General features: G+C 63.5%; 103 protein-coding genes and 1 tRNA gene (2 of these 104 cut by a window edge). 56 read left to right on the top strand and 48 right to left on the bottom strand.

Annotation, left to right across the window (positions count from 1 at the left end; genetic code table 11):
• The 5 genes in view from BLR85_RS02950 to BLR85_RS02930 are tightly spaced (at most 54 nt apart) and all read left to right on the top strand, a layout consistent with a single transcriptional unit that may run on beyond the window.
• Positions 1–560, top strand: partial view of a 5-bromo-4-chloroindolyl phosphate hydrolysis family protein gene (locus BLR85_RS02950; RefSeq protein ID WP_093149100.1) — the 3' portion only. 346 nt of this gene lie to the left of the window's left edge; only the last 560 of its 906 coding nucleotides appear in the window; its start codon lies off the left edge, out of view; the stop codon is at positions 558–560.
• Between the two features lie 37 nt (positions 561–597).
• Positions 598–1,797 carry a toxic anion resistance protein gene (locus BLR85_RS02945; RefSeq protein WP_093149095.1) on the top strand — a complete coding sequence of 400 codons (1,200 nt, stop codon included), beginning with the start codon at positions 598–600 and terminating at the stop codon, positions 1,795–1,797.
• A gap of 54 nt (positions 1,798–1,851) precedes the next feature.
• Positions 1,852–2,778: a DUF2927 domain-containing protein gene (locus BLR85_RS02940; protein WP_093149209.1), complete on the top strand. Its 927-nt coding sequence runs from the start codon at positions 1,852–1,854 to the stop codon at positions 2,776–2,778.
• Between the two features lie 29 nt (positions 2,779–2,807).
• Positions 2,808–3,962 (top strand): SPFH domain-containing protein, encoded by a 1,155-nt coding sequence (locus BLR85_RS02935; protein ID WP_093149091.1) that lies wholly within the window; start codon positions 2,808–2,810, stop codon positions 3,960–3,962.
• Positions 3,963–3,977: 15 nt separating this feature from the next.
• Complete coding sequence (locus BLR85_RS02930) at positions 3,978–5,171, top strand: TFIIB-type zinc finger domain-containing protein (RefSeq protein ID WP_093149088.1); 1,194 nt, start codon at positions 3,978–3,980, stop codon at positions 5,169–5,171.
• A gap of 135 nt (positions 5,172–5,306) precedes the next feature.
• Here the strand turns inward: BLR85_RS02930 and BLR85_RS02925 are convergent, their stop codons facing one another.
• Positions 5,307–5,723: an Hsp20/alpha crystallin family protein gene (locus BLR85_RS02925; protein WP_093149084.1), complete on the bottom strand. Its 417-nt coding sequence runs from the start codon at positions 5,721–5,723 to the stop codon at positions 5,307–5,309.
• Positions 5,724–5,879: 156 nt separating this feature from the next.
• Between BLR85_RS02925 and BLR85_RS02920 the strand changes: the two genes are divergently transcribed.
• The 8 genes from BLR85_RS02920 to BLR85_RS02885 all read left to right on the top strand — a co-directional run bounded on the left by BLR85_RS02920 (position 5,880) and on the right by BLR85_RS02885 (position 12,092).
• The gene (locus BLR85_RS02920; RefSeq protein ID WP_093149079.1) at positions 5,880–6,812 is read left to right on the top strand and encodes a carbohydrate kinase family protein; all 933 of its coding nucleotides are present in this window, start codon (positions 5,880–5,882) and stop codon (positions 6,810–6,812) included.
• Positions 6,809–7,261: a D-aminoacyl-tRNA deacylase gene (dtd, locus tag BLR85_RS02915; RefSeq protein WP_093149074.1), complete on the top strand. Its 453-nt coding sequence runs from the start codon at positions 6,809–6,811 to the stop codon at positions 7,259–7,261. Before BLR85_RS02920 ends, dtd begins: the two co-directional genes overlap by 4 nt.
• Positions 7,262–7,398: 137 nt before the next feature.
• Positions 7,399–8,826, top strand: a complete 1,428-nt coding sequence (locus tag BLR85_RS02910) for a circularly permuted type 2 ATP-grasp protein (protein WP_093149069.1) — start codon at positions 7,399–7,401, stop codon at positions 8,824–8,826.
• 4 nt (positions 8,827–8,830) lie between these two features.
• Positions 8,831–9,772, top strand: coding sequence for an alpha-E domain-containing protein (locus BLR85_RS02905; protein WP_093149066.1), 942 nt, complete (start codon positions 8,831–8,833; stop codon positions 9,770–9,772).
• Positions 9,773–9,775: 3 nt separating this feature from the next.
• Positions 9,776–10,579, top strand: coding sequence for a transglutaminase family protein (locus tag BLR85_RS02900; protein WP_093149063.1), 804 nt, complete (start codon positions 9,776–9,778; stop codon positions 10,577–10,579).
• 119 nt (positions 10,580–10,698) lie between these two features.
• A complete protein-coding gene (locus tag BLR85_RS02895) occupies positions 10,699–11,436 on the top strand; it encodes a proteasome-type protease (RefSeq protein ID WP_093149059.1) in 738 nt (245 codons plus the stop codon).
• 164 nt (positions 11,437–11,600) lie between these two features.
• Positions 11,601–11,759, top strand: a complete 159-nt coding sequence (gene hemP, locus BLR85_RS02890) for a hemin uptake protein HemP (protein WP_093149055.1) — start codon at positions 11,601–11,603, stop codon at positions 11,757–11,759.
• 78 nt (positions 11,760–11,837) lie between these two features.
• Positions 11,838–12,092, top strand: coding sequence for a DUF1289 domain-containing protein (locus BLR85_RS02885; RefSeq protein WP_093149047.1), 255 nt, complete (start codon positions 11,838–11,840; stop codon positions 12,090–12,092).
• Between the two features lie 286 nt (positions 12,093–12,378).
• Here BLR85_RS02885 and BLR85_RS02880 read toward each other — a convergent pair whose 3' ends face one another.
• From BLR85_RS02880 to cydD, 6 genes are all read right to left on the bottom strand, one after another.
• A complete protein-coding gene (locus tag BLR85_RS02880; RefSeq protein ID WP_212635008.1) occupies positions 12,379–13,353 on the bottom strand; it encodes an SLAC1 anion channel family protein in 975 nt (324 codons plus the stop codon).
• Between the two features lie 375 nt (positions 13,354–13,728).
• Positions 13,729–13,839, bottom strand: coding sequence for a cytochrome bd-I oxidase subunit CydX (gene cydX, locus BLR85_RS02875; RefSeq protein ID WP_093149039.1), 111 nt, complete (start codon positions 13,837–13,839; stop codon positions 13,729–13,731).
• 15 nt (positions 13,840–13,854) lie between these two features.
• The gene (gene cydB, locus BLR85_RS02870) at positions 13,855–15,018 is read right to left on the bottom strand and encodes a cytochrome d ubiquinol oxidase subunit II (RefSeq protein WP_093149036.1); all 1,164 of its coding nucleotides are present in this window, start codon (positions 15,016–15,018) and stop codon (positions 13,855–13,857) included.
• 6 nt (positions 15,019–15,024) lie between these two features.
• Entirely contained in the window at positions 15,025–16,635 is a 1,611-nt protein-coding gene (locus BLR85_RS02865) for a cytochrome ubiquinol oxidase subunit I (protein ID WP_093149032.1), read from the bottom strand.
• Positions 16,636–16,816: 181 nt separating this feature from the next.
• Entirely contained in the window at positions 16,817–18,472 is a 1,656-nt protein-coding gene (locus tag BLR85_RS02860; RefSeq protein WP_093149028.1) for an amino acid ABC transporter ATP-binding/permease protein, read from the bottom strand.
• The gene (gene cydD / locus BLR85_RS02855) at positions 18,469–20,163 is read right to left on the bottom strand and encodes a thiol reductant ABC exporter subunit CydD (RefSeq protein ID WP_093149025.1); all 1,695 of its coding nucleotides are present in this window, start codon (positions 20,161–20,163) and stop codon (positions 18,469–18,471) included. The genes BLR85_RS02860 and cydD overlap by 4 nt, the downstream gene beginning before the upstream one ends.
• A 127-nt stretch (positions 20,164–20,290) precedes the next feature.
• Here cydD and BLR85_RS02850 point away from each other — a divergent pair, with 127 nt between their 5' ends.
• Complete coding sequence (locus tag BLR85_RS02850) at positions 20,291–20,731, top strand: Rrf2 family transcriptional regulator (RefSeq protein ID WP_093149022.1); 441 nt, start codon at positions 20,291–20,293, stop codon at positions 20,729–20,731.
• Positions 20,732–20,840: 109 nt separating this feature from the next.
• Complete coding sequence (locus tag BLR85_RS02845) at positions 20,841–21,593, top strand: YbaY family lipoprotein (RefSeq protein WP_170844435.1); 753 nt, start codon at positions 20,841–20,843, stop codon at positions 21,591–21,593.
• A gap of 84 nt (positions 21,594–21,677) precedes the next feature.
• On the opposite strand, the gene BLR85_RS02840 is transcribed toward BLR85_RS02845, so the two are convergent.
• From BLR85_RS02840 to BLR85_RS02820, 5 genes are all read right to left on the bottom strand, one after another.
• On the bottom strand, positions 21,678–21,968 hold the full coding sequence (locus tag BLR85_RS02840) for a hypothetical protein (protein WP_093149016.1): 291 nt from the start codon (positions 21,966–21,968) through the stop codon (positions 21,678–21,680).
• 166 nt (positions 21,969–22,134) lie between these two features.
• Positions 22,135–22,827 carry an HAD-IA family hydrolase gene (locus BLR85_RS02835; RefSeq protein WP_093149011.1) on the bottom strand — a complete coding sequence of 231 codons (693 nt, stop codon included), beginning with the start codon at positions 22,825–22,827 and terminating at the stop codon, positions 22,135–22,137.
• The gene (locus BLR85_RS02830; RefSeq protein WP_244520588.1) at positions 22,827–23,492 is read right to left on the bottom strand and encodes an HAD-IA family hydrolase; all 666 of its coding nucleotides are present in this window, start codon (positions 23,490–23,492) and stop codon (positions 22,827–22,829) included. Before BLR85_RS02830 ends, BLR85_RS02835 begins: the two co-directional genes overlap by 1 nt.
• A 4-nt stretch (positions 23,493–23,496) precedes the next feature.
• Positions 23,497–24,045 (bottom strand): thioredoxin family protein, encoded by a 549-nt coding sequence (locus tag BLR85_RS02825; protein WP_093149002.1) that lies wholly within the window; start codon positions 24,043–24,045, stop codon positions 23,497–23,499.
• A 15-nt stretch (positions 24,046–24,060) separates the two neighbouring features.
• Positions 24,061–24,984, bottom strand: coding sequence for an MBL fold metallo-hydrolase (locus BLR85_RS02820; protein WP_244520587.1), 924 nt, complete (start codon positions 24,982–24,984; stop codon positions 24,061–24,063).
• Between the two features lie 373 nt (positions 24,985–25,357).
• Between BLR85_RS02820 and BLR85_RS02815 the strand changes: the two genes are divergently transcribed.
• Positions 25,358–27,112, top strand: coding sequence for an acetolactate synthase 3 large subunit (locus tag BLR85_RS02815; RefSeq protein WP_093148994.1), 1,755 nt, complete (start codon positions 25,358–25,360; stop codon positions 27,110–27,112).
• 61 nt (positions 27,113–27,173) lie between these two features.
• Here the strand turns inward: BLR85_RS02815 and BLR85_RS02810 are convergent, their stop codons facing one another.
• Positions 27,174–28,127: a calcium/sodium antiporter gene (locus BLR85_RS02810; protein ID WP_093148990.1), complete on the bottom strand. Its 954-nt coding sequence runs from the start codon at positions 28,125–28,127 to the stop codon at positions 27,174–27,176.
• A gap of 203 nt (positions 28,128–28,330) precedes the next feature.
• Positions 28,331–29,263: an ACP S-malonyltransferase gene (gene fabD, locus BLR85_RS02805; RefSeq protein WP_093148986.1), complete on the bottom strand. Its 933-nt coding sequence runs from the start codon at positions 29,261–29,263 to the stop codon at positions 28,331–28,333.
• Positions 29,264–29,431: 168 nt separating this feature from the next.
• On the opposite strand from fabD, the gene BLR85_RS02800 reads away from it, so the two are divergent.
• Complete coding sequence (locus tag BLR85_RS02800) at positions 29,432–30,631, top strand: cytochrome b/b6 domain-containing protein (protein ID WP_093148981.1); 1,200 nt, start codon at positions 29,432–29,434, stop codon at positions 30,629–30,631.
• 157 nt (positions 30,632–30,788) lie between these two features.
• Here the strand turns inward: BLR85_RS02800 and BLR85_RS02795 are convergent, their stop codons facing one another.
• Both BLR85_RS02795 and BLR85_RS02790 read right to left on the bottom strand, forming a co-directional pair.
• Complete coding sequence (locus tag BLR85_RS02795) at positions 30,789–31,196, bottom strand: c-type cytochrome (protein WP_093149206.1); 408 nt, start codon at positions 31,194–31,196, stop codon at positions 30,789–30,791.
• A gap of 418 nt (positions 31,197–31,614) precedes the next feature.
• Positions 31,615–32,199 (bottom strand): YceI family protein, encoded by a 585-nt coding sequence (locus BLR85_RS02790; protein ID WP_093148976.1) that lies wholly within the window; start codon positions 32,197–32,199, stop codon positions 31,615–31,617.
• 265 nt (positions 32,200–32,464) lie between these two features.
• Between BLR85_RS02790 and rpsF the strand changes: the two genes are divergently transcribed.
• The 3 genes from rpsF to rplI are packed head-to-tail and all read left to right on the top strand — an operon-like array spanning position 32,465 to position 33,714.
• Positions 32,465–32,821 (top strand): 30S ribosomal protein S6, encoded by a 357-nt coding sequence (gene rpsF, locus BLR85_RS02785; protein ID WP_068309744.1) that lies wholly within the window; start codon positions 32,465–32,467, stop codon positions 32,819–32,821.
• 29 nt (positions 32,822–32,850) lie between these two features.
• Positions 32,851–33,078, top strand: coding sequence for a 30S ribosomal protein S18 (rpsR, locus tag BLR85_RS02780; RefSeq protein WP_010139260.1), 228 nt, complete (start codon positions 32,851–32,853; stop codon positions 33,076–33,078).
• Positions 33,079–33,090: 12 nt separating this feature from the next.
• A complete protein-coding gene (gene rplI / locus BLR85_RS02775) occupies positions 33,091–33,714 on the top strand; it encodes a 50S ribosomal protein L9 (protein WP_093148972.1) in 624 nt (207 codons plus the stop codon).
• 86 nt (positions 33,715–33,800) lie between these two features.
• Here rplI and BLR85_RS02770 read toward each other — a convergent pair whose 3' ends face one another.
• The 5 genes from BLR85_RS02770 to BLR85_RS02750 form a co-directional block, all read right to left on the bottom strand.
• Positions 33,801–34,841 carry an aldo/keto reductase gene (locus BLR85_RS02770; protein WP_093149202.1) on the bottom strand — a complete coding sequence of 347 codons (1,041 nt, stop codon included), beginning with the start codon at positions 34,839–34,841 and terminating at the stop codon, positions 33,801–33,803.
• 156 nt (positions 34,842–34,997) lie between these two features.
• Entirely contained in the window at positions 34,998–35,378 is a 381-nt protein-coding gene (locus tag BLR85_RS02765) for a hypothetical protein (RefSeq protein ID WP_093148968.1), read from the bottom strand.
• Between the two features lie 56 nt (positions 35,379–35,434).
• Positions 35,435–36,031, bottom strand: coding sequence for a GNAT family N-acetyltransferase (locus tag BLR85_RS02760; RefSeq protein WP_093148964.1), 597 nt, complete (start codon positions 36,029–36,031; stop codon positions 35,435–35,437).
• 120 nt (positions 36,032–36,151) lie between these two features.
• On the bottom strand, positions 36,152–37,489 hold the full coding sequence (gene tig, locus BLR85_RS02755) for a trigger factor (protein ID WP_093148960.1): 1,338 nt from the start codon (positions 37,487–37,489) through the stop codon (positions 36,152–36,154).
• 113 nt (positions 37,490–37,602) lie between these two features.
• Positions 37,603–37,687 (bottom strand) — tRNA-Leu (locus BLR85_RS02750).
• Between the two features lie 220 nt (positions 37,688–37,907).
• Between BLR85_RS02750 and BLR85_RS02745 the strand changes: the two genes are divergently transcribed.
• Positions 37,908–38,387 (top strand): Hint domain-containing protein, encoded by a 480-nt coding sequence (locus BLR85_RS02745; RefSeq protein ID WP_170844434.1) that lies wholly within the window; start codon positions 37,908–37,910, stop codon positions 38,385–38,387.
• A 99-nt stretch (positions 38,388–38,486) separates the two neighbouring features.
• On the top strand, positions 38,487–39,788 hold the full coding sequence (locus tag BLR85_RS02740) for an HlyC/CorC family transporter (protein WP_093148952.1): 1,302 nt from the start codon (positions 38,487–38,489) through the stop codon (positions 39,786–39,788).
• A 132-nt stretch (positions 39,789–39,920) separates the two neighbouring features.
• Here BLR85_RS02740 and BLR85_RS02735 read toward each other — a convergent pair whose 3' ends face one another.
• The gene (locus BLR85_RS02735) at positions 39,921–41,465 is read right to left on the bottom strand and encodes a helicase HerA-like domain-containing protein (RefSeq protein WP_093148948.1); all 1,545 of its coding nucleotides are present in this window, start codon (positions 41,463–41,465) and stop codon (positions 39,921–39,923) included.
• A 445-nt stretch (positions 41,466–41,910) separates the two neighbouring features.
• Between BLR85_RS02735 and BLR85_RS02730 the strand changes: the two genes are divergently transcribed.
• Entirely contained in the window at positions 41,911–42,588 is a 678-nt protein-coding gene (locus BLR85_RS02730; RefSeq protein ID WP_093148943.1) for an invasion associated locus B family protein, read from the top strand.
• A 305-nt stretch (positions 42,589–42,893) separates the two neighbouring features.
• On the opposite strand, the gene BLR85_RS02725 is transcribed toward BLR85_RS02730, so the two are convergent.
• The 4 genes from BLR85_RS02725 to BLR85_RS02710 all read right to left on the bottom strand — a co-directional run bounded on the left by BLR85_RS02725 (position 42,894) and on the right by BLR85_RS02710 (position 47,346).
• Positions 42,894–44,102 carry a beta-ketoacyl-[acyl-carrier-protein] synthase family protein gene (locus tag BLR85_RS02725; RefSeq protein WP_093148939.1) on the bottom strand — a complete coding sequence of 403 codons (1,209 nt, stop codon included), beginning with the start codon at positions 44,100–44,102 and terminating at the stop codon, positions 42,894–42,896.
• Entirely contained in the window at positions 44,099–44,368 is a 270-nt protein-coding gene (locus BLR85_RS02720; RefSeq protein WP_093148933.1) for an acyl carrier protein, read from the bottom strand. Before BLR85_RS02720 ends, BLR85_RS02725 begins: the two co-directional genes overlap by 4 nt.
• A 34-nt stretch (positions 44,369–44,402) precedes the next feature.
• Positions 44,403–45,494 carry a UDP-3-O-(3-hydroxymyristoyl)glucosamine N-acyltransferase gene (lpxD, locus tag BLR85_RS02715; protein ID WP_093148929.1) on the bottom strand — a complete coding sequence of 364 codons (1,092 nt, stop codon included), beginning with the start codon at positions 45,492–45,494 and terminating at the stop codon, positions 44,403–44,405.
• Positions 45,495–45,741: 247 nt separating this feature from the next.
• Positions 45,742–47,346, bottom strand: a complete 1,605-nt coding sequence (locus tag BLR85_RS02710) for a L,D-transpeptidase family protein (RefSeq protein ID WP_093148924.1) — start codon at positions 47,344–47,346, stop codon at positions 45,742–45,744.
• A 363-nt stretch (positions 47,347–47,709) separates the two neighbouring features.
• Here BLR85_RS02710 and mepK point away from each other — a divergent pair, with 363 nt between their 5' ends.
• Together mepK and BLR85_RS02700 are read left to right on the top strand one after the other, a co-directional pair.
• A complete protein-coding gene (mepK, locus tag BLR85_RS02705; RefSeq protein WP_093148919.1) occupies positions 47,710–48,282 on the top strand; it encodes a peptidoglycan L,D-endopeptidase MepK in 573 nt (190 codons plus the stop codon).
• A 268-nt stretch (positions 48,283–48,550) separates the two neighbouring features.
• The gene (locus BLR85_RS02700) at positions 48,551–48,937 is read left to right on the top strand and encodes an ester cyclase (protein WP_093148914.1); all 387 of its coding nucleotides are present in this window, start codon (positions 48,551–48,553) and stop codon (positions 48,935–48,937) included.
• Positions 48,938–49,217: 280 nt separating this feature from the next.
• On the opposite strand, the gene BLR85_RS02695 is transcribed toward BLR85_RS02700, so the two are convergent.
• From BLR85_RS02695 to BLR85_RS02680, 4 genes are all read right to left on the bottom strand, one after another.
• The gene (locus BLR85_RS02695; RefSeq protein ID WP_093148909.1) at positions 49,218–50,027 is read right to left on the bottom strand and encodes an HpcH/HpaI aldolase family protein; all 810 of its coding nucleotides are present in this window, start codon (positions 50,025–50,027) and stop codon (positions 49,218–49,220) included.
• Positions 50,028–50,032: 5 nt separating this feature from the next.
• On the bottom strand, positions 50,033–51,538 hold the full coding sequence (locus tag BLR85_RS02690) for a tripartite tricarboxylate transporter permease (protein WP_093148905.1): 1,506 nt from the start codon (positions 51,536–51,538) through the stop codon (positions 50,033–50,035).
• Between the two features lie 12 nt (positions 51,539–51,550).
• A complete protein-coding gene (locus BLR85_RS02685; protein ID WP_093148901.1) occupies positions 51,551–52,021 on the bottom strand; it encodes a tripartite tricarboxylate transporter TctB family protein in 471 nt (156 codons plus the stop codon).
• A 131-nt stretch (positions 52,022–52,152) separates the two neighbouring features.
• Entirely contained in the window at positions 52,153–53,136 is a 984-nt protein-coding gene (locus BLR85_RS02680) for a Bug family tripartite tricarboxylate transporter substrate binding protein (protein ID WP_093149197.1), read from the bottom strand.
• Between the two features lie 201 nt (positions 53,137–53,337).
• Here BLR85_RS02680 and BLR85_RS02675 point away from each other — a divergent pair, with 201 nt between their 5' ends.
• Positions 53,338–54,360 (top strand): LacI family DNA-binding transcriptional regulator, encoded by a 1,023-nt coding sequence (locus tag BLR85_RS02675; protein ID WP_093148896.1) that lies wholly within the window; start codon positions 53,338–53,340, stop codon positions 54,358–54,360.
• A gap of 110 nt (positions 54,361–54,470) precedes the next feature.
• Complete coding sequence (locus BLR85_RS02670; protein ID WP_093148891.1) at positions 54,471–54,803, top strand: hypothetical protein; 333 nt, start codon at positions 54,471–54,473, stop codon at positions 54,801–54,803.
• 10 nt (positions 54,804–54,813) lie between these two features.
• On the opposite strand, the gene BLR85_RS02665 is transcribed toward BLR85_RS02670, so the two are convergent.
• The gene (locus tag BLR85_RS02665) at positions 54,814–55,278 is read right to left on the bottom strand and encodes an Lrp/AsnC family transcriptional regulator (protein WP_093148888.1); all 465 of its coding nucleotides are present in this window, start codon (positions 55,276–55,278) and stop codon (positions 54,814–54,816) included.
• A 125-nt stretch (positions 55,279–55,403) separates the two neighbouring features.
• Here BLR85_RS02665 and putA point away from each other — a divergent pair, with 125 nt between their 5' ends.
• The 4 genes from putA (at position 55,404) to BLR85_RS02645 (ending at position 62,334) form a co-directional block, all read left to right on the top strand.
• On the top strand, positions 55,404–58,859 hold the full coding sequence (putA, locus tag BLR85_RS02660; protein ID WP_093148884.1) for a bifunctional proline dehydrogenase/L-glutamate gamma-semialdehyde dehydrogenase PutA: 3,456 nt from the start codon (positions 55,404–55,406) through the stop codon (positions 58,857–58,859).
• Between the two features lie 208 nt (positions 58,860–59,067).
• Positions 59,068–59,874: a trypsin-like serine peptidase gene (locus BLR85_RS02655; RefSeq protein WP_093148880.1), complete on the top strand. Its 807-nt coding sequence runs from the start codon at positions 59,068–59,070 to the stop codon at positions 59,872–59,874.
• Between the two features lie 350 nt (positions 59,875–60,224).
• On the top strand, positions 60,225–60,683 hold the full coding sequence (locus BLR85_RS02650; RefSeq protein ID WP_093148877.1) for an Hsp20 family protein: 459 nt from the start codon (positions 60,225–60,227) through the stop codon (positions 60,681–60,683).
• 199 nt (positions 60,684–60,882) lie between these two features.
• A complete protein-coding gene (locus BLR85_RS02645) occupies positions 60,883–62,334 on the top strand; it encodes an aldehyde dehydrogenase family protein (RefSeq protein WP_093148874.1) in 1,452 nt (483 codons plus the stop codon).
• 237 nt (positions 62,335–62,571) lie between these two features.
• Here BLR85_RS02645 and aroB read toward each other — a convergent pair whose 3' ends face one another.
• The gene (gene aroB / locus BLR85_RS02640; RefSeq protein ID WP_093148871.1) at positions 62,572–63,684 is read right to left on the bottom strand and encodes a 3-dehydroquinate synthase; all 1,113 of its coding nucleotides are present in this window, start codon (positions 63,682–63,684) and stop codon (positions 62,572–62,574) included.
• A 5-nt stretch (positions 63,685–63,689) separates the two neighbouring features.
• Positions 63,690–64,259 (bottom strand): shikimate kinase, encoded by a 570-nt coding sequence (locus BLR85_RS02635; RefSeq protein ID WP_093148867.1) that lies wholly within the window; start codon positions 64,257–64,259, stop codon positions 63,690–63,692.
• A gap of 121 nt (positions 64,260–64,380) precedes the next feature.
• On the opposite strand from BLR85_RS02635, the gene BLR85_RS30200 reads away from it, so the two are divergent.
• The 3 genes from BLR85_RS30200 to BLR85_RS02620 are packed head-to-tail and all read left to right on the top strand — an operon-like array spanning position 64,381 to position 66,996.
• Positions 64,381–64,515, top strand: coding sequence for a hypothetical protein (locus BLR85_RS30200; protein ID WP_093148863.1), 135 nt, complete (start codon positions 64,381–64,383; stop codon positions 64,513–64,515).
• Positions 64,516–64,519: 4 nt separating this feature from the next.
• Positions 64,520–66,055 carry a hypothetical protein gene (locus tag BLR85_RS02625; RefSeq protein WP_093148859.1) on the top strand — a complete coding sequence of 512 codons (1,536 nt, stop codon included), beginning with the start codon at positions 64,520–64,522 and terminating at the stop codon, positions 66,053–66,055.
• On the top strand, positions 66,052–66,996 hold the full coding sequence (locus BLR85_RS02620; protein ID WP_093148853.1) for a site-specific tyrosine recombinase XerD: 945 nt from the start codon (positions 66,052–66,054) through the stop codon (positions 66,994–66,996). The genes BLR85_RS02625 and BLR85_RS02620 overlap by 4 nt, the downstream gene beginning before the upstream one ends.
• A gap of 24 nt (positions 66,997–67,020) precedes the next feature.
• Here the strand turns inward: BLR85_RS02620 and BLR85_RS02615 are convergent, their stop codons facing one another.
• Together BLR85_RS02615 and dksA are read right to left on the bottom strand one after the other, a co-directional pair.
• Positions 67,021–68,184: an FAD-dependent monooxygenase gene (locus tag BLR85_RS02615; protein ID WP_093148849.1), complete on the bottom strand. Its 1,164-nt coding sequence runs from the start codon at positions 68,182–68,184 to the stop codon at positions 67,021–67,023.
• 96 nt (positions 68,185–68,280) lie between these two features.
• Positions 68,281–68,703, bottom strand: a complete 423-nt coding sequence (dksA, locus tag BLR85_RS02610) for an RNA polymerase-binding protein DksA (RefSeq protein WP_068309854.1) — start codon at positions 68,701–68,703, stop codon at positions 68,281–68,283.
• Positions 68,704–68,923: 220 nt separating this feature from the next.
• Here dksA and BLR85_RS02605 point away from each other — a divergent pair, with 220 nt between their 5' ends.
• From BLR85_RS02605 to BLR85_RS02575, 7 genes are all read left to right on the top strand, one after another.
• A complete protein-coding gene (locus BLR85_RS02605; protein ID WP_093148845.1) occupies positions 68,924–69,763 on the top strand; it encodes an AAA family ATPase in 840 nt (279 codons plus the stop codon).
• Positions 69,764–69,989: 226 nt separating this feature from the next.
• Positions 69,990–70,862: a J domain-containing protein gene (locus BLR85_RS02600; RefSeq protein ID WP_093148842.1), complete on the top strand. Its 873-nt coding sequence runs from the start codon at positions 69,990–69,992 to the stop codon at positions 70,860–70,862.
• A 58-nt stretch (positions 70,863–70,920) separates the two neighbouring features.
• On the top strand, positions 70,921–71,334 hold the full coding sequence (locus tag BLR85_RS02595; RefSeq protein WP_093148837.1) for a Fur family transcriptional regulator: 414 nt from the start codon (positions 70,921–70,923) through the stop codon (positions 71,332–71,334).
• A gap of 148 nt (positions 71,335–71,482) precedes the next feature.
• Positions 71,483–72,358, top strand: coding sequence for a DMT family transporter (locus BLR85_RS02590; RefSeq protein ID WP_093148832.1), 876 nt, complete (start codon positions 71,483–71,485; stop codon positions 72,356–72,358).
• A gap of 42 nt (positions 72,359–72,400) precedes the next feature.
• Positions 72,401–73,675: a phosphopyruvate hydratase gene (gene eno, locus BLR85_RS02585; RefSeq protein ID WP_093148829.1), complete on the top strand. Its 1,275-nt coding sequence runs from the start codon at positions 72,401–72,403 to the stop codon at positions 73,673–73,675.
• 88 nt (positions 73,676–73,763) lie between these two features.
• Complete coding sequence (locus tag BLR85_RS02580) at positions 73,764–74,309, top strand: NUDIX domain-containing protein (protein ID WP_212635007.1); 546 nt, start codon at positions 73,764–73,766, stop codon at positions 74,307–74,309.
• An 18-nt stretch (positions 74,310–74,327) separates the two neighbouring features.
• Positions 74,328–74,756, top strand: a complete 429-nt coding sequence (locus BLR85_RS02575; RefSeq protein ID WP_093149187.1) for a cupin domain-containing protein — start codon at positions 74,328–74,330, stop codon at positions 74,754–74,756.
• Between the two features lie 17 nt (positions 74,757–74,773).
• On the opposite strand, the gene BLR85_RS02570 is transcribed toward BLR85_RS02575, so the two are convergent.
• Positions 74,774–75,883, bottom strand: coding sequence for an anhydro-N-acetylmuramic acid kinase (locus BLR85_RS02570; RefSeq protein WP_093148826.1), 1,110 nt, complete (start codon positions 75,881–75,883; stop codon positions 74,774–74,776).
• Positions 75,884–75,955: 72 nt separating this feature from the next.
• On the opposite strand from BLR85_RS02570, the gene tyrS reads away from it, so the two are divergent.
• The 3 genes from tyrS (at position 75,956) to BLR85_RS02555 (ending at position 80,430) form a co-directional block, all read left to right on the top strand.
• On the top strand, positions 75,956–77,209 hold the full coding sequence (gene tyrS / locus BLR85_RS02565) for a tyrosine--tRNA ligase (RefSeq protein WP_093148822.1): 1,254 nt from the start codon (positions 75,956–75,958) through the stop codon (positions 77,207–77,209).
• A gap of 311 nt (positions 77,210–77,520) precedes the next feature.
• Positions 77,521–79,344, top strand: a complete 1,824-nt coding sequence (typA, locus tag BLR85_RS02560) for a translational GTPase TypA (RefSeq protein WP_093148820.1) — start codon at positions 77,521–77,523, stop codon at positions 79,342–79,344.
• A gap of 144 nt (positions 79,345–79,488) precedes the next feature.
• A complete protein-coding gene (locus BLR85_RS02555) occupies positions 79,489–80,430 on the top strand; it encodes a hypothetical protein (protein ID WP_093148817.1) in 942 nt (313 codons plus the stop codon).
• Positions 80,431–80,457: 27 nt separating this feature from the next.
• On the opposite strand, the gene BLR85_RS02550 is transcribed toward BLR85_RS02555, so the two are convergent.
• The 5 genes from BLR85_RS02550 to BLR85_RS02530 all read right to left on the bottom strand — a co-directional run bounded on the left by BLR85_RS02550 (position 80,458) and on the right by BLR85_RS02530 (position 88,562).
• Entirely contained in the window at positions 80,458–80,745 is a 288-nt protein-coding gene (locus BLR85_RS02550) for a DUF1330 domain-containing protein (protein WP_093148814.1), read from the bottom strand.
• A gap of 3 nt (positions 80,746–80,748) precedes the next feature.
• Positions 80,749–83,409 carry an alanine--tRNA ligase gene (alaS, locus tag BLR85_RS02545; RefSeq protein WP_093148811.1) on the bottom strand — a complete coding sequence of 887 codons (2,661 nt, stop codon included), beginning with the start codon at positions 83,407–83,409 and terminating at the stop codon, positions 80,749–80,751.
• 220 nt (positions 83,410–83,629) lie between these two features.
• Positions 83,630–84,694 carry a recombinase RecA gene (gene recA, locus BLR85_RS02540; protein ID WP_093148807.1) on the bottom strand — a complete coding sequence of 355 codons (1,065 nt, stop codon included), beginning with the start codon at positions 84,692–84,694 and terminating at the stop codon, positions 83,630–83,632.
• A 256-nt stretch (positions 84,695–84,950) separates the two neighbouring features.
• Positions 84,951–87,236, bottom strand: a complete 2,286-nt coding sequence (locus BLR85_RS02535; RefSeq protein ID WP_093149181.1) for an ATP-binding protein — start codon at positions 87,234–87,236, stop codon at positions 84,951–84,953.
• Between the two features lie 159 nt (positions 87,237–87,395).
• A complete protein-coding gene (locus tag BLR85_RS02530; RefSeq protein ID WP_093148802.1) occupies positions 87,396–88,562 on the bottom strand; it encodes an RsmB/NOP family class I SAM-dependent RNA methyltransferase in 1,167 nt (388 codons plus the stop codon).
• A gap of 168 nt (positions 88,563–88,730) precedes the next feature.
• Here BLR85_RS02530 and BLR85_RS02525 point away from each other — a divergent pair, with 168 nt between their 5' ends.
• The 8 genes from BLR85_RS02525 (at position 88,731) to BLR85_RS02490 (ending at position 98,374) form a co-directional block, all read left to right on the top strand.
• The gene (locus tag BLR85_RS02525; RefSeq protein ID WP_093148798.1) at positions 88,731–90,086 is read left to right on the top strand and encodes an efflux RND transporter periplasmic adaptor subunit; all 1,356 of its coding nucleotides are present in this window, start codon (positions 88,731–88,733) and stop codon (positions 90,084–90,086) included.
• 1 nt (position 90,087) lies between these two features.
• On the top strand, positions 90,088–93,198 hold the full coding sequence (locus BLR85_RS02520; RefSeq protein WP_093148794.1) for an efflux RND transporter permease subunit: 3,111 nt from the start codon (positions 90,088–90,090) through the stop codon (positions 93,196–93,198).
• Positions 93,199–93,491: 293 nt separating this feature from the next.
• Positions 93,492–94,367, top strand: coding sequence for an ATPase (locus BLR85_RS02515; RefSeq protein WP_093149176.1), 876 nt, complete (start codon positions 93,492–93,494; stop codon positions 94,365–94,367).
• 153 nt (positions 94,368–94,520) lie between these two features.
• Complete coding sequence (metA, locus tag BLR85_RS02510; protein ID WP_093148789.1) at positions 94,521–95,447, top strand: homoserine O-acetyltransferase MetA; 927 nt, start codon at positions 94,521–94,523, stop codon at positions 95,445–95,447.
• 37 nt (positions 95,448–95,484) lie between these two features.
• Positions 95,485–96,330, top strand: coding sequence for an alpha/beta fold hydrolase (locus BLR85_RS02505; RefSeq protein ID WP_170844433.1), 846 nt, complete (start codon positions 95,485–95,487; stop codon positions 96,328–96,330).
• 44 nt (positions 96,331–96,374) lie between these two features.
• The gene (ppk2, locus tag BLR85_RS02500) at positions 96,375–97,247 is read left to right on the top strand and encodes a polyphosphate kinase 2 (protein ID WP_093148781.1); all 873 of its coding nucleotides are present in this window, start codon (positions 96,375–96,377) and stop codon (positions 97,245–97,247) included.
• Positions 97,240–97,857, top strand: coding sequence for a TetR/AcrR family transcriptional regulator (locus BLR85_RS02495; protein ID WP_093148777.1), 618 nt, complete (start codon positions 97,240–97,242; stop codon positions 97,855–97,857). Before ppk2 ends, BLR85_RS02495 begins: the two co-directional genes overlap by 8 nt.
• Positions 97,858–98,143: 286 nt before the next feature.
• Positions 98,144–98,374, top strand: coding sequence for a hypothetical protein (locus tag BLR85_RS02490; protein WP_093148772.1), 231 nt, complete (start codon positions 98,144–98,146; stop codon positions 98,372–98,374).
• Here the strand turns inward: BLR85_RS02490 and BLR85_RS02485 are convergent, their stop codons facing one another.
• Positions 98,375–99,013 (bottom strand): helix-turn-helix domain-containing protein, encoded by a 639-nt coding sequence (locus BLR85_RS02485; protein ID WP_093148768.1) that lies wholly within the window; start codon positions 99,011–99,013, stop codon positions 98,375–98,377.
• A gap of 178 nt (positions 99,014–99,191) precedes the next feature.
• Between BLR85_RS02485 and BLR85_RS02480 the strand changes: the two genes are divergently transcribed.
• The 3 genes from BLR85_RS02480 to BLR85_RS02470 all read left to right on the top strand — a co-directional run bounded on the left by BLR85_RS02480 (position 99,192) and on the right by BLR85_RS02470 (position 102,671).
• A complete protein-coding gene (locus BLR85_RS02480) occupies positions 99,192–100,703 on the top strand; it encodes a class I adenylate-forming enzyme family protein (RefSeq protein WP_093148764.1) in 1,512 nt (503 codons plus the stop codon).
• A 100-nt stretch (positions 100,704–100,803) separates the two neighbouring features.
• Entirely contained in the window at positions 100,804–101,448 is a 645-nt protein-coding gene (locus BLR85_RS02475; RefSeq protein WP_093148760.1) for a DsbA family oxidoreductase, read from the top strand.
• Complete coding sequence (locus BLR85_RS02470) at positions 101,445–102,671, top strand: multidrug effflux MFS transporter (protein ID WP_093148756.1); 1,227 nt, start codon at positions 101,445–101,447, stop codon at positions 102,669–102,671. Before BLR85_RS02475 ends, BLR85_RS02470 begins: the two co-directional genes overlap by 4 nt.
• A gap of 72 nt (positions 102,672–102,743) precedes the next feature.
• On the opposite strand, the gene BLR85_RS02465 is transcribed toward BLR85_RS02470, so the two are convergent.
• Positions 102,744–103,259: a hypothetical protein gene (locus BLR85_RS02465; protein WP_093148750.1), complete on the bottom strand. Its 516-nt coding sequence runs from the start codon at positions 103,257–103,259 to the stop codon at positions 102,744–102,746.
• Between the two features lie 108 nt (positions 103,260–103,367).
• Positions 103,368–106,826, bottom strand: coding sequence for a transcription-repair coupling factor (mfd, locus tag BLR85_RS02460; RefSeq protein ID WP_093148745.1), 3,459 nt, complete (start codon positions 106,824–106,826; stop codon positions 103,368–103,370).
• Between the two features lie 243 nt (positions 106,827–107,069).
• Between mfd and BLR85_RS02455 the strand changes: the two genes are divergently transcribed.
• Positions 107,070–109,490: a GcvT family protein gene (locus BLR85_RS02455; RefSeq protein ID WP_093148740.1), complete on the top strand. Its 2,421-nt coding sequence runs from the start codon at positions 107,070–107,072 to the stop codon at positions 109,488–109,490.
• A gap of 50 nt (positions 109,491–109,540) precedes the next feature.
• Here the strand turns inward: BLR85_RS02455 and BLR85_RS02450 are convergent, their stop codons facing one another.
• The 4 genes from BLR85_RS02450 to BLR85_RS02435 all read right to left on the bottom strand — a co-directional run.
• The gene (locus BLR85_RS02450) at positions 109,541–109,912 is read right to left on the bottom strand and encodes a hypothetical protein (RefSeq protein ID WP_093148736.1); all 372 of its coding nucleotides are present in this window, start codon (positions 109,910–109,912) and stop codon (positions 109,541–109,543) included.
• Positions 109,913–110,135: 223 nt separating this feature from the next.
• Positions 110,136–113,540, bottom strand: coding sequence for a Hint domain-containing protein (locus BLR85_RS02445; RefSeq protein WP_093148733.1), 3,405 nt, complete (start codon positions 113,538–113,540; stop codon positions 110,136–110,138).
• 817 nt (positions 113,541–114,357) lie between these two features.
• A complete protein-coding gene (tsaA, locus tag BLR85_RS02440) occupies positions 114,358–114,879 on the bottom strand; it encodes a tRNA (N6-threonylcarbamoyladenosine(37)-N6)-methyltransferase TrmO (RefSeq protein ID WP_093148729.1) in 522 nt (173 codons plus the stop codon).
• Positions 114,880–114,976: 97 nt separating this feature from the next.
• Positions 114,977–115,343 carry the end of a BatD family protein gene (locus BLR85_RS02435; RefSeq protein WP_093148725.1) on the bottom strand. It continues 905 nt past the right edge of the window, so the window shows 367 of its 1,272 coding nt (coding positions 906–1,272); its start codon lies beyond the right edge, outside the window; it ends in the stop codon at positions 114,977–114,979.

The raw sequence follows: 115,343 nt of genomic DNA, 5'->3' as shown, positions 1-115,343 counted from the left end.
GCGTCTTTCTCGCCGCCTTTTCGCCCCATGACAGCAGCCTGTTTCAGCCGCTCGTCTATGGTGTGATCGCGCTGGTGCTGCACCTGGCCGCCTTCGGGCTCGACCCGCTGGCCGACAAGAACGTGGAGGGCGTGGACCAGTTCCAGCAGGATCGCGTGGCCCGCGTGGTCGACGAGGCGGAGGATCAACTCGACCGCATGGGCGCGGCCATTCTGCGCGCGGGCGACCGCCAGCTTGAGCGCCGCGTCGAGACCTTCCAGGCCACCGCGCGCCACATGTGCCGCACGGTCGAGGAGGACCCGCGCGACCTGACCGCCGCGCGCAAGTTCCTCGTGGTCTATCTACAGGGAGCGGCCGAGGCGACGGTCAAGTTCGCCGATCTCTATGCCCGCCGCCGCGACCCGGAGGCGCGCGCGGGTTACACCGCGCTTCTGGACGATCTGGAACGCAATTTCACAGCCAAGACCGAGACGTTGATGGAGTCCGACCGCAGCGCGCTCGACGTGGAAATCGAGGTGCTGCGCGATCGGCTGAAGCGCGAAGGCGTCAGGATGGATTGACTCAAGGTTTGCAGGGAATTTCAGGAGGAAACAGGATATGTCGCAAGAGATCCAGGCCAAGGCCACCGAGGTCGAAACCCAGGTGAAGGAAGTTACCGAAGTGCAATTGCCCGAGCCCGCCCCGGCGGCCAATATCGTGCCGCTGGCGGAAGCCGACGAAATGCTTGGCGGCGAGATCCGCAAGCGGATGGCCGAGATAGACATGGGAGACACCAATTCCATCGTCTCCTTCGGCTCCACCGCGCAGGCCGAGCTGCAGGAAATCTCGCAGGCCATGCTGGCCGATGTGAAGAATAAGGATGTCGGTCCCGCGGGCGACAGCCTGCGCGACATCGTCGGCACCATTCGTGGCTTCTCGGTCGACGAGCTGGACCCGAACCGCAAGCGGAGCTGGTGGGAAAGGCTGCTGGGCAAGGCCGAGCCGATTGCCGGTTTCATGGCCAAGTACGAGGATGTGCAGGGCCAGATCGACAAGATCACCAACGACCTGCTCGGCCATGAGCATACGCTGCTGAAAGACATCAAGTCGCTCGACATGCTCTATGACAAGACGCTGGCTTTCTATGACGAGCTGGCGCTCTACATCTCGGCGGGCGAGGCCAAGTTGGACGACTTGGACGGGCAGACCATTCCCGCCAAGGAATCCGAGGTTCAGGCCGCGCCCGAAGGCGAGCAGGTGATGAAGGCGCAAGAGCTGCGCGACCTGCGTGCCGCGCGTGACGACCTCGAGCGCCGGGTGCATGACCTCAAGCTGACACGGCAGGTCACTATGCAATCCCTGCCCTCGATCCGGCTGGTGCAGGAGAACGACAAGTCGCTGGTCACCAAGATCAACTCGACGCTGGTCAACACCGTGCCGCTCTGGGAGACGCAGCTGGCGCAGGCGATCACCATCCAGCGCTCCGCCGATGCGGCGCAGGCCGTGCAGAGCGCCAATGACCTGACCAACGAGCTGCTCACCGCCAATGCCAAGAACCTGCGCGAGACCAACAAGACGGTCCGCGAACAGATGGAACGCGGTGTCTTCGATATCGAGGCGGTGAAGCAGGCCAATGCGGACCTGATCGCCACGATCAACGAAAGCCTGCAGATCGCCGACGAGGGCAAGGCCAAGCGCGCCGCAGCCGAGGAAGAACTGATCAAGATGGAACACGAGCTGCGCGACACGCTCGCCTCGGCCAAGGCCCGCAAGACCGGGCTCGGAGATACCACCTCCACCTCGGTTCCGGCGAACTGATCCGTGGACGGGGCGCGGGAAGGGTTCAATTTGCGGATCGGCGCGAGGGCCGGCATGCTGGCGGCGGCGCTGGCGGCGCTGTCTGCCTGCGACCTGCCCGCGCCGGTCTATGACGCCGGACCCGGCGCCCCCGCCGCGCCCGAAACTGCCCTGCCCGCGCTGCCGAGCGAGCGCTCGCAAACCTCGCTGGACCTGGAGCGCCACTATGCCCGGGTTCAGGCAGACTTGCTCGGCCAGGGACTGTTGCGCACTGATGGCGGCGGGCCCGATACGCCTTTTGCCGCCCATAACCTGACCAGCAATTTCGTCCGTATCGCGCTCTACGACGAATATGTCTCCCGTGGCGGCCAGCTTGTCGCGCAGCAAACGGTCAGCCGCCTGCGCCGGTGGGAAAGCCCCGTGCGCCTGCAGGTGCATTTCGGTGCCACCGTGCCGCCAGACCAGCAAATACAGGACAACAACTCCGTCATCGCCTATGCCCGCCGCCTGCGCAACGCGACCGGCCACCCGATCTCGACCACCTCGGCCAACGGCAATTTCCACGTGCTGATCCTGCACGAGGACGAGCGGCGTTATTACGGCCCCTACCTGGAACAGCTGGTTCCCGGCATCGGCGACACCGCCATTCGCACCGTCGAGACCATGCCGCGCGAGACCTTCTGCCTTGTCTTCGCCTTCTCGCGGGGCGACGACCCGTCCTATACGCGCGCCGTGGCCGTGATCCGGGCCGAACATCCGGATCTTTTGCGGCTTTCGTGCATTCACGAGGAGCTGGCTCAGGGGCTTGGCCTTGCCAATGACAGCCCCGACGCCCGCCCCTCGATCTTCAACGACGACGAGGAATTCGCCCTGTTGACCACGCATGACGAGCTTCTCCTCCGCATCCTCTATGACCGCCGGTTGCAGGCCGGCATGGACGCCACCGCTGCCCGCCCCATCGTGAACGAGGTTGCGCGCGAGCTGATGGGCGGCGAAAGTTAGACAGTTTCAGACATGGGAGTGCCGACCAAATGGGTATCCTCGATTTTCTTTCCGGCCAGTTCATCGACGTCATCCACTGGACCGACGACACCCGCGACACGCTGGTCTGGCGCTTCGAGCGCGAAGGCCACGAGATCAAGTACGGCGCCAAGCTGACCGTGCGCGAGGGCCAGTCGGCGGTCTTCATCCACGAAGGCCAGATGGCCGACGTGTTCACCCCCGGTCTCTACATGCTCGAGACCAACAACATGCCGATCATGACCTCGCTGCAGCACTGGGATCACGGCTTCCAGTCGCCCTTCAAGAGCGAGATCTATTTCGTCAACACCAACCGTTTCACGGACCTCAAATGGGGCACCAAGAATCCGGTCATGCTGCGCGACCCGGAATTCGGCCCCACCCGCATCCGGGCGTTTGGCACCTACACGATCAAGGTCACGGACCCGGCGAAATTCATGACCGAGATCGTCGGCACCGATGGCGAGTTCACCACCGACGAGATCACCTTCCAGATCCGCAACATCATCGTGCAGGAAAGCTCCCGCGTGATGGCCGCCTCCGGCATCCCGGTTCTGGACATGGCCGCGAACACCGCCGACATGGGCAAGCTGATTGCCACGACCGTCTCCGGAGTGCTCGCCGAGTACGGCCTGACCATGCCGGAATTCTACATTGAAAACATCTCCTTGCCGCCCGCAGTTGAAGCCGCACTGGACAAACGGACCTCGATGGGTCTCGCGGGTGATCTCGGCAAGTTCACCCAGTATTCCGCCGCCGAGGCAATGACAGCTGCGGCCCAGAACCCCGCCGGTGGTGGCGGCATGGGCGCGGGGCTCGGCATGGGAATGGGCATGGCGATGGCCAACCAGATGGCCAACCCGCAGGGCTACCAGGCCGGCCCCTGGGGCGCGACCCCGCAACAGGCCCAGCCCGCTCCAGCCGCCGCCCAGCCTGCGCCTCCGCCACCGCCCCCCGTCGAACATGTCTGGCACATCGCCAGGGACGGCCAGACCTCCGGCCCCTTCTCCAAGGCCGATATGGGGCGCCAGGCCGCCAGCGGCGAGCTGACCCGCGACACGCATGTCTGGACCCCGGGCCAGGATGGCTGGATGAAGGCGGGCGATGTTCAGGAACTGGCCCAGCTCTTCACCATCCTGCCCCCGCCGCCGCCCCCCGGCGTGTAACCGCGGAGCCAACCGATGAGCGACATCCCCAAGATCCCGCGCACGCGCGGCGCAAAAAACGCGCCGCCAGCCCCGCCGGAACAGGATTTCCCCGAGGAATTCAGCACCCAGGACAAGGCCGTCTCGGAAAAGCACCGCTTCCCCTGCCCGGCTTGCGGCTCGGATCTGCGCTTCTCCGCCGACAAGGGCGACCTGATGTGCGACCATTGCGGGCATGTCGAGCATGTCTCCGCAGTTGGGCGCGACCAATGGGGCAATGCGCTGCGCGAGCTCGATTACGAGGCCGCGCAGCGCAACCAGGTGCCCAGTGACGAAATCGTCGAGATCCGCTCCGCCCATTGCGACAGCTGCGGCGCTGATATCGAGATGAGCCAGATGGAGCAGGCCAAGGAATGCCCTTTCTGCGCCTCGCCCATCGTCACCGATACCGGCAGCCACCGCCAACTCAAGCCGCAGGCGCTGCTCCCCTTCAAGCTGGATGAACGCAGCGCCCACAAGAAGATGAGCGACTGGCTCGGCCGGCTCTGGTTCGCGCCGAACGGGCTCAAGGAATACGCCCGCAAGGGGCGCAAGATGACCGGCATCTACGTCCCCTACTGGACCTATGACGCCGACACGCGCAGCCGCTATTCCGGCCAGCGCGGCGACGACTACTACACCACCCACACCCGTGTCGTGGATGGCGAACGGCGCACCGAACGTGTCCGCAAGACCCGCTGGACCCGCGTCTCCGGCCGCGTCGCGCGCCAGTTTGACGACGTGCTGGTGCTCGCCTCCGACAGCCTGCCGCGTGACTACACCGACGCGTTGGAGCCCTGGGATCTCGGCGAGTTGGTCCCCTACGAGCCGAGATACCTCGCGGGTTACGCCGCCGAAGGCTACTCGGTCGAACTGGAGGGCGGCTTCACCATCGCTCGGCAGAAGATGGACGCGGTGATCGCCACCGATATCCGCCGCGATATCGGCGGCGACCATCAACGTATCTCCACCGTGGACACCGCCGTCTCCGAGGTGACCTTCAAGCACATCCTGTTGCCGATCTGGATGGCTGCCTACAAGTTCCGCGGAAAATCCTACCGCTTCGTGGTCAATGCGCGCACCGGCGAGGTCAAGGGCGAACGGCCCTGGTCAGCGTGGAAGATCGCCTTCGCGGCGTTCCTGGTCGCCCTTCTGATCGGCGGCTTCCTCTATCTCAACCAGATGCAGTAATTCCTCTTTCTTCAAATATTCCGGGGGGAGCGCTCGCAAGAGCGCGGGGGGCAGCGCCCCCCAACTGCCCCCGGTCCGGAGCGCCTCCGCTCGATCGATGTTCCCTTCCGGCAAGCGGCACGCAACCGGACAGTTTCATCCGCGCCGGATACTGACCCGCCGCGTCGGCGCTTCCGCAGGCGACCGCCGTGGCAACAGGATCGTCAGCACGCCATCATTGAGCGCTGCATCCACCTTGTCTTCATCGGCATCCGGTGGCAGCCGGAAGGACCGGCTGAACGATCCGTATTGCCGCTCGCTGAAAAACCAGGTCTCGCCCTTCTCTTCGCGCTCGATCTTCTTCTCTCCTGTCAGCGTGACAACGCCGTCATCGATCGACAGCTGGATGTCGTCCTCGGCCACGCCGGGAAGCTCCACGGTGATCCGGTAGACATTGCTGTCTCCCGAAGCCTCCGCGGCCGGCGCAACCCATTCGGAAAGCCGTTCGCCCAGTCCGCGCAGAGGTTCGTACAGATGTGGCCAGAAACCGCTGGTGTGGGATTTTTCAACCATTTTCGTCCTCCTCCGACCGAAATTTCCAACGCCGCAATCCTATCATTTTCGGCCCCGTCCCGCCTTGATCTGGTCCCGCGACACGAGGAGTGATGGACCTTCCCGCCATCCCGCTCTAGGAACATCGTAATGCGTTTTTGCCCAAGGAGAGAGCAGATGATCCTGTGCGCAGGCGAAGCCCTGATCGACATGCTTCCGCGCATGTCCACCCGTGATGAACACGCCTTTGCCCCGGTCTCGGGTGGCGCGGTGTTCAATACTGCGATCGCGCTCGGCCGGCTCGGCCGGGAGGTGAAATTCTTCTCGGGCATCTCCACCGACCTCTTCGGCGCAAAACTCATGGAAAGCCTCGCTGCCTCCAAGGTGGACGCCACGCTCTGCGACCGCTCGGAACGGCCCACCACGCTCGCCTTTGTCGAACTGACCGACGGCCACGCCAAATACGCCTTCTATGACGAGAACACCGCCGGGCGGCAGCTGGCCGAAGCGGACCTGCCCGCGCCGGAAGCGCTCGACGGCGTGGATGCGCTTTTCTTCGGAGGCATTTCCCTGCCCGTCGAACCCTGCGGCGCCACCTACGAGGCGCTGGCGCTGCGCGAGGCGGCAAACAGGCTGGTGATGATCGACCCGAATATCCGCCCCGGTTTCATCAAGGACGAGGCCCGCTACCGCGCCCGGCTCGACCGGATGATCGGCGTCGCGGATATCGTGAAGGTCTCCGACGAGGATCTCGAATGGATTGCCGGCGACGGCGATCTGGCCACGCTGGCGGGCGCGCTTCTGGCCAAGGGCCCGAAAATCATCTGCGTGACCAAGGGCAAGGATGGCGTGACGGCCTACCTGGCGGACCGCGAGGTGAGCGTCCGCTCGGAAATGGTCGAGGTTGTCGACACGGTCGGCGCGGGCGACACCTTCAATGCTGGCTTCCTCGCCGGGCTCGACCGGGCCGGAAAGCTCACCAAACCGGCGATCGCCACCCTGACGGATGCGGAAATTTCCGCCGCCCTCAGCCTCGGCAACCGGGCCGCGGCGGTGACGGTCAGCCGCGCGGGCGCCAACCCGCCCTGGGCCGAGGAACTCGACCTGTGAAAGCGCTGATCCAACGGGTCGCGCGCGCCTCGGTCACGGTCGATGGCGAGATCATCGGCCAGATCGGCCCCGGTGTGCTGGCACTCGTCTGCGCGATGCGCGGCGACAGCGAGGCAGAGGCCGAGAAACTGGCCACGAAACTCTCCAAGCTGCGCATCTTCGAAGACGATGCCGGCAAGATGAACCGCTCCCTGCTCGACACCGGCGGGGAGGCGCTCGTCGTCAGCCAGTTCACGCTGGCCGCCGACACCTCGCGCGGCAACCGGCCCGGATTCTCCGAGGCTGCGGCCCCGGAAGATGGCAACCGTCTTTACGAGTATTTTGCCGCGTATCTGGCCCAGCTCGGACCAAGGGTAGAGACGGGCCGTTTCGGCGCCGACATGAAGGTCGAGCTGCTCAATGACGGTCCGGTGACGATATCCCTCGAGATTCTCCCGGCTTCTGCCTGAATCTTAGGCACATTGCACAGGGCATGTGCAGAAATTCGGGAATATTGCACTGTGCAAGGACAGTTTCCGCGCGATTTTGTCTCGTCAACTGCATAGCTCTGTTGCACCCAGCGAAGGGGCCTTGCAAGACTGTACTCATGAGCAAGAACGCTAAATTTTTCGACGAGTTGAACGGGCATGGCTCGGATCCCCGGCCGCCCTATCGTGACTATAACGCATGGTTCAAAAGCGAGGATTTGCAGCGGTTGCGCAAGAAATCCTCCGAAGCGGAGATGTTTTTCCGCCGAACGGGCATCACCTTCAATGTCTATGGCGAGGCCGAGGCGGACGAACGGTTGATTCCCTTCGACATCGTTCCCCGAATAATCTCTTCGCGAGAATGGTCTCGGCTGAAACGCGGCATCGACCAGCGCGTACGCGCCATCAACGCCTTCCTGCACGACATCTATCACCGGCAGGAAATCATCCGCGCCGGCCGCATCCCCGTCGAGCTGATCGCCAATAACGTCGCCTTCCTGCCGCAAATGATCGGCGTGCAGCCGCCCGGCGGCGTCTATACCCATATCGTCGGCACGGACCTGGTGCGCACCGGCGAGGATGAGTTCTTCGTGCTCGAGGACAATGCCCGCACGCCCTCCGGCGTCTCCTACATGCTGGAGAACCGCGAGACGATGCTGCAGATGTTCCCGGAACTGTTCAGCAAGATCAGCGTGCAGTCGGTGCAGGATTACCCCACCCGGCTCTCGCGCTCTCTCTCGGCCTGCGCTCCGCCGGCTTGCACTGGCAAACCGGTGGTGGCCGTTCTGACGCCGGGCATCCACAACTCCGCCTATTTCGAGCATTCCTTCCTCGCAGACAATATGGGTGCCGAGCTGGTCGAAGGCTCCGACCTGCGTGTTGTCGATGGCCGTATCGCCATGCGCACGACCCAGGGCTACAAGGCGATTGACGTGCTCTATCGCCGGGTGGATGACGATTTTCTCGACCCGCTGAATTTCCGGCCGGACTCGGTGCTGGGCGTGCCCGGAATCATGGATGTCTACCGCGCGGGTGGCATCACCATCGCCAACGCACCCGGAACCGGCATCGCCGATGACAAGGCGATCTATTCCTACATGCCCGATATCGTCGAGTTCTATACTGGCGAGAAGGCGATCCTGAAAAACGTGCCGACATGGCGCTGCTCGGAGCCTGACAGCCTTGCCTATGTGCTCGACCATCTCTCCGAAGTGGTCGTCAAGGAAGTCCACGGCTCGGGCGGCTACGGCATGCTGGTGGGTCCCGCGGCAAGCAAGAAGGAGATCGCGGCTTTCCGTGAGAAGCTGACCGCGAAACCCGGCAATTATATCGCCCAGCCGACGCTGGCCCTCTCGACGGTGCCGATCCTGACCAAGGCGGGGCTTGCGCCGCGCCATGTGGACCTGCGTCCCTTCGTGCTGGTCTCGCCGAAGGGGATCGACCTGACACCGGGCGGGCTGACACGGGTTGCACTCAAGGAAGGATCCCTGGTGGTGAACTCGTCCCAAGGTGGAGGCACCAAGGACACCTGGGTGCTGGAGGAATAAGAACATGCTGGGAAAGACCGCCGGCGGGCTCACCTGGATGTTCCGCTATCTCGAACGCTGCGAGACCATGTCGCGGCTCATTGAAACCGGGTTTCGCAATGCGCTGACCCGCCCCACCACGGCAGCCGACGAATGGGCGGCCGTGCTCGACGCGGCGGGCGTGCGCACGGCTTATCTGGAACGCCACCAATCCTTCGAGCAATCGGCGGTGGTGGATTTCCTGCTGCGCGACTGCAACAACCCTTCCTCGGTGATGAGTTGCATCGAGCACGCACGCAACAATGCGCGCCTCGTGCGCACCGCCTTGTCGCGCGAAGTCTGGGAAGTCACGAATGATTGCTGGATGACCCTGAAGGGCGCGCTTGGCCACAAGGTACGCGACCGCGACCTGCCTGCGGTCCTCTCGATCATCCGTCAGCAGAATGCGCTCGTGCGCGGCGCCACCCATGGCACGATGCTGCGAAACGATATCTTCAATTTCTGCCGCATCGGCACCTTCATGGAGCGCGCCGACGCCACCGCGCGCATCCTGGATGTGAAATACTACGTGCTGCTGCCCTCGATCAGCCATATCGGCTCGGCCCTCGACAACGTCCAATGGGAGAACATCCTGCGATCGGTCGGCGCCCATAGCTCCTATCGCTGGTTGAACGGACCGGACATATCGGCGCTCGGAATTGCCGAATTTCTCATTCTGGACCACCGGATGCCGCGTTCGCTTTCCTTCTGCATCGACAAGGTCGCTTCGAACCTGCGATATCTTGAAAAGGAGTACGCAACGCGCAATCCTTCACAGGAAAAGGTGGAGGCGATGGTTACATTGCTCGCAGACGCGAAAATCGACGAGATATTCGACGAAGGGCTGCATGAATTCATCCTCGACGTTCTGGCGGACATCTCCGAACTCAGCGCCATGATCGAAACCGATTACCGATTCTACGAGTAAGACATGCGCCTGCAGATCAAACACAGAACCACCTACAGCTACTCGACACCCGTAACCTATGCGCTGCAGCAAATCCGCCTGACGCCCAAGGATCGCCCGGGCCAGAAGGTTCTGGACTGGAATATCCGGATCGAGGGCGGCAAGCAGGAACTCAGTTTCGAGGACCAGAACGCCAACACGGTGACGCTCATGTCCTACGAGGGGGATGGGCACGACATCGTCGTGGAATGCTCCGGTGAGGTCGAGACCCGGGACACCAATGGCGTGTCTGGCCAGCAGGTCGGTTTCGCGCCGCTCTGGCTGTTCCGCCGGCCCACCGTGCTGACCCATCAAGGCATGGGGATCCGCTCGCTGGTAAAGGGGCTGACCAACGAAACCGAAAACCCGATCGAACGGTGCCACCTGCTCTCGGCCCGCGTGATGGACGCCGTCAAATACGAGACCGGCCAGACCGGCACGGCCACCACCGCCGAGGAGGCGCTCGCCGCCGGCAAGGGGGTCTGCCAGGACCACGCCCATATCTTCATCGCCGCCGCCCGCCAGCTCGGCTATGCGGCGCGCTACGTGTCGGGCTACTTGATGATGGACGATCGCGAGCAACAGGAGGCAAGCCACGCCTGGGCCGAGGTGCATATCGACAATCTCGGCTGGGTCGGTTTCGACGTGCCCAACGAGATTTGCCCCGACGAGCGTTACGTGCGCATCGCCACCGGACGCGACTATGGCGAGGCCGCGCCGATCTCGGGCCTGCATTTCGGAGATAGCGCCGGCGCGGCCCTCGCCGTGAGTATCCAGGTTCAGCAGTAGCCCTGTAACACCGATGACGAATTGTGCGATTTGACGAAAACTCCAGGTGATCCGGCGTGGTTTCGCCTGTAGGAGCAGGGACGGAACATCTTTTCGTTCCTAGCTGCGAGAATCGCTCCATGACCTATTGCGTCGGCCTGCTCCTGGATAGCGGCCTTGTCTTCATGTCCGACACGCGCACCAACGCGGGCGTCGACAATATCTCGACCTATCGCAAGATGCAGAGCTGGTGCGTGCCCGGCGAGCGGTTCATCACCCTGATGACGGCGGGAAATCTTGCCACCACCCAGTCGGTGGTTTCGCTGCTGGAAGAGCGCAGCAAGGCCGAAAGTGATCGAAACCCGTCGATTCTCGAACAGCCCTCCATGTTCCGGGTCGCGCAGCTTGTCGGCAATACGCTGCGCGAGATCATCGAAACCCAGTCCGGCGAAGGCCAGAAAGCCGACGCCACCTTCAGCGCCACGATGATCCTCGGCGGGCAGATTGCACCGGGCCCGATGCGGCTGTTCCTGATCTATCCCGAGGGAAATTTCATCGAAGCCAGCGAAGACACACCCTTCCTGCAGATCGGAGAGACGAAATATGGCCGTCCGATCCTGTTGCGCGGCTTCGATCCGAAGATGACCTTCGCCGAAGCGATCAAGCTTCTGCTGGTCAGCTTCGATTCCACGCTCAAGGCAAATCTTTCTGTCGGACTGCCCTTTGACCTGCAGGTCTATGAAAAGGACAGCCACGAAATCGGCTATCGGAACCGGATCGAACTGGACGACGCCTATTACCACGCGGTTTCAGACGGTTGGGGAGAGGCCTTGCGCGAAGCCTTTAAACGAATTCCGCCCTATGAAATGAAGGAATGAAGCGCGCCCGGGCGATCTCGGAAAAATCGGGCTTTACATACCTGATCATTTTAGCAGGTTAAGTCTTGTGAACAGAGACACCCGGCTTAGCCCGTCGCGGCCCGCCCGCTTGCCCGGCAAGGGATCTCTCCACCGGATCTGGATGGAGCCCTGAAATGACATTGATGAAAGAAATCTCCCTGGCCGAAACCATGCCGGCCAACCGCCCCAGCTACGATGCCCGCAGCATGACCGGTTCGGACGGTTTGGCACAAATTGTATTAGATGAGAAAGTCTATACGCTCAGAATCACCAAGGCTGGTAAGCTGATCCTCACGAAATGATGACAGGACGGGAGAGAAACTCCCGCTCGATCTTCGTCGGTGCCAGGGGGTCTACAAGGAAACCACGACCCGTCGCCCATGAGCAAGATCTCTCCCTCGCCCTGCATCGATACCTGCAAATACACCCGTCGCGGCCACTGCGTTGGATGCTCCATGACACAAGCCCAGAAACGCCTTTTCGCGGGGTTGAAGAGCGATGCGCAACGCGCGGAATTCGTCGACATGATCCGCGCGCAACAAGCGCTCATGGGGCGCTATGAACCTTGGCAGGAGGCCTATCGGCTGAAACTCGCCCGCGCTGAAAACCAAGCGCAGGAAGGTTCCCGAGCGTAGCCATACCGAGAAAGTGCCGACATGGATATCTTCCCGGATGCAATCCACATAAAAGTTTCCGGGGCCGCCTCAGCCCTACGCGCACAAAGGCAAATCGCCCTGCCCGATGTCACGGTCGGTTCGGGGGCTCTGCCCCCCGCGCTCTTTGGAGCGCTCCCCCGGGATATTTCCGGTCAGAAGAAAACAGACGGAGATACTGAACTTCTTCCTGGCGAATATACCCCTGCCGGAGGCACGGTCCGCAGGATCGTTCCCGCGCGCAGAGCGCCGCATTCTGTTGCCGAAATTAATCCGGAACGCAGATCTCGGCCGCCCGGATAGCCTTCAGCGTCCGCGCGACAAGCGTGATCATGATGATCAGAAGGCCCGCGTAGAATACCGCCGCAAGAGCCGCGTGGAATCCAGAGCCCGTGATAGCTGCAAAGCGGAAGGTCGCGACTGTCAGCGCCGCCATGGGAAAGCTCAGCGCCCACCAGCTGAGCGCGAAGGGGCTGGTTCGGATTTTCGGGGCCTGCACGGCGACGATGGCGGCGAAGACAAAGGCGGCATTCAACAGGATCCTGGCGAACGCGTCGGCTTGTCCGCCGTTGAGATTGATCCAGGCGAGAAAGCCGACCGCGGGCGGCGCGATCAGGATTGCCAGTGTCGGCAGGAGCCTGCGCGTTAACGGATCGTGAAAGATCAGCCGGTTCATGACCAGCACCAACAGGACAAACCAGAACACCAGCCCGGCCGAAAAGAAGAGCCAGGACAGTTCGACGAAGCCAAGGGAAACACCAGCGATCGGAGCGACGACATTGCCCACCGCGGGAATGAACCAGGCCGGAGAGATATGTAGTTGTTGAAAAGGATTATGCCCGATCCAGCCGGAAATGACGGCAAGTGTCAGGCCCGCTTGCAGGGCGGCCCCGACCAGCCAGACGACACGCGCAAGCCCGGCGGAATGCGGGGTGAGCGCGGTGGCAATCAGCAGTAGCGAGATCGAGATCGCGGGAAAGAACGCCTTTTTCACCGGATGGTTCCATTCGGCGAGGAAGTGAGCCCGATGTCGCCGCCATTTGAGAGCGAAAAAGGTGAAGATCATGACGAATATTCCGATCGTCACCAGCAACAACAGCACGGAGAGTACCGCCGGCACTCCCCAGCTCACCTCGGCGATATGGGTGGCGAGTGTCAGGCCTGCCATGCCCATCACCGCAGCAAAGAAGGTGACAGGAAAATGGGCCAGCTTCGGTTCGTTGTGGGGGGCTGTATCAGTCATCGTCATGTGCTCCGAAATTCAGCGCATCTTTTATATAGGAAAGGATGATCAAACCTGCGCGTCCCGCAAGCGGAATCCGTGCTAGCGCGACCTTATCGACCGCGCCACGGGGCATCGACTGCGGCGCGCAGGAAAACTTGCGCCCCCCCGGCCGCTGGTTTGCAGAACAGAAGGTAGACATGGAGAATGATCGTGATCGCCGCGACGTCCACCATGCTCCAAACAAGGGCGGCACCAAGGCTGTCTTGCTCTGGAATGCGCATGGCCAGTTGTTGGCCGGCTACAGGCCGGAAACAGCCTGTGTAAAAAGCCGGGGCTGTTGCAGCCCCGGCCTGTCGACACTCCAGCACAGGGAACACGTGGAGTGCGGGTAGTTCAATTCTCGTCGGCCAGTGCCCGGTCCTCCTGCATTTCAACCCACATGGCGTTGAGAACGGCAACCAGCGCGGCGAGTGGGAGGCCGAGAATCCACGCGAAATACCACATGACAGATACCTCTCTTCAGTAAACGGTTTCGGAATTGTCGGCGATCTCATCCTGGGTGACCTTGCCCCAGAGCACCTTGTAGACCCAAGCCGTGTAGGCGAGGATCAGCGGCATGAAGATCAGCGTGCAGATCAGCATGACGAACAGGGTCAGATGCGAAGAGGAGCTGTCCCAGACGGTCAACGAGGAGTTCGGATCGACCGCCGAGGGCAGGATGAAGGGGAACATGGTCAGCCCGACCGTCGAGATCACCCCGAAGATGCCCAGCTTGGACCACAGCAGCGGTGCGACATCGGAATGCCCGTCGAACGTCCTGGCAGCCATCAGGATGCCGGCGAAGCCAAGAACCGGCGCGATGGCGATCCACGGGCGCACGCCATAGGCGTCGAGCCAGCTTCCGCCCCGCGTCACCTCGGAGAGTAGAGGGTTGGAGGGACCATCGGTCACAACCGCGCCTACGAAGGCGTAGCCGTCGATGCCGACCGCAAGCCACACACCGGCCAGCGCGAAGCCGGCGGCGGCGACATAGCCGAAGATCGGCCCCATCCGCCGGGCGCGGGTTTCCACCATGCCATCGGATTTCAGCGCCAGCCACGCCGCGCCGTGCTGAAGCAGCATGGCGAGTGAGACGATGCCCGCCAGCAATGAGAACGGGTTCAGCAGGCCAAGGAACTTGGCATAGAACGGGCCGTCATACATCGACAGCAGCTCCGGCGTCAGGTGGAAGGGCACCCCCACCAGCACATTGCCGACGGCCACGCCGAAGATCAACGCCGGCACCGCGCCGCCAACGAATAGTGCCCAGTCCCAGCCGCTCCGCCAGCTCTGCGACGGACGCTTGGAGCGGTACTTGAACCCCACCGGGCGCAAGATCAGCGCGGCGAGCACGGTGAAAATGGCGAGGTAAAAGCCAGAGAAGCTGACCGCGTAGAGCGGCGGCCAGGCGGCGAAGATCGCGCCACCGCCGAGGATGAACCAGACCTGGTTGCCTTCCCAGACAGGTCCAACGGTGTTGATCGCCTGCCGGCGTTCGAGGTCCGTCCGCGCCACGAAGGGCAGCAGCGCGCCCACCCCCATGTCGAAGCCGTCGGTCAGCGCGAAGCCGATCAGCAGCACGCCAAGAAGCAGCCACCAGATGACCCGCAGGATTTCAAAATCAATAAGTTCGTGAAGGATCATGTCTCGTTACTCCGCGGGCGTGGCGCCGGGGACGTTTCCGTCATGCGTGCGCAGGCGATGTTCGTGCTTGGCCATCCATTGTTCCGTTTCGGGAACGTCCAAATACGGGCCCTTGCGGATATATTTGAGCATCAGGCTCATCTCGATGACGAAAAGCACCGAGTAAAAGGTGACGAAGCCCGCAAGCGTGATCGCCAGATCGGCAACGCTGAGATGGCTGACCGACATCACCGTCGGCAGCACCCCGTCCACCGTCCATGGCTGGCGGCCAAACTCGGCCACGAACCAGCCCAACTCGGCGGCGATCCAGGGCGCCGGGATCATCCAGACCGCGAGCCGCAGTGCCGGGCGCGGGAAGGTCATGCCCCTCCAGTTGGCGCGGTAGAAGAAATAGGCCATCACCCCGATGAAGCCGAAGCCGAGCGCCACCATGAGCCGGAAGGCCCAGAAGAGCGGCCAGACCGTCGGCACGGTATCGTTGGAGGCCAGCGCGATCTGCTTCTCTGTCGCCTCGCGCGGATCGTCCACGTAGCGCTTGAGCAGGAAGGCAAAGCCGAGATCGGCAGAATGCTCTTCGAACTGCGCCGTGACGGCCTCATCCGCTTCCCCGCCAGCGGCGCGAATCTTCTCCAGCGCGTCATAGGCGATAATCCCGGACTTGATCCGCGCTTCCGCATTCTCGACCAGTTCGGCGATGCCGGGGATCTCCCGCGTCAGGCTGCGCGTGCCGATCAGGCCCATCATCCAGGGAATGTGGATGGCGTAATGCGTCTCGCGTGCCTCCATGTCCGGGAAGCCGACAGCGGTGAAGGAAGCTGGCGCGGGTTGCGTGTGCCACATGCCCTCGATGGCGGCGAGCTTCATCTTCTGGCTGTGGGTGGCGGCGTAGCCGGACTCGTCGCCCAAAACGACCACTGAAAGCGCCGAGGCGAGGCCGAAGGCGGCCGCGATGGCAATGGAGCGGCGGGCAAGCGCTACGTGGCGGTCATTGAGCAGGTACCAGGCGGAGACGCCCAGAACGAAGACAGAGGCCGTGACATAGCCCGCCGAAACGGTGTGCACGAACTTGGCCTGTGCAACCTCGTTGAAGACCACTTCGAAGAAGGAGGTCATCTCCATGCGCAACGAAACCGGGTTGAACTCGGTGCCCACCGGGTTCTGCATCCAGCCATTGGCGATCAGGATCCAGAGCGCGGAGAAATTCGAGCCGATGGCCACAAGCCAGGTCAACACCATGTGGCCGCGCTTGCTCAGCTTGTCCCATCCGAAGAAGAACAGACCCACGAAGGTCGCCTCCATGAAGAAGCCCATGAGCCCTTCGATCGCCAGCGGTGCGCCGAAGATATCGCCCACGTAATGGCTGTAATAGGACCAGTTCATCCCGAACTGGAATTCCATGGTAATGCCCGTGGCCACCCCGAGAACGAAGTTGATCCCGAAGAGCGTTCCCCAGAATTTCGTCATCTGCCGCCACACGGGCCGGTTCGTCATCACATAGACCGTCTCCATGATCGCCACGATGATCGACAGACCGAGCGTGAGCGGTACGAAGAGGAAGTGATACATGGCCGTCATCGCGAATTGCAGGCGCGACAACTCCACAACATCGATTTCCATAAAGTGCCTCCGTTTCAAGCGAGCGTCATAAGGTATATTGCTATTACTGTTTTGAATCGCCTATTGCACGCTCGAAAGAGGCCACACTTTGATACAGATAAAAGAAAGAACTAATTTAATTGCACCTTAGGATACGGACCCACAAATTCTCTGAGTACTCGCGCCCGCCGCGCGACGAACCTCACCCCACGGAATGCAGCGCGTCCGCCCAGTCCCTTTCGACCGCACGATGGGCCGCCATCAGGATCGCCGCGTTGGGACAGGCCGCGCGGATTCCGCCAAGAACCCGCTCTGCCGTTGCCCGGTCCAAGCCCTCCGTCGGCTCGTCCAGCAGCAGCACGTCCGGCGCGCGCAGCAGCACCCGCGCAAGGGCGAGCCGCCGGCTCTCGCCCCCCGACAGCCCGCGCCCGCCCTCGCCGAGCCGCGCATCGAGCCCGCCGATCCGCTCCACCACCCCATCCAGCGCAACGCGGGACAGGACCGCGTAGAGCTCCGCGTCGCTGGCCTCCGGCCGTGCCAAGCGCAGCGCCTCGCCGATCGTGCCGCTGGTGAGCGCGGAGCGTTGCGGCAGGTAGCCCAGATGGCGCCGGAGCGCGCGCTCCTCCCATTGCGGCAACGCGCGCCCAAGCAGGCGCACATCGCCCGCGCGCGGCGCGATCAGGCCCGCCGCCACGTCCAGAACCGTCGTCTTGCCCGCCCCGCTGCGCCCGACAAGCGCGAGGGTTTGGCCGGGTCGGATCCGCAGCGACAGCGCCGAGACCAGCCTCGGCCCATCCGGCGTGGCCGAAACGGTGAGGTTCACGAGTTCCAGCCTGGCTTCGGGATCGGGCGGAGCCATCGGGACCGCATCGGCAATCGGGGCCACCGGCCCGGGCAGCCAGCGCAACACTCGGCGGGCCGTGTCCCGCATGCCGCCGATCTCGCGCATCGCGCGCCGCAACGGCCCGACCACTTCGGCCATGCCCAATGTTGCAAAGAAACCGAGCGCGGCGAACGCCGGGGAGATCTCGCCCCGCAGCGCCAGCTCCGCGCCGATATAGAGCGCCCCGGCGGCCGAGAACGTCGCCGTCAGCGAGACGACCGCGCCCGTGCGACGTTCGGTGCGCGCGAGGATCAACCGTTCCTGCCGTGCGCGAGCATCGGCCCCCAGAACGGCCTGGCGGGACAGGTCGAGACGCCCGGCAAAGGCCAGCATGGCGCGCCCGCGCAGATGGTCGATCAGGCGCACCCGACAGGCCCGCCCGGCCGCCTCTGCCATGCGCGAGGGCCTGTCGGAACGGCGCGCAGCCCAGATCAGCGCTAGCGTCGCGCCGAGGGCCAGCGACAGCACCGACCATGCCGCGACCCGAAAATCCACCAGCCACGTGAGCGCGGCGAGGCCGCCGGCCAGCACCAGCGCCCCGACCAGCAGCGGGATGGCGAGGCGCAACGCGATGCCGTCCAGCGCATCGATATCGGCGGTCAGCCGGTGCAGCATCTCGGCGCCCCGCAGCCGCAGCAGGCTGCGATAGGGTGCGGCGGAGATGCCGCGCAAAAGCCGCCCGCGCAGCGCTGCAAACGCCTTGAGCGTAGCATCATGCGTGAGCAGCCGCTCTCCGTAGCGCGCCGCCGTCCGCCCGAGTGCAAGGAACCGCACCCCGGCAGAGGGGCGGAAAACATCGAAACCCGCGCCCGTGCCGGCCAGCCCTGCAGCCCCGGCGGCCATGATGAACCAGCCCGACAGACCGAGCAGGGCCACCCCCATCACGAGCACGACAACGGCCAGCGCGATACCACGCAGGAAGGCGGCACGGTCGGCATTCCAGACCAGCTTCAGGATCGGGATCAGTGGCTTCATGCAGCCTCTCCCAGCTCGATCCGCCGACCAAGCCGGGCGGCGAGCGTCTCGTCATGGGTGGCCACGATCAGCGTCGCGCCCGCCCCGGCCAACGCCAGCAGTCCGTCCGTCACCGCCTCGGCGGTCTCCGCATCGAGGTTCGCCGTCGGCTCGACCGCGAGGATGACCGGCAGCTTGCCAAGCGCGGCGCGCGCGATCATCAGCCGCCGCGCCTCTCCCCCCGAGACCCCTGCCCCGGTTTCTCCCAGCGGGCTCAGCAGCCCACGTGGAAGCCGCTCGACGATCTCCTCGGCATGAGCCGTTCGGAGCGCGGCCAGCAGCTCATTATCCCCGGCTTCCGGATCGCCCAGCCGAAGGTTGGCGCGCAGGGTTCCGGCAAAGAAATGCGGCGCCTGCGGGATCCAGCCGATGGACATCCGCCAGCGATCCGCACATGCCGCGTCCAGCGGTTGACCGCCGATCTCGATCCGCCCGGCCGTTACCGGCAACAGCCCCGCCAGAGCCGTCAGAAGGGTGGATTTTCCCCGCCCGCTCGGCCCCAACAGCGCGCAGGTTTCACCGCGCGAGATGTCGAAATCGGGAAAGGTGAGTCGCTGCGTAACTCCAAGTGCGATCTCCAGCCCGCGCACCGAAACCAGCGCAGGGCCATCCGGCATCGGCAAGGGCACCGCCCCGGCGCCGGTTCCGAGAATTTCGACCGGCACCACAGCCTCCGCCTCGACCAGATCCCGAGCCACCGCCGTCGCGGCGGCCTTATCATGCCAGGCGGCGGCCAGATCCCGCAGGGGTTGGAAGAATTCCGGCGCCAGCAGCAACAGGAACACCCCCTCGCCAATGCCGAGCGGCGCGCCCCAGGCGCCGAAATCGATAGTACCGAGCAGCGCGAATCCCACATAGACGGCGACCAGCGCCACGCCGAGGGCCGAGAAAAGTTCCAGCACGGTCGATGACAGGAAGGCCACGCGCAGCACCGCCATCGTGCGTTCGCGCAGGCCCTCCGCCGGTTCCTCGAACCCGCGCGCAACCTGCTCGCTCGCATCCAACAGCCGGATATCGACAAGCGCCTGGATGCGTTCCAGCAGCATCCCGTTCAGCGAGCCGATCTCGTCCATCTGCTTCTCGCTGGCCTCGCGCGCGGCCATGCCGACAAGCGCCATAAAACCGGGGATCAGGGGGCCTGCGACCAGCAGGATAACCGCAACCGCCCATGAAATCGCCAGGGTCAGCAGCAGGATTGCCAGCGGCACGGCGAAAACCCGCATCTGCGCGGAACGATAGCGCAGGATATAGGGCTCCAGCACCTTAAGCTTCTCGCTCGCCAACGCGGCCAGCTCCGCCGAGCGTGGCCCCGGCGCCATCGGCGCCCGCCGCCCCTCCCGCGCGACCAGATCGGCGCGCGCGCGTTCGAGGACACGGTCCGCGGCCTCGGCCAGGATTCGGTCGGCGAGGACCTGAAAAGCGGCCCGAATTGCGCCGAGACAGGCAAACCCCGCCGCCGCGAGCAGTGCCAAGCCCCGATCCGCGCTGCCCGCGATCAGGCCGGCCAGAAGCCACGCGACCAGTGCCGCCTGCGGCAGCCACAAGAGCGACGCGCCCGCCGAGATCACCCCGGCACGCCGCAGCGCCCGCGAGACGGGCGCGAGCGCGGCCTCAAGGCGTTCCCGGGCCAAATCGGGTTGCTTGTTGGCCATGAGGCGCTCCAATGCTACATTCACAATGCATTTAAACTGGATACCTGAAGAAGTTTGTGATCTGGATCAAGGAACCCTTCGGCGTACCTCGCCAAGATAGCCAGGCATTCGAAAAGGAAGTGCACATATGCGTCTGACCGTACGCACCAACCTCGCCATGCGCGCCCTGATGTTCTGCGCGATCAATGCAGACCGGACCGTCCGAAAATCCGAGATCGCCGAAGCCTGCAATTCCTCCGAAAACCATCTCGGCGTCGTCATAAACATGCTGGGCCAGACCGGATTCATCGAGACCGCGCGCGGGCGCAATGGCGGCATCCGCCTGAAGGTCTCCCCCGAAGCGCTTTCCGTCGGCCAGGTTTTCCGCGTCTTCGAAGCGAATGTGCCCTTTGCCGAATGCTTTGCCGGCTCGGACAATCATTGCCCGCTGACCGCCTCCTGCCGCCTGCGCGGCCAACTTTCCAAAGCGCTCGAGGCGTTTTACGGCGCGCTGGACGATGTCACGCTTGCCGACCTGGTGCAGGGAAATTCCGGCCTGCGCACATTGCTGGAACTTGAACAGCGCTGAGCGGCGCCCCAAATGCTCTGCTTGTACAGCTTCGTCGCACGGCACTGCGAAACCAGGCCTTGCCGCATCCCCTTGCGTCGGCAAAACTTGTCCTGAACGGGAGAGATTCATGCGTCGACTTTTTCTGGCCCTCGCGGCCCTCTTGATGTCACCGGCCCTTGCGAGCGGCGAAACAATCACCGGCACGGTGAGCTACCTGCAACGCATGATGCTTCCGCCCGATGCCATCGTCGAGATCGTGCTGCAGGATGTGAGCCTCGCCGATGCGCCGGCCAAGACACTCGTGACCTACCGGATCGAAGCGCCCGGCGCGCCGCCTTATGGTTTCGCGATCCATTACGCGCCCGAGCAGGTCGATGAACGCATGAGCTACGGCCTGCGCGCCAGCGTGAAGCAGGGTGAAAAGCTTTTGATGACGACGGACACTGCCTATCCGGTGCTGACGCGGGGCGCGGGCACCGAGGTGGAGATGATCCTGAAAATGGTCAGCGAGCCGGAAGCGAGCATGCCAGATTCGGATTTCGTGAATACCTATTGGAAGCTGCTGACGCTAAATGGCGAAGAGGTTCCGGTGGCCAATGACCAGCGGGAGCCGCATGTGATCCTGCGCAGCGATGGCACCTACAATGCCACCGTTGGCTGCAACATGATCAGCGGCGCCTACGAGGTGAGCGGTGCCGAGGTCGAGTTCAAACCCGGCCCCATGACCATGATGGCCTGCATTCCGCCCTATGACAGCTTCGAGAACAACCTCGTGAAGACGCTGGAGTCCGCGGCAAGCTTCGGCATCAGCGGCGAGAGCATGGAGCTGCTCGACCCGGCCGGCGGCACGCTCGCCACCTTCCGCGCGGTCGATTTCTAGGCAGGCGCGTCCATTCCAGCGCGGCATATCCGGCACACATAAAGGAGCCGGCGGGCATGGCCCGCCCGCCCGTTTCGGTGGGCCTCAGAAATCGCCACAGGCCTTTTGGGCGGCGGTACGGATTTGCTGCCGCCGTTGCAGGTAATCCTTGCTGGTGCGCGAGCTCGACGCGGTAATGCCCTTGACCTGGGCCAGGGTCGAAGTGGGCAATTGCTGGATACAGGAATCCGGCACCCCGGCGTCACGCATGGCCGGGGTCATGGATAGACGAAGTTGTTCCGCGCCGGCATTGGTGCCGGGAGGCGACGAGGATTCGCAGCCCGTCAGCAACGCGAGGGTGAATGGAAGAATGAGAAGGATTGGTTTGGACAGCACGGGACAGTCCTTTCAATAAAAAGAAATCAGTGGCCGACAGTGGCCGCCACCCGTTCCAACTAACCAGATGGCACGGCGGAAATGCAAACGAGAATTCGGGGCCGAATGTCGCCCTCCGAATGTCAGGAACGCGCCCTGCCCCCTTTGCCGCTGGCTCGACCCGACCCTAGGTTGCGGCGGGTGGAAATCCGAAGGCAGACCAATTGGCTGGCTCCAGCGAGGGCAGCACGAGCGAGCCGCCGAAATCGCCGCCGAGCGGCCCGTCGGGCGACGGGGTGACGACGGTGCGGATACCGGCGGCGCGCGCGGCGGCATGGCCGACGGGGCTGTCTTCGAACACGAGCGCGTCCGACGCATCAAGGCCGAGGCGTTCGAGCGCCAGAAGGTAGCCCTGCGGGTCCGGTTTCTTGCGGGTGACGTCATCGCCGGTGATGATGGTTTCAAAGATGTCTTCGGCGGGCACAGGCAGGCAGCCATTGGCCAGCGCGTCGAAACTCTCCCGGCTCGCGGCGGTGACCACGGCACGTTTCAGCCCGGCCTGCCCGGCCGCTTCGAGCAACTCCCAGACACCGGGACGCAAGGACAGTGCCCCGCCCGCCAGCATCTGCGCATAGTTCCGGCGCTTGGCCGCGTGGACCGCTTTCAGAACATCCGCAGGCACGCGCTCCGTTTCCGGCAACCGCTCCTGGAAGAAGCTCATCCGTTCCAGGCCACCGGAGACCGAGAGCAGACCGCGGTTCACCTCGGTGTCCCACTCCCATTTCAGGCCGATCTCGGCAAAGGCGGCATTGAAGGAGCGGCGGTGGAGATCCTCCGTTTCCGCCAGCGTCCCGTCGACATCGAAGATCAGCGCTTTCATCAGACCGCGCGATGCCGCGCCTGCGCCTCGGCCACGATCCCGGCCAGGAGGTCGAAATGGTCGAACGCCCAGTCATACGGGATCTCATCCACCGGGCTCTTGCGGTAGCCCTCGGTATAGAGCGCGAAGGGCAGGCCCGCGTTGGCGGCGGTCTGCGCATCAGTGCCGCTATCGCCCACATAAAGCGCCGGGCCACCACCGAGATCGGCGACGCATTTCAACGCCATTTCCGGGTCGGGCTTGGGGTTCTTCGTCATGCCGCCGGCGATGAAGGCGTCAAAGATCGGCTCGAGCCCCATATGTTTCATCACCGCGCGGGCGGGCAGTTCGGGCTTGTTGGTGCACAGAGCCAGCTTGTGGCCGCCCCCCTTGAGCACCGCCAGCGCATCGACCACGCCGGGATAGAACACCGCTTTTTCCACCGCGAATTCATACTCGGCGACGAATTCGCCAAAGATCTGCGCGTGGCGCTCGGGCGTCTCTTCGATCCCGCGGGCGGCCATCATACGGCTGACGAGGATCCTTGCGCCCTCGCCGACGAAATTCCGCGTCTCCTCGATCGTCAGCGCTGGTTTTCCAAGTTTTCCGAGGATCTTGGCAGACACGGCCTGGATATCCGGCGCGCTGTCGATCAGCGTGCCGTCGAGGTCGAAGACGATGTTCATGATGCTATTTCCACTTGATGGAGCAGCCCATGGAGGGAACCTGCTCTTCGGGGCCTGCGCCCGTTTCGGCCACCTGTTTCATGGCCTCGAACAGGTCACGTCGCAAGCCCGGGGCTGCGGCATCCTTTCGCGCTGCGTCAAGACGCCCGCGATATTGCAGCGCGCCGGCAGCATTGAAACCGAAGAAATCCGGCGTGCAGGCGGCATCATAGGCGCGGGCGACCGTCTGGTCCTCGTCGTGGAGATAGGGAAAGGAAAGGCCCCAGTCGCGGGCCTTTTTCACCATGTTCTCAAAGGAATCGGCCGAATAGGCCGCGGCATCGTTGGAACAGATTGCCGCCACGCCGATCCCGAGCCCCTGCAACTCCGCGCCGTCCCGCACGATCCGTTCCATGGCGCGCAGAACGTAAGGGCAGTGATTACAGATGAACATCAGCAGCAGGCCGTTCGGCCCCGCAACATCCGCCAGCCGGTAACGCTTTCCATCGGTGGCCGGAAGGTCGAAATCCACGGCCTTCCAGCCGAAATCGCAGACGGGCGGTGCTACAGCCATCGCGGCCTCCTCGGATCAGCTCTCCTGAACGAACCTATAGCCGTCCGCCGTCTTTTCCGCACGCCCAATACCGCCGCCCGGCAAGTGGAAGCCAATGATGCGCATCTGCTCGTTCGCAATCTGGTCCATGAGGGCCATTCTGGTCGCAGCGCCCAGTTCCTGGTCCTGGTCGGAGCCCGAATGCCAGCCCGGGCGGGCAAAGGCGACGTGATGGTTGCCGATGGCATCGCCGATCACCATCAGGCTCTCGCTGCCCGAGCGGATCTCGAAGGACATGTGGCCAGGCGTGTGGCCGGGGGTCATGCGGGCGGCCACGCCGGGCAGGATCTCCTCGCCATCCTCGAAGAAGGTCATCGCGTCTTCCATCTCCGCCAGCCGCCGCTGGGCGCCGACCGCCATTGTTGTGCGGCCCGGGTCAATCGTGTCGACCGTCTTCGGGTCGATCCAGTAATCCCACTCCGTCTTGCCGATAAAGTGCTGCGCCTCGTAGAAAAACGGCTCGTCGAAATCGTCCATGACCCCCCAGAGATGGTCCGGGTGGCCATGAGTGAAGACGACATGGGTGATGTCTTCGGGCGCAAGCCCGGCCGCATCGAGCGCATCCGCGATCTTGCCGGCGCTCTGCTGGAAACTCGATCCGGAACCGGCATCGAACAGGATCACGCTGTCACCGCTGCGCAGGAGCGTGAGATTACATTCCGGCGTCAACGCCGCGTCAGGCGTCATGCCATTGGCTGCAAGGACCGGGCCGAGCTCGTCCTTGGGCATGGGGCCAAAGATGAAATCGGCGGGCAACACGAGATGTCCATCACTCAGGGTCTCGACCGTCATGTCGCCAAGCGCCACCGAGGCGTGCGACCAGCGCGGCGCGAACCCCGCCCCCCCGAGCGCGGCTCCCGCCAGCGCCCCTTGCATCATCGTTCTACGGGTCAGTTTCACGGCTTGTCCTCCCTCACGCCAATCGCGGATGCATTCTTACATTCAATATGGCGAATAGAACAGCCCTTGCAGCGCAATTCCGCGCGACTGCACGGATCGACCCGCACCGCGACAGAGCCTCTCGCGAAAGATTGTTTCGCCGCGCCCGCAACCTGCGTCATTTTATCCAAAAATGGCGTTGACCCTCCCGGCAGACGCCCATATGGTCGCGCGCACAGATGCAAAGGAAACCCAAAGAATGGCACTCATTCTTGTACTCGTAGGGGAAAGGCGCATGGGCCGGTAACGGTTGACCATAACGGTACCCCATGCGCCCTCGTCAACGACGGGGGTTTTTTATTGCCGCAACGCCAGACGATGATGGAGATGCAAGATGGCGCAGCAAATGACCGGAGCAAGAATGGTTGTCCAGGCCCTGAAGGACCAGGGCGTGGACGTCGTGTTCGGCTATCCCGGCGGCGCCGTACTACCCATTTATGACGAGATCTTTCAGGATCAGGGTATCAAGCACATCCTCGTTCGCCACGAACAGGGCGCGGCCCATGCCGCCGAGGGCTATGCCCGCTCGACCGGCAAGCCGGGCGTCGTCCTGGTCACCTCGGGCCCCGGCGCCACCAATGCCGTCACCGGCATCACCGACGCGCTGATGGATTCGATCCCGATGGTCGTCCTGTCGGGCCAGGTTCCGACCTTCATGATCGGCTCGGACGCCTTCCAGGAGGCCGACACGGTTGGCATCACCCGGCCCTGCACCAAGCATAACTGGCTGGTGAAGGATACCGACGATCTCGCCTCGACGATCCACCAGGCCTTCCACGTCGCCACCGCGGGCCGCCCCGGCCCGGTGCTGATCGACATTCCGAAGGATGTCCAGTTCGCCACCGGCACTTACCTGGCGCCGAACGAGATCCGTCAGGGCCACTACCGCCCCAAGGTGAAGGGCGATGTCGAGATGATCACCGAACTGGTCGCGGCGATGGAGACGGCCGAGCGGCCGATCTTCTATACCGGCGGCGGCGTGATCAATTCGGGCAATGTCGCCAGCCAGCTCTTGCGCGAATTCGTCGAGGCCACGGGATTCCCGATCACCTCGACGCTGATGGGGCTCGGCGCCTACCCGGCCTCGGGCGACAAGTGGCTGGGCATGCTGGGCATGCATGGTCTCTACGAGGCCAACCTGGCCATGCATGGCTGCGACCTGATGATCAATATCGGTGCGCGTTTCGATGACCGGATCACCGGCCGGATCGCCGATTTCAGCCCGAACTCGATCAAGGCACATATAGATATCGACCCGTCCTCGATCAACAAGGTCATCCGCACCGACATCCCGATCGTCGGCGACGTGGCGCATGTTCTGGAAGATGCCCTGCGCATCTGGAAGGCGCGCGGACGCAAGGTGAACAAGGAGGCGATCGCCAAGTGGTGGTCGCAGATCGAGGAATGGAAGGAAGTCCGCTGCCTGACGTTCAAGAACTCCGACAAGATCATCAAGCCGCAACACGCCCTCCAGCGGCTGGAAGCGCTGACCAAGAAATACGACCGCTATATCTGCACCGAGGTCGGCCAGCACCAGATGTGGGCGGCGCAGTTCTTGGGCTTCGACGATCCCAACCGCTGGATGACCTCCGGTGGTCTGGGCACGATGGGCTATGGCCTGCCCGCCTCCATCGGCGTGCAGGTGGCCCACCCGGACGCGCTCGTCATCAACGTCGCGGGCGACGCCTCCTTCATGATGAACATCCAGGAGATGGGCACGGCCCGGCAATTCGACCTGCCGGTCAAGCAGTTCATCCTGAACAATGAGCGGTTGGGCATGGTGCGCCAGTGGCAGGAGCTGCTGCATGGCGAGCGCTACTCCCACAGCTGGTCCGAGGCGCTGCCCGATTTCGTCAAGCTCGCGGATGCCTTCGGCGGCAAGGGCTTCCAGGTGTCGGACCCGGCCGATCTCGACGACGCGATCATGGAGATGATCGCCTATGACGGTCCGGTCATCTTCGACTGCCTTGTCGAGAAGCACGAGAACTGTTTCCCGATGATCCCGTCGGGCGAACCGCATAACTCCATGCTGCTGGGCGAGGCCTCCACCAAGGACGCGATTGGCAGCACCGGCGCGGTGCTCGTCTGATCCAGCAAACAAGCAATGCAAGGGCCGGCTCCAGCGAGCCGGCCTTTTTCAGTTTGGCCGTTCAGACCAGAAGCCAACACAAATAGCCGATGTAACAGCCCAGCATCACGCCCCCTTCGCGCCGGCCAATCCGCCATCCCGTCCGGGCGAACAGAACCAGCATCAGCGCCGCACCGGTCATCACCCAGATATCAAAGCGGATGATCTCCGTCGGCACGGCGATGGGTTGCACCATCGCCGTGACCCCGAGGATTCCGAGCACGTTAAAGATGTTGCTGCCCAACACGTTACCCAGGGCCACATCTCCCTGCCCCTTGCGCACCGCGATCACCGAGGTCACCAGTTCCGGCATCGAGGTGCCAATGGCGACGATGGTCAGCCCGATAACGGTCTCCGATATGCCGACCGCCTGTGCCGCCGAAATGGCGCCCACCACCAGGAAGCGCGCACCGAGAATGGTGACGATCAGCCCGATAGCAGCCAGCCCGAGCGCAGCACCGACGGACTGCCCCGCGCCCGGCAGAATCTCCGCCTCGGCTTCGTAGAGCTCGGACGCCGCCGTCCCCGAAGCAAGCCTCTCCGCCCGAAACGTGTAGAAGAGATAGCCCGCCAATGCCGCGGCCAGAACGCCCCCGCCCAGCCGGCCGACATTCCCCAGCAGCACCACAACGAGGCAAAGGCCCGTTGCGATCATGAGCATAGTGCCATCACGCAGCAAGGCGGCCGGGGCAACGGCTATGGGTGCGAGCAGCGCCGCGATACCGAGGATCAGCAGGACGTTACCAATATTGCTGCCCACGATATTGCCAACCGCGATGCCCGGAGACCCCTCGAGCGCGGCCTGAAGGCTGGTGACAAGCTCCGGCGTCGAGGTGCCGAAACCGACGAGGGTCAGGCCGATGACCATGGGCGAGATACGCAGGTTCCGCGCCGCCGAAACGGCCCCTCGAAGCAGCAATTCACCACCGAGCACCAGCCCGGCCAGACCAAGGACAATCAAGCCGAGCGCGATCACTTGTTATCTCCGCATGTTCAACCAAAGGCAGATCGTCACCGCCTATGCGCCCTGCAAGAGGGAGCGAGAGTTTCCGCGCACTTTCTTTTCCGGCATCCCTGCACGAAGCGCCGCCCGCCCGGAAAAGGAAAACGCCCGCCATGTCCCGGGCGGGCGTTTCAACAGGCTCATCCGTGCAGTTCAGCGCGGGAAAGGGACGCGGTTCAGGCCTCCCTGGCCTTGGCCACATCCTCGGGCGTGCCCACATTGAGGATCGCCACCGAACGGTCGATCCGGCGCACCATGCCGGTGAGAGCCTTGCCCGCACCGATCTCCCAGATCTCGTCCACGCCCTGTCCGGCCATCCACGCCACCGACTCGCGCCAGCGCACGGCGGCGGTCACCTGCTCCACCAGCAGTTTGCGGATTTCATCGGGGTCGCTTACCGCCTCGGCGCGCACATTGGCCACGACCGGCACCTTCGGCGCTTTGATCTCGACCGCGGCCAGCGCCTCGGCCATCACGTCCGCCGCCGGCGCCATCAGTGCGCAATGGAAGGGTGCGGAGACCGGCAGCAGGAGCGCGCGCTTGGCGCCCTTGCCCTTGGCGATCTCCACCGCCCTTTCGACCGCCGCCTTTGCGCCCGAGACCACCACCTGCGCAGGATCGTTGTCATTGGCCGCAGCGCAGACATCGCCTTGCGCCGCCTCTGCTGCCACAGCGCTCACCGCGGCGTAGTCCAGCCCGAGGATCGCGGCCATCGCGCCCTGGCCCACTGGAACGGCCTTTTGCATGGCCTGCCCCCGCGTGCGCAGCAGCCGCGCGGTGTCCGAGATGCTGATCGCACCAGCAGCGGCCAGCGCCGAATACTCGCCCAGCGAGTGTCCGGCCACGAAGGATGCTGTCTCGACTCCGATCCCCTCGGCCTCCAATGCCTTCAGCGCGGCGATCGAAGTCGCCATCAACGCAGGCTGGGCATTTTCGGTGAGCGTCAACGCCTCGATCTCGCCCTCCCAGATCAGGTCCGACAGCTTCTGGCCAAGCGCGGCGTCCACCTCGTCAAAGACAGCCTTGGCTGCCGGGTAGGCCTCTGCCAGCGCCTTGCCCATGCCGATTGCCTGCGCGCCCTGTCCAGGAAATACGAATGCCCGAGTCATTGTTTCTTGCCCTTTCCGTCCCGATTCGTGTCGCCTCGTCTAACCGCAGACGCAGGTTCGAACAAGCGGCCCCATGATCGCACATATCCTGTGCGGCCGGGCCCATACACTTGCGCAAGCGGGGCCAATAGTCTCTCCGGGCACCCCCTGATCCTCCGGAGACCTCCCTTGTCGCTCGCAAATACTCACGTTTCCTACGGCGTCGTCACGCGCGCCTTTCACTGGGCCACCGCCCTGGTGATCCTCGCCCTCCTGCCGCTTGGGCTGATCGCCCATGAATTGCCCTTTGACACGCCCGAGCAGCTTGCGCTGAAGGCCAATCTCTTCACCATCCACAAGACGCTCGGCGTCACCGCCTTCCTCGTCGCGCTGGCCCGCATCGCCTGGGCGCTGGCGCAGAAGAAGCCCGCCCCGCTCCATGCCGACAAACCGCTGGAGATCTCGCTGGCCGAGGCCGTGCACTGGCTTCTTTACGGCTCGATCGTGCTCGTTCCGCTCACCGGCTGGATCGAACATGCCGCCACCGAGGGTTTCGCGCCGATCTGGTGGCCGTTCGGACAGTCCCTGCCCTTCGTGCCGAAATCTCCCGCCGTGGCGGCGGTCGCCAGCGGGCTGCACGCGGTTCTCGCCTATGCGCTGGCGGCGGCGCTGGCGCTGCACCTGGCTGGCGTCGTCAAACATGTGCTGATCGACCGGGACGCCACGCTTGCGCGCATGTGGAACGGCACGGTCGCCGCCGCTTCCGGGACGGCCACGCATGGCCGCCTGCCCCATGTCGCAGCCGTGGTCATCCTGTTGGCGGTCTCCGGGCTGGCCCTGATGGGCGCGGAAGCGGAAACCGATCACCCGCAAGCCGCCGATCTGGCCGAGGTTGTCTCCGACTGGCAGGTTCAGGAAGGCACGCTCGCCATCACTATTCACCAGTTCGGCTCCGATGTGACAGGCAGCTTCGCCGACTGGACCGCCGCCATTACCTTCGACGAAGACCCGACCGACGGACGTCATGGCAGCGCCGAGGTCACGATCGCCATCGGCTCGCTCGGCCTCGGCCTCGGCTCAGTCACCGCCCAAGCGCTCGGTGCCGATTTCTTCGACGCCGGACAACATCCCACGGCCACGTTCCGAGCCGATATCCTGCCCGGTCGCGATGGCAGCTATATCGCGGACGGCAGCCTGCTGCTGCGCGGCGTCGAAGTTCCGATGACGATGCCCTTCACACTCGAACTGGACGGCGACACCGCCCGGATGTGGGCCACGACCGAAATTGACCGGCGCGATTTCCATATCGGCGACAGCCAGACGGATGAGGCATCGCTCGCCTTCAACGTGCGGATCGAGATCGACCTGACGGCTCAGCGCAACGGCTGAGACACAGCGGGCCGGCGGGAGCTTCGTCAAAAGCACGCAAGTTCGCCTTCACGCCCGAAGAATGCGACAGGAAACGCAGCGAGCGACCGTGAACTGCTGTTCCCGCGGAGCCCGGCTTCGCGGGACACCAAGGAAAATCCGGATCGCCTGTTGTGGACTATTGCTGGATTGATTGCAGGTAATAGACCAGAGACAGGATACGTCCCCGTGCAACCATGTCCGCCGTTTCTCCACGCTGGCTGGTCGCGGAGGACTGGAAGCGCTCACCCCAGATCGGCATCGTGCTTCCGTGCGCCCTCACGCCATCGCGACCGTCGATCGTGGTTAAGAGCTCCTCGAACGGGAATTTACCATCGTTCGCCTTTGAGAGCTCCAACAGACCGGGGGTCGGGACGTTCAGGAGTGCGGCGAGAGGCCCGTCCCCCATCGCACTCTCTCCGTGGCACCCCGCACAAGCGATCATGTACTCACGTTCGCCCGCTGTTTCGGCGAACGCTCCCGAGACACCGAAAATGCAAATCGCCACCGCTATCAACGCGCCACCGAAAATTCTTGGTTCAAACATCTCTATTCTCCCTTTTGTGGCGTCCGAAGGGTACGAGATTGACCTTGGGTAAGCTATGATCTGGATCATCGGGAAGACGCGCATTTGCTCCAACGCGTCAGGAAAACGGGGTGCGTTTTTTCGTGAGCCCTGGCGACCGGCGGCACAACGGTCAGCCAAGAAGGCGGGGACTTTCGCGGATAGGTGCCAGTGATGGCTACGCACGAAAAGGCGACAGCGTAGCGAAGGCACGCAGGGCCGAGACCGTTCCGTGCACGAGAACCGCTCCGCGTTCCTTTCGCTCCCGTCGAAAATCCGTCGGCGTAACGCGCCGGACCGCTTGCAGTTTTATCGCCGCAATCCCTCGCCTTCCGGGCAGATATGAAAAGGCCCGCCGGAACCAACCGGCGGGCCTCGTTTCATGTCTTCGAAAGGCGGATTACTCGGCCTTCATCGCCTCCACGGAGATCATCACCGCGACCTCGTCGCTGACATAGGGCGCGTAGAGCCCGAGGCCGAAATCGGAGCGTAGAAGCGTGGTCGTGGCGGTGAACCCGGCCCATTCCTTGTTTTCCATCGGATGGGTGCCCGCGGCGTTCAGCACGGTGTCGAGCACGACTTCCTTCTCGACGCCGTTCATGCTGAGCGTGCCGGTGATCAGCGCCGTGTTCCCGCCGGTCACCTCGATCCCGGTCGAGTTGAAGCTCACCAGGTCGCCTTCGGCCGCGCCAAAGAAATCCTCGGACATGAAATGGCCGTCGCGGGCTTCCCAGCCGGTAAACATCGACAGCACCGGCATGGAGACGTTCACCGAGCTTGCCGCCGGGTCTTCCGCGTCGAGCGCAATCTCTCCTTCGAAACCGGAGAACATCCCGGTCGTGGTCGAGTAACCGAGGTGGTTATAGGAGAAGACAACCTGGCTGTGGCTGGGGTCGAGCACATAGGTTTCGGGCGCGGCCGAGACAGCCGTGGCGGACATCAGGGTGGCAGCGGCGAACGCCGCGGGGATCAGGCGAAGGGTCATTTCAGTTTGCTCCGTGCAGAGAAATTGGCTTTACACGGACACACATGACACGGGCAGTGCCCGAAGAAATCGCGCACGGACGCACAGACCCTCTGCGCTGCAGCAAAGTCCCCGTCCCCGCCCCTGAAGGGTTGCAATCACCGGGGATTTGGCGTAGCTGCACCCATCTCCGCGATCCAATATCATCCAGCGGCGCCTCTCGTGGACAGGCAGCGGAGAATTTGCCCGCCCTATGAAGGCCGCTTTAGAAATGACAGGAGTTCGCATGCCGCTTTACGAGCATGTTTTCATCTCGCGTCAGGACCTGTCCAACGCGCAGGCCGAAGGGCTGATCGAGCACTTCTCGACCGTTCTGGCCGATAATGGTGGCCAAGTCGTCGACCAGGAATACTGGGGCGTCAAGACCATGGCCTACAAAATCAACAAAAACCGCAAGGGCCACTACGCCTTCCTCAAGACCGACGCCCCCGCGCCGGCCGTGCAGGAAATGGAGCGCCTGATGCGCCTGCATGACGACGTGATGCGCGTGCTTACCATCAAGGTGGACGAGCATGTCGAAGGCCCGTCCGCCCAGATGCAGAAGCGCGACGACCGCGACGATCGCCGTCGCGAGCGCCGTTAATTCGAAACCTGAGAAAAGGAGCATAAACCATGGCTGCAAAACCGTTTTTCCGCCGCCGGAAGGTCTGCCCGTTCTCTGGTGAGAACGCGCCCAAGATCGATTACAAGGACACCCGTCTCCTGCAGCGCTACGTGTCCGAGCGCGGCAAGATCGTACCGTCCCGCATCACCGCCGTTTCGGCCAAGAAGCAGCGTGAGCTGGCCCGTGCCATCAAACGCGCCCGCTTCCTCGCCCTGCTGCCTTACGCCGTGAAATAAGGAGACCCGACAATGGACGTCATCCTTCTGGAACGTGTGGCCAAGCTTGGCCAGATGGGCGAAGTCGTTTCCGTCAAGGACGGCTATGCCCGCAACTTCCTGCTGCCGCAAGGCAAGGCCCTTCGTGCCTCCGAGGCCAACAAGGCCCGGTTCGAAGCCGAGAAGGCCCAGCTGGAAGCCCGCAACCTCGAGAGCAAGAAAGAGGCCGAAAGCCTCGCCGTCGCGCTCGACGGTCAGCGGTTCATCGTGATTCGCTCGGCTTCCGACGCCGGCGCGCTCTATGGCTCGGTCACCCCGCGTGATGCCGCCGAAGCAGCCACCGCCGGTGGTTTCTCGGTCGACAAGAAGCAGGTCACCACGCCGAAGCCGATCAAGGAGCTCGGCCTGCACGAGATGACCGTGACCCTGCACCCCGAGGTTCAGGTGACCATCATCATGAACGTCGCCCGCTCCCAGGAAGAGGCCGAACTTCAGGCCACCGGCAAGTCCATCCAGGAACTGGCCGCCGAAGAGGAAGCGCAGAACGAATTCGAAATCGCCGAGCTGTTCGACGACATGGGTTCTGCCGCGGAAGACGACGAGGACCTGCGCGGCGCCACCGCCGAAGAGGCCCCGCAGGAACCGATCGAAGACTGATCTTTCCCGTTATCGGGAAATGAAACGGGCCGCTCAAAGGAGCGGCCCGTTTTGCTTTGGCGGCGGCCGGTGTGTCCTGGCCTCTCTCAGCGCCGCTGGTCCCGCAACTGCCCGGCCCGCGCCTCGCCCTGCCGCTCGATCATCCAGCCGGGATATTCCGATGGAAGCTGCGTGACCGCGTCGAGGGCCGCGAGATCCTCTTCCGTCAACGCCACGTCGACCGCGCCGAGATTGTCGGTAAGCTGGTCGACCCGCTTGGCGCCGACGATCACGCTCGTCACCACCTTCTGATGCAGCAACCAGGCAATCGCCACCTGCGGAATGCTGCAATCCTTATCCTTTGCGATTTTCCGCATCGCGTCCACCGCGTCATAGGCGCGTTCCTTGTCGATGGGCGGGAAATCGAAACTGACACGCCGCCCTTCGGCCGTCGAGGCTTCGCGGTCGAACTTGCCCGACAGGAAGCCGCCCGCAAGCGGGCTCCACACCATCAGGCCGATCTCCTCCGCGCGCAGCATTGGCACCAGTTCGCGTTCAAGGTCGCGCCCCGCGAGCGTGTAATAGGCCTGCAGCGAAACGATGGGCGCCAGCTTGCGCGCCTCGGCGATGCCAACCGCCTTGACGATCTGCCAGGCGGCCCAGTTCGACACGCCGATGTAGCGCACGCGGCCCGAGCGCACGAGCGTATCGAGCGCCTCCAGCGTTTCGATGACGGTCGTGGCCGGATCGACGCCGTGAAGCTGGTAGAGGTCGATATGATCGATCTGCATCCGCTTCAGGCTCGCATCGACCTGGTCGAGGATATGCGCCCGCGACAGCCCGCGCGCATTCGGCCCCACGCCCATCGCGCCATGGACCTTGGTGGCGATCACCACGTCCTGCCGCGCGATCCCGAGATTGCGCAGCGATTGGCCGAGGATCTCCTCGCTCCGCCCGGACGCATAGACATTGGCCGTATCGATGAAATTGACCCCTGCGTCCACCGCGACACGGACGAGTGTATCCGCCTCGTCCTGCTGCAGCTTGCCGATCTGGCCCCACATGCCGTCGGAGCCGCCGAATGTCATGGTGCCGAGGCAAAGCTCGGAAACGAAAAGGCCGGAATGGCCGAGACGGCGATAGCGCATGACGAATTTCCCCTGCTGAGTTGGCCCGGCGCCGAACCGGACGGCACCAGTGTCGCAGACAAAGGACACGGCGTGCAATTGGTCTGTTCGCTGAAACACCCCCAGCCCGGACATCAGACCGTCCAGCCGGGACTGGCGACGGAGGCCCATTGCCGCCTATCGCGGAAAGAAATCGCCTTCCGATTTCAATTCCGGAGAGCCGTCTTCAATCTGGATTTCGAAGCGCCCGTGATAGCCGCCGTCAATCGGTGTCCATGTCCAGATATTGGCATGTCGCGTCTCGACACCGTCCACTGTCCTCACATTCACGACCCATGCCCGGAATGCACCGGCCTCCAGCATTTCCAGCGGCAGTAGATAGCAATTCGTCTCAACCTCCTGAAAACAATAGTCGAGCGCGCCATCCGCCCGGATCTCGAACGCCGCCGGCAGGCCGGCCCCGCTCACCGGCGACACCAGCGTTCCATAGAATCTCTCGGCGCAGGCGCTGTTTCCCGCAAGGATCGCGCAAATGGCCGCAAAAACGCGTCGTTTCATCCCGAGCCCTCCCATGCCTGACACCAGCCTAGGCGGGCGGCTTGAACCGCGCAATCTCAGCGAATGAGTGGCATATGGGGGCCGCAGCTTTCCGGCAGCTCCCCAACAACGCGCGGGTCGGCCGCGATTTCGACCTGCCGGCGAAAGGGCACGAAACCGCTACGGCGATAGAAGGACAGTGCGCTGGGGTGATCCAGCGTGCAGGTATGCAGGTGAAAGCGCGAGATCGGGCGGCTCCACGCTTGTTCAATGGCACTGTTCATCAACCACCGGCCCACACCGCCACCAATCAGCGGCGGCGCCAGTCCGAAAAACACCAATTCGCATTCCCCCTCCTGCCGGAAATCCAATTCCAGTAGGCCAAGCGACTCCCCGTCCCGTTCCCCCGAAAACAGCGCGACATCCGGGTGGTGCAGGATCTTCTCCAGCGCGTCCCGCGACAGCCTCAGCCGGGAAAACCAGAGCCACTCCTCTGCTCCGATCTGTCGAAACAGCGCGCGGTACCAATCCACATCCGGTTTCTCATGGAACCGAAGTTCAACACCCTCGGGCTGCGGCACCGGACGTGGCGCCACCTGCGCGCGCATCTCCAGATGCGTGACCACCATCGCCAGCATCCCGTCCGGTACGTCGTGACACCCCTCGTTCAACATCGATCCACCTGTCTTCTTCTGACCTCAAATATCCCCGTCGGAGGCAATGCGCGCAGCGCACTTCAAACAAATAGGCCGCCCCGGAAGGAGCGGCCTTTCTTACGTCCGGTCAGCGAAGGATCACTCCTCGTCGAGCGCCTCAACGGCTTCCTTCAGCTTGTCCTTGTCGGTGGCAACCTCGGTGATCGTGGCCAGTTCGAAGACGTAGTCGATGACCTTGTCCTCGAACAGGGGCGCACGGAGCTGTTGTTGCACCTGCTGGTTCTGCTGCACGAATTCAAAGAACTCGCGCTCCTTGCCCGGGTACTGGCGCGCCTGATTCAGAATCGCCTGAGTCATCTCGGCATCGGAGACCTGGATCTCGTTCTTCTGGCCCAGCTCGGCCAGCAGAAGGCCCAGCTTCACACGACGCACGGCCAGCTTGTTATGCTCCTCGGTCGGCTCGATCGGATCGTGGTTGTGATCGTGCACATCGGGGTTTTCCTCGTGCCAGAGCTGGTGCGCAATCTGGCTGGCCTCGGCTTCCACCAGGGTCGGCGGCAAGTCGAAGGACACCAGGTCGTCCAGCTTGTCGAGCAGCGCACGCTTCATGACGGCACGGGCAGCGCCGGCATATTCGGCTTCGAGCCGCTCCTTGATCTGCGCCTTGAGCGCATCGAGGCTCTCGGAGCCGAACTGCTTGGCCAGATCGTCATCCAGCTCGGCCGCGGCCGGTGCCTTGATTTCCTTGATCGTGCATTCGAAGACGGCTTCCTTGCCGGCGAGATGCTCGGCCTGGTATTCCTCGGGGAAGGTGACGGTCACGGCGACCGGCTCTTCCTCGTTGACCTTCACGCCGACCAGCTGCTCTTCGAAGCCGGGGATAAACTGGCCCGAGCCGAGCTCCAGCGGGAAGTCTTCCGCCGAACCGCCGTCGAAAGGCTCGCCGTCGACCTTGCCGACGAAATCCATTACGACCTGGTCGCCTTCCTTGGCCTTGGAGCCCTTGCGGCGTGCCTTGAAGCTCTTGGCCTGCTCGGCCAGACCGTTCAGCGCTTCCTCGACGGAAGCCTCATCGGCGCTCACGACCATCTTTTCGAGGGCGATTTCCTTGAGATCGGGCTGCTCGATTTCCGGCAGTTTCTCGTAGCTCATGGAAACGACGACATCGTCGCCTTCTTTCCAGTTCTCGCCTTCCATCTTGATCTCGGGCTGCAGCGCCGGACGATCGCCGGTGGCCTCGAGGTGCTCGGACATCGCGCCATCGACGCTTTCCTGCATGACCTCGCCCAGCAGGCGCGTGCCGAACTGCTTCTTGAGCAGCGCCATCGGCACCTTGCCCTTGCGGAAGCCCTTCATCTCGATCTCGGGCTGCGCCTCGGTCAGTTTTTCTTTGACCTTGGCGTCCAGTTCATCGGCGGTGATGGTGATCTGGTACCCGCGCTTCAGGCCTTCGTTCAGGGTCTCGGTGACCTGCATGGCTCTTCTCTTCCTTCCTCACATGCGAAACACCCGCGGCGCAACAAGCCCAGATCCGGAAGGCTACCGGCCCTGCTGCTTCAGCAATGCGGACGTTCCTCTCGAAACGTCATTGGTGCGGATGAAGGGACTCGAACCCCCACGCCTCGCGGCGCCAGAACCTAAATCTGGTGCGTCTACCAGTTCCGCCACATCCGCTTTGAAACCGAAACGACTGCGGGGCCCATTTCACAGCGCCGCAGCCGCCCGATCCAAATTCGCGCCCTTCTAGCAAGGCTGAATGCCGGATGCGAGAGTAAAAACCACAGATTTGCAACGCTTCGCGCCTTCTGTGGAAAATTCTGTGGATATTTCTCGGAAGATTGCACCCTTCCGGCTAACATCTGCCGATAAAGATAAAAAAGGCACGAGCAGCCATATGAACATATCCTTTCTCGGCAGCGCCCTCCGGCGCCAGCCGTCGCAACCGGTGCAGCGGCAGGAAACCGGCCTGACCAGTTCGCTCTCGCTCTACACCGAACAGGGCCCGATTCCCGCGTTCCTGCTCTCCCCCGGCGACAAGGTCATCCGGCGCGGCCGGGGCCCGGCAGTCGTGCGCGACGTGGAGTTCGACACGTTCACCGGCAAGATGATCCGCATCGCCCCCAATGCGCTCGGCCGCGCCCGGCCCGAGGATTTCGTGCTGCTGCCGCCCGATCAGAAGATCCTGCTGCGCCGTTTCGAAGGCTCGCTGCTGACAGGCGAGATCCGCGACGGTCTCTTCGCCCTGCGTGATCTCGTCGATCACGAGCGGATCTGCTGGTACCAGCCGGACGGTCCGGTCAAACTCGTCCGGCTCGCGTTCGATGAGAACGAGATCGTGCATGCCGGCGGCCTGGAACTGGCCTTCGAGGGTTGATCCGCCCCCGCATCGATCCCCGTATCAATGTGAACTGCCAATCTTGCGGCGGCGCGCATCCATCCCCATAACAGAGCAAAGAAAAACAAAGAGCTCTTGATGGAAAGCGTTGCCAACCCCGACACCACATTCTGGATCACCGCCGCCGGGATTTTCTGCCTGCTGGTGCTGTCCGGATTCTTCTCCGGCTCCGAAACGGCGCTGACAGCCGCCTCGCGCGGCAAGCTTCGATCGATGGCGGACAGGGGCTCGGGCGGCGCCTCCACCGCACTCGACCTCAAGGAAGATAACGAGCGCCTGATCGGCGGCATCCTGCTGGGCAACAACCTCGTCAACATCCTGGCCACCTCGCTTGCCACGGCGCTCTTCACCAGTCTCTTCGGCGATAGCGGCGTTGCGCTGGCCACGCTGGTGATGACGCTGCTGGTGCTGATCTTTTCGGAGGTTCTGCCCAAGACCTATTCGATCAACGACCCCGAGACGGCCGCCGCCCGCTCGGCACCGATCATCGGGCCGTTCATCACCGTCCTGTCGCCGATTGTTGCCGTCATCCGGGCGATCGTCCGTTTCGTATTGTGGCTGTTCGGCATGAAGATCGATCCCGACTCGATGCTGTCCGTGCGCGAGGAGATCGTCGGCGCGCTGCAGATCGGCCATTCCGAAGGGATCGTCGAAAAGGAAGACCGCGACCGCCTGCTCGGCGCCCTCGATCTCGGCGACCGGATGGTGGACGAGATCATGCTCCACCGTTCCCAGATCGAAATGATCGACTCGGCCGATGCGCCGGAGGCCATCGTCACCCAGGTACTTGCCTCCGCCTATACCCGCCTGCCCGTCTTCCGCGAGGAGCCCGAGAACATCATCGGCGTGGTCCATGCCAAGGACGTGCTGCGCGAGATGGACCGGCTGCTGCGGCAGGCGAAGTCGGTCGAGGGCGGGCTGGCCGAATTCCAGGTGCTCGACATCGCCAAGGAGCCCTATTTCGTCCCCGAGACCACCACGCTCGACGACCAGATGCGCGAGTTCCTCCGCCGGCACACCCATTTTGCTCTCGTCGTGGACGAATACGGTGCGCTTGAAGGGCTGATCACGCTGGAGGACATCCTCGAGGAAATCGTGGGCGAGATCACCGACGAGTTCGACGAGGAAGAAGCGCAAAGCGTTCTACCCGACGAGGCGGGGAATTATCTCATCGATGGCGCGATGACGATCCGCGACCTCAACCGCGCGACCGACTGGACGCTGCCCGACGAAGAGGCTAACACCATTGCCGGCCTCGTCATCCACGAGGCACAGACAATCCCCGAGCAGGGACAGGTCTTCTCCTTCCACGGCTTCCGCTTCGAAGTGGTCACCCGCGAACAGAACCGCCTGACGCAGCTCAAGATCCGCCCGCTCTGACGCGCGCTCCATTGGTTGATTCTGCAAGGGGCCAAGGATGACTGCGGCCTCGGCCGCAGGCGCGCGCCACCCCCAACCGGCAGCAAGCATCTTGATGCGCAGCCGCCGGGGAGGGAGCGCCTCCGTTCGGCCTTACCGTCCCTTGAACAACCCACCGAGAATGCCCCGCACCACGGCCTTTCCCGATTGGGTGCCAATCTGGCGGGCGAAGCTCTTGGCGAAGGCCTCCCCCACGGAATCCGAGCGCGAGGAACTCCGCGCCGGCTTGGCGGTCGATCGTCCTACACGGGCCCCGGAATAGCGCCGCGCCGAGCGGTACTCGCGTTCCGCCACCGGAGCTTCCTCCTCGTCTTCCTCGATCCGCTCCGCCGCTTCCGCGGCCTTGGCGGCCCGTTCCGCGAGCATCTCCCGCGCGCTCTCCCGGTCGAGAAGCGTGTCGTATTTCCCCACGACCGGCGAGGTGGCCATGACCTGCGCGCGCAAGGCGTCATCGAGCGGTCCCAGTTGCGAGGATGGCGGCCGGATCAGCGTACGCTCCGCCATTCCCGGCGCCCCCTTCTTGACCAAAAAGGAGGTCACTGCCTCCCCCGTGCCGACCTCGCGGATCGCCTCCTCGATCGAGAAGCGCGGGTTGTCGCGATAGGTCTCAGCGGCCTGCTTCAGCGCCCGCCTGTCCTTGGCGGTGAAGGCGCGCAGCGCATGCTGTACCCGGTTTCCAAGTTGCCCCAGAATGTCATCCGGCACATCGGCCGGGTTCTGCGTCACGAAATAGACGCCCACTCCCTTGGAGCGGATCAGGCGCGCCACCTGCTCGACCTTGTCCACCAGAGCCTTGGGGGCATCCTCGAAAAGCAGATGCGCCTCGTCGAAGAAGAAGACCAGCTTCGGCTTCTCCGGATCGCCCACCTCCGGCAGGGTCTCGAACAATTCGCTGAGAAGCCACAAAAGGAAGGTCGCGTAGACGCGCGGCGCGGCCATCAGCTTGTCGGAGGCCAGGATATTCACCCGCCCGCGCCCGGCCTCGTCGGTCAAAAACAGGTCTTCCAGGGCGAGCGCCGGTTCCCCGAAGAGCCGATCCCCTCCCTCATTTTCCAGCATCAGCAACCGCCGTTGGATCGCGCCCACCGAGGCCGTGGAGACATTGCCGTAGCGCAACGAAAGCGCGTTTCGGTTCTCGCCGACCCAGACCAGCAGCGCCTGCAGATCCGACAGGTCCAGAAGCGGCAACCCCTGCTCGTCGGCCACCCGGAAGGCGATATTCAGGATACCCTCCTGCACCTCCGACAGTTCCAGCAGCCGCGACAGCAGGAGCGGCCCCATCTCTTCCACCGTCGTGCGCACCGGATGCCCCTGCTCGCCGAAGAGATCCCAGAACGTGACCGGAAAGGCATCATATTGCAGATCCAGCCCGATTGTCGCCGCGCGCTCCATGAAAGGCGCATGAAGCGCCCCCTCGGGCGAACCGGACGCGGCCATGCCGCTCAAATCGCCCTTCACATCGGACAGGAAAACCGGCACGCCGGCGGCGGAGAAGCTCTCGGCAAGGATCTGCAACGTCACTGTCTTGCCGGTCCCCGTCGCACCGGCAATCAAGCCGTGACGGTTCGCATAGCGCAACAACAATTCCTGCGGGCTGGCATATCCCTCGCCTCCACCCCCAACGAAAACTTCACTCATACCCTGCCTCCTGCCTGAATCTGCACGCCACGATACACCTTTGTACAGCCGCCACCAGCGCTTGAACGGCCCTGGGGCATGCAAGTCGACGCATCGGGATACGGGAACGAAACCGGTTTCCATACAAGTTTTTTATTTCGATCATAATCTTGGCAGATGCAATTTTGACTGTTGACGGATGTTTCCGATGCAAATAGCGTCTGCGTCGTCAAGTCGGCCCGTCCGACAGGGAGAACTAAATCGGTGAAAAATCACCACGGGGAAACACCCGCAGAAAGGGTCCAGCCGGGCCCTTTTTTGTTGGTCTTCCGACAGTCTGTTCCCAACTTCAGCCAGAGTGCCGCGTCAAAGCGCTCACGCCGCGCCATTGGCCGCTGACAGGACCGCGCGCCCGTGTTACACGCAGCAAACAGGAAAACTCGAGCAAAGAAGCGATATAGCGAAAATGACCTTTCTTTCGTCTTCCCGCCTGACATCCGTGGCCCTGGCCGCCGCCCTCGCCGCCCTGCCCGCTATCGCCCAGGATACGGCATCGGAAGAACCGGCCGCCGAAGCGGAGGCGTCACAACCGGCCGATGCCGCGGGTGCGCCGGCCGCCACGGAAACGGAACAGTCCACCGATCAGTCTCTCGGACAACCCTATGTCGCGGAAGTGGCCGGGGACTGGCAGATCGAATGCCTGCGCACAACGCTGGAAGCCGATCCCTGCCGCATGGTCCAGATCCTGCTCGACCAGGGCAATCCCGCCGTGCGCGTCGAAGTCATGACATTGCCCGCCGCAAGCCCCGCTCCGGCCGTTGCCACGTTCTATGCACCGCTGGAAACCCTGCTGTCCGAGCAACTGACTCTGTCGATCGATGGCGGACGCAAGAGCCAGCACCAGTTCAACTACTGCACGCCGCAATTCTGCGTGGCCCAGGTTCCCTTTGCCCCCGACGCCGTGACGGCCTTCAAGCGCGGCGCAAAGGCCGAGGCAAGCATCATCCCGCTGCGCGCCCCCGACCAGCGGGTCAACCTGACAATGTCGCTCACCGGTTTTACCGCCGGCTATGACAAGCTCGCGGAGTTGAACAAGGCCAGCGAGGAAGCCATCCGCAAAGCGCAAAGCGCGGGCGGCAACTAAGCCGGCTCTGCCACCGGCAGACCAAGCAAGGACAACGCCGCCTGCAATGGCGGCGTTTCTGTTTAAACAATCGGCATTCAAACACGCGCGACCTCGCTGGCAGGCAAGCGCATCACTGCAAATTTCGAAAATGGGGGCTCCGCCCCCCCCCCGCGCTCTTTCGAGCGCTCCCCCCCGGGATATTTATTGAAAGATGATGTTCTGGAGGTTTGCCCTACTCATCATTCCGAAAAATACCTCCACCGGAGGCATGATCCGAAGGATCGTTCTCTTGCCAGGCCCGGACACGGATCGGACTCTCGACCTCAGGCCCGGCGCAGAGCCAGAACCGCGTTCAAGCCGCCAAAGGCGAAAGCATTGGACAGGACGACATCGATTTTGGCCTCTCGCGCGACATTCGGAACGACATCCAGCGCGCATTCCGGGTCGGGCTCCTCGTAACCGATCGTGGGCGCGACGATCCCGTCCTTCAGCGCCATCGTGCAGGCCAGAAGTTCCACCGCACCGGTACCGCCAATCAGGTGGCCGTGCATCGATTTCGTCGAAGAGATCATAAGGTCATTGGCATGATGGCCGAGCGCATCGGCCACGGCCGCGCATTCCGTCTTGTCATTGGCCGCCGTTCCGGTGCCGTGGGCGTTGATATAGCCCACTTTTTCCGGGTTGATCCGGGCATCCTTCATGGCCAGCGTCATCGTCCGGGCCGCGTTCTGCTTCGAGGGCATGACGATATCGGCCGCATCGGAGGTCATGGCGAAGCCAATCACCTCGGCAATGATCTCGGCGCCGCGGGCCTTGGCGTGCTCGTATTCCTCGAAGACGAAGATCGCCGCGCCCTCGCCCTGCACCATGCCGTTGCGATTGGCCGAAAACGGGCGGCAGGCATCCTTGGACATCACCCGCAGCCCTTCCCAGGCCTTCACCCCGCCGAAACAGAGCATCGCTTCCGAGCCACCGGTAATCATGACCTCCGCCATGCCGCAACGGATCAGGTTGAAGGCCTGGCCCATCGCGTGGTTGGAGCTGGCACAGGCTGTGGCGACGGTAAAAGTCGGCCCCTTGAGGTTGAACTCCATCGAGACATGGGAGGCCGCCGCGTTGTTCATCAGCTTGGGCACGACGAAAGGGTGCACACGGTTCTTCCCTTCCTCGTAGACGGTGCGGTAATTGTCGTCGAGGGTGTTCATGCCGCCGCCGGAATTGCCAAGCACGACGCCGGAGCGCGCGGCCAGATCGCCCATGAAGCTCAGGCCGGACTGGGCAATCGCTTCACGGGCCGCGAGCAGCGTGAACTGGGTGAATCGATCGTACAGAGCGATCTGCTGACGGTTGAATTCGGTGTCAGGGTCATAGCCCTTGACCTGCCCGCCGATCTGGATGGCAAGCCGGTCGACATCTCGGATTTCCAGCGGGCCGATGCCGCATTTTCCCTCGCGCATCGCTTCCAACGTCTGGGGAACGTTGGTTCCAAGGGCGTTGATCGTACCCTGCCCGGTAATGACAACGCGCTTCACGATCCGGATTGCTCTGCAACGAGGCCCTCGACGGCGCCGATGATGGCCGCGACCGAGGAAATATCGAAATCGCTCTGCTCGGGTTCATTGGCGTTGAAGGGAACCGAGATATCAAAAGCCTCCTCGATGGAGAAGATGCTCTCGACCAGGCCCAGGCTGTCGATGCCGAGATCCTCCAGGGTGGAGTCCATCTTCACGTCGCCCGGCTCCAATACCGCCTGTTCCGCGATGATCGCAATCACCTGATCCTTGACGCTTTCGGCCATGTTCCGGCTCCCCTGCTCCTCATGTGCCGGACATTTAGTCCTTGCCGTTCCCCTTGGAAAGAACCTTTCGCAACTCCGCGACGTCGCGCACCAGCTTTGGCAGGCGCCGCAAGGCCTTGTAGCTTTCGACCTGGCTCGAGATCTTGGTCGCCGGATAGCCCATCATAACCCGGCCCGAGGGGACGTTGGACAGCACCTTGGTGGCGGCCGAAATCACCACGTCCGAGCCGATGGTGATATTGTCCACGGCACCGGATTGCCCCGCCATGACCACCCGATCCCCGATATTCGTGGAACCGGCCACGCCAGCCAGGCCGCAGAACAGGCAGTTCTCGCCCGCAACCACGTTATGGGCAATCATGACCAGGTTATCGATCTTGGTTCCGTTGCCGATCCGTGTCGCACGGATGGTTCCGGCATCGATGGTCGAATTGGCACCGACCTCGACATCGTCGCCGATCTCGACACCGCCGAGCGAGTGGATCTTTACCCATTGATGCCCCGTATTCTCCACCTCGTCGCTCATCGCGCCGCGCGCTTGCTCCATGCCGGAGGCCTGCGGCGTAACAAAGGAGAAGCCGTCCCCGCCAATGGCCGCGCCGGACTGGCAGGTAAATCGATCCCCGATGCGCACGTTGCGCCCGATCCGCGCCCCGGCATGTATCAGCGCGTCCTTGCCAATCCGGCAATCGGCCCCGATAGACACATGCGCACCAATCCGGGCGCCGACACCGATGACGACATCGCGCCCGATAACCACGAAAGGACCGATCGCCGCCCCATCGCCGATCTTGGCGCTCGGGTCGGCAATCGCCGTTTCATGAATGCCCGGCGCGATTTCCGGCCCGACATCGAGCAGTTTCGTCAGCCCCGAAAGCGCGTAGCGCGGGCGCGACACCAGCACGGCGGCTTCCAGCCCCATCGCCTCCCAATCCGCCCCGTCCCAGAGGATCGCCGCGCGCGCCTCACCCTCCTTGAGGCCTTCCGCGTAGGCCGGCGCCATCGCGATGGCCAGCGCATCCCGCGCCGCGCTTGCCGGTTCGGAAACGCGTGATATGGTCAGGGACGCATCCCCAACCGCCTTGGCGCCCAATGTATCCGCAATATTCTGGATGGTATGCTGCATGGCCCTCGTACCGCCTTTCGCTCTGGGCTGCAGGTGTAGAGCAAAGCCGGGAAAAACCGCAACCGCCGTTTGGCATTCCGCCCCATTCGCTCAAAACCCAACCGGGCTCAGACAGACCCTCTCGGCAACGAATGACCCTTCCGGAAAGCAGAACTCCCGATCCGCCTTCATCTTTCCGGAAAATATCCTGGGGGGAGCGATCGCAAGAGCGCGGGGGGTAAAGCACCCGCCCACCGCTACTGCCCTCTCAGCTGCCAGGCAGTTCCAGCGACACCCCGGCCTTTTGCATTTCCGCCCAGATCTTGGCATCGCGGCCATAGACGTCTTCGCGGTAGTTCATCCGGCCCTTCGGCGTGGCAAAGGCAGTGCGGTACTGGATATGCACCGGCACCGTGGCGTCGAGATTGACGCGCGTCTCGGCCCCCGTGCGCAGGCGGGTATTGAACAGCCCCTCGGGGTCGTCGCTCTGAAGCGCGAGCAGCGCATAGGCGAGATCCTTCGGATCGGCGACACGCACACATCCATGGCTGAAATCGCGGCGGTCGCGCGCGAACAGGCTCTTGGAGGGCGTGTCATGCAGATAGATATTGTACTTGTTGGGGAACATGAACTTCACCTGGCCGAGCGCATTGCGCTGCGACGGCGGCTGTTTCAGCGCGAAGGGGAAGGTCGAGGCCGAGTATTGTGCGAAATTCACCGCCGAACGGCTGATAGTGCGCCCGCGCGAATCCACCAGTTTCAGATGCGAGACCGCGTTCGGGTTCCGCTTCAACTGCGGCAGGTATTCCTTGGTCGCAATGGAGCGCGGCACGTTCCATGTCGGATTGATGACCATGTATTCCATGACGTCGGAGAATTCCGGCGTCCGCTGCCCGTCCTTGTTCTTGCCCACGACGACCCGCGTGGCAAAGCTGACCTTGCCGTCATCGATGATACGAGCGGTGAACTCGGGGATGTTCACGAGAATATGCCGCTCGCCCTTCGGGATATTGGTCCAGCGCTCCCTCTCCATGGCGACCAGAACCGAGGCGAGGCGCTCCCGTGCCGGCACGTTGAGCGCCTTGATCGTCCCCTCGCCGGCAACGCCATCCGGCGTCAGCCCGTGGGCCAGCTGGAACTGCTGAACCGCTTTCTGCATGTTGCCGTCATAGTGCTGCGAGGCGCTGCGGCCGAGATAGCCCATGGCGATGAGCCGGTTGCGCAGCGCCACGACAGCATCGCCCGACTGGCCGGGCTTGAGGGCGGAGCCGGGCACCCTCGCGCCCCAGCCGCCCTTTTCCAGCGTATGTTGCAGGCGCATCTTCTCGGCCAGAAGTGCCGTGTATTGCGGCGTCTTCGGCGGCAGCGATTTCAGATAGCCCGCGGGCGAGGCCGTGGCGAAGGCCCTGAGCTGTTCGACCTGATCGCGTCGCGGCAGGTCGCGCACGATGGAGCGGTCGATCTTGCTCGGGGTCATGGCGCCGGACTGGATGTCCTGGGCGTATTGAACGAACATCTTGGCGGCCAGAACCTCGGCCCTGCCGAGCGCGCGTGGCGACTTCGCGGCGCGGAAGGCCGCCTTGAGCTCTTCGGGGTCATAGCGTCCAGCCGGCAGGCCATGCAGGTCGGCGGTCTGCAGCGCGCGCAACAGCGCGGCGCGACGCGGCCCGTCCCCGGCCCCGGTAAAGATCGGCTGGTAATCGCGCGTTCGGTAGAAAGCTCCCACCGCCTCGTTGCCATAGGAGGCCTCGGCCACCGATTGACGGAAAGCGGTATCCTGAGCCTGCACCGGGAAGGCCGACATGAACAGCAAGGCTCCCAGCAATACTGGGACAATGACGGCAAGGCGCCGTTGTTTCGTCAGGATCGACATGGGAAATCCCTCAAAAATTCCTATTCGCAAGATTCCTCGAGCATTCCACGAGCCTGCGGGTCAAGTCCACGCCCAACTGCCGGAGGGCAGATCCTTGCCCGGATGCTGTTGCACCCGCACACCGCGGATGTGACTTTCCTGCACTTCGCTTGCGCACATGCCGAACAGGAAAGGGAAAATTTACTCTTGTTAGCGCTTTCTCAGCAGGTTTCTGCCTATTTCAGGCCACACCGACCTGCGGCGCGAAATGCGCACTTGGAAGCAGAATCGGTTTGTGGCATCAATCTGGCACGCCTGGGGATGAGGTGTGAATAATCCGCGAAACAGCGGAAACGGAAAGAGAAACGGGACAGGCAAGGACCGATGACAGAAAAGTCAGCCCTTAAGGGCATTACTCGACGTGGCATATTGTCCGCGTTCGCGGCGACCGCCGTTGTGGCAGCGCCAACATTTTCGAATGCAGCTGGTTTCCTTCGGGGCGCGGGAGATATCCGCCGCCTGAAGATGTATAACGGCCGTACCGGCGAGACGATGGATACCATCTATTGGATCGAGGGAAGCTACATCAAGGATGCGCTGAAAGAGATCAACGCCTTCATGCGCGACTGGCGTCGCAACGAGGTCAAGACCATCGACACGCGGACGATCGACATCATGGCCGCCGCGCATAACCTGACCGACAGTTCCGAGCCCTACATGCTCCTGTCGGGCTACCGCTCGCCCGCCACCAATGCGATGCTCCGCTCGCGTTCGCGCGGCGTGGCCAAGAATTCCCTCCACATGCGGGGCCAGGCGGCCGATCTTCGCCTCGGAAATCGCTCGATCTACCAGGTCGCCAAGGCTGCTCAAGCCTGCGGCGGCGGCGGTGTCGGCACCTATCGCGGCTCCAACTTCGTGCATATGGATTGCGGCGTCGTCCGCAGCTGGAACGGCTAACGCGACCTTCCTGTCCCTGACCGGACAAGACCACTCACACCTTGAAAGGCCACGACCGCTTTAGGCGGCGTGGTCTTTGGCATTTTCTTTTTGTGGTTGTGGGCACAAAACCAACACGGTTCGTGTTCCTTTCGGCGTACATACTTTTCCGACTGTACGGACATTCGCTGAGGGTACGACTTAACCCGACATACCAATTCGAAAATCGAATTTGCGGGCGGGAACACTTTCAATTCAGTCTACAAGACCAAGGGGCCAAGGAGAGTTCATGACCTCAGAAGAAATGAAAGGCGCTTATCGTGCATATATAGCGTGCTTGAACAAACAAGACTGGGAAAACCTTCACCGCTATGTTGCCGATCAAGTCGAGTACAACGGCAAGACCACCGGACTAAAGGGTTATCGGGCTATGCTCGTTGAGGATTTCCTTGCGATTCCAGACCTTTGTTTCACTATCACCCATCTCGCCAGTGATCCGCCGATAATCGCCAGTCGCCTCGCCTTCGACTGCACGCCCATCGGTCAGCTCTTTGGCTTCCCCGTCAACGGTAAACGGGTTCGGTTCGATGAGAACGTGTTCTACGAGTTCCGAGATGGAAAAATCCAGAGTGTTTGGTCTGTCATAGACAAGGCTGCTATCGCCTCCCAAATCTGAACCGTCATTGGCTGTTATGGGCTCGTCGGCACCCTTCGCCGTATCGTCCACTAACAACCGGTTCGAGGTTGGATGGCACTCCTTGGCAGAGCAGGACCAGCATAGTGATGCACTTGGCCCGACGTAGGCTCAATACAGGTCGCGTGGGCTGTTTGACCCATCTGTTGACTTGCCACGCATGCAACGCTTCAAACCACTAACCAGCAACGGTCGACGTCGGGTCAAAAAAACAAGGGCCGTGCCACGCGGCACAGCCCTTGCTTTGTCGGCCGGACTTCCCTCAGTAGTTTTTCGTCTCGCCCGCTTTCGCGATCTCGTCGCCAAGGGCCTCGGCCATCTTGGCATTCGCCTTGCGGAAGGTCTCCATGATGAGCAGGATATCCACCTCGCCCACGATCAGGTTATGGCCACGCTCCTTCAACTCGGCATGGTTGTAGGCCGGCCGGGAGACAGTGCCCATGAGCTTGTCCGTCTCCAGGATCCGGCGTTCCGTCTCGGCGGCCAGCGCCTCGGCCTCGGGCTTGCCCAGTTGCTCCAGCAGGCCAACCGTGCCCGCAAGGTCGTTGGGACCGAGGAACAGCATGTCGATCCCGTCGACCGCCGCGATATCGGCGATGTTGGGGATAGCGTCCTTGTGCTCGATCTGGGCGATCACGAAGGTTTCCTCGTTATGGGTCGCGAGGTAGCCGGTATTTGTGCCGTATTGCGTCGCCCGACCCACGGGTGCCGCATAGCCACGGGTGCCGTGCGGCGGGTACCGGCAGGCATCTGCGGCCGCCTTCGCCTGTTCGCCACTGCAGATCATGGGGATCATGATCGACTTTGCGCCGATCTCCTGCAGGCGCTTGAGATAGACCTGGTCGTTCCACGGCGCGCGCACGATGGCGTGGCCACCGGCGGCCTCGACCGCGCGGATGATGTGCATCGTGGTCTCCAGCCCCGCGGGACCGTGCTCGTTGTCGATCACAACGCAATCCCAGCCCGCCCAGACCGCGGCTTCCGCGATGGACGGAATTCCCAGGTCGAGCCAGATCGCGCGCACGCAGCGACCACCCGCGATCTGATCGCGCAGCCAATTCCTGCCTTTCATGTCACTTACCCTTCTGTTTGCGGTTTCGACCGTGAGATTTCACGGATGCTCCGAAGGACGAGCAGTCCCCAGAGGCCAAGCGTGATGATGCCGAGAACCATCGAATATTGTCTATCGAAGAAAGCGCTCAGATCGCCCTGCGCCTTGATCATCGAGACCATGAAGTTGTCCTCGATGATCTTGCCTAGCACGATACCAAGGATGGCTGGCGCGAGCGGGATGCCGACTTTTTCCATGTAGTAGCCCATCAGGCCGAGCGCGAGCACGATCCAGATCGCCGTGACGGTGCCGGCAATGGCAAATGCGCCCACCATGGAGAAGAGCAGGATCACCGGCGCCATGACCGCGCGCGGCACCTTCAGGATGAAGGTGGAGGCGAGGATCGCCAGGATCCCGACCGGCACCATCATGATATTGGCCACCAGGAAGGAGCCGAACAGCGCCGAGGTAAGCTCCGGCTGGTCAACGAAGATCCGCGGACCGGGAGTGAGCCCCTTCAGCAGCAGCACGCCGATGGCGATGGCGGTGACGGAGTCGCCGGGGATGCCGAAAACGAGCGCCGGTGTCCAGGCGCCGCCAATGGCCGCGTTGTTGGCAGATCCACCGGCGGCCACGCCTTCGAGCGATCCCTTGCCGAATTTCTCCGGATCTTTCGAGAACCGGCGGGTCAGCGCATAGGAGATCCAGGCGGCAATGTCGGCCCCTGCCCCGGGCAGCGCGCCCACGAGCGTGCCCAGCACGGAGGAGCCGCCAACCGTCTTGGGATACTTGAACACCACCGCGAGAGCGGCCTTCATTGCCGCGCCGACCTTTTCGGTGGCGTGGATGATCGTTTCGGCCGGTTTGTCGAGGATCTGCACGTTGCGCAGAACTTCGGAGAAGGCAAAGATACCGATCATCGCGGGGATGAAGGAGATGCCGTCCAGCAGATCGAAGGTGCCGAAAGTGTAGCGCGGATGCCCGACCGCCACGTCGATACCGACGCAGGCAATTGCCAGGCCGATGCAGAGCGAGGCAAAGCTCTTGGGCACCGTGCCGCCGCCGACGAAGATGGCGCATGTCAGGCCGAGGCAGGCCAGCCAGAAGGTCTCGAAGCTGGAAAAGCTGATCGCGATGCGGGCGAGTTGCGGCGCCACGAGCATCAGGATGATCACCCCGATCACACCACCGATGGCGGCAGTGATGAGCGAGACAAAGAGCGATGTCCGCGCCTTGCCTGCCTGTGAGAGCGCGTGCGCGTCATCCACATAGGCCGCCGAGGCCGGCGTGCCGGGGATGCGTAGAAGCGTGCCCGAGATGTCACCTGCAAAGATGGCGGTCGTGGTGGTGGCCACGATCGCCGAGATTGCCGGGATCGGGTCGAGAAAAAAGGTGAAGGGCACCAGGAGCGCCACCGCCATGGTGGCTGTCAGCCCCGGCACCGCACCAACGAAACAGCCATAGAAGGTGGCCGCGGCGATGATGATCAGGTTGCTCGGGGCAAGTACCGTCAGAAGGACGTCTGAGAGCATGAAACGGCCTCCTTACCAGGCGATCGGTTCCAGCAGTCCCCAAGGCAGGGGCACATGCAGGAAGGAATAGAAGATGAAGTGGACGAGGAAGGTCACGAACACCGCCAGCAGCAGCGCCTTCCACCAGATGATGCGGAACAGCAGGAGCAAAACCAGCAGAACGGGGAACGCCACCACGTGGAATCCCAGTGGGTCGAGCCCGAGCGCGAAGAAGACCACGCTGGCGATGATGGCGAGCGCGTTGATCAGCGGCCAGTTCGATTTCGGACCGGTCTCGGCCGGAGCTTCCTCGACCGCTGGCTGCATGAGCCCGGTTACCAGGATCATCACCCCGCACAGAACGAGGCCAAGTCCGGCGATGGTGGGGAACAGGCCCGGACCGTAGGTCATTCCGCCCATGGTCGGGAAGGATTGCGCCTCCCAGGCAAACCATGCGCCGGCGCCGGTTAGGATGACGCCTGTGATTATGTCTTTATTTATCATGGGTCTGGTCTCGTCTGATTGGCGAGAAAAGGTCCGGGGCAGCGAGAGGGGGTTGAGGGAGTTGCCGCCCCGGACAGGGAGATTGGCGCCATAGGGACACGCCAGTCGTGTTCTTGTTTTTGGTCCCGTTCTTACTTGGCCAGCCCGATCGCCTTGATCGTTTCACCCAGCGAAGCATCGGAAGCCTTGACGAATTCGTTCAGATCGTCAGTGCCCATCAGAACGACATCAGCGCCACGAGAGGCTTTGAAATCGGCCCATTCGGGGGTCGCCATCACCTTCAGAGCGGCCTTTTCGTAGGAGCAGGCGATCTCTTTATCCAGGCCTTCGGGGCCGGAGACGGTGATGAAAGCGGCGAGCGTGAAACCGGAGGCCAGCTGTTCGGCGGTGGTCGGGATATCCGGCAGGGCAGCCATACGCTCGGTATGCATGTAGCCCAGACCCTTCAGTTCACCCTGTTCGATCAACGTCTTGGCTTCGGATTGGGCGACGGTCACAACGTCCACACCACCGGCCATCAGTTCTTTCATCGCGGGCGCGGCGCCCTTCGACGGGATCCAGCGGATCGCTTCGGGGTCCATGCCTTCGGCATTGAGCAGACCGGCCAGCGCGAGATGCCAGATGCCACCCTGCGAGGTGCCCGAACCGGTCAGCTTGCCGGGCTCGGCCTTGGCGGCGTCGAGAACTTCCTGCACCGAGTTGAAGGGCGAGTCCTTGCCGACGGTGAAGCCGGCGGGAACGATGTCGACGAGCGCGATCGGGGTGACGTTCTCATAGGTCAGATCCGTCAGGCCAACCCAGTGCATGGTGTTGATCTCGACGGTCACCGCACCAACCGTGTAGCCGTCGGGCTTGGCACGGGCGATGGCGGAGTGGCCGGTCACGCCGTTGCCGCCGGTGCGGTTGACGACGTTGAAGGGCTGGCCGAATTCCTGGCTCAGAAGGCTGGCGAGCATGCGCGAGTTGGCATCGGTGCCGCCACCGGCACCCCAGGGCACCACGTAGGTCACGGCGCGTTCGGGTTTCCAGTCGCATTCGGCAGCGGCCTGAGTCGCGACGAGCGCCGTGAGGCCGATTGCAGATGCGCCCAGAAGGCGGTTGAGGGCTTTTGTCATGGAATCCTCCCAAGATTCACAGTTGTTCAGGTCCCCGACCCCGCCGATTTCCGTCGAACTGGCGAGTCTCTCCAGGTGAAAATCAGAGCCCGGGCAGATTTTGGGTAGCATCGCTGAAACGTTTCAGCAAGAATGAAGTCAAACGATTGAGCGCCTGCGACAAAGCACACCGTCCCAGGCCGGGATCGCGAGGGAGCAGACATGCAAAAGCGGATAACGTTGAAGACCGTCGCTGAAGCCGCCGGGGTCTCGGTTTCGGCCGTCTCGATGGCACTGCGCGATCATCCCCGCATCTCCGAGACAAAGCGCGAAGAGATCAAGGCGCTCGCCCGGAAACTTGGCTATATATATAACCGCCAGGCCGCGAGCCTGCGGCGGGGCACGAATGACAATATCTCGATTTGCGTCAACGACCTGCACAACCCGGTCTTCCTTGAATTCCTGACCGCCATCGAGCGGGAGCTGCGCCAGTCCGACAAGCTCGTTCTGCTGTGCAATGCGCACGAGGAATGCGAGATCCAGGACAGTTTCATCCGCCGGATGCTCGAACAGGGGTCCTCCGGTCTGCTGCTGTCGCCGGTAGAGGGTACCTGCCCGGACACGTTGCGTACGATCGTCCAGAACAACTTTCCTACCGTCTTCTTTACGCGCAGGCTGGAGGATGAAGGTTTCGATCATGTTGTCAGCGACGATGCGCTCGGGGTCGGGCTGGCCGTGGACGAATTGGTGCGGCTCGGCCATCGGCGGATTGCCTGGATCGGCGGCGGCCAGCAAACCTCGACCGCGGCCGGCCGCTGCGAGGGATTCGCGGCGGCGCTTCAGAAGCATGACCTGCCATTGACGGAAGCCATGGTCGAGAAGGTTCGGGAAACGAACCTCGAAGCCGGGCGCGCGGCAATGGACAGAATCCTGCGGCATGCCCCCGAAGTGACGGCTGTGGCCTGTTTCAGTGACCTTCTCGCGCTTGGGGCGGCGTCGACCTGTCGCGAGGCGGGGCGCAGCGTCGGCCAGGACATCTCGATCATCGGCCATGACGACCTTGAGCAATCGGTCTATTTCGATCCCGGGCTGAGCTCGGTCCGCGTGGCCAAGGAACAGATCGGGCGTGACGCGGCGCGGCTGCTTCTGAACCGGATCGCGTGCCCGGAGGCACCGCCCGTCCACGAGACCGTGGCGCCTTCCCTGATCCTGCGGGGAACGACCGGCCCCTGCCCGTTACGTTAAGGTGCGTTAACCACAATCCCCAAAAATCAATGCTAACGAAATGTTAACGCGCTAGGCTTACGGCACGGCGCGCCCTGCCCCGCGCGCCTGATCGAGCAAGGAGGCGTTTCATGCGGTGCGCGGCCCTTCTGTCCATTTTCCTGTTCGGCGCCTGTGCGTCACCCGATGCGGAAGTTACCCGCGGCGGGCCCGGCCCGAGCTACACTTGCATCCTGCCCAAGCTCAACAGCGCCGGCTTGCGGCAGACCACGCAGGCCACGCCGGAGGGTTGGCGGATAAATGTGCAGATCCTCGCCGGCCCGCCGAGCGGCTGGTATGACAAGGGCCATATCGAATATGCCGCCGGGCGCCTCGCCTATATTCCCAACAGCGCCACGTTCGGCATCGCCGAGAAACGCACGCGCAAGGCAATCCACCCATTGCTGAAGACATGCGGCGGCTGACGCGGCGGGCTCAGAAATGCCCCTCCTTCACCGCCTCCATCGCCACATAAGTCGATGTGCTGGCCACATGCGGCAGCGTCGACAGCCGCTCGGCCATGACCTGCCGGTAACGCTCGATATCGGCGGTGCGCACCTTGAGCAGGTAGTCGAAATTGCCTGCGATCATGTGGCATTGCTCGACCTCCGGGACATTGCGCACCGCGCGGTTGAACTCCGACAGCGCCTTTTCGTTGGTTGACGAGAGCCGCACCTCGACAAAGGCCACATGCGACCGCCCCAACCGGATCGGATCCAGCAGCGCATGGTAGCCCAGCACGTAGCCCTCCGCCTCCAGCCGCTTCAGACGCGCCTGCGTTGGCGACTTCGACAGCCCGATCCGGCGCGCAAGGTCGGTGACGGCAATCCGGCCATCGGTGGAGATCACATCCAGAATGGCGTGATCGAAGGAATCAAGCGGGGTGGCATTGCGTGGCATCGCGGGCGATCTTCCTGACAAGGAGGCAAAATTCGGTTCATTCGTCTCACATTTTTCAAAACACAGCCATACCGCCTGATCCAGACAGGATAGAATGCATCAGTTCATTTGCACAGGCCACCCCAATGACCGAGACCCTCGACACTGTCCGCGCACGCCTGCGCGCCCTCACCCTGCCGAACGAGAAGGCCCGCCTTGGCGAGCTGACCGCGCTCGCCGCGCTCTCGCCCGAGGACCGCGCGGCGATCTGTAAATCCGCCGAAGGGCTCGTGAAGGCCATTCGCGGCTCCGACGATCCGGGCCTGATGGAGATGTTTCTGGCCCAGTACGGTCTGTCGACCGACGAGGGCATCGCGCTGATGTGCCTGGCCGAGGCACTGCTCAGGGTGCCGGACGCGGCCACGATCGACGCGCTGATCGAGGACAAGATCGCGCCCTCCAACTGGTCCTCGCACCTGCGAAAATCCGCCTCCTACCTGGTCAATGCCTCGACCTGGGGCCTGCTGCTGACCGGTAAGGTGCTGGACAGCGATCATCCGGGGCTGGCCGGAACGCTGCGCGGCGCAATGCGTCGGCTCGGCGAGCCGGTGATCCGTTCAGCCGTCGGGCAGGCGATGAAGCAGATGGGCAACCAGTTCGTCCTCGGCGAAACCATCGACTCGGCGCTCAAGCGCGCGGCGAAGATGGAGGCCAAGGGCTACAGCTATTCCTATGACATGCTGGGCGAGGCCGCCCGCACCGAGGCCGACGCGCTGCACTATCATCGCGCCTACCTGCAAGCCATCCACGCGATATCTCCGGCGGCCAAGGGCGACGATATCCGCCGCAATCCCGGCATCTCGGTGAAACTCTCGGCACTGCATCCGCGGTTTGAGGTCGGCCAGCGCGACCGGGTCATGCGCGAGCTTGTGCCGCGCGTCCGCGACCTGACGCTGGCCTGCAAACATGCCGGCATGGGGCTCAATATCGACGCCGAGGAGGCCGACCGGCTGGAGCTGACACTCGATGTGTTCGAAGCCGTCGCTCGCGATCCGCGCCTGGCTGGCTGGGATGGGTTCGGCACCGTGGTGCAGGCCTACGGGCCCCGCGCCACGGCGGCCATCGACTGGATCGTCGCGCTGGCAAACGAGCTTGATCGCCGCTTCACCGTGCGGCTGGTCAAGGGCGCCTATTGGGATGCGGAGATCAAGCGCGCGCAGGTGCTCGGGCTCGAAGGCTTCCCCGTCTTCACCCGCAAACCGCTCACCGATGTGAGTTATATCGCCTGCGCCCGCCGGCTGCTCAACGCGACGGACCGGATCTATCCGCAATTCGCCACCCATAACGCCCATTCGGTAGAGGCCATCCTGCATATGGGAGCGGACAAGCAGACATATGAACTCCAACGACTGCACGGCATGGGCGAGCGGCTGCACCAGATCGTCAAGGACCGCGAGGGAACCCGCTGCCGGATCTACGCCCCCGTCGGTGCGCATCGCGACCTGTTGGCCTATCTCGTCCGCAGGCTGCTGGAAAACGGCGCGAACTCCTCCTTCGTCAACCAGATTGTCGACGAGGAGGTGCCCGCCAGCGTGGTCGCCCGCGATCCTTTCGCCGAGGCCGAAGCCGCGCTCGCGCGGCCCACGCCAGTCACGAAACCCGCAGATATCTTCGGCGAGGGCCGCACGAATGCGCGCGGTTGGGACATCACCGACGCAGGCGAGCTCGCCGGGATCGACGCTGCCCGCGCGCCGCACCGCACCGCCCGTTTCACGGCTGGCCCGATCGTGGAAGGTCGGGAATATACCGGCGATGGGCAGGAGATCGTGAACCCCGCCGATCCGGCCGATATCGTCGGCACCGTCGTGGAGGCCGATGCCTCCACCATCGAAGCGGCGCTGGCTGCCGCCAAGCCATGGGACGCCGCCCCCTTCGAGCGCGCGGCCACCCTGCGGCGGGCGGCCAATCTCTACGAAGAGAATTTCGGACTGTTCTTCGCGCTTGCCGCCCGCGAGGCCGGGAAGACACTTTTGGATTCCGTGGGTGAACTGCGCGAGGCGGTGGATTTCCTACGCTACTACGCCTCCCGCATCGAGCTGTTGGACCAGCCCGCCCTCGGCACTTTCGCCTGTATCAGCCCGTGGAACTTCCCGCTGGCGATCTTCACCGGCCAGCTCTCGGCCGCGCTCGCTGCCGGCAATGCCGTGATCGCAAAGCCCGCCGAACAGACCCCGCTTATCGCCGCCGCCGCCGTAAGGCTGCTGCTGGAGGCCGGGGTTCCCGGCTCCGCGTTGCAATTGCTGCCCGGTCGTGGCGAGACGGTCGGTGCGGCGCTCACATCCGATGCGCGCGTAGATGGCGTCTGCTTCACCGGTGGCACCGACACCGCGCAGATCATCAACCGCTCCATGGCCGCCTACCTCGCCCCCTCCGCCCCGCTCATTGCCGAAACCGGCGGGCTGAACGCCATGATCGTCGATTCCACCGCCCTGCCCGAGCAAGCCGTGCGCGACATCCTCGCCTCCGCCTTCCAGAGCGCGGGCCAGCGCTGCTCGGCGCTGCGTTGCCTCTACGTGCAGGAGGACATCGCCGAGAGCCTGCTGAAGATGCTCAAGGGCGCGATGCAATGCCTGCAGATGGGCGCGCCTTGGGAGCTCGCTACCGATATCGGCCCGGTGATCGACGCCGAGGCCCAGGCTATGATCGACGCCCATGTGGCCAAGGCTGCAGAGGAAGGTCGGCTCGTCTACCGCCTGCGCGCGCCGTCCGGTGGCCGCTTCTGTGGCCCCGCCGTGATCCGCGTGGATGGAATCGAGGATCTCGGGCGCGAGATCTTCGGCCCGGTGCTGCATGTTGCGACCTTCAAGGCCGCCCAGCTGAACAAGGTGATCGACCGGATCAATGCCACCGGCTATGGCCTGACCTTCGGCCTTCACACCCGGATCGACGACCGCGTGCAATCGGTGGTGGACCGGGTGACGGCGGGTAACCTCTATGTCAACCGCAACCAGATCGGTGCCGTCGTCGGCTCGCAGCCTTTCGGGGGCGAGGGGCTGTCGGGGACAGGGCCCAAGGCGGGCGGACCCGACTACCTGCCGAAATTCACCGCCGTACCGGCGTCCGAAACGGAGACGGACGCTTTCGCGACCGGCGTCAACCCGGACGATCTGCAGACCGCCCTCAATGCCGCACGGAAGGAACAGCCCGTCCTTCGACAAACCGAAATGCCCGGGCCCACCGGCGAGCTGAACCGCCTGACAACCCTGCCCCGCGCTCCGGTTCTCTGCCTCGGCCCCGGAAACGCCGCAGTGGAGGCGCAAGCCGCGCTCGTGCGAGACGCCGGCGCGGTGCCGGTTCCGGTGAATGGAACGCTGTCGGCAGAGGCGCTTGGTGGGCTGGACGGTTTCGGCGCCGTTCTGTGGTGGGGAGACGAGACCGCTGCGCGCGCGATGCGTAAAGAGCTGGCCGCACGCAAGGGCGCGATCCTGCCAATTCTGACCGGCCGCAACCCGGCCTCCGCCTTCCACCTCGAACGCCATCTCTGCGTGGACACCACCGCCTCGGGCGGCAACGCAGCGCTGCTGGCCGCCGTCGCGGAATAGGCACCGCTTTCCTGAGCGCGGAGCGGTTTCATCGGCCGACAACTGCCGCTGCAAACGCCAAGGCGTCGAAATTGCGCAAGCGCTGCCCGTCCTTCCGGGCGGGCGGCCAACACCACATGCCGTTGCGGAACAACGGCAAATCGTTTTGCCGCTTGCCATATTACTGCCCGAAGCGGAGGATATCGACAGACGATCCGCCGGAGATTTCATGTTGCGTCCCCTGTTTTTCTTCCTTGCATGCCTGCTTGCGGCCGGTGCCGCCCTCGCCGAGGGCGAAACCCGGCTGGAAGAGATGGCCACGGCCGATGACACGCGCGGCTGGGAAGCCGTGGGGCGCATCGACATGGGGCATGGCAGCTTCTGCACCGGTGCGCTGATTGCGCCCGACATGGTCCTGACCGCCGCGCATTGCCTGTTCGAGCCGGATACGGGCGAGCCGATCCCGGTGGCGCAGATGGAATTCCTCGCCGGTTTCCGCAATGGTCGCGCCGAGGCCTATCGTGGGATCCGCCGCGCGGTGTCGCACCCCGAATACGATTTCGGTTCTGACAAGAAGGTCTTCCGCGTCTCGCGCGATCTGGCACTTCTGGAACTGGAACGCCCCATCCGCTCCACCCACGTGATCCCCTTCGATATTGCCGGCGCGCGGTTGCGCAAGGGCAGCGAAGTCACCGTGGTCTCCTATGCCGAGAACCGCGCGACCGCGCCCTCCCTGCAACAGGTCTGCTACGTGTTGGAAAGCTATCGCGGCGTGGGGATGCTCTCCTGCTCCGTCGATTTCGGCGCCTCCGGCGCACCGATCTTCCTGATGAGCGAAACCGGCCCGCGCATTGTCTCCGTCGTTTCGGCCAAGGCCGAAGCCGACGGACAGCCCGTTGCGCTCGGCGGCCAGCTTCATGGCTCGATGGAGGCGCTCGAAGAAGCTCTCTCTTCGGCGACCTATGTCGGCATGGGCGCGCGGCTGTCCGGCAGCCCGGACTCGAGCCGGCTCGGAGCGAAATTCCTCCGTCCGTAACAAGACTTCTGTCCTTTTCGCCCGGACCAATAGGTGGAAGGGGGCGCTGCCCCCCGCGCTCTTTCGAGCGCTCCCCCCGGGATATTTGGGGGAAAAATGATGGGGCACCGTCTGCTTTCATCTTTCCAGAAAATACCTCCGCCGGAGGCACGACCCGAAGGATCGTTCAACCCAATGGGCAGCAGGCAACGAAGACCTGCGATTCTTCTGCGGCCGACCTCTTGAACCGCCAGTTTGACATACCCAGATAACGGGCATCCGGGCGCCGCCGAGCGGGTCCGGGCTATGAAAACAGCGCCTGTCCGAATGGAAGGTGCAAAAGGCAACATCGCTCAAGAGAGGATGAAAATATGCGTACGTTTGACTTTGCCCCGCTTTACCGTGCCACCGTCGGCTTCGACCGCATCGCCGACATGATGGACCGGGTGATGGAAACCGAGGTGTCCGCCCCGACTTACCCGCCCTACAATATCGAAAAGACCGCTGACGATGCCTATCGCATTTCGGTTGCCGTCGCCGGCTTCGCGGAAAGCGAACTGTCCGTCGAGGTCAAGGAAGGCTCGCTCATCGTCGCCGCCCGCAAGGCCGAGGACGACAAGGAGCGGACCTACCTTCATCGTGGCATCGCCACCCGCGCCTTCGAACGTCGCTTCCAGCTCGCCGATCATGTCCGGGTGACCGGCGCCAGCCATGTTGACGGCATGCTGCATATCGACCTCGTACGCGAGGTGCCGGAAGCGTTGAAACCCCGCCGCATCGAGATCTCCGGGAGCAAACCGGCGATCGAGGCGGAGACCGTCGAATACTGATAGAAGATCGAGATTTCCGCCGGTGCCTCTGTGCCGGCGGGACCTGAAAGGACGCGTTCCCCGCAGGGCGCGTTCTTTCTCGTTTGTGGCAAACCACATGGCCGCGCCCTCCCGCCCGTTCGGCACCGGTTGACAGTCAGACCCGGAAGGGATTGCCTCCCAGTCGAAACCGGGAGCAATGCGTGGAAGGAGACCCGACATGAGCGACGCAACCGCAGGATGGTTCAACAGCAGCGAGATGCTCATCGGCGGGGTCTGGTCCGGGACGACATCACGATTGCCGTTGGAGAACCCTTCAACCGGCGCCCAGATCGGAGAGATTGCCCGCGGCACGTCTTCGGAGATCGACGCCGCCGTTTCGGCCGCGCGATCCGCCCTGCAGGGCCCGTGGGGTCGCTCGACCGCCGTGGAACGCGGCCGGATCCTGAACCGGATCGGTCAACTGGTAAAGACGCACCTGGAAGACCTCGCCCGCCTGGAGGCGCTCGACGTCGGCAAGCCGCTGAGCCAGGCGCGCAATGACGCCGTGGCGCTGGCGCGCTACATGGAGTTCTACGGCGGCGCAGCCGACAAGATCATGGGCGAGACCATCCCCTACATGGACGGCTACACAGTCTACACCCTGCGCGAGCCGCTCGGGGTGACGGCTCATATCATCCCATGGAACTACCCGATGCAGATCATCGGCCGTTCCGTTGGCGCCGCGCTCTGCATGGGCAACGCCGTGGTGCTGAAACCGGCCGAAGAGGCCTGCCTGACAGCGCTCGCCTTTGCCCGACTGGCCGAAAAAGCCGGGTTGCCGGCGGGCGCGTTGAACGTGGTGCCGGGCCTGGGCGAAGAAGCCGGCGCGGCGCTAACGGCGCATCCGGGCATTCAACACGTGTCCTTCACCGGCTCCTTCTCCGTTGGGCAGGCCGTTCAGAAAGCCGCGAGCGAGAATGTCGTGCCGGTGACGCTTGAGCTTGGTGGCAAGTCTCCGCAGATCCTGTTCGAGGATGCCGATATCGACGCCGCCCTGCCCTTCCTCGTCAATGCCGGGATCCAGAACGCCGGGCAGACCTGTTCGGCTTCCTCCCGCATTCTGGTTCAGTCCGCGCGCTTCGACGAGATGGCCGGGAAGATGGCGGCACGATACCGGCAGTTGCGCGCCGGTCCGGCCGAGGCGGACCTCGAACTTGGTCCACTGATCTCGGAACGCCAGAAACAGATCGTCGAGGGGTATCTGCGACTTGGCGCGGATCTGGAAACGCTGGCGACGGGCCGTGTCGTGGAAGATGCACCCGAGGGAGGCCATTACGTTGCCCCGCATCTGATCGCGGGCGCCCGGCCCGGCCATGTGCTGGCGCAGGAAGAGATCTTCGGCCCGGCTCAGGTGCTGCTGCCCTTCGACACGGAGGATGAAGCGGTCGCCATTGCCAATGGCACCGGGCTGGGCCTCGTGGCCGCGGTCTGGAGCGCCAATGGCGCGCGACAGATGCGGATGGCCAAACAGCTGCATGCCGGGCAGGTCTTCGTCAACAATTACGGCGCGGGCGGCGGTGTGGAACTGCCCTTTGGGGGCACAGGAAAATCCGGCCATGGCCGGGAAAAGGGAATGGAGGCGCTCTATTCCTTCTCACAACTGAAGACAGTGGCCTGCCTGCACGGCTAGGCGTTCTTTAGCTCGTAAGGAGGCGTCTCTGCCCATATCTCAGGGACGAGCGATCCTCCGGATCGTGCCTCCGGCGGGTTTATTTGACGTCAGAAGAAGGCCTCAGGATCACCTGCATTTCTTCTGACTGGAAATATCCCGGGGGTTTGGGGGCAGCGCCCCCAAAGTCCGGAAGAAAATCCGACTCGGCAATCAAGCCAGTAAAAAAACGGTTTAAGAGCGTTATAAAAGCGAAGCTCACGCCACCCGATCGAGTTCGTCCTTCAGCAGCCGCAGCACTTCCTCTGGCGGAACGTCGGCGGTGACGAAGGCATGCCCGATGCCGCGGGTCAGGATGAAGCGAAGCTGGCCAGCGACCACCTTCTTGTCCTGTCCCATCAGATCCAGCAGCGCCTCGGCCGAGGGCATCTCGCCTGGAATATCGGCGAGATCGACCTTCATACCCATCTGCCGCAGATGCGCGCGGACGCGGGAGGGGTCCTCCTGGGAGCAAAGGCCAAGACGGGCTGACAACTCGATCGCCAACGCACAGCCAATGGCCACACCCTCGCCATGCAGGAGCCGGTCGGAATAGCCCGTCGCCGCCTCCAGCGCGTGGCCGAATGTGTGCCCGAGATTGAGCAGCGCGCGGTCGCCCCGCTCCGTCTCGTCGCGGGTGACGATATCGACCTTCATCTGGCAGGACCATTTGACCGCCGCGATCCGCGCACCGACATCCCCCGCCGCCAGGGCCGGGCCGTTCTTTTCGAGCCACTCGAAGAAGTCGAGATCGCCAAGTAGCCCGTATTTGACCACCTCGCCGTAACCGGCCAGGAAATCGCGAGGCGTCAACGTGCCAAGAAGGTCCACATCGGCCAGCACATATGCCGGTTGATAAAAGGCGCCGATCAGGTTCTTGCCGGCGGGGGAATTGATTGCCGTCTTGCCGCCCACGGAGGAATCCACCTGTGCCAGCAAGGTCGTCGGCACCTGGATGAAGCGCACGCCGCGCCGGGTAATGGCGGCGGCGAAGCCCACAAGATCGCCAATGACACCGCCGCCAAAGGCAATGACCGTGTCCGAACGCTCCATGCGCTGCTCCAGCAGCCACTCGACGCAGCGTTCCAGATTGGACCAGGACTTGGTGCTTTCACCCGCCGGAAGCGTCAGCGAAATGACCGAGACTCCCTCGACAGCCAAGGCCTCCTTGAACGCCTCCAGATGCAGTGCGGCCACGTTCTCGTCGGTGATGACAGCCACCCGAGGCCGTTTCAGGAACGGCTTGATTCGATAGCCCGCCCGGGCAAGAACTCCGGAACCGATCCTGATGTCGTAGGCGCGATCGCCCATCGGCACGTGCACGATTTCCATTAGCTCTATTGCTCCTCAAGTACGTCGGGACGGGCGCGCAGCGCCTCGATCACCTTGTCGACCATATCGGCGATGGCATATTCGGGCCGCGCCTGCACCGCGAGATCCGCCTTGGCATAGATGGGCGCCCGGATCGCGTAGATTTCCTCGAGCGTCGCACGCGGATTGGATGTGCGCAACAACGGGCGGGTCTCCTTGTGCTTGACCCGGTTCCAGAGCAGCTCGACATCGGCATCCAGCAATACCGAGATCCCGCGTTCATGGATCATTTGCCGGTTCCGCTCGGCGAGAAAGGCCCCGCCGCCGGTCGACAGGACCCCCGGCGCACAGTCGAGCAGGCGGGAAATCACTTCGGTCTCCCGGTCACGGAAGAACTGCTCGCCATCGCGCAGGAAGATCTCGGCAATCGACATCTGCGAGGCTTCCACCAGTGCCGCATCACTGTCGATGAAGGGCACGCCGAGACGGGCCGCCAGCGCGGTTCCCACCGCCGTCTTGCCTGCGCCCATCATGCCGACCATGACCACTGTTTTCTTCAGCACCGCTGTCAACCGTTTCTCCTCGTCGCGCCTCACCCGGCGCGGCTCCGCCGAGGGGAAAAATTATCTCCTTCAATGGCGTGAATTCCCCGGGGATGCCATGTATAAATTCGCGAGACGCTCGTACGAAGGCGCGGGAAAAGAAAGCAGGCAGGATATGTGGCGACTGATCAAACTTCTGTTCTTCCTGGTGGTGATCGCCGCCATTGGCCTTGTTGGATATGCCTATATCGCCGACCTGACACCAACACAGCAGCGTGTCAGCGAGCCGGTCACGCTCGACGTGGATTGAGCGGATGCGCGTAACGGCTGTCGTTTTCGGTCTGGCTTTTCTTCTCAACGGGGAAAATGTCGCGGCCCAATCCTCCGATGACCCGATTTCGGCCATCGACTGGCTCACCGAGAGCCTGAGCGATCCCGTTGCGAAGCCGGGCGGGCAGGAGCCGGTCACGCCCGGCATCGTGACCGAACCGATCAGCGTGCAGCCGCTAAATGCGCCCTCGCCCGATGGCGTGGGCTTGTTGCCCCGCTCGGTGACCGGGCTTCCGGCAAATCTCTGGGGAAGCTCGGACCGCGAATCGCTGATCCGTGCCATTGCCGATTTCCCCGTCGAGCCGCTGCCGGCCGTGCAGGACCAGTTCCGCCGCATCATGCTTGCCGAGCTCGACCCGCCGGCATGGTCCAGCCCCGACGCCCCGCTGTTGCAGGCCCGGGTCGACGCGCTCCTGGCGCGTGGCGCCGTGGAGGAGGCAGAGGCACTTCTGGAGCGCACGGGGTCGCAGGAGCCGGAACTTTTCCGCCGCGCCTTCGATGTCGGCTTGCTGACCGGGCGCGAGCAGGCGGCCTGCGCCCGGATGCGGGCCGTGCCGGGCATCTCGCCCTCCTTCCCGGTCCGCATTTTCTGCCTCGCGCGCACGGGAGACTGGCCGGCCGCCGCGCTGACCCTCGAATCGGCCAAGGCGCTCGGACAGCTCACACCGCAGGAGGACGCGCTGCTCGCGCAGTTCCTCGACCCGGAACTTTCGGAGCTGTTACCGCCCACCACGGCCCCTACCCGGCCGAGCCCGCTGACCTTCCGGATGCTGGAGGCAATCGGCGCGCCGATTCCCACCACGCCGCTTCCGCTTGCCTTCGCCCATTCGGATCTGCGTCCCACCGCCGGCTGGAAAGCCCGCGTGGAGGCTGGCGAGCGGCTGGCGCGGGCCGGCGCGCTGCCGCCCGATGTGCTGATCGCGATCTATGGCGAACGGCGCCCGGCCGCTTCGGGCGGTGTCTGGGACCGGGTCGCGGCGGTGCAAACGCTGAACGAGGCACTTCGCGCGCAGGATGCGCAGGCCGTTCGCGCGGCGCTCCCGCTTGCCTGGGAGCGGATGGTTGCGGCCGGCCTCGCCCTACCCTTCGCACGCGCCCTCGCCCACGAGATTCTCGCGCTGGACACGATGGGGTCGGACCCGCTCGCGCTCCGGCTGGGGCTGCTCTCGGACAGCTATGAAACCGTCGCACTCGACGCCGCATCGCTGCCCGAGGCGCTCGCCTTTGCCAGCTCCATCGCCTCCGGCCAGGTCGCAAAGGCGCCGCAGGACGCGCTGTCTCAAGCCATTGCCGCCGCGTTCTCCACGCCAGTCCCCCCCTTGCCGCCGGAGCTGACCGGTTTTCTGGAGGAACAGCGCCTTGGCGAGGCGCTGCTGTCGGCGTTGAAGTCGCTCGCCAGCGGATCCGATTCCGACCCCGCCGTCCTTTCCGGGGCGCTGGCCTTTCTGCGTGCCATCGGGCTCGAAGACACCGCGCGCCGCGCCGCCCTTCAGATCCTGCTGCTGGAGCAACCGGCATGACGGCCCCGGCACGCGCCGATCTCTGGATCTCGGGCTTTCTTGAAGCCCAGTCCGCCGAATTGGACGCCGCGCGAAATACCTGCCTCGCCTATGGGCGCGACCTGCAGGATTTCACCGCATGGCTGGACCGCGAGAAAACTTCGCTTGCCCACGCGGACCGGGAAACGGTCGAACGCTACCTCGTTTTCTGCGACGCGCAGGGACTGTCGCGGGCGACACGGGCGCGGCGGCTCTCCTCGATCCGTCAACTTTTCCGGTTTGCCTTCGAAGAAGGATGGCGCGACGACAACCCGGCGATCCAGATCCGTGGGCCCGGCCGCCAGAAGAGCCTGCCGAAGACACTCTCGGTTGCCGAGATCAGCGCGCTCCTGGAGGCTGCCGGCGGGTTTGGCCGTAGCGAGACGGACCAACTGCGCAATCGCTGCCTCGTGCAGCTGCTCTACGCGACCGGGATGCGGGTGACAGAACTGGTCTCCCTGCCGGTCGCGGCGGCGCGCGGCGACCCGCGCATGTTGCTGGTGCGCGGCAAGGGTAACAAGGAACGGATGGTGCCGATCTCGGCGACCGCACGCGAAGCGCTGGCCGAATGGCTCGCCCGACGCGACGAGTTGGAAGAGACCGCGCGGCTCAAGGGACTGCCCCCGTCGCGTTTCCTCTTTCCCTCCACCGGCAAGGCCGGGCACCTGACGCGGCACCGCTTCTACGGTCTGGTCAAGGAAATCGCCGTGGCGGCGGGCGTGTCGCCGCAAAAGGTGACACCGCACACGCTGCGCCACGCCTTTGCGACCCATCTTCTGGAAGGCGGGGCCGATCTGCGCTCGATCCAGACGCTTCTGGGCCATGCCGATATCTCGACCACCGAGATCTATACCCACGTGCTCGAAGAACGGCTACGCGAACTGGTGCTGGAGCATCACCCGCTGGCCAAACACGGCAGGTGACAGGCCGCGGAAGTTGGAGCGTTTCTAGGCCGTCACATCATGGCTATAGAGCCATTTGAAACGGTCGGGCATGAAACCCGGCATCGTCTTGCCGATCACCCGAAGCCCCATATGGGCAAAGCCGCGCACCGGTGCGCTGCTCAGGTGGTAATTGCGGGCGTTCGCCGTTCCTGCATCGACGATTCGTTTACAGCGCGGGGCGCGAAGGGATTCGTAACGCGCCAGTGCGGCCTCGCGGCTCTCCGAACTGTCGAGACAATCGGCCAGCACCCAGGCATCTTCCAGCGCCATGCAGGCGCCCTGTGCAAGGAAGGGCAAGGTCGGGTGCGCCGCATCGCCCATGAGCGCAGCATTCGCGCCATGCCAGCGTGGCGCGACCGCGTGTTTGAACAGCCCCCAGACGATCACGTCTTCGATCCGTTGCAGCCATCCGCGTACCGGATCGCCGAATTCACCGAACAGCGCCCGGAACTGGTCTGGATCGCCGGGATGATTCCAGCCATCCTCCGTCCACTCGCCGCGCTCATGCACGCCCACGATGTTCAGAACCGTGCCCCCGCGCAGGGGATAGGCAACCAGGTGCCGCCCCGGCCCCATGAAGACATGAGCCTCGTTGGGCACCTCGCCCGGCTCGATCGGCAGTAACGCCCGCCATGCGACGTGACCGGTGAAAAGCGGCGTCTCCGCGCCCAGCAGCGCCCGGCGCACGCAGGAGCGCAAGCCGTCGGCGGCGACAACGAAGGGAACCTCCCGCAGCCCAAGGTCCCCGATATCGAGCACCGCGCGGTTGCCATCGAGCGAAACGTTCCCGACGCGCGCTCCCAGCTCGATCTCGACACCCAGTTCGCGCGTCGCGTCGAGCAATATCTCGATAAGGTCGGCCCGGTGAACGAGGCCGAAGCGGCCGAACCGCGTCAGGTCGAGCCGAAGCACTTCCGTGCCACGGGCATAATCGCGCAGCGCGGCGCCGCTGGAGGGAACGGAGATCTTCTCGAAGGCCTCGCCGAGCCCCATCGCATCGAGCACCCGACCCGCATTGGGCGAGATCTGGATGCCGGCACCAACCTCGGCAATGGCCGGCGCCTGTTCGAGGATACGCACCGAAGCGCCCCGCATTGCCAATGCCCGTGCGAGGCCCAGCCCGGCGATCCCGGCACCGAGAATCGTGATTTCCTGCCCGATCAGCATCAGCGGTCCTCCAGATACGACGAACGCCGGGAACATGTCCCGGCGCGCTGAAATTATTCACAAAGCAGGGGGCCCGTAAAGGACTGCAATGCAATATCAATCGTCGCGGTGAACCTTTTCGCGGCGCTCGTGGCGTTCCTGCGCTTCGAGGCTCAGCGTGGCGATCGGACGGGCGTCGAGACGCTTGAGCGAGATCGGTTCGCCCGTTTCCTCGCAATAGCCATATTCGCCCTCGTCGATCCGGCGCAGCGCCGAGTCGATCTTGCCCACCAGCTTGCGCTGCCGATCCCGCGTCCGCAGCTCCAGCGCACGGTCCGTTTCCTCGCTTGCGCGGTCGGCCACGTCCGGAATGTTGCGCGTACTGTCTTGCAAGCCCTCGATCGTATCGCGGCTGTCAGCCAGCAGATCCTCTTTCCACGCAAGCAGCTTGCGCCGGAAATACTCCAGCTGGCGCTCGTTCATGAAAGGCTCGTCTTCGGCGGGGCGGTAATCTTCCGGCAGAAAAGCTTCCTGTTTCATCCCTGCTCCCTCTCGCATTTCGGCCTGCGTCAGCTGTTCCGCGCCGTTTTCCGGCAGCTCATTGTCTATTCGGTCATCTGTCACAGGCATCGTGTCTCCCTTGGCGCGCTACCTACTCCAAGCATAACGGGTTGTCACTTACAAAAAGCATAGGCAGGGTGGCGCAGATACGGGACTGGCCCATGCTTCAAGAACACGATCCAAGAGGCGGTAAAACCAAATGAAATTCTCGGGAACCGATTCATATGTTGCCACGGACGACCTGAAGGTTGCCGTCAACGCGGCCGTGACACTTGAGCGCCCGTTGCTGGTGAAGGGAGAACCGGGCACCGGCAAAACGGAACTGGCGCGCCAGGTTTCCGCTGCGCTCGGCCTGCCGATGATCGAGTGGCATATCAAATCGACCACCCGTGCCCAGCAGGGACTTTATGAATATGACGCGGTCTCGCGCCTGCGCGACAGCCAGCTGGGTGACGAGCGCGTGCATGACGTGGCCAATTACATCAAGCCCGGCAAGCTCTGGGAGGCGTTCGCGGCGCCCGGCAAGGTGGTGCTGCTCATCGACGAAATCGACAAGGCCGATATCGAGTTCCCCAACGACCTGTTGCAGGAACTGGACCGGATGGAATTCCATGTCTACGAGACGAACGAGACAGTAAAGGCCGTCAACCGCCCGATCGTCATCATCACCTCGAACAATGAAAAGGAGCTGCCGGACGCCTTCCTGCGCCGCTGCTTCTTCCATTACATTCGTTTCCCGGACATGGACACGATGCGGCAGATCGTCGAGGTTCATCACCCGGGTATAAAGCAGGCCCTGCTCACCACGGCGCTGACCCAGTTCTACGAGATTCGCGATCAGCAGGGCCTGAAAAAGAAGCCCTCCACCTCGGAAGTTCTGGACTGGCTCAAGCTGTTGCTGGCCGAGGATCTGGAAGCCGAGGACCTGCGCCGCGACAGCACGCAGGCCTTGCCGAAGCTGCACGGGGCGCTGCTCAAGAACGAACAGGACGTGCACCTGTTCGAACGGCTGGCCTTCATGGCGCGCCGCGGCCGCTGAGGCGGCGCGTTTTTCTAAAATTTCGTTAAATGTCAAAATACTAGGAGCCGGGTGACCATATCGGCTCCTTCTTTTTGCCGAATTCTGTTGCGACCAAATACCGAAGCGCCCTCAAAGGGCACGCGGAAGAACTCCTGCAAACCCGGTTTGTCTTTTGGAGTTTCCACGTGTTCCATTCCCAGCAGCAGAAAGCGGAAAAATTTTCCGCACAATCGGAGCCGGACCGATGAGGGTGCGGCAGAACCTTCCCGAGGCGCGGGACCTCGGGCTCGTTCCCGGCTTGAGCCGGGCCGAGCTTCGGCGCGTCTATCGCCAGCTCGCGCGCGAGTATCACCCCGATGGTGGCCGCGCAGGCTCCGATGAAATCATGCGCTATATCAATGCGCTGCATGACAGCCTCAAGGAGTCGCTCGAAGTCGAGGCGCCGCCGGAAACTCCGGTGCAAGCGCCACCGCCCAAACCAGCGCCGCCGAAGACGCCGAAACCGGCGAACCGGACCGAGAAACCTCGCGCGGGACGCGCCCCGGCAACGGAGCCTGCCGAGCCGAGCCCCCAACAGCCCGCGGGGCCGGACACCCTCGGGGAGCTGTCCCTCACCCGGCAGGCGCGCGAATTGATGAGCGCGGCGTTGATCGAGGCGGTCGATGGGTGGCTGGTCTGCAACCGTGGCGTGCCGCGCAATGCGCTGCGCCGGCGGATGCTGGTCCGGCTTGGCCGAATTGGTCCGGTCAGCTGCCCCGGCCTGCACATGCCCGACCGGGTGAGCATGGTGCCCCAGGCGCTGCGGTTCCATTTCCGGTCGAGCCCCGTCGAGGGGCTGAACCTCGTGGCCCTTCCGGCGCTCTCCAACGCAGGGATATGCCTGCGCCCGACCGGGGAAGTTTCCGTCCTGGAGGAGGCGTTCTTCGTTGGACAGGAGCGCTTTTCCGTCAATCCCGGCTGGGCGCGCGCGCATGGGTTCGACCTGGTCTATGCCGGCCGCGTCCTTCCGGTGGAGCTGCTGTTCCAGCCGGGCGAAAGCGACTTCAGCGCAAGCCTTTACCGCCTGCCCAACCAACGGTTCCGGGGCGTTTTTTCTCCACCCGGCAGCACGCCCTGAGGGTTTTACTCGAAGTTGCAATCCGGTAACCTGCCCCCTCAAGGGCAAGGACGGTACGATGAGCGAAAGCATTCTGAAACGGCTGGAGGCCAAGGGCCTGCGCATGACGGGCCAGCGCCGGGTGATTGCCGAAGTGCTGGGCGAATCTCAAGACCATCCGGATGTCGAGGAACTCTATAACCGTGCCTCCGAGCATGACCCGAAGATTTCCATCGCGACCGTCTACCGGACCGTGAAGCTTTTCGAGGAGGCCGGCATCATCGACCGGCTGGAATTCGGCGACGGGCGCGCCCGCTACGAGGATGCCGATCGCGAACATCACGATCACCTGATCGACATCAATTCCGGCGAGGTTATCGAGTTCGTGGACCCGGAGATCGAGGCCCTGCAGGAAAAGATCGCCGAACGGCTGGGCTATGCCCTCAAGGGACACAGGCTGGAGCTGTACGGGGTCCCGCGCAAACGCGGCTGAGCCGCCCCGACATCGGAACGGGCGCTTGCGCTCCACGCAACCCGGCTTTTCACGGGCAGCGGCGGTTTGGCGCTTTGTTATCGCCCCAAAAGCGGTCTACACGGGGGCCAAACACGGTTTTGGCAGCAGGAAAGGCCGGACTCTCCGAATGGGAAATCTGCGCGGCGCAGTTCTGATGATCATCGCGATGGGGCTTTATGCCTTCGAAGATCTGCTCATCAAGCTGGCGTCGGTTCATATGGCCGTGGGCCATCTTCTTCTCTACATCGGTGTCCTGGGGAGCCTGATCCTCGCCATTGTCGTGCGGGTTAACAAGCGGTCGCTTTTGTCACGGGATTTTCTGCACCCCATGGTCATCACGCGCAATCTCGGCGAGCTCATCGGCGCCTTCGCGCTGGTGACAGCGCTCGCGCTGACGTCCCTGGCCTCGGCCGCCTCCATCCTGCAGGCGCAGCCGCTGGCCGTCACGCTGCTCGCGGCGCTGTTTCTCGGCGAAACCGTCGGCTGGCGGCGCTGGCTGGCGATCCTTGTGGGATTCGCCGGAATGCTTCTGATCATTCGCCCCGGCACGGCGGATTTCGACATTGCCTCGTTGCTCGCGGTGCTTGCCGTGGCCTGCTTCGCCATCCGGGACCTCGCGACGCGGGTCATGCCGCGCGGAATAAACTCGCTCCAGGTGTCGCTCTGGGCCTACTACTCCATCGCCCTGATCGGAGCGATCCTGACCCTGGCACAGGGCGGCGTCGGCCCCGTCCCGCTCAATGCAGTCTGGATGCTGATCGGGATCGTCCTGGCCGGCACGCTGGGCTACTATCTCATCGTCGAGGCCGTCCGGGCCTCCGAACTATCTGCCATCGCTCCGTTCCGCTATTTCCGGCTGGTCGTCGCCCTTATCCTCGGCGTGATCTTCCTGGCGGAACGCCCCGATACGTACACCCTGACCGGAGCGGCACTGATCGTCGGATCCGGTTTATACGCACTTGCGCGGGAACGCGCAGTTTTCACCGCGGCCCGACAAGGGTAGAAGGGCCGCGAGTTTCATGACCGCACGGAAAGGACCGTCGCTATGAGCACCATCATCGACATTCACGGACGCGAGATTCTTGACAGCCGGGGCAACCCGACCGTCGAGGTAGACGTCATTCTCGAAGACGGCACCATGGGCCGCGCCGCGGTTCCCTCGGGCGCCTCGACCGGCGTGCACGAAGCCGTCGAAAAGCGCGACGGCGACAAGTCCAAGTTCGGCGGCAAGGGCGTGAGCCAGGCCGTCGCCGCCGTCAATGGCGAGATCGCCGAGGCCCTCGTCGGCTTCGACGCCACCGATCAGGTCGGCCTCGACTATGCGATGATCGAGTTGGACGGCACCGAGAACAAGGGCCGCCTTGGCGCCAACGCCATCCTCGGCGTCTCGCTTGCTACCGCCAAGGCCGCGGCAGACTACACCGCCCAGCCCCTTTATCGCTACGTTGGTGGCACCGCCGCCCGCGTCCTGCCGGTTCCGATGATGAACATCATCAATGGTGGCGAGCATGCCGACAACCCGATCGACGTGCAGGAATTCATGATCATGCCCGTCTCCGCGACGTCGATCCACGACGCCGTGCGCATGGGCTCCGAGATCTTCCACACCCTGAAGAAAGAGCTCTCCGCGGCCGGCTATGCCACGGGCATCGGCGATGAAGGCGGCTTTGCCCCGGCGCTGTCTTCCACCCGTGACGCGCTGGACTTCGTTCTGAAGTCGATCGAAACCGCTGGCTACAAGCCGGGCGACGACATCGTTCTCGCCCTCGACGCCGCCTCCACCGAGTATTTCAAGAACGGCAAATACGAGATGAAGGGCGAAGGCCTGTCGCTGACGTCTGCGGAGAACGTCAAGTATCTCGAAGCGCTCTGCGCCGACTACCCGATCTTCTCGATCGAAGACGGCTGCTCGGAAGACGATTGGGAAGGCTGGGCGATGCTGACCGAGGCCCTCGGCGGCAAGGTGCAGCTGGTGGGTGACGACCTCTTCGTGACCAACCCGGCCCGTCTGGCCATGGGCATCGAGAAAGGCGTCGCCAACTCCATGCTCGTCAAGGTGAACCAGATCGGCACGCTGACCGAGACGCTGGCCGCCGTGGAAATGGCCCACCGCGCCAAGTATTCCAACGTCATGTCGCACCGCTCCGGCGAAACCGAGGACGCCACCATTGCCGACCTCGCCGTTGCCACCAACTGCGGCCAGATCAAGACCGGCTCCATGTCGCGTTCGGACCGCCTCGCCAAGTACAACCAGCTGATCCGCATCGAAGAGCAGCTGGGCGAGAGCGCCATCTACGCCGGCAAGTCGATCCTGAAGTAATCGCTTCGGCAGACCGAAAATCGGGGGCCCGTCCGCGATGCGGGCGGGCCTCTCTCTTTGTCCACAAAAGCCTTTTGGGAGCGCAGACATGCCCGGAACAATCCAGCAGATCAGCACGCGCATCGCTTATCAGAGCCGATGGATGACCGTGCGCGAGGACGCCGTCCGCTTTCCCGACGGCTCGCCCGGCACATTCTCCGTCGTCGACAAGGGCGAATTTGCCGTGATCGTGCCGATCCATTCCGACGGCCGTGTCCAGCTTGTCAGCCAGTACCGCTACCCCGTTCAGGGTCGATACTGGGAAGTGCCGCAGGGTTCCTGGGAAGACCGCCCCGATGCCGATCCCGAAGAGCTCGCGCGCGGCGAGCTTGAGGAAGAAACCGGCCTGCGCGCCGGACGGATGCAGCGGATCGGCCATTACTACCAGGCGCCGGGCTATTGCAGCCAGGGCTACACGCTCTTCGTCGCCCGCGACCTCACCCCCGGAATGCTCGACCGCGAACATGCCGAGCAGGACATGGAAACCGCGTCCGTCCCGCTGCCCGAATTGCTCGCCATGATCGAGGACGGTCGGATGCGCGACACGACCTCCCTCGCGGCCATTGGCTTGCTTCGATTGAAAAACCTGCTCTAAGCTGAGACGATCATGACCATGTTTCCCGCCCAGATCATTTCCCAACTTGGCCTGCGTCAGCATCCCGAAGGCGGCTGGTATCGCCAGACATGGATCGAGGAGCCAAGCACGGGCGCGCGCGCGGCCGGCACCGCGATCTACTACCTGCTCGAACGCGGCCAGCGCAGCCACTGGCACAAGGTCGACGCGACCGAGATCTGGCGTTTTTACGCCGGCGATCCGCTGATCCTGTCCATGAGCGCATCAGAGGCCGGCCCCTGCTCGGAGCAGTGGCTTGGCCCCAACATCGCAGCCCGCCAGTCGCCGCAAATCATCGTGCCCAAGGATCACTGGCAATCCGCCCGCACCTCAGGCGACTGGGCGCTGGTCGGCTGCACGGTCTCGCCCGGATTCACCTTCGACGGCTTTACCCTCGCGCCACCGGATTTCGACATCCGGAGCCACTGAGGCTCGGCAAGGCTTCGTCAGGCCTCGCCGGACTGCGGATAGGATATCTCGCCGCCGCCCACGGCCGCCGCGACGCCCGTCGTTGACGGAAACGAGGTTGGCAACCCGCGCGCCACCCGGACGGCCAGATAGGCGAAGGCCTGCGCTTCCAGCATGTCGCCATTCAGGCCGACCGCCTCGACGGGCTCCACCTTGCACCCCATCCCTTCCCGAATCATTTCCATCAGCACCAGGTTGTTGCGCCCGCCGCCGGTCACCAACAGGCGGCTGACGGGCCGCGGAAAGAACTCCGCCCCCCGCAGCACGGCAACCGCCGCCGCCGCCGTCAGGGTCGCCGCCGCGCTTTCCGTCGGCAGGTCTGCAACCTGGGCCGAGAGCGCGGCGAAATCGTCCCGATCGAGCGATTTCGGCGGCACTTTCAGGAACCAGGAATGCTCGACGAACCGGTCCAGCAGTTCCGCCGACACTTCTCCCTGCGCCGCGACCTTGCCGCTCTCGTCGAAAGGCAGGCCAAGCCGCGCCTGCACCAGGTCATTGATCGGCGCGTTGGCCGGCCCTGTGTCAAAGGCGAGAAGCGCGTTTTCCTCCTCCGGCGCCGCTTTCGTCGGGTCGACCCATGTCACATTGCCGACGCCGCCAAGGTTGAGAAAGGCCAGTGGTTCCTCCGCCTTGATCCACTTGGCCAACGCGAAGTGAAAGGCCGGCGCCAGCGGCGCCCCCTGCCCGCCCAGCTGCACATCGGCGCTGCGAAAATCCCAAACCACCGGCAGGCCGAGCGCCTCGGCCAGCACCGCGCCATCGCCCGCCTGATGCGTGCCGCGCCCGTCCGGCTCATGCGCCAGGGTCTGGCCGTGGAACCCGGCCAGCGCCACATCGTTGAAACCGGCCATCAGCTCGGCATGGGCCTGCTCCACCAGGGCGGCCGCCTCGTCAACGCCCTCCTGCCCCGGCCAGCGCCCGAGGGCCGCGCGCAGCACCGCCCGCTCGGCATCCGAATAGCTGCGATAGCCATGCTCACCAAAGTGCGCAATCCGAACGCCGTCGGTCTCGATCACCGCCGCGTCCACCCCGTCGAGCGAGGTGCCGGACATTGTTCCCAGCACAGGTATTACGCCGTGTTTCAACATGCTCTTTCCCTCACCCGCCGCCGCCGTTAGTAAAGCGCCATTCGCCCGAGACGAGAATGGACCGAAAGCCCCATGACCTACCACCCGAAATCCGACTTCATCCGCGTGATGATCGAACGCGGCTTCATGGCCGACTGCACAGACCTGCAAGGTCTGGACGACGCCATGATCAACGGTGTGGTGCCGGCCTATATCGGCTTCGACGCGACGGCCAAGTCGCTCCATGTCGGCTCGCTGATCCAGATCATGATGCTGCGCTGGTTACAGAAGACCGGCCACAAGCCGATCACGCTGATGGGCGGCGGCACGACCAAGGTGGGCGACCCCTCCTTCCGTGCCGAAGAGCGCCCATTGCTGACACCGGAACAGATCGACGACAATATCGCCGGCATCAAGCAGGTCTTCTCGGCCTATGTCTCCTATGATGACAGCGACACTGGCGCGCTGATGATCAACAATGCCGAGTGGCTGGACGATCTCAACTACCTCGATTTCCTGCGCGATATCGGCCGCCACTTCTCGGTCAACCGCATGCTCTCGTTCGAGAGCGTGAAATCGCGGCTCGACCGGGAGCAATCGCTGAGCTTCCTCGAATTCAACTACATGATCCTGCAGGCCTATGACTTCCTGGAGCTGAACCGCCGCTATGGCTGCGCGCTTCAGATGGGCGGATCGGACCAGTGGGGCAATATCGTCAACGGCATCGACCTCACCCGCCGTGTGCTGGACCAGGAGATCTATGGCCTCACCTCGCCTCTGCTGACCACCTCGGACGGCAAGAAGATGGGCAAGTCGCTCTCCGGCGCTGTCTGGCTCAATGGCGACATGCTGTCGCCTTACGAGTTCTGGCAGTTCTGGCGCAACACGACCGATGCCGATGTCGGCCGCTTTCTCAAGCTCTACACAGAGCTGCCGATCGAGGAATGCGAGCGCCTCGGTGCCCTTGAAGGGTCCGAGATCAACGACGCCAAGATTCGGCTCGCCAACGAGGTCACGACCTTGCTCCACGGCGCAGACGCCGCCGCCGCCGCCGAAGCGACGGCTCGCGAGGTGTTCGAAAAGGGCGGCATCGGCGATGATCTGCCGACGCTCGAACTCACGGCCGCGGAAATCGGCGACGGCATCTCCGTTGTTCAACTCATCGTCCGCTCGGGCCTCGCCAAATCCGGCAAGGAAGCCAAGCGCCTGATCGCAGACAATGGCGCGCGCATCGACGATGCACCCCTCACCGATGCCGGCCTCCTGCTCGACCGGGCGGCACTCGCCTCCCCGATCAAGCTCTCCGCCGGCAAGAAGCGCCACGCCCTGGTGACGCTTTCCAGCTAAGCCTGCGCTTCGGAGCCGTCCTCGCTGGCCCAAACGCCGCGACCGGACGGGATGGCGCTCAAGCAGAATTCCGGAGGGTCCGCGGCGAAGCCGTGGAAACCGTCATTCTGCTTGAACGGCAGCGCGGCAGGGCGCAAGCAGGGGCAAGCGCGGACGGATCCGAAGCGCCTGCGCTTTTGTGAGCTCCGAGGCCCTCTCCGCGCGGCACGCGCACAAGAAGAACGCGCCGCCAGGCGCACAATTTGATAACAGCCCTAGCCTTTCGCGCCCGCGCACGGTACCGAGCGGCCAAGTTTTACAGGACACCGCACATGGATATGCGCAATATCGCCATCATCGCTCACGTCGACCACGGGAAAACCACCCTGGTCGATGAGCTGCTAAAGCAATCCGGCGCCTTCCGCGCCAACCAGGCCGTTGCCGAGCGCGCCATGGATTCCAACGACCTCGAACGCGAACGCGGCATCACCATCCTCGCCAAGGCGACCTCGGTGGAATGGCACGGCACCCGCATCAACATCGTCGACACGCCCGGCCACGCCGATTTCGGTGGCGAGGTCGAGCGCATCCTGAGCATGGTCGACGGCGTTGTGCTGCTGGTCGATGCCGCCGAAGGGCCGATGCCGCAGACCAAGTTCGTCACCTCCAAGGCGCTCGCTCTAGGCCTGCGTCCCATCGTGGTGCTGAACAAAGTCGACAAGCCGGACGCCGAACCCGATCGCGCGCTGGACGAAGTGTTCGACCTCTTCTCCAGCCTCGACGCCAACGAGGACCAGCTCGACTTCCCGCATCTCTACGCCTCCGGCCGCTCTGGTTGGTGCGACACGGAGCTTGACGGGCCGCGCAAGAACCTCGACGCGCTCTTTCAGCTAGTCGTCAACCACGTCCATCCGCCCAGGCAGCTCAAGCGCATGAACGACGATTTCCGCATGCTGGTAACGACGCTCGGCGCCGACCCCTTCATCGGTCGCACGCTCACCGGCCGCGTCGAGAGCGGCAAGCTCAAGACCGGCGCCACCGTGCAGGCGCTTTCCCGCGTCGGCCAGAAGATCGAGCAGTTCCGCGTCGCCAAGATCCAGGCCTTCCGGGGCCTCTCCATGCAGGAGATCGACGAGGCACAGGCGGGCGACATCGTCACGCTCGCCGGCATGGCCAAGGCCACCGTCGCCGACACGATCTGCGCGCTGGCCGTTGACGAGCCGCTGCCCGCCCAGCCGATCGATCCGCCCACCATCTCCGTCACCTTTGGCATCAACGACAGCCCGCTTGCCGGCCGCGACGGCAAGAAGGTGCAGTCCCGCGTCATCCGCGAGCGGCTGATGAAGGAAGCCGAGACCAACGTCGCCATCCGCGTCACGGACACGCCCGGCGGCGAAGCCTTCGAGGTCGCCGGGCGTGGCGAGCTTCAGATGGGCGTTCTGATCGAAAACATGCGCCGCGAGGGCTTCGAGCTCTCGATCTCCCGCCCGCAGGTTCTCCTGCGCGAGGAAGACGGCGTGACAATGGAGCCGATCGAGGAAGTCACCATCGACGTCGATGATGAGTATTCCGGCTCCGTGATCGAGAAGCTGACCGGCCCGCGCAAGGGCGAGATGGTCGACATGCGCCAGAATGGCGGCAAGACGCGGATCATCGCTCACGTGCCCTCGCGTGGCCTGATCGGCTATCACGGCGAGTTCCTGACCGATACGCGCGGCACCGGCGTGCTCAACCGCGTCTTCTATACCTGGGCGCCGCACAAGGGACCCATTCCCGGTCGCCGCGCAGGCGTGCTGATCTCCATGGAACAGGGCGTCTCGGTTGCTTATGCGCTGTGGAACCTCGAAGAGCGCGGGCGCATGTTCATCCCCGCTCAGGCACCGATCTACCAGGGCATGATCATCGGCGAACACAGCCGCGAAAACGACCTCGACGTGAACCCGCTTAAGGGCAAGAAGCTGACCAACGTGCGTGCGTCGGGTACCGACGACGCGGTGCGGCTGACCACGCCGATCATTCACAGCCTCGAAGAAGCCATCGCCTATATTGACGATGACGAACTGGTCGAAGTCACGCCTAACGCCATCCGCCTACGCAAGCGCTATCTCGATCCGCATGAGCGCAAGCGCATGGCCAAGGCCGCGCCCTCGGCCTGATTGCGCATAGTGGCAGCCCGGCCCCAACCGGACATCGGGCTGCCACAGATTGTCTCTATCGAGAATTTCCGGCTGTGCCGGCACCCGGCCATTTGATAGCAGCGAATACGTGTGTAACCGGTCGAGTGCCGGGATCGGGCTGCTATGAATATCTCAACCAAGGAAATTGGCTATCGGCGTCTCGTCGATCTCGCCCAGGCGGCCGCGCTGGACCAGCGGCAATGGGATTGGTTTCTGAAGGCGCTGTCAGAGATGTCCGGGATTTCCGGCACGCATCTTTTCGTCCATGACTACCGCTCCAATATCGCGCTCGGCTATAGGGAACACGGCTACGACCCGGAGTTCATGGACAGTTTCGAGCGCCATTTCAGTGCCTTGAACGCCTGGGCACCGGCCTATCTCTCTGCAACGGCCGGACGCGTAGTGAGAAGCACGAGCGCCATCTCGGACGCGGAGATGGAAAAGACCGAGTTCTACAATGACTGGGTCAGGCCCCAGGAAGATATCATCGGCGGAGCCTTCACGGTACTTGCCCGAGACCGGACACACGTGACCCTGATCGGTGGAAATGTCCGTCGAAAGGATCGCGACGCGCTGGAAGGGCGATTGCAGAACCTTCTGCAACGACTGACACCCACCCTGCACCACTCGGTGCAGGTTTGCCGGATGCTCGGCCGCTTCGCCATTGACAACGCGGTGCTTCGCGAGGGGATGGAACCGGAAGACACCGCCATCTTCGCGCTTGACCGGCGCGGACAGGTACAATTTGCCAACAGGTTCGGCATGAAGCTGCTCGATGATGGCGATGTCGTCCAGCAGGACCTCCGCGCCCGACTGCGTTTCACGGAACCACAGCCAAGAGCGGCCTTCGGTCGAATACTCCGGGACCTCTTCGAGGCAGACAATGGCATTGCCCTGCCCTTTTTCGCCAAAGTCCAGTCTCGCACGCCATTCCTGTGCCGGACCGTTCCCGTTCACGGCGCCCATATCCCCTGGCTCATGACAGGGGGGACGGATGTTTCGGGCTACGTGCTTCTGCTGATGAGACGGGTCCTGCCGCCGATGACTGGACAAGACCGCCTGTAACGGGCGGCCCGCCCCGACATGCGCCAGTTACTCGCTGGTCTCGACGATCAGCAATTCGCGCTCGGAAGCACCGCGCGCATGGCTGAGCGCTTCCTGATACTTTTCAGAGCGATAACAGGCTTCTGCCGCTTCCACGCTGTCGAAACGGGCGACCACGTTTCGTGGCCGTTCCTTTCCTTCCAGCTGAACGAAGCGACCGCCACGCGCGATGAACTTCCCGCCATGTTCGGCAATCGCCACGGTGGCTATCGCGGCATAGCGGCGATAGGCCTCTTCGTCGGTCACGGTTACATGTGCAATCCAGAGAGCCGGCATGGTTTATCCTCCAATCACCGCTTCGGCCGCCTTGATGGCCGCGGGAGCGTTCGATGCATCCTTGCCGCCACCCTGCGCCATATCGGGACGGCCACCGCCGCCAATGCCGCCCAGTTCCGCGACGGCCGCCTTGACCAGGTCGACCGCTGAAACCTTGTCGGTCATGTCATTGGTTACCCCGGCGGCCACGGCGGCCTTTCCATCGGCATCGGCGATGAGAAGCACCGCCCCCGAGCCAATCCGGTTCTTGTGCTCGTCGATCAACCCGCGCAGATCCTTGCCATTGACCCCCTGCAGGACCTGGGCAACGAAGGGCACACCGTTGATTTTCTTCACTTCCTGGGCAGCACCCGCGCCGGAGCCTCCCGCGAGAGCGAGTTCCTTGCGCAAGTTTGCGATCTCCGCCTGCATGGCCTTGCGCTCTTCGACCAGGCTTTTCACCCGGTCAACCACCTCGGCCTGCGGCGCCTTCACGGCCGCCGCGACCTCGGACAGGCGCTTGTCCTGACCCGCGAGATATTGCCGGGCCGCTTCGCCGGTCAGCGCCTCGAACCGGCGCACGCCCGCACTGGACGCACTGTCGCCAAGCGCCACGAAGAGACCGATATCCCCGGTCTGGCGCACATGGGTGCCGCCACAAAGCTCGATGGACCAGGTGTTGCCATCCGCGCCCTTGCCGGTCGGCGCCTTGCCCATGGAAACCACGCGCACCTCGTCGCCGTATTTCTCGCCAAAGAGCGCCTGCGCACCGATCGCGCGCGCGTCATCGGGCGTCATGATCCGGGTTTCCACCTTCGAGTTCTGGCGGATGAAGGCGTTCACTTCGGCCTCGACTTCCGACAGGTCTTCGGCGCTCAGCGCGTGGTTATGCGAGAAGTCGAAGCGCAGCCGGTCGGGCGCATTGAGCGAGCCGCGCTGTGCGACATGATCGCCCAGGCGCTCGCGCAGCGCCTCGTGCAGCAGGTGCGTCGCGGAGTGGTTGGAGCGGATGGCCCCCCGGCGGTCGTGATCCACCACGAGTTCCGCCCCTGCGCCGGGCGCGATCCTGCCCTCGGTTACTTCGGCGACGTGAATGAAGATGCCGGCCGTTTTCAGCGTGTCCGTGATCCGGGCCTTGCCGCCGTCGCAACGCAGCACGCCGGTATCGCCCACCTGGCCGCCGGATTCCGCGTAGAAAGGCGTCTGGTTCAGGACGATCTGAACCTTGTCGCCTTCCTTGGCCTCGCCCAGCTTCTCACCGTCGCGGACGATGGCCAGAACCTGCCCTTCGGCGGACTCGGTGTCGTAGCCAAGGAAATCTGTCTTTCCCAGTTCTTCCGCGAGGTCGAACCAGATGGCGGCGTCCTTCGTTTCGCCAGAACCGGACCAGGCCGCGCGGGCCTTGGCCTTCTGCTCGGCCATGGCGGCATCGAAGCCGTCGGTGTCGACCGTCCGGTCCTTCTCGCGCAGCGCGTCCTGCGTCAGGTCGAGCGGGAAGCCATAGGTGTCATAGAGCTTGAACGCCGCCTCGCCCGGAAGTTCGGCGCCGTCGGGCAGCCTGGCAAGCTCGTCATCCAGCAGCTTCAGACCACGGTCGAGCGTCTGGCGGAAACGGGTTTCTTCCGTCTCCAGCGTCTCGGAAATCAGCGCCTGCGCCTGCTGCAATTCCGGATAGGCGCCACCCATCTGGCGGACGAGTTCCGGCACCAACCGGTGCATCAGCGGATCCTTGGCACCGAGAAGATGCGCGTGCCGCATCGCGCGGCGCATGATCCGGCGCAGCACGTAGCCGCGACCCTCGTTCGACGGCATCACGCCATCGGCGATGAGGAAGGAGGTCGAGCGCAGGTGATCCGCAATCACCCGGTGATGGGTCTTGCCGGGGCCGTCGGGATCGGAGGAGGTCTGGTTGGCCGAGGCCTCGATCAACGAGCGCATCAGGTCGGTGGCGTAGTTGTCATTGGTGCCCTGCAGCAACGCTGCGACGCGTTCGATGCCCATGCCTGTGTCGATCGACTGGTTCGGCAGATCGACGCGGGTGCCATCCTCGAACTGCTCGTATTGCATGAAGACGAGGTTCCAGATCTCGACGAACCGGTCGCCATCCTCTTCGGGAGAACCCGGAGGGCCGCCCCAGATATGCTCGCCGTGATCGTAGAAGATCTCCGTGCAGGGACCGCAGGGGCCAGTCGGGCCCATTTGCCAGAAATTGTCATTGGTCGGAATACGGATAATCCGGTCATCCGGCAGGCCGGCAACCTTCTTCCACAGGTCCGCGGCCTCGTCGTCGGTGTGGAACACCGTCACGAGCAGCCGGTTCTTGTCGATACCCAGTTCCTTGGTGACCAGTTCCCAGGCGAAGGGAATGGCCTGCTCTTTGAAATAATCGCCGAAGGAGAAATTGCCCAGCATCTCGAAAAACGTGTGGTGGCGCATGGTGTAGCCCACGTTGTCGAGATCGTTGTGCTTGCCGCCGGCACGAACGCATTTCTGCGCTGTGGTTGCGCGGTTGTAGTCGCGATGTTCGACCCCGGTGAACAGGTTCTTGAATTGAACCATGCCCGAATTGGCGAACATCAGGGTCGGGTCGTTGCGGGGCACGAGCGGGGAACTGTCGACGACCTCGTGGCCCTGGCGGCGGAAGTAGTCGAGGAAGGTCGTGCGAATGTCGTTCAGGCTTGGCATCTGTGTCTCCGGCGGATCTGCGGCGCAGATGTAACGGCACGCGCGCGGGGTGTCCACAGAATGCGCGCAGCCGGGGCTGCTCCCGCCCGTCGTCGTCGCATCAAAGATGCGCTCCTCCCGTTGGGCCGGGCGCCGCCTGCGGCGGCGCAGACAAAAAAACGGCGGTGGGCGCGTTGACCACCGCCGTTTTCGTACCAAATTCGTCGGAGCCGTTGCCGGATCAGTCCTCCAGAAGGTCCTCTCCAGCCACGGCATGAAAATCGAGACCATGCGCCGCCCGGATCTTGTCTTCAATTTCCAGGCCAATCGCCTCGTTTTCCTTCAGGAAGGTCTTTGCATTCTCCCGCCCCTGGCCGATGCGTTCGTCGCCATAGGAGTACCAAGAGCCGGACTTTTCCACCACGCCTGCCTTGACGCCGAGATCGATCAACTCACCCGTCTTGGAGATCCCTTCGCCATACATAATGTCAAATTCCACCTGCTTGAACGGCGGCGCGACCTTGTTCTTGACGACCTTGACGCGGGTTGCGTTGCCGACCACCTCGTCGCGATCCTTGATCGAACCGATGCGGCGGATATCCAGACGGACGGAAGAGTAGAACTTGAGCGCGTTGCCGCCCGTGGTCGTTTCCGGGCTGCCGAACATGACGCCGATCTTCATGCGAATCTGGTTGATGAAGATCACCATGCATTTGGAGCGGGAAATCGACCCGGTCAGCTTGCGCATCGCCTGGCTCATCAGGCGCGCCTGAACGCCGACCGAGCTGTCGCCCATATCGCCTTCGAGTTCCGATTTCGGTGTCAAAGCTGCGACCGAGTCGACCACCACCATGCTGACGGCGCCGGAGCGCACCAGCGTGTCGGTAATCTCGAGCGCCTGCTCGCCGGTATCCGGCTGGGAAATCAGCAATTCGTCCAGATCGATGCCAAGCTTGCGGGCATATAGCGGGTCGAGCGCGTGTTCGGCATCCACAAAGGCGCAGACGCCACCCTTTTTCTGCTCCTCGGCCACGCAATGCAGCGTGAGAGTTGTCTTGCCCGAGCTTTCCGGCCCGTAGATCTCGATGATCCGCCCCTTGGGAAGACCACCGATTCCGAGCGCGATATCGAGGCCCAGGGAACCGGTCGAGGTCGACTCGATCTCGGCTACCGGATTGTCGCCGCCAAGGCGCATGATCGAGCCCTTGCCGAACTGCCGTTCGATCTGGGCCAGCGCACTATCGAGCGCCTTCTGCTTGTCGGAACTTTTCTTTTCTGCCATGTCGAGAAGGCTCGCGGTCGCCATTGTTTCAGTCCTTATTCCATACACCGGTCGTGGCGGCAATGACTGCTCGTGTTCTTGCCTTGTTCTCGTGTTATGAGAACATTTTGAGAACAATTCAAGAGATATTGTCGAAATCCTTCATGGCGCGCCTCTGTTAACATCCGGTGAAAATCCACATCCGAAATCGAGGTGACCGGTTTTTTGATCCGTAGAGAAGCACCGAGTTCATTCAGCGCCGCCATGACGCCTCGCAACGTCTCAACAGACAGGTTTCCGATCACTGGATCTGATCGCGGACAGTCTGGGTCAGTTCGTTGAGCGAGAAGGGCTTCGGCAGGAAGACCGAGTTCGCAATAGCCGATTGCTCGTCGGTGAAGCTGTCCTCCGCATATCCGGACATGAATACGACCTGCACATCGGGACGATCCACCAACGCCTTGCGCACCCAGGTCGGCCCGTCCATGCCGGGCATGACGACATCCGTCACGAAGACATCCACCTTCAGCTCCGGATCGGCCAACGTGTCGAGCGCATCCTCGGCATTTTCTGCTTCCAGCACGGTGTAGCCGCGCATCCGCAGGGCGCGCGATGCGAAGGCTCGCACCGGTGCCTCGTCTTCGACCAGAAGGACAACCCCTTCGCCATGTTGGTATTGCTGGCTTCTGTCGGTCTTGCCCTGCACCGCAACCTTTTCTTCCGTTCGATCATACGCAGGGAAGTAGAGCGAGAATGTCGTACCTGAACCAACGAAGGAGTCGACAAAGATATATCCACCCGTCTGCTTGATGATCCCGTAAGCCGTCGACAGACCGAGACCTGTCCCCTCGCCCGTGCGTTTCGTGGTGAAGAATGGCTCAAAGATCTTTGCAAGCTTGTCGGCCGGGATGCCAACACCTTCGTCCTCGACCTTTACCACGACATAGTCTCCGGGCGCGACCGTTGCACGATCCCGCTCGAATGCTTCGGCGAAGTAGCGCGCCTCGGTGGAGACGCGTATTTCTCCTCCGTTCGACATCGCGTCACGCGCATTCACGACGAGGTTCATCAGCACCTGTTCCAACTGGCGCTTGTCCGCCCGGATCGGACGCAGGCCCGGGTCATGCGACAGAGACAGCGTGACCTTTTCGCCGACAAGACGGTTCAGCAGGTGGGTCAGGTCAGACAAGGTATCACGCAGATCGAGGATCTCGGGCTGCAGGTTCTGCTTGCGCGAGAAGGCGAGCAACTGGCCGACAAGGCTGGCGGCGCGGTTGGCGTTCTGGTTGATCTGTACCAGGTCCGCGTAGTCCTGGTCCCCTTGGTCGTGACGCAGCAATAGCAGATCGCAATGCCCCGAGATCGCGGTCAGAAGGTTGTTGAAATCATGCGCGACACCGCCGGCAAGCTGGCCGATCGCCTGCATCTTCTGGCTCTGGACGAATTGCGCCTCCAACGTTTTCAATTCGGTGGCGTCATTGATCACCACGCTCAGCACCGTCCGACCAGCCTCGATCGACCTTCCGAGCGAAACCTGCAGATAGAGCTCGCGATCGGGAACGCTTGCGCGGACGAATTCCGGGCGCCCCAGGCCGCGCCCATCCGCGGCATCCGCCAGCCAATCCTTGACCGAGCGACCGAGCCCCTCGACCAGATGGTGAAACTCCTGGCCGATCCGCGATGCCTCGCCGAAGAGGTCTTGTGCCGAACGGTTGGCAAACAGGATTCGCCCTTCGCGATCGAGTTTCAAAAGCGCCACGGGCAGCGAATCCAGGCTTCCGCCATCCCCGGCCTGCGCCGCGGCCGCGGTAACCTCCTCCGGCTCTTCGTCGCCGATGGGAATCAGGAAGACCTCCTGCCGTCCGCCGGCGCCATCGATCTCGACCACGCGCACCCGCAACGGGCCGTCTGCGCCATGCACTCGGTGAATCCCGTTCGGAACAAGCGGCAGATCGTCGAACACGCGCTCGAGCGATTTGACCCGACCGCCGAGGATCCGCCGCAGCGATTCATTCATGAACAGAACTGTGCCGGAGCGGCTGACCGTCATCATAGGCAGGCTGAGACTGTCCACCCCGCGCCCGGCCTGGTTGCGTTCGATCAGGTCCTCAAGACGCCACAGGAAGCGCCCGCTGTCGACCTGGTGCACGAAAAGTCGCACGTGGCCGCGCCGGGTGACGATATCCTCCCGGGCCGATCCCCGAGCCTCCGCCCGGTTCTGGAGCCGCATCAGCACGGCGGAGGGGTTGGCGAAGAGATCCCGCAGACAGCGTACCAATGTCTCCTCGGCCTGCTCGGCGATGCCGAAGCGCTCTCGTGCCGCCCTGTTGCGATGTTCGATCACGCCATCGATGTCGGTGGTGAAGCTCGGCGCGGTATCATGCTCGATGAACTGGGCAATCGCGTCCGAGACCTTTGTCTGGCGCATGTTGTCCCGGGCCGAGAACAGACGGATCAGCAAGGTCAGCGCGGCAAGGCTGCCGCCCGCGCCGAACATCACCAGGCCGATCACCGGATCGGGGACGTAGAAAGCCACCCCGAACAGGACAAGCGCGAACACCGCCACGTGCAGGACGCGGGCGGACATTCCGGCGGCGGTGCGCGAAATGGGATCGGGGGCAAGCGCCGTATGCGACAAGAGGGTTCTCCCGGGCGATTCGGTTCCCACACATTTCGGTCGCAATTCGTTAATCCTCGCTTAAGGCAAAATGGATCTTTGCCTTGGCAGGCGGACTTTCGACCATGGTCAGGCGTTCCGTCGCAGCAATGCGAGAAAGAACCCGTCCCCGCCCTGCAATGGCGAAAACCGCTGGCATAGCTCCAGGTTCCATTCGGGGTTGCCCGCACAGAACGCCTCCACCTGCGCCTCGTTCTCGCTCCGCAACATGGAACAGGTCATGTAGGCGATCAGGCCACCGGGACAGACCAGCCGGCAAACCCTGTCAAGGATCTCCTGCCGAACGGTCTGGAGATGGTCCAACGCGGCTCGGTCCAGACGCCATTTGGCCTCCGGCTGCCGCCGCCAGGCGCCGCTGCCGGAACAGGGCACATCCGAAATCACGAGGTCGAAAGGCGCGTTCCGGCCGAGTTGCATCCCGTCGAGGATCTCGAGCCGCGCCCCAGCCCGCGCCGCCCGTTCCGGGATATCGCGCATCCGGCCGGGGTCGGCATCGTGAACGAAGATCCGCTCCCCGCTTCGGGCTGCCAGCGCCAGCGCCTTGCCGCCACCGCCAGCGCAGAAATCGAGCACCCTCGCGCCCGGTTGCAGCGGCACCGCCTCGGCGACGGCTTGCGAGGCGGCATCCTGGATCTCGACCCAACCCTCTTGAAAACATGACGTATTCCGCACCCGACGCGCGCCCTGCCCGAGCCGCAGGGCCGTCCCGGCAAGCGGTTCGGGCTCCGACTGGACATCTTCCGCGGCCAGCCGCGCCTGCGCCTGCTCGCGCGTCCCAAGGGACAGGTTCGCGCGGACGAAAATCTCGGCGCGCTCCTGCATCCCTTCCATGACGGGCCGGAAATCGTCGCCAAGGCTGTCGCGCATATCCGCTTCGAGCCAATCCGGGCAGTCCAGCGCGACATTGCCTGCCGGCGCGGCGGGCACCACGCGCTCTGCCTCCGTCATCGGCGAAAGGGCATGGCCCTGACCTGTAAGGAAAGCTTCCGGATCCTGCCCGCGCGCGCGCAGCAACCCGATGATCAGCCCGCGCCCCGTTTCGGCCCCACCAAGCCACGCCGCCGAGCGGCGACGGCGTATGGCGTCGAACACGTGATCGCGCACTGTCGCACGATCCTTCGAGCCGGCAAATCGGCTCCGGCGTGCCCAGTTGGTCAACACCTTCTCCGCCGGCGCACCCGCGAGATAACCGTCGAGGATTTCCGCGGCCGCAGCCAGGCGCGCTTCGGGGGTCATGGCGTTCTCCCTGTTAACCTTCGCTGCTCCGGGCGACGGGAAATGCGTCTTCCCGCGTTCTAGTAACGCAGACCGCCCTGTGCGACCCTGCCCTATTGTATTTTTTGTCCGCAGGACGCAACCGAACAGAGCTAGCGTCGTCCAAATGGCGCCGAACGGAGAGACGCCATGAACCTTCGCCCCCTGCTCATCATCCCTCCAATCATCCTCGGCTTCATCGGTTTCAAGATGATGACGCAGCAGGATCAGACGCTGCCACCCCCGCCGGCGGAAAGCCACCTTGCCGTGCGCGTGAGCGCGGTGGTGCCGCACGAGGTGTCGGCCACCGCCGTCGGATACGGGCGGGCGGAGCCGGTGCGGGACTGGTCGGCGATCTCCGAGGTCCAGGGGCGGATCGTGATGCTGGCCGATGGGCTGGCCGTGGGCAGCTTCGTCGATGCCGGCACCGTTCTGGCCGAGATCGACCGGACGGATTACGAACTGTCCCGGCAGAAGAGCCTTGCCAATATCGCCGCCGCCGAGGCGCAGCTGGCCGAGCTGGAGCGCCAGGAGGTCAATTCGCGCGCCTCGCTCGAAGTCGAGCAGCGGATCCTCGCAGTGGCGCAGGCCGAATATGACCGGATCGCCTCGCTGGTCGGCCGGGGAACCTCGACCCAGGCCACGCTCGACTCCACGCAGAAGGTGCTGCTCGCCCAGACCAATGCCGTGACAAAGCTGGAAAACACGCTGGCCCTCTACCCCTCGCAGCGCGAGACGCTGGAGGCGACGCTTGCCGTGCGCCGGGCCGAATTGGCCGAGGCCGAGCGTTCGCTGGAAAAGGCGACGATCCTCGCGCCCTTCCGCGGCCGGATCTCGGCCATGAATGTCGAGACCGGGCAATTCGTGCGCACCGGCGACACGCTGCTGACGATGGACGATACCGCCGCCGTCGAGATAACCGCCGAGGTCCAGCCATCCGAATTCGTCCCCATGGTCACCGTCGCGCTCGGTGACCGCTTTACCTCCGACACGGTGGTCGACGTGACCAAGGCGATCGAGATCTTCACCGAGGCCGGGATCACGGCGCAGGTTTCGATGCAGATCGCCGGGATCAGCGCCCACTGGCCGGCCGAAATCGTCCGCCTGCGGGGCACGATGGACAGCGAAACCGGCACGCTCGGCATTGTCGTCCGGGTCAAGGACCCGATGGTCAGCCAGCGCCAGATCAACCGCCCGCCGCTCAATGTCGGTGCCTTCGTCACCGTCACCTTTTCGAGCCAGCCGCACCCGGACGGCCTGACCGTGCCGCGCCGTGCCTTGCGTTATGCAGATGACGGCGCGCCCTTTGTCTATGTCGCCGATGGCGAAAGCCGCCTCGACACGCGGAAAATCGAGACAGGGCAAGTGATTGGCGAGAATGTCATGGTGCTCGGCGGGCTGGAGGGCGGCGAGATGCTGGTGCTGACCGATCCGCGCCCGCCGGTGATCGGCATGAAGCTGGACCTTGTCCCCGTTGAGGGCGACAGCCCGGCGGAGGGCGAATGACATGATCTCGTGGTTTGTCCGGCACCCGGTTGCCGCCAACCTGTTGATGGTGCTGATCTGCGTGCTCGGGCTGTCCACAATCATGCAGCTCGAACGCGAGACCTTTCCCGATGTCGCGGCCTCCACCGTGACCGTCTCCGTCGTTTATCCGGGCGCCTCGGCGCTCGACGTGGATGAAGAGATCTGCGCGCCCATCGAGGATTCCCTCACCGGCACCAGCGGGCTGACCGAGCTGGAATGCCTCTCGGTCGATGGCATGGCCTCGGCCACCGCCGAGCTGGAGGAAGGCGGCGACCTGACTCAGTTCTACAACGACATCTTCTCGGCGGTCTCCGGCATCAACGGCCTGCCGACCGATGCCGAGACGCCTGCGGTCAAGCTCGGCGGGCGCAACGAGCTGATCGCGATGATCGCCATCTCGGGCATCCATGGCAAACGCGGGCTGATCGAATATGCCGACACGTTGGCCGACCGGATGCTGGCGCTCGACGGCGTGACCGAGGCCAATGTCACCGGCATCACCGACCGCGAATTGCGCGTGACTTTCGATACCGACGCGCTGCGCCGTTACGGTGTGTCCAGCCGCGATATCGTCGACGCGATCGGCGCCCGCTCGCTCCGCCAGCCGCTGGGCGACGTGGAGACCGACGGCGCCTCCGTCACCCTGCGCTACGCCGATGCGCGCCGCTCCATCGCCGAGCTCGAAGACCTGATCGTGTTCCAGAACGCGACCGGCGGCATGGTGCGCCTGAAGGATCTTGGCGAGGTTCATATCGTCGATGCGGATGTGAACACCCAAAGCTTCATCAATGGCGAACAGGCCGCGATCATCCTTGCCTTCAAGGGAAAGGAAGGCGATTCCATTCGTATTTACAAACAGGTACAGGCCATAATTGACGAAGAGAACGCCGCATGGCCGGACCCGTTCAAGATAACTGTCACCTTCAACATGACCGACCTGGTCAAGGAACGCCTGACGCTGATCCTGAAGAATATCGGCATTGGCCTCGTGCTCGTCTTCGCCACCATGTGGCTCTTCTTCACCCTGCGCGAGGCGCTTTGGATCTCGGCCGCGCTGCCGGTCTCCTTCCTCGGCACCTTCTTCCTGATGGACACCTTCGGCATCACCATCAACATGATCACGCTGGTGGCGCTCTTGATGGCGGTGGGCTTGATCATGGACGATTCCATCGTCATCGCGGAGAATATCGAGCGCTGGCGCAAGAAGACCGGCAAGCTGGAGGCCGCCAGCCGCGGCACGCTGGAGGTCGTCCCCGGCGTCACGTCGTCCTTCCTGACCACCGCCTGCGTCTTCGGCCCGCTGATGTTCGTTTCCGGCACGATGGGCCAGATCCTCGCCTATATCCCCATGGTGCTGCTGCTGACGCTTGGCCTGTCACTGATCGAAGGCTTCCTGATCCTGCCGCATCACCTGAGCCATTCGGGCTCCGACGACCCCGCCGAGCATGAACACCGCCCCGCCGCCCGCGTGCTCGACCGCTTCAAGGAAGCCGTGGTGCTGCCCATCGCCGGTTTCTTCGTGAAGGTGCGTTACCTGACCGTCGGTGCCGTGATCGCCTGTCTGATGCTCTCCTTCGGCCTGATCGCCTCTGGACAGGTCAAGGTCGTGGGGTTCCCGACCATCGAGGGCGACACTGTCCAGGTGAAAATCTCGCTTTCAACCGGCATCGAACGCGAGCGCACGGTGGAGCGGGTCGAGCAACTTCTGGCCGCGCTGGACCGCGTCGATGAAAAGCTGACGCCGCTCACGCAGGGCGGCGAAAAGCTGGTCGAGCGCGTGCTGGTCCAATACGCCACCAATTCCGACGTGAACGATAATGGCTCCAACACCGCGACCATTACCGTGGACCTGCTGGCCAGCGCGAAACGCAACATCACCGCCGACGAGATGCTGCTGCAATGGCGCATGGAGGCCGGCCCCCTGCCCGACGTGATCCAGGCCAGCTTTGCCCAGGCCGAGATGGGCCCGGGCGGCAACGATCTCGATGTCGAGCTCTCCGGGCGCGACCTTGACGATCTCGAAGCTGCCGCCGCGGATCTTCTACAGGCGCTGACCGCCCGCGATGACGTGACCGAAGCCTTCACCGATTTCTACGGCGGCCGGCACGAGGTTCAGCTTGCGCTCAACGAGTACGGCTATTCCATCGGCCTGACACCACAGGCGCTCGCCAGCCAGCTGCGCAGCGCCTTTGCCGGCTCAGAGACCGACAGTTTCCGCACCGGCCTGTCGAGCGTGACGGTACAGGTCGAGTTGGACGATTCCATCCGCAACATGGCCGACCTTGAGGCCTTTCCGATCTCGGTCGGCGGCGGCTCCATCGCCGCACTTTCCACCGTCGCCCATATCGAGCTGACAAGCTCCTTCCCTGTCATCACCCGCAAGAACGGCCTCGCCGTCGCGCGCATCCGCGGCCAGATCGATCGCGCCACCACGACCCCTGCGCAGATCTCCGTTGTAGTCACGAATGAAATCGGCCCGGAAATCATGCGCCAATATCCCGGCGTCTCGATATCCATCGGCGGCGCCACCGAGGACCAATCCAAGTCGCAGGCCTCAACACTGAGCAAGCTCGTCCTGGGTCTGGTCGGCATCTATCTCGTGCTGGCCTTCCAGTTCCGAAGCTATACGCTTCCCATCGTGGTGATGCTCTCCATCCCCTTCGCGCTGATCGGGACGATCAACGGCCATTGGGCGCTCGGCATCGACCTCGCCATGCCGAGCTTCATCGGCTTTGCCTCGCTGGCGGGCATCGTGGTCAACAACGCCATCCTGTTCCTGACCTTCTTCCAGACCCACCTGAAGGACGAAGACCACGTCGCCGCCGCACTCGACGCCGTGCGCGAACGCTTCCGCCCGATCCTGCTCTCCACCGGCACCACCGTGATCGGCTTGCTACCGCTCATCTCCGACGGCAGCCCGCAGGTGCAGGTCATGGTGCCGCTCGTCGTCTCGGTCGCCGCCGGCCTGATGGCCTCGATGATCCTCGTGATCCTTGTACTGCCCTCGCTGTTGGCGATCTATTTTGACATCTTCTCGGTGAAAAAGTGGATCTCCAAGTTCGATCGGGCCGACCGAAAAACGACGGCATAAGCGAAGCGCTTTTCTCCCCATCATCTTTCCAGAAAATATCCTGGGGGAGCGCTCGCCAGAGCGCGGGGGGCAACGCCCCCTCTCAAGGTTTCCTGGCAAGCCGCGATGTTCGAGCTCGTGCAGGAACGATCCTGCGGATCGTGTCTCCGGCGGAGGTATTTTCGGGAAAGATGAAAGCCTCGCTCCTGTTTCTTGACTGTCCTGGCGTGGCGGTCTGGGTTCAGTGGTTGATTGGAATGCATTGGCAGAAATCGCTGCTGGCATCCGCTTCGCCGGAACGCTACCTAGGCCGCATGACATTCCTGCCTCGCCTCTACCAGAACTCCGCCGACTGGGCCGCCGCCCGCCAGAAACGCATCCTGCTTTTCGGCATGTCCGGTCTTGGGAAGACCTATGTTTCCGACATGTTGCGCGCGCAGGGGGAATGGTTTCACTATTCCGTCGATTACCGGATCGGCACCCGCTACATGGGCGAACTGATCTCCGACGAGTTCAAGCGCGAGGCGATGAAGGTGCCGCATCTGCGGGACCTGTTGATGTCGGACTCGATCTATATCGCCTCCAACATCACCTTCAACAATCTCAAGCCGCTGTCGACCTATCTCGGCAAACCGGGCGATCCGTCCAAGGGCGGACTGAGCATCGAGGAATACCGCAAGCGGCAGCAGCAGCATCACGAGGCCGAGCGCGCCGCGTTGCTGGATGCGCCGCGCTTCATCGAGCGGGCCGAGGAACTCTATGGCTACCCGCATTTCGTCTGCGATTCCGGCGGTTCGATCTGCGAGGTGGTCGACCCGCATGATCCACAGGACGAGATCCTGCGAAGCCTTGCCGGGTCGATGTTGCTGGTCTGGATCAAGGGCAGCGAGGCGCATAGTGACGAGTTGGTACGCCGCTTCGATAAAGCGCCGAAGCCGATGTGCTATCGCGCCGCGTTCACGGATGCCAATTGGGACGAATTCCTGCGCGAAAACAACGTGAAGGAAGAAGAGGTTGACCCGAACGCCTTCGTTCGCTTCGCCTACCGCCGCGCCATGGCCAGCCGCCAGCCTGCCTATGCGGCAATGGCCCGGAACTGGGGCGTGACCGTTTCAGCCGAGGAAGTGTCCGACGCCAAAAGCGCGGAGGCGTTCGAGGCGCTGATCGGGCGGGCAATCGAACGCGCATAGAAGAGGCACGGCCACCGGGTGCCCGCGAGCGGTTCCGTTCCGACCCAAACGCCAATGCCCCGAAAGCCGGACGCCATCGAGCGCCGCGGACTGGGCGCTTGTGATCGCGGGGCAAAAGTCCTATCTCAGACCCTCCAATTGCGGAGATTTCCCATGCCGATCAAGATGCCCTCGAACCTGCCTGCCTTTGACATCCTTCAGACCGAGGGTGTCATGGTCATGGGCCAGGGGCGCGCGGACCGGCAGGATATTCGCCCGCTGCGCATCGCGCTGCTGAACCTGATGCCGAAGAAGATCCAGACGGAGACGCAATTCGCCCGGCTCATCGGCGCCACGCCGCTACAGATAGACTTGAGCCTGATCCGGATTTCGAGCCACGAGGCCAAGAACACCGCCGCCGCGCATATGGAGGAGTTCTATCGTCCCTGGACAGAGGTCACGCAGGAGAAATTCGACGGGCTGATCATCACCGGTGCGCCGGTGGAGCAGCTGCCCTTCGAGGCGGTGACCTATTGGGACGAGTTGACCCAGATCTTCGACTGGACCCAGACCAATGTCCATTCCACCTTCGGCGTCTGCTGGGGCGGCATGGCGATGATCAACCATTTCTACGGGGTGAAGAAGTATATGCTGCCGCACAAGGCCTTCGGCTGCTTCCGGCACCAGAACCTCGCCCCTGCCTCTCCCTATCTGCGCGGCTTCTCCGACGACCTGCTCATGCCGGTCAGCCGCTGGACCGAAGTCCGCCAGGACGAGGTCGAGGCTGTTCCGGACCTGATTCCGCTGATCGGCTCGGACGAGGTCGGCCCGGCGCTGGTCGAGGACCCGGTCCACCGTGCGCTCTACATGTTCAACCATTTCGAATATGACAGCGGCACGCTGAAGGAAGAATATGACCGTGACGTGGAGGCCGGAAAGCCGATCAACGTGCCGGTGAACTACTATCCCGATGACGATCCCGAGAACATGCCGACGAACCGTTGGCGCAGCCACGCGCATCTGCTTTATGGCAACTGGATCAACGAGATCTACCAGACAACGCCGTTCAACCTGGAGGCGATCGGCAGCGGTCATTGGTGAGAGAATCCAGATGAACTTCAATGCGCAAATTCCTGTGATGACAGAACATTTCATCGAGATCGGGGGAAAGCGCATACATGCCCACATCGAAGGCTCGGGGCCGGATGTCATTCTGATCCACGGCGCCTCGATGAATGCGCGGGACTTCACTTTCGGCTTCGTACAAAAGCTCAGCCAGCACTGCCAGGTGATCGCTTTCGACCGGCCCGGCATGGGATTTTCCGACCCGCTCCACGCACATGGCGAATCCATGTCCGAACAGGCGGCGATGCTGGACGCGGCGGCGGAAGCGCTCGGCATCGAGCGCGCGGTGATCGTTGGCCATTCCTTTGGCGGCGGCGTGGCCATGGCATGGGGGCTCGAGCACCCGGCCCGTGTCGGCGCCATCGTGACCGTTGCCGGCATCACCATGCCGTGGCCCGAGACGATGGAAGCCTTTCGCCGGCTCGCCTCTCGCGAGCCCGACGGCGCGGCGCTGGTGCCAGTGATCTCGGTCGTGACCTCGCGTGCCTTTACCCATTCCACGCTCGAGACGATCTTTGCGCCGCAGCCGGTGCCCGCGGGCTATGGCGACTTCCTCGTGCTGCCGCCCGAACGGCGCCGCCCGAGCTTCCGCGCCAACACCCGCCAGATCGCCAGTCTCGCGCCGCAGGTTGCGGAAATGGCCAAGCGTTACCCCGCGCTGGACCTGCCCGTGGAGGTGCTGCACGGCACCCATGACGCCGTCGGTTCGGTCATGGTCCATGCCCGGCAAATGGCGCGGCGACTGCCCGACGCGCGGCTGACCGAGCTTGCCGGCATCGGGCACATGCCGCACCATGTTTCCCCCGACCCCGTGCTTGCGGCGATTATACGCGCGGTAGCACGGGCCGGATTGCACTGATCCCGCGAGACGGACATACTAAGTACCGACGAAGAGGGAAAAACATGTCACATTTGCCGTTCGATGGTGCCATCAGCACGTTTTACAAGAAGAAAGCTCCCGAACCCGTTCGCGAGGCGATCAAGGAGGCGGGCGGCAAGCCGATCCTGAACCTGACCTATCCCTACAAGGAGCGGATGCCGAAGGATGAATACGAGGCGACGCTGCACCAGCTGCAGATCGAACTGGTCAAGCTGCAGGCCTGGGCGCAGAACGCGGGCGAACGAATCGCGGTGGTGTTCGAGGGCCGGGACACCGCAGGCAAGGGCGGTGCCATCAAGCGTTTCTCCGAACATATGAACCCGCGGGCGACGCGGGTGGTAGCCCTTTCGACTCCCTCGAACCGCGAAGCCAGCCAGTGGTACTTCCAGCGCTATATCGAACACATGCCGGCCAAGGGCGAGATCTGCCTGTTCGACCGTTCCTGGTACAACCGGGGTGTGGTCGAGAAAGTCTTCGGATTCTGCACGGACGAACAGCGCCAGGCCTTTTTCAAGCAGCTCCCCGATTTCGAGAAGCTTATCACCGAGGACGGCATCCGGCTGTTCAAGATCTGGTTGAACATTTCGCAGGCCGAGCAGCTCAACCGGATGCTCTCGCGCGAACACGACCCGCTCAAGCAGTGGAAGCTGTCCAAGATCGACGTGGAAGGCCTCGGCTACTGGGAAGAATATTCCGACGCGATTTCCGAGACCCTTCACCTCACCCACGAGATCTATGCCCCCTGGTCGGTGATCCGCGCCGATGACAAGCGGCGCGCGCGGATCGCCTGCATCCGCCTCGTCCTCAGCCAGATCGAGTATGACGGCAAGAAGGACAAGGTGGTTGGCGAGGTCGACCCCAAGATCTGCGGGGGTCCTGCCCTCATCCATGCCTAAACGTGGGTACCACCACGGGAACCTGAAACAGGCTCTGGTCGATGCGGCATTGGGCCTGATCGAGACCAAGGGTCCGCAGGGTTTCACGCTGTCGGAAGCGGCCAAGGCGGCGGGTGTGACACCCGCGGCCGTCTATCGCCATTTTCAGGGCCGCGAGGATCTGATTGCCGAGATCGCGCGGCAGGGTTTCGAGATTTTCGCCGATCTCATGGAATATGCCTACGAGAAGGGCCAGCCCTCGGCGCTGGCCAGTTTCGAATCCACCTGTCGTGCCTATCTCGCCTTTGCCCGCAAGAATCCCGGCCACTACCAGGCGATGTTCGAAAGCGGCTTGTCGGTGAACCGGACCGCCGAGCTGGCCGCTGCCGCCGCGCGGGCCAGGGATGTGCTCGAAAAGGCGGCGGCGGAGCTGTCGGAGCATATTCCGCCAGGAAAGCGCCCACCCTCGCAGATGGTTTCGGCCCATATCTGGGCCATGTCCCACGGCGTGGTCGAGCTTTATGCCCGTGGCACGCCGGGCGGGCGTACCCCCTTCCCCGCCGAGGACCTGCTGGAAACCGGGATCGGGATCTATCTGCGCGGACTTGGCCTTCTGCCACCGGACGCGTGAATGCCGCCCCGACGCTGCGCTGCAGCAATTCATACTCCCTGCCCCTTGGGGGCGACTCGCGCGACCAAAGCCTACAGATTGGTTGATTCGTTTTACCGAATCGCCAGATGAGAGCGCTAACCTACTGAATTCGCAGCATTTGCCAGAATGCAACAGAACTGAAACAATCCAATTACAACAATGGCTTGGTCAATTTCCACGACGATCAGGCGAAGAAATTTTTCCGCAGCGCAGCATTTTTGGCTATTCTATTTCGAGCGACCTACGCCACACGAGGAGGAGCGTGATGACCTGGGGGGATCTACTGGAAAACTGGCACTGCCAGATTGAATGCCTCGTTGCCTGTTTCCCGCATGCAGACCCGGAGGCGCTGGTTCGTTTTCGGGGCAATCGCGACCTGCTGGCGGAGTATATCGCAGACACGCATGAGTTGACATTGGCCGAGGGCTTCGAGGCCATCGAGATGCGGCTTCTGCCCTGCGTCTCCCGCCCCGCCGACCTTCTGGCCGCCGAATAGTCAACTCAGCGACGTCACCCAGAGGATCGTTGCATCCTCGGGACTGACGGACACCACGTTATGTCCCATCGTGGCATCGTAATAGGCGCTGTCGCCCCGGCGCATCTCCACCGGCGCGTAGAATTCCGTGTAGAGGCGGATCACGCCCGTCAGCACCAGCAGGAATTCCTCGCCATCATGGCGCACCCAGCCGTCATATTCCTCCATCGAACGCGCGCGCACCCGCGCCTTGTAGGGCAGCATCTTCTTGCTGGTCAGGTTCTCGGCCAGAAGCTCGTGCTCATAGGTCGTGGTCGCATGGGCCGCGCCCTCACCGGCCTTGGTCACCACCATGCGCCCGTTCGCCTCGACCCGCGCCGGCGGCGTGAAAAGCTGCGGCACCGAGATGTTCAGCCCTTCAGCCAGCTTCTTGAGCGCCTCGTAGGTCGGAGACATCTGGCCATTCTCGATCTTGGAAAGCGTGGAACGGGCAAGCCCCGCCTGCCCTGCTGCCTGTTCCAGCGTCCAGCCGCGCGCCTTGCGCAAATCGCGCACCCGCACACCAAGATCCAGCGGTTCGCCCTCCATGGTCTCCCCCGACTCGCGGGCGATGCGGATCAGGGATTTCGGGTCGTTTTGCGGGCTGCTGGGATCTGACATGGACCGTTTCTATGCAGAGCCGATACCCTGCGCAATGGCCGCGTCGACGCGGGACGCCCTGCGCGCGAGACGAGACTTCCCGGCCCGACATCCCGCAGCGTTTCCGTTCGGACCGGTTTTCGGCGGCAATGTCCGCCGAGAGCTTGCTCCACGCCGCGGCCTTTCGTAGGTCGGATGCATGCTTTCGATCCACGCCGATACTGTGCCGCCCCCACCGCCCGCCGCCTTCAACATGGCCGCGCATGTGCTGGCGCATGCCGAGACACAGCCCGACAAGACGGCCCTTGCCATTCTGTCGGCCAGCCGCGCTGCCCGCTGGCGCTATGGCGCGCTGGCACAGGCCATCGAAGGGATCGGCGCCGGGCTTCTGGCCTTCGGGCTGACCCCCGGCGACAGGCTGCTGATGCGGCTGGGCAACGAGGTCGAATTTCCATTGGCCTTTCTCGGCGCCATCTGGGCCGGGATCGTTCCCATTCCCGCATCAGCCGCGCTGACGGTGCCCGAGATCACCCGAATTGCCGCGGAAACCCGCCCCGCAGCCATTGTCGCCGCCCCCGACATCTCTCTGCCCGATCCCTGCCCTTGCCCGGTCATTCCCACGCTTGCCTTGCGGGAGATGGAAACCACGCCGCCCTGCGCACCGGATCTGGGCGACCCGAACCGTCCCGCCTATATCATCTACACCTCTGGCACGTCCGGAAAACCGCGCGGCGTGGTGCATGCCCACCGGGCCGTCTGGGCGCGGCAGATGATGTGGCGCGACTGGTACGACCTGCGCCCCGATGACCGCGTCCTGCATGCGGGCGCCTTTAACTGGACCTATACGCTCGGCACTGGCCTGCTGGACCCCTGGGCGATCGGCGCCACAGCGCTGATCCCGGCGGCCGGCACCAAGCCACCGCAACTCCCCCTGCTGATGCGCCGGCATGACGCGACGCTCTTTGCGGCCGCTCCCGGCGTCTATCGCCAAATGCTGCGAGACGCGGGTTCCTTGAACCTGCCCAAGCTGCGCCACGGCCTCTCGGCGGGTGAGAAACTGCCCGCGCGCCTCCGGCAGGCCTGGGAAGAAGCGACAGGCCGGGCAGTCCACGAAGCGCTCGGCATGTCCGAATGCTCGACCTACCTGTCCGGCAGCCCCTCCCGCCCCGCCCCAGATGGCAGTTCAGGCTACCCGCAATCCGGACGCCGGCTCGCCATTCTCGGCCCGAACAACCAACCGGTTGCGCGCGAAACGCCGGGAATCCTGGCGATCCACCGCGACGATCCGGGCTTGATGATCGGATACCTCGATGCGCCAGAGGAAACAGAAGCACGCTTTGCCGGCGATTGGTTCCCGACAGGAGACACGGCGCGCATGGCAGAAGACGGCGCGATCTCCTATCTCGGCCGCGATGACGACATGATGAACGCCGGCGGCTTCCGCGTCTCGCCGCTGGAAGTGGAAGCGGTGCTCGCCCGCTTCCCCGGCATCTCCGAAATTGCCTGTGCCGAAGTGGAAGTGAAGGCCGACACGACGGTCATCGGCGCCTTCTATACCGGCCCGGAAGAGCTCGACACAGATGCGCTCACCGCTTTCGCGTCAGAAAACCTCGCAAGTTACAAATGCCCGCGCCTTTATCGGCAACTGGACAGCCTGCCGCGCAACGCCAATGGCAAGATCAACCGCCGTGCCCTGAGCCCTGACGGCTGATCGAACTCGGGGCGCGCAAGCACTCGTTATCGGTCCGCATTCAACACATACCGCCATCGTTTTCTCTTGGCGTGGCCGGCTGGCCTGATAGAGGGGGCTTATGATCAAGCTCGACATTCTCTCCGACCCGATTTGCCCCTGGTGTTACATCGGAAAGACCCTGCTCTTTCACGCTCTCGAACAACGGCCCGACCACCCGTTCGAAATCGAATGGCACCCGTTCCAACTCAATCCCGACATGCCCAAGGGCGGCATGGACCGGCGCGATTACCTCGAATTGAAATTCGGCGGCAAGGAAAAGGCGGTCGAGGTCTATGCCCGTATCGCCGAGGCGGCCGAAGCGGCCGGGCTGGAGATCGACTTTGGCGCGATCCAACGCACGCCCAACACGCTGGACGCTCATCGCCTGACCCACTGGGCCGGGTTGGAAGGGCGGCAGACCGAGGTGGTCCAGTCCTTGTTCGACGCCTATTTCCTGCAAGGCCGCGACATCGGTGACCGGGACGTGCTGGCCGATATAGCCGACAGCGCGGGGCTCGACGCCGCCGTGATCCGACGCCTGCTCGAAGGCGACGCCGATGCCGAGGATATCCGCGCCCGCGATGCGAATGCGCGCGAAAGTGGCGTGACGGGCGTGCCCACCTTCATCATCGGCAACCAACATGTCGTTCCGGGCGCGCAACAGCCCGACCTCTGGATCCGGCTGGTCGACGAGGTCAACGGACAACTCGGCGGCACTGCATGACGGCGCCCGAGAAGCCCCTTGGCCAGGTCGAGTTCATTGCCCTTATGGCGATGCTCTTTGCCATGGTGGCCTTCTCCATCGATGCCATGCTGCCCGCGCTGCCGGAAATCGCGGCCGATATCTCGCCCGACGCGCCTAACCGGGCGCAATTGATCATCACCAGCTTCGTGCTTGGCATTGGGCTCGGGACGCTCTGTACCGGCCCGCTCTCCGATGCCTTTGGCCGCAAACCGGTGATTGTCGCCGGCGCGGGCCTTTACATCATCGGGGCCGTGCTGGCGCTTATGGCAAACTCGGTCGAAACGATCTTTGCCGCCCGCCTGATCCAGGGAATTGGCGCTGCCGGGCCGCGCGTGGTGGCCGTGGCGATCATTCGCGACCTGTATTCGGGTCGGCAGATGGCGCGGATGATGTCCTTCATCATGCTGGTCTTCACCCTTGTCCCGGCTATCGCTCCGACGCTCGGCGCGGGGGTCATCTGGCTCGCCGGGTGGCATGCCGTGTTCATCGCCTTCATCCTGTTCGCGATGATCTCGACGCTCTGGCTTTCCCTTCGCCAGCCCGAAACCCTGCCGCGCGAGAGCCGCCGTCCGTTCCGGGTCGATCCGTTGCTGGAAGGCGTCAGGGAGATCCTCACACACCGTGTCGTGGCGCTGTCGCTCGCGACACAGACCCTTGTTTTCGGATCCTTCTTTGCCACGATTTCCTCGACCCAGCAGGTCTTTGACCAGACATTCGGGCGCGGCGAGAATTTCCACTTCTGGTTCGGCGCCATCGCGCTCTGCGCGGCACCGGCAAGCGTCATCAATGCGCGGCTGGTCGAACGGATCGGCATGCGCGGCATGATCACCCGGGTTCTGGCGGTGGAGATATGCGTCACCGCCCTGGCGGTCGGGTTGAACTGGCTGATCCCGCTTGGCGCAACCGCGTTGTTCTTCGTCTATTTCATCTGGACCATCAGCATGTTCTTCATGGTCGGGCTGACGGGCGGGAACCTGAACGCGCTCTCCATGGAACCGATGGGACATCTGGCCGGGCTCACGGCTTCCGTCACCGGTTCGCTCGGTACCATCGGCGCCGTCGCCCTCGCCATTCCGCTGGGTCTTGCCTTTGACGGCACGCCGCTGCCGCTGATGATCGGCAGCCTGTTCCTTGTGACAACCGCTTTCGGGATGATGCTGTTGCTGCGCGCGACAGATCCCCAACGCCACATGGCAACATGAAAATCACTCCGCAATAAGAACAACGCCCGGCATGCGTGCCGGGCGTTGTTTGTTCGAAGCGTAGAGGCGCGGTTACTGCACCATCATTTCCTTCTGGCATTCCCGAGTCGCTTCCATCGCCATCTTCGTGCCAGTCAGGTCGATCTCCACGGCATTCTCCATGCCAGGATTGATGGTCAACGTCTGTTTCATCGCGAGGTCGTTGCCGAAATTGGGATTGTTCGCCACGACATAGCCGCCGGCGAAACCTTCGCGGGCAGCACCGGTCGCCATGCCCGAGAACATAGCTCCGTCGATATCGAACTTGACTTCGCGTTGCTCGCCATCGGCGATCTCCACATCGCCCGACGTATAAACCGCGAGAAAGCCGAACTTTTCAGTGTCCCCCTCGCCCAGCATCGCCATCTCGGTGCCGATCTGGACGACATATGGTTCCTGCTGGGTTTCCATGAAGCAACCCTTGGTCGCCTCGTTGTAGAATATGTTCCAGCCCTCGACCTCCCCCTTGCCCATGAAAGGCTGCGCGATAGCGCCAGATGCAGCGACGCAGGCAACCACCGCCAACGCAGTCTTTCGATAGTCGATCATAATTTCCTCCCCAGGATTAATCTTGCGGCGTCGAATGCGCCGAGCAACGCCAACAGACTGCCTGCGAAGCGCGTTGACAATCAAGCCCAATCGTCTCAAATGCGATGATTATTTCTGGGCGGCGGCAGGTTTCGCCCGCGCTTGCTCCGCGAGGTCCCTTGCGATGGCGAAGGCGCCCTTGATCTTGTCGGCGTTGTTTTTCCAGTCCCGCCGCACGACGATCTTGTTATCGCGGATCTTCGCCAGCCCGTTCTGCGCCTGCACGAAGGTGACAAGCCCGGCCGGGTTGGCGAACTTGTCATTGTGGAACTGGATCACCGCGCCCTTGGGCCCGCCATCGAGCTTGGAGATGCCGGCGCGCTTGCACATCGCCTTGATCCGCACGATCAGCAGCAGCGTGTTGACCTCCTTGGGCAGCTTGCCGAAACGGTCGATCAGCTCGGCGGCGAAGCCTTCCAGCTCGACCTTGGTCGTGAGCCCCGAGAGGCGACGATAGAGGCCAAGGCGCACGTCCAGGTCGGGCACGTAATCCTCCGGGATCAGCACCGGCACACCGAGATTGATCGTCGGCGCCCATTGGCCATCATCATCGGTGAGCCCCTCGAGCTCGCCCGACCTGATCTTGCCGATCGCCTCTTCGAGCATGGTCTGATAGAGCTCGTATCCCACCTCGCGCATCTGGCCGGACTGCTCCTCGCCCACGAGGTTGCCGGCGCCGCGAATGTCGAGATCCTGGCTGGCCAGCGTGAAACCGGCCCCGAGGCTGTCGAGCGAGCCAAGCACCCGCAGCCGCTTCTGCGCCGTATCGGTCAACCGCGCGCGGGGCTTGGTCGTCAGATAGGCATAGGCGCGTGTCTTGGCCCGCCCCACCCGGCCGCGGATCTGGTAGAGCTGCGCGAGGCCGAACATGTCCGCCCGGTGCACCACCATCGTGTTCGCAGTCGGAATATCGAGGCCGCTTTCCACGATGGTCGTGGCCAGAAGCACGTCGAACTTGCCGTCATAGAAGGCGTTCATGCGGTCATCCAACGCGCCCGCCGCCATCTGGCCGTGGGCGACGACATACGTGACTTCCGGTACCTGCTCCTTCAGGAAATTCTCGATCTCGCGCAGGTCCGTGATGCGCGGAACGACATAGAAGCTCTGCCCGCCCCGGTAATGCTCGCGCAGGAGCGCCTCGCGGATTGTCACCGCGTCGAACTCGCTGACATAGGTACGGATGGCCAACCGGTCGATCGGCGGCGTGCCGATGATCGACAAGTCCCGCACGCCCGAAAGCGACATCTGCAAGGTGCGCGGGATCGGCGTCGCGGTGAGCGTCAGCACATGGATATCGGTGCGCATATCCTTGAGCCGCTCTTTGTGCTGGACGCCGAAATGCTGCTCCTCGTCGATGATCAGCAGGCCGAGATTGTGGAACTTCACCTGCTTGGCAAGCAGCGCATGGGTGCCGATGGCGATATCGACCGAGCCGTCGGCGATGCCCTTGCGGGTTTCGGTGGCCTCCTTCGCGGGCACGAAGCGCGACAGCTGCCGCACCTTGAGCGGGAAGCCCCGGAAACGGTCCTTGAAGGATTTCGCGTGTTGGCGCGCGAGCAGCGTCGTCGGCGCGATCACCGCCACCTGCATGCCCGACATCGCGGCCACGAAGGCCGCCCGCATCGCCACTTCCGTCTTGCCGAAACCGACATCGCCGCAGATCAGCCGGTCCATCGGCTGGCCGCGCTCCATGTCTTCCAGCACATCCTCGATGGCCTTCAACTGGTCATCGGTCTCCTGGTAGGGGAAGCGGGCGGAGAACTCCTCCCACATGTGATGGTCGATCTGCATCACCGGCGCCCGGCGCAGCGCGCGCTCGGCGGCGATCCGCATCAGCTTGTCGGCGATCTGCCGGATCCGCTCCTTGAGCTTGGCCTTCTTGGCCTGCCAGGCGCCGCCGCCAAGACGGTCGAGCAGCCCCTCTTCGTGGCCGAAGCGGGAAAGAAGCTCGATATTCTCCACCGGCAGGTAGAGCCGCGCCTCTTCGGCATATTCGAGGTGGATCATCTCGTGATCGGCGCCGAGCGCGTTCACGATCTCCAGCCCCTTGTAGCGCCCGACCCCATGATCGACATGCACCACGAGGTCGCCCGGCGAGAGCGATTGCGCCTCGGTCAGGAAATTCTCCGCCCGCCGTTTCTTGCGCGGGCGGCGAATGAGCCGGTCGCCCAGAACGTCCTGTTCGGAAATGACCGTGAGCGCCTTGCCCTCGAAACCATGTTCCAGCGCCCAGACGACGAGGAACAGCCCACCCACGCCCTCGGGCACATCGCGGAAATCAGTGATCTCCGTTGCACCCTGTACGCCCTCATCCGCCATGAGGCCAGCCAGACGCTCCCGCGCGCCCTCCGAATAGGAGGCAACAATCACCTGCCCATTGCCGCGCTTGGCCCGGATATGATCGGCCAGCGCACCGAAAAGGCTGACCGTCTCCTGCTGCCGTTCAGGCGAGAAATTGCGCCCGATCCGTCCGCCGGCATCGATCACACCCGGCCCGACACCCTGCGGCAGCGCGCTGAGCGTCACCACCCGGTGGCCGGCAATCGTCGCCTCGAAGGCGTCATCGTCGAGATAGAGCGTCTCCGGCGCAGCGGGTTTGTAGACGGAATCCAGCCGCGCCTTGGACTTCATCGCCTCGACGCGATTGTCGTAGCTGTCCGTGATCCCCTCCCAACGCGCGATCCGCGCCGGGCCGGTCTGGTCGTCCAGCATTACCGTCGCGTCCGGCAGGTAATCGAACAACGTCTCCAACCGCTCGTGGAAGAACGGCAGCCAATGCTCCATCCCCGCCTGCTTGCGCCCCGCGCTCACCGCTTCGTAAAGCGGGTCATCGGTTCCGGCAGCGCCAAACTCGATGCGATAGTTCTGCCGAAAGCGCGTGATCGCCGCCTCGTCGAGGATCACCTCCGAGACCGGCGCCAGTTCCACCGCCTTCAACTTCTCCACCGTGCGCTGGTTGGCCGGATCGAAGCGCCGCGCGCCGTCCAGCACATCGCCGAACAGGTCAAGCCGCACCGGGCCGCTCTGGCCGGGTGGGAAGATGTCGATAATGCCACCCCGCACGGCATAGTCGCCCGGCTCCATCACCGTCGGCGCCTGGCTGAACCCCATGCGCACGAGGAAGGCCTTCAACTCCGCCTCGTTGATCCTGTCGCCTACGCGCGCGGCAAAAGCGGCCTCGCGCAGCACGTCGCGCGCCGGAACCTTCTGCGTTGCCGCATTGAGCGTGGTCAGCAGCACGAAGGGTCCGGGAATTCCAGCGACCAAGGCTGCGAGCGTGGCCATGCGGGTGGCCGACACATCCGGATTGGGGGAAACCCGATCATAGGGAAGGCAATCCCAGTTCGGGAAATCCAGCACCACGGCGTTTGGCGCAAAGAAGTCGAGCGCCGCCCGCATCGCCGCCAGCCGCTTGTCGTCGCGCGCGACATGGACGATGGGCGCTCCCTTCTCAAGTTCGCGCGCCAGCAGAAGCGCGTCGAACCCTTCCGGCGCACCGCCGGCAACGATATGTGCAGGATCTGTCATGATACAGCTTCCCTAGTCCAGCCATGAGCGGTGTCAACAGTCGGGGAAAAGATCTCGCCCCTTACTAGCGGCGTCCCTTGCCCGGAGAACTGCCCGCGCACTCTCACAAACGCTCCCCCGAAAGCGCGATCCGCAGGATCCTTCGCGGCCTTGCGTCCTGTTTCCGACATCCGTTGTCGCCTTTGGCCTTGCCTGCCCTGCGCGCGCCCGCGACCCTCAGACCAGCAACATGCGGAGGGCATCATGAAATCCACAACCCAGGTCTGTGTCATCGGGGGCGGCGTGGTCGGCTGTTCGGTGTTGTATCACCTGACCAAGCTCGGCTGGAGCGACGTGATGCTGCTGGAGCGCTCCGATCTGACCAGCGGCTCGACCTGGCACGCGGCTGGCGGGTTTCACACGCTCAACGGCGACACGAACATGGCCGCGCTGCAGGGCTACACGATCCGGCTCTACAAGGAGCTGGAGGAAATAACCGGCATGTCCTGCGGCTTGCATCATGTCGGCGGCATCACGCTCGCGGACAGCCAGGAACGTTTCGACATGCTCAAGGCGGAACGCGCCAAGCACCGCTACATGGGGCTGGAAACCGAGATTCTGTCGCCGTCCGAGATCAAGCAGATGGCGGAGCTTGTGAATATCGATGGCATCGTCGGTGGCCTTTACGATCCGTTGGACGGCCATCTGGACCCTTCCGGCACGACCCATGCCTATGCCAAGGCCGCGCGCATGGCCGGGGCCGAGATCGTGACCCATTGCATGGTGCGCGAGACGAATCCCCGCCCCGACGGCAGCTGGGACGTGGTGACCGACAAGGGTACGATCCATGCCGAACATGTCGTCAATGCCGGCGGCCTCTGGGCGCGGGAGGTCGCGGCGATGGCCGGTGTCTACCTGCCGCTCCTGCCGATGGCGCATCAATATATCGTCACCGATGATATCCCCGAGATCGCAAACCGCGCGACCGAATTCCCCCATATCATGGACCCGGGCGGTGAGAGCTACATGCGCCAGGAGGGGCGCGGGCTCTGTATCGGCTTCTACGAAAAGCCCTGCGAGGCGTGGTCGGTGGACGGCACGCCCTGGGGTTTCGGCCATGAACTCCTGAACGACCAGTTCGAGAAGATCGAGGACTCGATTGCCTTCGCCTATGCCCGCGTTCCCGTGCTGGAAACCGCCGGAGTGAAATCCGTGATCCACGGGCCGTTCACCTTCGCCCCCGATGGCAACCCGCTGGTCGGCCCGGTTCCCGGCCTGCGCAACTATTGGGCCGCGGCGGCGGTCATGGCCGGTTTCAGCCAAGGCGGTGGTGTCGGCCTGACGCTGGCGCAATGGATCATCGACGGCCAGCCCGACCAGAACACATTCGCCCTCGACGTGGCGCGTTTCGGCAAGTGGACCACGCCCGGCTACACCATTCCCAAGGTGATCGAGAACTACCAGAACCGCTTCTCGGTGAGCTTCCCCAACGAGGAACTGCCCGCCGCGCGCCCGTTCCGCACCACGCAGATGTGTGACATCTTCAAAGGGATGAACGCGGTTTTCGGCCAGCAATACGGGCTGGAGGTGGTGAATTACTTCGCGCCAGAAGGCGAGGAGCCCTACGAGACGCCGACATTCCGCCGATCCAACGCCTGGGAGTCAGTGCGGCAGGAGGTCATGGCCGTACGCGAGGCTGTCGGCATCAACGAGATCCAGAATTTCGGCAAGTTTCGCGTCACCGGTCCCAATGCCCGCGCGTGGCTGGACAAGATCATGGCGGGCCGCATCCCCAAACCGGGTCGGGTCGCGCTCTCTCCGATGCTGGAGCCTTCGGGGCGACTGATCGGCGATTTCACCATCTCCTGTCTGGCCGAGGGCGATTTTCAGCTCACTGCCTCCTATAGCGCGCAGGATTACCACCTGCGCTGGTTCGAGCAGCATCTCGAAAGCGGCAGCGGCGTGCGGGTGCGCAATGTCTCGGACCGTCGTACGGGCTTCCAGATCGCCGGACCGAATGCGCGTGAACTGCTCCGTCGTGTCACGCGTTCGGACGTATCGGCCGAGGCGTTCCGGTTCATGGATGTCCGCCGCATGACGATCGGCATGGCCGATGCGGTCGTGCAGCGCCTCTCCTATACGGGCGATCTGGGCTACGAGATCTTCGTGGCGCCAGAAAGCCAGCGACACCTGTGGCATGTGCTGACCGAGGCCGGACAAGACCTCGGCCTGCGCCCCTTCGGGATGCGGGCGATGATGTCACTCAGGCTCGACAAGGGGTTCGGCTCTTGGCTGCGGGAGTACTCGCCAGACTACACGCCCGCGGAAACGGGTCTGGACCGGTTCATCAACTGGAAGAAACCCGAAGATTTTATTGGCCGGAAAGCCGCCGAGGCCGAGCGTTCCAAGGGGCCGCGCCGAAAGCTCTGCACCTTCTTCGTCGAGGCTGAGGATGCCGATGTGGTGGCCTACGAAGCGATCTGGATCGACGGCGAGGTCGAAGGTTTCTGCACGTCGGGCGGCTTTTCGCATTTCGCAGGGAAATCGGTCGCCATTGGCTTCGTGCCGACAGAGCGGATCGTGGAAGGATTGCGGGCAGAGATCGAGATCCTCGGGGCAATGCGCCCGGCCACGCTCCATACAAAACCGCTTTTCGATCCGGATGGCGCACGCATGAGAGGCTGAATGCCTGAAAGCGGGAGACGCGCCCACCGACGCTACAGTTCGGCGCTCGTTCAGTGCACCCGTTTGCCTGCCACCGCCGCCGAAGCGTATCCCGCGTCGAGTTGCAGTGTGCCCTTCTTGTTGGAAACCCGTCCGCCAACTGGCAGGGCCGTCGGCGCCTTTTTTCGGCGCGCTTGCCGTCCGAACATGACCTGGATCCTGATCAGACCGGTACTTGCGCAGCGGCGCAGTTCCATCCACTGAACCGCGGTGCCTGCTTCCAGGGTCTCCATTTCGACGCGGTCCCCCGGCCGCAATCGTTCGACCGGCACTTCGCCACCTCTTGTCATGACCGTGTCACCGGATTGAAAGACTCGCAGCGCGGGATGCGCCGACGCGTCGGGGTCCGGCCGTGCTGCGGCCAGCTTGTGTTCTGCTATCATTCCTGCCTCTTCGGCGGCTCTTTTTTGGCCGTCCGTTAGAGGCAGGTAACACCACGTCGGCTCGCCATGGCAGGCCGAAAACGGATCGATTCGATCTCAGCCCAAGAGTGAGTCTTTTGGGCCACTTTTCCGAGCGATCGCAGCACCTTGCGCAGAACGCCCCGAAACGAAAACGGGGGAGCGTCTCCGCTCCCCCGAGTTTCAGTTTATGCCGTAAATGCACTTACTCTTGCAGCAGAAGCACCTCGTGCTTTTTCAGCGTGCGGCGCGCAGCGACGTAATCGTTGCGGCCCTGCACCGTGCCGAGTTCCGGGAAGATTTCCAGGATCTCGCCCCGCTGCTCGCTATCGATGCCGTTCAGCGTGTAGTCACCGGGCTGGAAGCTCTCGGTCCAGGCACCGTCGGCCAGCACGACCTCGTGGCGGTCGAACATGAGGTGGATATAGGTCGTCTGCAATTGCGGCAGACGCTTGATCCCGCTCCGGCCAACCAGGTGCTTGGCCGCCACCAGAACCTCGTGCTCTGCGAAATAGAGCGAGGTACGGTCATTGGCGACCAGCATGCGGTGGTTGGGCGAGACCATCATGTCGCGCTCCGGCAACCCGTCGCCCAGCGAACCCGCCGGGATCAGGATCGGCTGCAGATGCGGCACCGAGGCGAGCGTGCCATAGTCGAGCCGCTTCTGGCCGTACCAGCGGATTTCCTGAACACCGTTGTCGCGAGTCAGAACCTTGTCGCCGACGCAGAGCTCTTCCACCAGCTTTTCGCCCGAGGGCGTCGCCACGCGGGCGCCCGGGGTAAAGCAGGGGATGATGTTCTCGATCTCGCGGAACTCGGTTCGGCCGATCACGTTGCCGCCCGGCGCATCGAAGAACTCCACGAAGCCGGATTCGGTGGTCGGATCGTTATTGGTCCAGGTCACCTTGAGCGGACCGAGGCCGGTCAGGTCGAGCGTGTCATTGTCGACACCACCTTCGCCACCGACCACGAAGTCCTTGTCGCCCACGTTAACGAAAGTGTCCTGGTCGTCGCCGCCATATAGCAGGTCGCCGCCATCGCCGGCCACGTTGGCATCGCCCGAGATGGTGTCGTCACCATCTTCGCCAAAGACGATGTCACGCCCTTCTCCACCGCTCAGCGTGTCGTTTCCATCGCCGCCGGCAATACCGTCGCTGCCCTCCTCGCCGAAGATTGTGTCATTGCCGTCACCGCCAAAGACCAGATCGGAATCGAGTCCGGCATAGACGGTATCATCGCCATCGCCAGCGACAATCACATCTTCCTCGTCGACGAGCGGCGGGACCGCGTCGTCGCCATCGACCATGTCGCCATCGGGGTCGCCGGTGTAGCTGGTGTCGATCAGGTCGTCGCCACTTGTACCCTCGACCACGCCGTCGATGGAGTTGAAGCCGGTTGCAAAGGTACTGGCTAGGGCGGGATCCGTGTTGCCGCCAACCACATAGACATTCTCGATTTCCGAGAACTCGGCAGTGCCAACTTCGTTCAGGTCTTCGTCATAGAAGGTGACAGTACCGGCTTCCGGGTCGGTGTCGTCGTAATCAACCGTGGCCAGCCCACCGACGACCAGAGCGTCGTTATCGTCGCCACCCTCGCCGCCGACAACCACATCGCCGGCAAGTGCACCGATAATATCGGCATCGTCGCCGCCATCGATGGTATCGGTGTCGCTGTCGAAGCCGCCAAAGAGGATATCGCCGCCTGCGCTGCCAGTGATCGTGTCGGCGCCTTCGCCGCCGAACACGTTGTCCGCGCCGTCGCCGCCATGCAGCTCGTCATCGCCCTGGCCACCGAGGATGGTGTCGTCGCCCTCGCCGCCTTCGACATAGTCATCGTCGATCCCGGCATCGATATAGTCGTTGCCGGCATCGCCGTAGATCGTGTCGTCGTCGTCCTGGCCATAGATGGTGTCGTTACCGTCGCCGCCATGGATCACATCCATGCCGTTATCCGGCGTCGGATCGGCGCCGTAAGTGTCGGTGCCGTCATCCTTGATGTTCAGCGGGTCGAGCGCCGGGTCGGCGCCGAGACCACCATAGATGGTGTCGTCGCCCGCGCCGCCATCGATTTCGTCGGAGCCTTCGCCGCCGATGATCGTATCGGCACCGTCGCCGCCCAGGATCGTGTCGGCATCCAGCCCGCCATCGATGGTGTCGTCACCTTCGCCGCCGTCGATATAGTCGGCATCGTCGCCGGTGGTGATCGTGTCGTTGCCCGCGCCGCCATAGACGGTGTCCATGTCGTCGGTCGGGTCGCTATCGGCCGGAATAATCGGGACGGGACCATAGGGACCGAAACCCAGATCGGGCAGCGGAATGCCGGTCGAGGAAGTGTCGATCACGTCATCGCCGTCGTCGCCATAGACCGTGTCGGATCCGTCGCCGCCGATGATGGTGTCATTGCCGCCACCGCCATGGATCTCGTCATCGCCGACGCCGCCGTCGAGCATGTCATCGCCCGCCGCGCTATCATCGGGATCGGGCGCATCAGAGGTGTAGTCGACATGGGCGTTGTCAAAGGTGGCGCCGGAATTGCCCAGGTCCACCGTCACGACCACATCGTTGAAATCCGCGTCGCCCAGATTCTTCATGTCTTCGAACGCAATCGTCACCGCGCCGTTCGAATCCACGCCGACGAGGGTGGTATGCTCCACGCCGTCGCTGTTCAGGTCGACATTGGCGCCATACCCCGAGGACAGGAAGGTGCCGTCCGGGCTGTAGATGCCGACGCCGACGATATCGCCCGGCTGGACGTCGTATTCATAGACGTTGCCGCCCTCGTGGATCGTATTGGAGCTCAGGATCTCCAGGTTGGAGATCTCGCCCGTGTCAGGGTCGATGGTGTAGACGAAAAGCTGGTTCGGATAGGAAACGGTCGTCCCCTCGCCCAGCGTAATGGTCACGGTGTCGTTCTCGACCTGGGCACGGTCGCCCCAGATCTCGTCGTCGCCCTCGCCGCCCAGAACGGTATCGTTGCCCGCGCCGGCATAGACGATGTCGTCGTCCGGGCCTTCGCCGGGCAGGACGGCATCGCCATTGTCGATCATGTCGCCTTCGGGGTCGCCGGTATAGGCGTCGTCGATATAGTCGTCGCCATTCGTGCCCTCGACGATGCCGTCGAGCTCCGCCGGCAGGTCGATGGAATAGGCCAGGTCGTCGATCGCGCCGGAGGCCGGGAAATAGACCTCCATCGAGAAGACACCCTCGCAGTCGACCTCGGCCAAATAGTAACCGCCATCGGCGGTGCCCGGCAGCGTGATCGTCTTGATCACATCGCCATTTTCGTCATAGCAGCGGATCTCGCCGCCATGTTCGAAATCGATCAGGTTCAGGCTGCGCACATGCGCCGCGCTGTCGAAGTCAAAGGTGATCGTTCCACCGCCGGCATTGTCGTCCGGGTCGGTGGAATCGCCGTCTTCGGAAATGATCAGCGCCTTGCCGGCCGTTTCCGAAGCGAGGTCATAGTCTCCGCCTGTCGGGTTAGCCGTGTCGAAAATCATCGGCGGGTTGCCGGTGGATCCAGACGAAATCGTAACGCCGAGGTCATTGAATTGATCGCCAACGATGGCGCCCGTGGCCAGATCGTTGAAATCCAAAAGGACATTGGTCATAGCCGCCTCCTATCGATTAAAGCCGTGGGGTCGCGGCATATTGGACCCGTGACGATTAAAACTTGATTTCGTGTTCCGAATGCGAACGGAACGACGCACAGGCACCGCGCTGCGCTCGGGTCTCGTCTGTGTCTTACCGGTTGCCATTTGGCCAACTCCAATCCGTTCACTTTCACACCAACAGACCCACACGGGGCGAATGGCCCTCAAGGATCTGCCGAACCTATGCCGAGGTGGAATGAAACGTCGAAATCCGCCTGGACGCCTGCACGGTGTAATTCCCACACCGACGTCCCGCATGTCCGCCTGCGATCGCATAATCGCATGGTTCACCCACGACCCCCCCGGCCATGTTCCTGCGTGCGGCCGCCCCCGTGGCCAAAAGTCAACGCCCCCCAGTCAGGCCGTTCAGGTATACCGCGTCAGGATGTAGCCAAGGAAGCGAAAATTGTCGGAAAAATGGCGACGGAAATGGGGCAATACCGTGGAAATCCTATATTTCTCGGGACTCGCCCGACTGACCCACGGTGCCAATTGTTTCCGGTTTTGCGGCTTTGTGAGACCGCTCCGCCATGTTTCCGACACATTTCAGCCCTGCACCCCCCGCAAACCGGCAGTTCCGGCACCATATGTTGATGGTTGCGTTTCACGATTGGCAACAATCAAGAAGACGTCACGTCAACGCCCAGATCTTGCCACAAATCGGAAGGGTTTTGCCAAAACGGTTAATGGATCGTTATCGTTCGAGCACCAATTTCAGGCTCTGAGCCGAGATTGTGCCGCCCAGACCGACTCGCTCCGCCAATGGTGATGCGAATCACGAACGGGCGCTATCCGATTCTTCCCGCACCGAAACGCCTGCCGGCACGTCGATCCCGGGAAGCCAGGGCTTGATGTCCACGACCGGGGTTCCGTCCAGGCAATCGATGGCGTCGATCTCGATTTCGCCCGACGCGAGGTCGATGGAGCGGATGGTCACCGCGGACATGGCGACCGGGTTCGGCCGGTTGGGCGAGCGCAGGGCGAAGGTGCCGCGCGGGGCGTATGTGTGGCGCGGGTTCTGCACGATCAGGTCGCGCCGCGCCCGGTCCATCCAGTAGAGCACCATCAGGTGCCGCCCGGCCTCCAGCCCGGCGAGCCCCTCCGCGTAGCCCTCCCGCAGCACGATCCGCGCGCCGCGCCCGTCCTCGCGGGCGGTGGAGATGTTGCGGGGGCACTCCGCGCGCTCGGTCCAGGGGCTGCGGATATGGCCGATGAAGGCAACACCGGCCTCGGTGCGCTCGGCGGGATCGAAGTCGAGCAGATGCTCTCCGTCTCGGATTTCCGGCTTGTCGGTCACGTCGTATCCCTTTCGCGTTGCCTTGCCCGAGAATGGCCATGCCCGCGCCCGGCGCCATGCGAAAGAGCGCCGCAGCGCGCGCCGGTTTCCACGGGCTTCAGGATGGGTTCAGGGGCGGGAGCGCACCGCGCCCGTTCGTGCCGTGAAGGCGGCGCTTGCGCTCGGCCTCGAAGACAACCCGCAGCTGTTGCCAGGCCGCCTGCCCGGCATCGCCACCGCCGCGGCCGAAACGTTCGGCGCCAATCGCGGCCAGCGCGGGCTCCAGCGCATCCTCATCGCCCGGGCAACGCTGCGACCAGAGCGCCAGCGCCGTTACAACACCCGACAGGTCCGTTTGCGCAATGGCGCGCGCCACTTCATGGGCGGCAAACCCCTCGCTGGCCAGCCGCGCCGCGCGGCGCTCGGCGTGCCGGCTCTTCAGCGGCGGCAGGAGCCACCGGTTGCCGGCCCACAGCAGCAGCCCG

The sequence above is a fragment of the Aliiruegeria lutimaris genome, from assembly GCF_900099935.1.
In the GTDB taxonomy this organism is placed as follows: domain Bacteria; phylum Pseudomonadota; class Alphaproteobacteria; order Rhodobacterales; family Rhodobacteraceae; genus Tropicimonas; species Tropicimonas lutimaris.
Note: the sequence above shows the minus strand (reverse complement) of the source record. Positions and strands in the feature narration are given on the sequence as shown.

Coding starts and splice junctions, on each gene's coding strand:
- BLR85_RS02945 (WP_093149095.1), top strand. CDS start 598: ATGTCGCAAGAGATCCAGGCCAAGGCCACCGAGGTCGAAACCCAGGTG.
- BLR85_RS02940 (WP_093149209.1), top strand. CDS start 1,852: ATGCTGGCGGCGGCGCTGGCGGCGCTGTCTGCCTGCGACCTGCCCGCG.
- BLR85_RS02935 (WP_093149091.1), top strand. CDS start 2,808: ATGGGTATCCTCGATTTTCTTTCCGGCCAGTTCATCGACGTCATCCAC.
- BLR85_RS02930 (WP_093149088.1), top strand. CDS start 3,978: ATGAGCGACATCCCCAAGATCCCGCGCACGCGCGGCGCAAAAAACGCG.
- BLR85_RS02925 (WP_093149084.1), bottom strand. CDS start 5,723: ATGGTTGAAAAATCCCACACCAGCGGTTTCTGGCCACATCTGTACGAA.
- BLR85_RS02920 (WP_093149079.1), top strand. CDS start 5,880: ATGATCCTGTGCGCAGGCGAAGCCCTGATCGACATGCTTCCGCGCATG.
- BLR85_RS02910 (WP_093149069.1), top strand. CDS start 7,399: ATGAGCAAGAACGCTAAATTTTTCGACGAGTTGAACGGGCATGGCTCG.
- BLR85_RS02905 (WP_093149066.1), top strand. CDS start 8,831: ATGCTGGGAAAGACCGCCGGCGGGCTCACCTGGATGTTCCGCTATCTC.
- BLR85_RS02900 (WP_093149063.1), top strand. CDS start 9,776: ATGCGCCTGCAGATCAAACACAGAACCACCTACAGCTACTCGACACCC.
- BLR85_RS02895 (WP_093149059.1), top strand. CDS start 10,699: ATGACCTATTGCGTCGGCCTGCTCCTGGATAGCGGCCTTGTCTTCATG.
- hemP (WP_093149055.1), top strand. CDS start 11,601: ATGAAAGAAATCTCCCTGGCCGAAACCATGCCGGCCAACCGCCCCAGC.
- BLR85_RS02885 (WP_093149047.1), top strand. CDS start 11,838: ATGAGCAAGATCTCTCCCTCGCCCTGCATCGATACCTGCAAATACACC.
- BLR85_RS02880 (WP_212635008.1), bottom strand. CDS start 13,353: ATGACTGATACAGCCCCCCACAACGAACCGAAGCTGGCCCATTTTCCT.
- cydX (WP_093149039.1), bottom strand. CDS start 13,839: ATGTGGTATTTCGCGTGGATTCTCGGCCTCCCACTCGCCGCGCTGGTT.
- cydB (WP_093149036.1), bottom strand. CDS start 15,018: ATGATCCTTCACGAACTTATTGATTTTGAAATCCTGCGGGTCATCTGG.
- BLR85_RS02865 (WP_093149032.1), bottom strand. CDS start 16,635: ATGGAAATCGATGTTGTGGAGTTGTCGCGCCTGCAATTCGCGATGACG.
- BLR85_RS02860 (WP_093149028.1), bottom strand. CDS start 18,472: ATGAAGCCACTGATCCCGATCCTGAAGCTGGTCTGGAATGCCGACCGT.
- cydD (WP_093149025.1), bottom strand. CDS start 20,163: ATGGCCAACAAGCAACCCGATTTGGCCCGGGAACGCCTTGAGGCCGCG.
- BLR85_RS02850 (WP_093149022.1), top strand. CDS start 20,291: ATGCGTCTGACCGTACGCACCAACCTCGCCATGCGCGCCCTGATGTTC.
- BLR85_RS02845 (WP_170844435.1), top strand. CDS start 20,841: ATGCGTCGACTTTTTCTGGCCCTCGCGGCCCTCTTGATGTCACCGGCC.
- BLR85_RS02835 (WP_093149011.1), bottom strand. CDS start 22,827: ATGAAAGCGCTGATCTTCGATGTCGACGGGACGCTGGCGGAAACGGAG.
- BLR85_RS02830 (WP_244520588.1), bottom strand. CDS start 23,492: ATGAACATCGTCTTCGACCTCGACGGCACGCTGATCGACAGCGCGCCG.
- BLR85_RS02825 (WP_093149002.1), bottom strand. CDS start 24,045: ATGGCTGTAGCACCGCCCGTCTGCGATTTCGGCTGGAAGGCCGTGGAT.
- BLR85_RS02815 (WP_093148994.1), top strand. CDS start 25,358: ATGGCGCAGCAAATGACCGGAGCAAGAATGGTTGTCCAGGCCCTGAAG.
- fabD (WP_093148986.1), bottom strand. CDS start 29,263: ATGACTCGGGCATTCGTATTTCCTGGACAGGGCGCGCAGGCAATCGGC.
- BLR85_RS02795 (WP_093149206.1), bottom strand. CDS start 31,196: ATGTTTGAACCAAGAATTTTCGGTGGCGCGTTGATAGCGGTGGCGATT.
- BLR85_RS02790 (WP_093148976.1), bottom strand. CDS start 32,199: ATGACCCTTCGCCTGATCCCCGCGGCGTTCGCCGCTGCCACCCTGATG.
- rpsF (WP_068309744.1), top strand. CDS start 32,465: ATGCCGCTTTACGAGCATGTTTTCATCTCGCGTCAGGACCTGTCCAAC.
- rpsR (WP_010139260.1), top strand. CDS start 32,851: ATGGCTGCAAAACCGTTTTTCCGCCGCCGGAAGGTCTGCCCGTTCTCT.
- rplI (WP_093148972.1), top strand. CDS start 33,091: ATGGACGTCATCCTTCTGGAACGTGTGGCCAAGCTTGGCCAGATGGGC.
- BLR85_RS02770 (WP_093149202.1), bottom strand. CDS start 34,841: ATGCGCTATCGCCGTCTCGGCCATTCCGGCCTTTTCGTTTCCGAGCTT.
- BLR85_RS02765 (WP_093148968.1), bottom strand. CDS start 35,378: ATGAAACGACGCGTTTTTGCGGCCATTTGCGCGATCCTTGCGGGAAAC.
- BLR85_RS02760 (WP_093148964.1), bottom strand. CDS start 36,031: ATGTTGAACGAGGGGTGTCACGACGTACCGGACGGGATGCTGGCGATG.
- tig (WP_093148960.1), bottom strand. CDS start 37,489: ATGCAGGTCACCGAGACCCTGAACGAAGGCCTGAAGCGCGGGTACCAG.
- BLR85_RS02745 (WP_170844434.1), top strand. CDS start 37,908: ATGAACATATCCTTTCTCGGCAGCGCCCTCCGGCGCCAGCCGTCGCAA.
- BLR85_RS02740 (WP_093148952.1), top strand. CDS start 38,487: ATGGAAAGCGTTGCCAACCCCGACACCACATTCTGGATCACCGCCGCC.
- BLR85_RS02735 (WP_093148948.1), bottom strand. CDS start 41,465: ATGAGTGAAGTTTTCGTTGGGGGTGGAGGCGAGGGATATGCCAGCCCG.
- BLR85_RS02730 (WP_093148943.1), top strand. CDS start 41,911: ATGACCTTTCTTTCGTCTTCCCGCCTGACATCCGTGGCCCTGGCCGCC.
- BLR85_RS02720 (WP_093148933.1), bottom strand. CDS start 44,368: ATGGCCGAAAGCGTCAAGGATCAGGTGATTGCGATCATCGCGGAACAG.
- lpxD (WP_093148929.1), bottom strand. CDS start 45,494: ATGCAGCATACCATCCAGAATATTGCGGATACATTGGGCGCCAAGGCG.
- BLR85_RS02710 (WP_093148924.1), bottom strand. CDS start 47,346: ATGTCGATCCTGACGAAACAACGGCGCCTTGCCGTCATTGTCCCAGTA.
- mepK (WP_093148919.1), top strand. CDS start 47,710: ATGACAGAAAAGTCAGCCCTTAAGGGCATTACTCGACGTGGCATATTG.
- BLR85_RS02700 (WP_093148914.1), top strand. CDS start 48,551: ATGACCTCAGAAGAAATGAAAGGCGCTTATCGTGCATATATAGCGTGC.
- BLR85_RS02695 (WP_093148909.1), bottom strand. CDS start 50,027: ATGAAAGGCAGGAATTGGCTGCGCGATCAGATCGCGGGTGGTCGCTGC.
- BLR85_RS02690 (WP_093148905.1), bottom strand. CDS start 51,538: ATGCTCTCAGACGTCCTTCTGACGGTACTTGCCCCGAGCAACCTGATC.
- BLR85_RS02685 (WP_093148901.1), bottom strand. CDS start 52,021: ATGATAAATAAAGACATAATCACAGGCGTCATCCTAACCGGCGCCGGC.
- BLR85_RS02680 (WP_093149197.1), bottom strand. CDS start 53,136: ATGACAAAAGCCCTCAACCGCCTTCTGGGCGCATCTGCAATCGGCCTC.
- BLR85_RS02675 (WP_093148896.1), top strand. CDS start 53,338: ATGCAAAAGCGGATAACGTTGAAGACCGTCGCTGAAGCCGCCGGGGTC.
- BLR85_RS02670 (WP_093148891.1), top strand. CDS start 54,471: ATGCGGTGCGCGGCCCTTCTGTCCATTTTCCTGTTCGGCGCCTGTGCG.
- BLR85_RS02665 (WP_093148888.1), bottom strand. CDS start 55,278: ATGCCACGCAATGCCACCCCGCTTGATTCCTTCGATCACGCCATTCTG.
- putA (WP_093148884.1), top strand. CDS start 55,404: ATGACCGAGACCCTCGACACTGTCCGCGCACGCCTGCGCGCCCTCACC.
- BLR85_RS02655 (WP_093148880.1), top strand. CDS start 59,068: ATGTTGCGTCCCCTGTTTTTCTTCCTTGCATGCCTGCTTGCGGCCGGT.
- BLR85_RS02650 (WP_093148877.1), top strand. CDS start 60,225: ATGCGTACGTTTGACTTTGCCCCGCTTTACCGTGCCACCGTCGGCTTC.
- BLR85_RS02645 (WP_093148874.1), top strand. CDS start 60,883: ATGAGCGACGCAACCGCAGGATGGTTCAACAGCAGCGAGATGCTCATC.
- aroB (WP_093148871.1), bottom strand. CDS start 63,684: ATGGAAATCGTGCACGTGCCGATGGGCGATCGCGCCTACGACATCAGG.
- BLR85_RS30200 (WP_093148863.1), top strand. CDS start 64,381: ATGTGGCGACTGATCAAACTTCTGTTCTTCCTGGTGGTGATCGCCGCC.
- BLR85_RS02625 (WP_093148859.1), top strand. CDS start 64,520: ATGCGCGTAACGGCTGTCGTTTTCGGTCTGGCTTTTCTTCTCAACGGG.
- BLR85_RS02620 (WP_093148853.1), top strand. CDS start 66,052: ATGACGGCCCCGGCACGCGCCGATCTCTGGATCTCGGGCTTTCTTGAA.
- BLR85_RS02615 (WP_093148849.1), bottom strand. CDS start 68,184: ATGCTGATCGGGCAGGAAATCACGATTCTCGGTGCCGGGATCGCCGGG.
- dksA (WP_068309854.1), bottom strand. CDS start 68,703: ATGAAACAGGAAGCTTTTCTGCCGGAAGATTACCGCCCCGCCGAAGAC.
- BLR85_RS02605 (WP_093148845.1), top strand. CDS start 68,924: ATGAAATTCTCGGGAACCGATTCATATGTTGCCACGGACGACCTGAAG.
- BLR85_RS02600 (WP_093148842.1), top strand. CDS start 69,990: ATGAGGGTGCGGCAGAACCTTCCCGAGGCGCGGGACCTCGGGCTCGTT.
- BLR85_RS02595 (WP_093148837.1), top strand. CDS start 70,921: ATGAGCGAAAGCATTCTGAAACGGCTGGAGGCCAAGGGCCTGCGCATG.
- BLR85_RS02590 (WP_093148832.1), top strand. CDS start 71,483: ATGGGAAATCTGCGCGGCGCAGTTCTGATGATCATCGCGATGGGGCTT.
- eno (WP_093148829.1), top strand. CDS start 72,401: ATGAGCACCATCATCGACATTCACGGACGCGAGATTCTTGACAGCCGG.
- BLR85_RS02580 (WP_212635007.1), top strand. CDS start 73,764: ATGCCCGGAACAATCCAGCAGATCAGCACGCGCATCGCTTATCAGAGC.
- BLR85_RS02575 (WP_093149187.1), top strand. CDS start 74,328: ATGTTTCCCGCCCAGATCATTTCCCAACTTGGCCTGCGTCAGCATCCC.
- BLR85_RS02570 (WP_093148826.1), bottom strand. CDS start 75,883: ATGTTGAAACACGGCGTAATACCTGTGCTGGGAACAATGTCCGGCACC.
- tyrS (WP_093148822.1), top strand. CDS start 75,956: ATGACCTACCACCCGAAATCCGACTTCATCCGCGTGATGATCGAACGC.
- typA (WP_093148820.1), top strand. CDS start 77,521: ATGGATATGCGCAATATCGCCATCATCGCTCACGTCGACCACGGGAAA.
- BLR85_RS02555 (WP_093148817.1), top strand. CDS start 79,489: ATGAATATCTCAACCAAGGAAATTGGCTATCGGCGTCTCGTCGATCTC.
- BLR85_RS02550 (WP_093148814.1), bottom strand. CDS start 80,745: ATGCCGGCTCTCTGGATTGCACATGTAACCGTGACCGACGAAGAGGCC.
- alaS (WP_093148811.1), bottom strand. CDS start 83,409: ATGCCAAGCCTGAACGACATTCGCACGACCTTCCTCGACTACTTCCGC.
- recA (WP_093148807.1), bottom strand. CDS start 84,694: ATGGCGACCGCGAGCCTTCTCGACATGGCAGAAAAGAAAAGTTCCGAC.
- BLR85_RS02535 (WP_093149181.1), bottom strand. CDS start 87,236: ATGTCCGCCCGCGTCCTGCACGTGGCGGTGTTCGCGCTTGTCCTGTTC.
- BLR85_RS02530 (WP_093148802.1), bottom strand. CDS start 88,562: ATGACCCCCGAAGCGCGCCTGGCTGCGGCCGCGGAAATCCTCGACGGT.
- BLR85_RS02525 (WP_093148798.1), top strand. CDS start 88,731: ATGAACCTTCGCCCCCTGCTCATCATCCCTCCAATCATCCTCGGCTTC.
- BLR85_RS02520 (WP_093148794.1), top strand. CDS start 90,088: ATGATCTCGTGGTTTGTCCGGCACCCGGTTGCCGCCAACCTGTTGATG.
- BLR85_RS02515 (WP_093149176.1), top strand. CDS start 93,492: ATGACATTCCTGCCTCGCCTCTACCAGAACTCCGCCGACTGGGCCGCC.
- metA (WP_093148789.1), top strand. CDS start 94,521: ATGCCGATCAAGATGCCCTCGAACCTGCCTGCCTTTGACATCCTTCAG.
- BLR85_RS02505 (WP_170844433.1), top strand. CDS start 95,485: ATGACAGAACATTTCATCGAGATCGGGGGAAAGCGCATACATGCCCAC.
- ppk2 (WP_093148781.1), top strand. CDS start 96,375: ATGTCACATTTGCCGTTCGATGGTGCCATCAGCACGTTTTACAAGAAG.
- BLR85_RS02495 (WP_093148777.1), top strand. CDS start 97,240: ATGCCTAAACGTGGGTACCACCACGGGAACCTGAAACAGGCTCTGGTC.
- BLR85_RS02490 (WP_093148772.1), top strand. CDS start 98,144: ATGACCTGGGGGGATCTACTGGAAAACTGGCACTGCCAGATTGAATGC.
- BLR85_RS02485 (WP_093148768.1), bottom strand. CDS start 99,013: ATGTCAGATCCCAGCAGCCCGCAAAACGACCCGAAATCCCTGATCCGC.
- BLR85_RS02480 (WP_093148764.1), top strand. CDS start 99,192: ATGCTTTCGATCCACGCCGATACTGTGCCGCCCCCACCGCCCGCCGCC.
- BLR85_RS02475 (WP_093148760.1), top strand. CDS start 100,804: ATGATCAAGCTCGACATTCTCTCCGACCCGATTTGCCCCTGGTGTTAC.
- BLR85_RS02470 (WP_093148756.1), top strand. CDS start 101,445: ATGACGGCGCCCGAGAAGCCCCTTGGCCAGGTCGAGTTCATTGCCCTT.
- BLR85_RS02465 (WP_093148750.1), bottom strand. CDS start 103,259: ATGATCGACTATCGAAAGACTGCGTTGGCGGTGGTTGCCTGCGTCGCT.
- mfd (WP_093148745.1), bottom strand. CDS start 106,826: ATGACAGATCCTGCACATATCGTTGCCGGCGGTGCGCCGGAAGGGTTC.
- BLR85_RS02455 (WP_093148740.1), top strand. CDS start 107,070: ATGAAATCCACAACCCAGGTCTGTGTCATCGGGGGCGGCGTGGTCGGC.
- BLR85_RS02450 (WP_093148736.1), bottom strand. CDS start 109,912: ATGATAGCAGAACACAAGCTGGCCGCAGCACGGCCGGACCCCGACGCG.
- BLR85_RS02445 (WP_093148733.1), bottom strand. CDS start 113,540: ATGACCAATGTCCTTTTGGATTTCAACGATCTGGCCACGGGCGCCATC.